The sequence below is a fragment of the Flavobacterium labens genome (genome assembly GCF_048286755.1).
Lineage (GTDB): Bacteria > Bacteroidota > Bacteroidia > Flavobacteriales > Flavobacteriaceae > Flavobacterium.
In genome coordinates, this window is sequence record NZ_JBLVPL010000004.1 from 1 (window position 1) to 115343 (window position 115343).

A 115343-nucleotide genomic window follows, 5' to 3' on the forward strand; every position below is an offset into this window, starting at 1 on the left:
AAGGGTGGCTTTATCCCCAGAAAACTGTGAATCATATTACCTATAGACAACCTGATCACACCTTTCTTTACCTATACAACCTTATTGCACTTTACCTTTATTCCCTTTTTTACAGCCACTTTGTCCATCTTACTCCTGAAAAAAGCTCCCGCTCTCTGCCTACTAACCAGAAAATCGGCTGAATCAGTGAAATGACGTTATACGATAACAACTTCCCTTTTTTTAATCTCTCCTATATATATGGTAATAAAAATTTATCCTGTTGATCTTAATATGAATTTATCATACAGTCATCAATGCGATAAAGTACACAGGGCCGCGTTAGGGATAGCAGTGGAAAGCCCACAGTCTGGTTGAGTCTCAAACTCAACCAGACGAGGACTTGTAGAGGATAGCCCGACTCCTTATATATAGAAAGGAACGCACAAATGAATTTTATTATCCGTTCTTCTTTTCCATACTTTCTAATGTAATATTAGAAAGTATGGATTTGTCTTGGTTCAAAATATCTTCATCATTTGCATATTGATCTTTTGACTTTATTAAAAGCCATGTGTTCTCCTGTTTTGTTTTTAATTTCACTAATGCAAATTCACCTTTCAGTTTTTTCCCATTAAGAATAAAACTAAGACGCCCTTTTTGCAAATCGGAATGTAATTTATCTTCAACTTTATTCAATCCATCTTCGTGAGCTAAATTATAGGTTCCATTATCCCAAACAATAACATTCCCCGCACCATAATTACCCTCAGGAATAGTACCTTCGAAATCCTTATAACTATAAGGATGATCTTCTACCATGATAGCCAATCTTTTATCAGCTGGATTCATAGAAGGTCCTTTGGGTATTGCCCAACTTTTTAACACTCCATTCATTTCCAATCGAAAATCATAATGCAAATGAGAAGCCGCATGCTTTTGTACTACAAAAATCAATTCGGTCGATGATTCCTTTATTTTCCCTTTAGGCTCTAAAGTAGAATTAAAATTACGTTTTTGGCTGTATTCACTTAAAGACATGATTAATCAGATTAGTAATTAAAACTTACAATAAACCCACTAACTAATTTTTATCTCCAGCATTCTCATCTAAATTACTATGATTATCACCACCTATACTATAATGGTTGTTTTCTTCATCTTCATTTCCCGAGTTTTCCTGTTGATCATCTAATTCTGAGCCAGGAATATCTAAATCTCCTCCAGAAACATCCTCTTCAAAATTTTTCTCATTCAATTCCCTGATATTATTTATTTCAACCGGAGACTTTTTTTTAGAAAGATCTTCAGGATCTATTTCCATTTCTTTATGGAATTGGTTATAAATATCCTCGCTTGGCGGATATAAAAGAGAATCAGGGATTTCATTTTTATCTTTCTTACCCGGTTTTCTTTTGTCAAAATTCAATTTATTGCTTCTATTATTCATATCACACTCATTTAATTGATTTTCAATATACTAAGTTAAACATTTTATAATAAAACCAACCCAAATTGTTTACATTATTCAAGACAAATCACTAACTTTAAACTACTTAACTCACAATTACAACAATCTACTATCCAATTACTAATCTTAAAAAATAAAAACATGAGTATACTAACTGATAATGTAATCCCAGGTAATCATGGTAAAATTTTTGGAACAAATGCTATTGAAGACATTGATTTAATAGAAATAAAATCCAGCCTACTAGAACTAGACGGAATAAAAGAGGTTTTATTGAATACTGAAATTTTCCCAAGAGAATTTACCGTTCACACTTCAAAAATGACACCTATAAGTAATATTGAAAATCGAGTAAAACTAGTCGGATTTCATGCTATACCAAAAGAAGTATTCGAGCTTTGATATTTTGGAATAAATTTTCCCAAGTCTTTAGCTTTCACAATTACCTCTAAAATAAAAACAACCAGATTCAATTACTTTCTAATTTATTAAAAAAAGATGAAAAATGGAAACTAAAAAAACAATTTATGAATTACACGAAGAACATAAAACGTGGCTAAACAAGTTTTTATTCTATAAAGATGAGCTTAAAATTATGACTGATCGAATTACGGAGGTCGCTGAAAAGAATACCTCTAACGAGTTACGTGCCTTAGCAGATCATTTTACTAATCAACTGATCATTCAAAAAGAACAGATTAATATCTTAAATCATGATATTAAAAGTCACGAATCTTACCTTGAGGCTGCTGTTCAAAAAAATCCCAATGCTGTAGATCATGAAAAATTTTCAGACCATAAAAAGCACCGAGAAAACATCGCCGTATTTGAAAAATTATTTAAAGAATTAAGAGAAGAGTTGATTGATCTTCTCTCAAAATGGATGTAAATTTCTAAACTTTCAACAAAAGAAAACTTTTAAAACAGTTTGAATCTTTATTCATTACATGATTTATATCATAGAATATAAGCCTGAAATAAATGAACTTTGGATAGTAATTATTTAGTTCTAAAGGTCATTAAACACTGCAAAGTATTTATAATTTTTTAATAATCAGATCGATCGATATATAGACTTATAATATTGCCAGTCCAATAATGGATAAACAACAATCAAACAAAAGTAAAATGGTTCAGACTAAAACAATGAAGGCTCTAGTTTATGACGGTCCTGGAAAAATACAATTAAAAGACGTCCCGCTACCTAAAATCGAAAAACCGACCGATGTATTGGTAAAAATATTGAAAACCACGATCTGCGGAACTGATTTGGGAATTTTACACGGAAAAACGCCATCGGTAAAACCAGGAACAACTTTAGGACATGAAGGAGTTGGTGTCGTTGAAGAAATTGGAACCTCCGTTAGGAATTTCAAAAAAGGAGATCATGTAATTATTTCCTGCATCACTTCAGATGGTTCTTGCGAATATTGCAAAAAACAAATGTACGCTCATTGTGAGGATGGCGGCTGGATATTAGGACATCTTATTAATGGTACTCAGGCAGAATATGTACGTATTCCGCATGCAGATAACAGTCTTTACCTTATTCCTGACGGCGCGGATGAAGAAGCTTTAGTAATGTTAAGCGATATTTTGCCAACGGGGCATGAAATTGGCGTGATTAACGGTGGTGTAAAACCGGGAGATACGATTGCGATTGTTGGAGCCGGACCTATTGGGATGTCGGCTTTACTTACTGCCCAGTTCTATTCTCCTTCTAAAATTTACATGATTGATATGGACGAAAATCGTTTGAAAATGGCTAAAAAATTTGGCGCCACAGATACGATTAACTCAGCCAAAGAAGATGCGCAGAAAAGAATATTAGCAGAAACGAAAGACGGAGTTGACGTGGCTATTGAAGCAGTTGGAGTTCCGGCTACTTTTGATATCTGTCAAAAAATTGTTCGTCCCGGCGGTAATATTGCAAATATTGGTGTGCATGGAAAACCAGTAGAACTGCAAATTCAAGATTTGTGGATTCAAAATATTACAATAACAATGGGATTAGTAAATACAAATACTACTCCAATGTTATTGAAAACTGTTTCTTCCGGAAAATTGGAACCTTCTAAGCTAATTACGCATCATTTTAAATTAAGTGAAATACTAAAAGCCTATGAAGTTTTTGGAAACGCAGCAAAAGAAAAAGCGATGAAGGTAATTATTGAAGCTTAAAATCTGATTATGCCTTAAGCAATCTGAATAATTATTTGAAAAATATTTAAATAAAAAGCAATACAATCGCAGTAGAACCCTGTTAACTCCTACTATACTGTATTGCTTTTTAATTATAAATTAATATAAAATGTTTTGTTGTTACTTTCTATCATCGTAATATTGCAATATAAAGATATAAAACGATGGGAATTACTAAATCGGAACATTTCACAGACGAGCAAAACGAATTGGCAATATTGGCGAAAGCCATAGGTCATCCAGCTCGAATTGCCATTATTCAGCATCTCATCAAAGTAAACAGTTGCGTGTGCGGCGATATTGTAAACGAACTACCTCTCGCCCAACCTACTGTTTCGCAACATTTGAAAGAACTAAAAAATGCTGGACTTATAAAAGGCAATTTTGAAGGAAATGCAATTTGCTATTGCCTCAACGAAGAAGGTTTTAATAAAATAAAAGGCTTTTTCCAGCACATCAATGCATATTTAGAAAACAAGAAAAATCAATGTTGTTAATTTTTAAATTACACAAATCATGAAATTATCAGAAATTAAAAAAGAGTTAAGCACGTTGGACAACGTTGCTTTTGTATTGCCAAATGGAACCTATGTACCAGAACATTTTCACGTAACCGAAGTAGGTTTAATAACCCGCAACTTCATTGATTGCGGCGGAAAAGTTCGAAAAGAAACTGTGGTAAACTTTCAATTATGGGATGCCAATGATTTTGAACACCGTCTAAAACCTAAAAAATTATTGGATATAATTGAATTATCCGAAAAAGTTTTAGGCATTGAAGATTATGAGGTAGAAGTAGAATTTCAAGCGGAAACTATTGGTAAATACGATATTGAGTTCAACGGAACAGCATTTACGTTATTAAACAAACAAACAGCTTGTTTGGCAGAAGATCAATGTGGAATTCCAGCAGAAAAACAAAAAGTGAAGTTATCCGAAATCCCAAGCCAAACCAATAATACCTGCACTCCAGGCGGAGGTTGTTGTTAATTAAAAATCATAAAATGGAACTAACCAAAATCATCCTATTTCCAGAAATTGCAAAAACAATTTCTTTTTTTAATTTCGAAAGCATTTCTGCTGAACGGAAAATCGTTTTGCAACCGCTTATTGATTTCATTCAAGCAAAAGCATCGGATCAACAAGAAGTCAGGCTGAACTTGATTTGTACTCACAATTCCAGAAGAAGTCATTTATCCCAAGTTTGGGCACAAACTGCAGCGGTACATTTCGGTGTGAAAAATGTATTTTGTTATTCTGGGGGCACCGAAGCAACGGCTTTGTTTCCTATGGCAGCTAAAACATTAAAACAATCAGGATTTAAAATCAAAACCATCGCGGCAGGAACTAATCCTATTTACGCCATAAAATATGCAGAAAATGAGCATCCAATCATTGGTTTTTCCAAAACGTATGATGATGATTTTAATCCGCAAAGTGAGTTTGCAGCGATATTGACTTGTTCACAAGCAGATGGTGGTTGCCCATTTATTGCTGGTGCTGAAATGCGTATTCCCATTACTTTTGAAGATCCAAAAGCTTTTGATAATACTCCTCAACAAGCAGAAAAATATCAGGAACGCAGTTTGCAAATTGCAACCGAAATGTTTTATGTATTCTCTCAAATAAAATTACAATAATGGCCGCTAAAAAAAGATTAAATTTTCTCGACAGTTATCTTACACTTTGGATATTTTTGGCAATGGCAATTGGTGTTTCCATTGGGTATTTCATCCCCTCAAGCAGCAGTTTTATCAATTCCTTTTCCAGTGGAACGACCAATGTTCCTCTAGCAATTGGATTAATATTAATGATGTATCCGCCATTGACTAAAATTGATTTTTCAAAAATTCCCTTAATGTTTGAAAAGCCAAAATTACTGACTGCATCTTTCTTAATCACTTGGATTGTTGGTCCATTTCTAATGTTTTCATTGGCAACATTCTTTTTGAAAGATTATCCGGAATACATGACGGGTCTAATCATTATTGGAATTGCGCCTTGCATTGCGATGGTAATTGTTTGGAATGAATTGGCCGAGGGAAACAGGGAATTAACAGCAGGTTTAATCGGGATTAATAGCTTACTTCAAGTGTTCTTCTTTAGTTTATATGCATATTTCTATTTGGAAATCATGCTGCCATTATTTGGAATAAAAGGCTTGGAATTAAATGTTACTATTGTCCAAATTGCTGCAACAGTTGGTATTTATTTAGGAATTCCATTTGCATTAGCAGTAATTAGCCGTTATGCCATCAAGAAATTCGTTGGAGACAAATGGTTCAATCAAAAGTTTATTCCGTTTGTTTCTCCCATTACTTTGATTGCGTTGCTTTTTACAATCGTAGTCATGTTCAGTTTAAAAGGTGAAATGATTGTTGATTTACCACTGGATGTGCTTAGAATTGCCATTCCACTTGTCATTTTCTTCACCATTATGTTTTTCCTGATGTTCTTTGTTTCCAAAAAAATTGGTGCTAATTATAGAGATGCTGTTGCGCTTTCATTCACTGCGTCCGGTAATAATTTTGAGTTAGCAATTGCTGTTTCCATTGGGGTATTCGGTATCAATTCCGGACAAGCATTTGCAGGAGTTATTGGACCATTAGTGGAAGTTCCGGCATTGATAATCTTGGTAAACGTCGCTTTTTGGTTGAAGAAAAAATATTATTCAAAATCTGGATTAAGAACAGAAACTAAACCTCTAGATTGAAACCCATAAATTTGGCATATAGACTTAAAGTCTAAAGGACCAACAAAATCACCATTGATTAACAGATTTTTATAATTTGAGTCAGTGGTGATTTATTTTAATAAGACTAAACACTACTGCCTTTTATAAATTTCAACAACATCCGTTTTGAATTTGTTTTTGAGCCATGCAATCAATTTTTGTTTTTCGGCAGTATTTATATCTTTTTTACTTTCATAAAGCACTACTGTAATCACTTTTTTAGTGGTCTTATTTTCATTAAACACATGATTCGCAATAGCAATATTTTCAATCTCAGGAAACAGTATTCGTGTTTCATTCAGGATAGCGTTATTATCGAATTTCAAAGAAGTAATTTGACTTTGCAGCTTGGCAATAATCAAATCTTTTTCGCTCATGGTTTTATTGTTAAAGGTAATTTCATTCAAAATATCCTGCTTTAAATCAGTTGTATCTTGAATAATATTTAAAACCGTATTGTTCAATTCATAAGTTTTCAATTTTCCGTTAAGTTCTTTTATTTCATCCTTATCCAATCTTTTTCTTAAAAAAGCAATATCTATTTTTTTGGGGTTTGAAGTAAACTGCGTTTTTTTATACAGAACAGTAAATCCCTTATCAATAAACTCTACTTTTAAAAATTGTTCTACTTTTTGCTTGTATTTTTTTTCTTGGAAAAGCTGATATGCAAAAAAGACACTAGGTACTATCAAAGCTAAAGTCAAAAAAGAAATCATATACTTTACTCTCTTTTCTGTCTTTAAATTGGTTTGTTTAACAATTGGATATTTTAAATATTTGACAATTATGAACGTTGCAATACAAATAAAAACACAATTGATAGTGTACAAATACATAGCCCCAAAAAAGAATTTAAAATTCCCCAAGGCTAATCCGTAACCCGCCGTACATAAAGGTGGCATTAAAGCCGTTGCGATGGCAACTCCGGGAATAGGATTTCCTTTCTCTACCCTTGTGATCGCAATTACTCCAACCAATCCTCCAAAAAAAGCAATGAAAATATCGTAAATATTAGGAGATGTTCTTGCTAAAAGTTCTGACTGCGTGTCTTTGAAAGGACTTAAAAAAAAGTAAATCGTAGAAACTACCAAACTCACTACAGTGGCGATAACTAAATTTTTAAGTGATCTTTTAAGCAGATTAAAATCATAAATTCCCAAACCAAAACCAGCGCCAACAATTGGTCCCATCAAAGGGGAAATAAGCATGGCTCCAATAATAACTGCGGTTGAATTTACATTCAAACCTACCGAAGCCACTACAATTGCACAGGCTAAAATCCATAAGTTAGAACCTCGGAAAGAGATGTTTGACGTTACATTATCTAAGACTTTCTTTTTGTTTTCTTCTCCGCTATGTAAGTCAATAAAATTTACTACTTTATTCATTTCTTCTCGTTTATCTCTTATTTAAATAGTACCTAATAACAACTGATTTTAATTATTGCTGTTGCTGGTCTAGATAGCAAGATAGCCAATTCTAGTCTATTTTAGAAATTATTGGGTAATACAATTCAAATCTTTAATATAAATCCTAGACTTCCACTAACCAATATTGTAATATAAATAAGCCCACACAAAGTGCTTTTTTTTAACTATTACTAATGGGCTTCGAAATGAATTCATAAATTTGGCAGACTACACAAGACTTTAACCCAGTGAAAGATTAAATTTACAAAACCGATATTTTTACGAATCCCATTTTTTTCTATTTAAAATTTTAAATTATTAATAAAAAACCCTTTAATAAGAGATTTTTAACACAAAATCTCGGTTAATTAACATTTTATTTAGATATTTGGGCTAACTAATCTTAAATAATCCAAAAATGAAAATTAATTTGAAGCATTTTTTGAGTTTACTCATTGTACTGACTGTGCAATTGACATTTGCTCAAGAAAGTACATTGTCAGGTAAAGTTACTGACATGGGTGGACTACCCGTTCCCGGTGCAAATATTACTGTAAAAGGAACCAACATTAGTACCCAAACTGGATTTGATGGTGATTTTACCATTAATGCAAAAAAAGGTCAACTATTGATTGTTAGTTTTGTAGGAATGAAAACCATCGAAATTCCTGCATCTTCTTCAATGTTGATTAAATTGAGTGATGTATCTAATCAATTAGAAACAGTTGTTGTAGTAGGTTACGGTACTCAAAGCAAAAAGAAATTAACCGATAACATTGCTCGTGTTACAGCAAAAGATATCCAACAAATACCGGTATCCAATGTTCAAAATGCCTTAGTTGGTAAATTAGCCGGAGTACAAATCACACAGACAAATGGTAAAGTTGATGGAGGAATAAATATTCGTGTTCGTGGTGCTGCAAGTATCAGTGCAGGAACACAACCTTTATATGTATTAGATGGAATTCCTTTAGTTACATCAAACGAATCAAGTAATGGAGCGCCAACTAACCCATTATTGACTTTAAGCACTAACGAAATTGAATCAATTGATGTCCTTAAAGATGCCTCTTCTGCAGCAATTTATGGTGCCAGAGGAGCAAATGGAGTTGTTTTGATTACTACCAAAAGAGGAAAAGAAGGAAAAGGGATTTTTTCTATCAACCTATCTCAAGGAGTTAGTCAAGCTACTAACAAAAGAAAATGGTTGAATGCAGACCAATATATAGAGTTATTCACCGAAGCATCTATTAATGGACTTGGTGACGCAGCTGAAGCTGAAGACGCATTCGATTCCTTTGCAATAGGTACTGATTGGAGAAACAGAGAAGTAGATACAGACTGGCAAGAAACTGCTTTCCAAGACGGATTCAATACTGATGCTGATTTTTCAGTATCTGGTGGCGATGCCAATACAAAATATTTCTTTTCTGGTGCTTATAACAATACAACAGGTATCATAAACAGTAATGCATTAGAAAGAGTTACTGCAAGAACAAATGTATCCCACAAAGTATCGGATCGTTTTACAGCTGGTATGAATTTAAGTTTCTCCAGATCAGAAATTGATCGTGTGCAGGATGACAACTCCTTTACTACTCCTTTACAGGCTGTTGCACAATCTCCATTATCCCCAGCTCGTTTAGATGACGGAACAGCAAATCCAAATACATTGTATGCTAACTTTTTATTGGCTATAGACAATTCATTCTGGAAGACTATCATGAGAAGAGTTACCGGTAAAGTATACGGAGAATTTAAAATTCTTCCTTCTTTAAAAGTAAATTCTGATTTCTCATATGACTTGTTATCACAAACTGAGGATGCTTGGTATGGTAAAAACTCCCCTTTTATGGCTACTGATGGCGAAGCGTACGCCACTTCTGTAAACAATGAGACTTACATCTACAGTAATTACCTGACTTTTGACAAAACCTTTGGTGAAAAACATGATGTAAATGCTGTTGCCGGTATGGAGTTTAATAAATTCAATCGTAGGTTTCAAAGTGTAACTAGTATCTATTTTCCAAATGATTCTTTCCAAACGGTTGATGGAGGTGCTGAAGTATCCGGTGGTTCAGGAAATGAAACTGATTATACATTTGTATCACAATTTGGTAGAGTTACCTATTCATATGATGACAAATACATCTTCAAAGCGAGTATCCGTCGAGATGGTTCTTCCCGTTTTGGTAGAAACAATAGATTTGGTACTTTTCCAGCATTTTCTGCAGGATGGATTATGTCTGAAGAAAGCTTCTTAAAAGACAATGCCACTCTTACTTTCTTAAAATTAAAAGGAAGCTGGGGTAAATTAGGTAATGCCGAATTGGGTAATTTTGCTTCCCGCCAATTGTACGGTTCCAATCCTTACAACTTAAAATCAGGACTTTCTTTCTCTCAAGCCGGAAATGATGATCTTACTTGGGAAAAATCTACTCAAGTCGATTTTGGAGTTGAATTTGGTTTACTAAACAGTATCAGTGTTGAAGCCGATTATTACAAAAAAAATACTGATGGATTACTTTTTAGTGTCCCATTATCAATAAGTTCTGGAGCAACTACAATCAACCAAAATATTGGTGAAGTACAAAGTAGTGGTGTTGAATTTACATTGAACACAAAAAATATTGATTCAGATAATTTCAAATGGAATACTAGTTTTAATATAACTACAAACCAATCTGAAGTATTGTCAATGCCAAATAACAATAAAGACATCGTGAGCTCATTTACCATTAACAGAGTGGGAGAAAATATCTCTTCTTTTTACTTGGTTGAATATGCTGGAGTAGATCCTGCAAATGGAGATGCGCTTTTTGTAAAAAATACTGTTAATGCTGATGGATCATTGGATAAATCAACAACAAACGATTACTCTGAAGCAAAAAGAGTCATTTCAGGAAATCCTTTCCCTACATTGATGGCTGGTTTAACTAACACGATTAATTATAAAGGACTTGATTTTTCTTTTACATTCCAAGGAGAATGGGGAGCTAGTATTTACAACTCTGCTGGTAAATACCAATCGGTTGCAGCTGACTATTTTGACAATCAAACCATAGACCAATTAAACCGTTGGCAAAACCCGGGTGATATTACTAATGTTCCTCAAGCCAGATTATATGGTAGTAACGGAACAGGAGAATCAACTCGATTTTTAGACAAATCTGATTTTGTTCGTTTAAGAAACTTAACAATAGGATATTCTTTACCAAGTAACACTGTAAAAGATTTAGGAATGAGCAGTGTACGCTTTTATGCTACAGGAGTTAACTTACTTACTTTTACAAATTACTCTGGTTATGACCCAGAAGCAAGAAGAGATGATACAGGTATTGGGGAAGAATTTTACTCAGCTCCACCATCCAGAACTATTGCTTTAGGAGTAAATATTAATTTTTAAAAATTAAAAAAATGAAATCAAATAAATTAATCCTATTTATTCTCTTCGCTACTTTTTTTGCAAGTTGTGACAATGAATTAGAAATAGATCCCAAACAAAATGAAGATGCAACAGTAACATTAAATACTGAAACCGGCATCATTAACATATTAACAGGTGCCTATGCAACAGCAGCAGACGGCGATGTGTATGGCGGTAGAATATTGACCTCTGCCGATTTATTGGCACAAACTGGTATAACAGCAACTACTGATTTTAGATGGAGAGGTACTTTTGGTGAATGCCGACAAATGTATTCTAAAACTATCTTAGTCAACAATACTTTTGTTCAGCAAATTTATACTCGAAATTATCAAATAATTAATGCTGCCAATACTGTTATTGAAAACATAGACAAAGTTCAAGATCCAGAAAAACAAACTACAATGATTGCCGAAGCTACTTTTTTAAAGTCAATGGCATACTTTGATTTGGTTCGATTTTTTGCAAAACCGTATGAAGCAGGTCAGGCAAATACACAATTAGGTGTAGTTATCAGACCAAATGCTATTTATGATTTCACTATTGATTTAGCAAAAGAAAGAAGCTCAGTAGATGAAGTCTATGCGCTAATAATTTCAGGTTTAAACTTAGCCTACAATGATCTTCCGGAAGACAATAGTTTTTATGCTGATAAATATGCTGCCAAAGCTTTATTGGCGAGAGTATATCTACAACAAGGAAATTATCCTGCTGCAAGAGATGCTGCCCATGATGTAATTGAAAATAGCGGACGTACGTTATCCACTAAATATGCAAATGCTTTCAACCATGATGTCAATCAAAGTGAGGATATTTTTGCTATCCAAATCACAAAACAAACAGGAGAAAATGAAGTGACTAATTTATATGCTTCTGAAAACAATGGTGGACGTGGTGGCGATATCGAAATCAGATCCACTTATTTAGCTAAATTTACTGACCCAGCTGACGAAAGACGTAATTTTAATTACATCAATCCTGACAATGGAAGAAGATTGACTTCTAAATATACTAATCAATTTGGAGATGTTCCTTTAATTCGTTTGGCTGAAATGTATCTTATTAGAGCTGAAGCAAATTTCAGAGCTGGAACTTTTGTTGGTAACACTCCGGTGGCTGACATCAATTTACTTAGAACACGTGCAAATGCGACAAATTTCATAACCGTAACCTTAGCTACTATTTTACGAGAGCGTGAATTGGAATTAGCAATGGAAGGCTTTGCAATTCATGATTTAAAAAGAACAAAAAGATCAATTGATGTTTTTGCTAATGGTTCAGAATTGATTTCATATAATGATAATAGGTTAGTATTTCCTATCCCATTAAGAGAAACGGATACGAATAATAAAATCACACAAAATCCTGGATACGGAAGTTAATCCTATGAAATACTCTTTTAAAAAACCATCCGCTTGTGCGCGATGGTTTTTTTTATGACCAAATTTTCAGCAGAAACTATTAAATAAAAAAGCCCGAAATATAAAATTTGATTTCGGGCTTTTCTAGACATTCTAAAAATAAACTATTCAATAGGAAGAATAAGTGTTGTCGTTATAGCTTCTAAAACTTCAAAAGCAGTTTCTGCCATTTTATTTCCTTTAGTATCTAATAATGGATTTACCTCTACAAATTCAATGCAAACAACTTTTTTAGTTTGGATAATTTGATTAATGACTGCTATGATTTCATACTGATCAAAACCTTTGGGAACCGGTGTTCCCGTTCCATACGAAATCATATCGCAATCCATGGAATCCACATCAAAAGAAATATACAAAACTTCACAATGCGTTAATTTTGACAAAGCTTCACTAACACACGTTTCCAATCCTCTGTAGCGTACTTCGTCAACTTTATAATTTTTGATGTTTAACTTTTCAATTTGCTTATCCTCTTCTTCTTCGGTATCACGAACACCAAAATAAATCAGGTTTTCAGCCAGAACTTTTGGTCCTTTATAGCCTATATTTTTCATGTCTTCCCAATGCTGTTGGGTTTCCGAAGGGACTTCGTTATTCTGACAACTCAAATTATCATCGCCAAGTGCAGCAGATAAAGGCATTCCGTGAATATTTCCCGATGGCGAAGTGTAAGGTGAATGCAAGTCAGCATGGGCATCAATCCAAAACACTCCAATATTTTGCTCTGGATACGCTGCTTTGACTCCACTTAACGTCCCTAATGCCGAAGAATGATCCCCTGATAAAACTATTGGAAAATAATTTCCCTCTAAATTTTTCTTTACTGCATTACAAACTCTGGTGCATTGCTCTACAACATGCTCAATCCTTTTTGCGGAAGAACTTCGGTTTTTATCATATATGGATTCGTTATGCGTTTTGACATCTTCAAACTCAAATTGATTAAAATAATCACTGTTTTGATTTATTGCCGCAATTTCGATAGCATCAATTCCTAAATCAGAGCCACGTGTACCCGCTCCAATATCGGATCGGTTTTTTATTAATTTTATTGTTTTTCCCATTATCTAAAATCGTTTAATGCTCTTTCGATAATAGCCAAACATTCATGTATTTGAGCTTCCGTAATTACTAATGGCGGTGCAAATCGAATTTTGTTTCCGTGAGTTGGTTTTGCCAATAATCCATAATCTCTAAATTTCATACAAATATCCCAAGCCAAATCAGATTCTTCATCACTATTAACAACTATCGCGTTCAATAATCCTTTTCCTCTAACCAATGTGATTAATGGATTTCTTGAAGCAATCTCATTAAGTCCGGTTCTTAAAACTTCGCCTAAGTAAGCTGCATTTTGTGCCAAATTTTCCTCTTTTACTACTTCAAGCGCAGCAATAGCAACAGCAGCAGCAATTGGATTTCCTCCAAAAGTAGAACCGTGTTGTCCTGGTTTAATCACATTCATAATGTGATCATTCGCTAAAACTGCCGAAACAGGATACACACCTCCAGAAATAGCTTTTCCTAGAATTAGGATATCGGGTTTCACTTCAGGATTGTTTTCACATCCTTTTTTACAATCACAATTTCCGCAAGTTGCCAATAATCTTCCAGTACGGGCAATTCCTGTTTGCACTTCATCAGCAATAAATAAAACATTATGCGCCTCACAAAGTGCTTTAGCTCTTGCTAAATATCCTTCTGCAGGAACATAAACTCCAGCTTCTCCTTGAATAGGTTCCACTAAAAATCCTGCTATATTTGATGTTGATTTTAATACGTTTTCCAATGCTTCTGCATCATCGTATGGAATTTTAATAAATCCAGCCGTGAATGGTCCAAAGCTTTTGCGAGCAGTTTCATCATTCGAAAAGGAGATAATTGTTGTTGTTCTTCCGTGGAAATTATTTTCACAAACGATAATTTGTGCTTGGTTTTCAGGAATTCCTTTTACCTCATACGCCCACTTTCTACATAATTTCAAAGCAGTCTCAACAGCTTCTGCACCAGTATTCATAGGCAACACTTTATCAAAACCAAAATACTTAGTTACATATTCTTCAAAAGGTCCTAATTGATCATTATGAAAAGCACGTGAAGTCAAAGTAAGCGTTTGCGCTTGTTTTACCATAGCACCAACAATTTTTGGATGACAATGTCCTTGATTTACGGCAGAATATGCCGATAAAAAATCATAATATTTTTTTCCGTCCACATCCCAGACATGAACCCCTTCGCCTCTTTCTAAAACTACAGGTAAAGGATGGTAATTGTGAGCTCCGTATTGATTCTCTTTTGCTATCAACGCTTCAGATTTTGAAGAAAGTTTTTGTTCTGTATGTGTCATGATGTTTCGATTTTAATACTTTAAAGTACAAAATTACTATTTTTTTTTAATTTACCAATAAAAATAAATATTTTGACTTTTAAAAAGGTGATATTTAGAAATATTTATTTAATTTAGATTAAAATTAAGTCATTTTTTAAATTTACAATTCGATTTACAGATGCATTTCGAAATAAATAAAAATAAGTACTTTTATACAAACACAAAAGCATCATTTATAATTAAACCAACATGGATATATTAGACGAATTCGATATCAATATTATCAAAGAATTAGAGAAAGACGGAAGAATGGCCTATTCAGCCATTGCAGCCAATCTAAAAATATCTAACACAATGGTACATCAACGTATCAATAGATTAACGGAACAAGGAATACTCACAGGAATAAAACCCTTGATTAATGAAAAAAAAGTGGGGTATGATTGGGGATCATTTACCGGAATTACCTTAAATAAAGATCAAGATTCTGATAGGATTATTGAAGAATTGAAAAATATTCCGGAAATAACAGAATGCTATTACATCACCGGATCTTTTACCCTTTACATAAAAATTATTGCCAAAGATCATGAGCACATGCGTAAAGTTCTTTATGAGAAAATAGATAACATTCCCGGAATTGCTAAAACGGATTCTATAATAGAACTGGGGTGCGCTTTCAAAAGAAATGTTTCTCTTTAAAATATTTCCAATTTATTTTAGATACAGACTTTAAAATTCTAAAAATAGCCAATGAAAAAATCGATTCATTCCCTACTCTATTTCAAAGTTCTTATTGGCGTGCTTACTTTATTATTTTGTGGCATCCTACAAGCTCAAAAAAACAAAGGAAAACTTTTCATCATTGGAGGCGGACACCGATCTGATGCACTTATGACACAATTAGTGAACCTATCTGATTTGAAGAAAAAAGATTATATTGTTGTGTTACCAATGTCAAGCGAAGAACCTGACAGTGCTTATATATATTTCAAGAAGCAATTCGAAAAATTGACGCCAAATCCAATTGTCATGCTGAATTTTGACAATACAACCGCTTTTAATAAAGTGCTGAACGATTCCTTGCAAAACGCCAAACTAATTTTCATAAGTGGAGGCGATCAATCCCGATTTATGAATGTCGTTAAAAACACTCCTACATTTACAGCAATTCACCACGCTTACAAAAACGGAAGCACAATTGCCGGAACCAGCGCCGGAGCTGCGGTAATGTGTGAGCACATGATCACGGGCAATCAGAAATTAGAAACCAAGTATACAGAAACTTTTAACAACATTAGATACGATAATCTGGAAACTACAGTGGGCTTGGGTCTTGTAAAAAACGTGATTATCGACCAGCATTTTCTAAAAAGAAGCCGCTATAACCGTTTACTGTCAGCTTTGGTTGAATTTCCAACTCACATAGGAATTGGTATAGATGAAAGTACAGCTCTGATTGTTCGCGATAAGGAAATCGAAATTGTTGGCGAAAGCGAAGTTATTGTGGTTAAAAAACCAAAAGGAATTACTAAATCCAAAAAAGAAAATTTAGTGAGCATCAAAAGCTTAGAAATGGCTATTTATAACGAAGGTCAAAAATTTAAAATTTAATAAAATGAAATATTTCAAGAATCATTTAGCAGCTGCAGTATTCATTTTTTGTTTTAGTTTTCCAATGTTGTCGCAGCATACAACAACTGCCGAAATAGAACGATTAAAAAAACTATCCCAACAAGTGACCATCATCAGAGATAATTGGGGAATTGCACATGTATATGGCAAAACTGATGCTGATGCCGTTTTTGGAATGTTGTACGCGCAATGTGAAGACGATTTCAAACGGGTAGAAATGAATTATATTGAAAAACTGGGACGCCTTTCAGAAATTAAGGGTCAATCGGTTTTATACAATGATTTAGAAATCAAACTTTTGATAGATACCGAAGAAGCCAAAGCCGATTATAAAAAAGCAGCGCCTTGGTTGAAAAAATTATTAAACAGTTATGCGGACGGAATCAACTTTTACCTCTACAATCACCCCGAAGTAAAACCCGCTTTATTAACACATTTTGAACCATGGTTTCCGTTACTTTGGACGGATGGAAGTATTGGAGCCATAAGCACTGCTGATCTTTCTACTGGAGAATTGAAAGCATTTTATTCCGGAAACACTAATAAAGTAGCGTATATAGAACGGGAAAAAGACGTGCAAACTGGCTCAAACGGATTTGCAATTGCTCCTTCAAAAACAGCATCAGGGAATTCCATTTTATACATTAATCCACATACTACTTTTTATTTCAGGCCAGAAATACAAATGAGCAGCGAGGAAGGATTGAACGCTTACGGAGCAGTAACTTGGGGGCAATTTTTTATTTACCAAGGCTTTAACGAAAATTGTGGCTGGATGCATACCTCTTCAAACGTGGATGTGGCAGATATGTATGCCGAGAAAATCGTGACTAAAAACAATAAACTATTTTACGAATACAACAACAAATTAGTTCCGGTTATCGAGAAAAAAATAACCATAAAATATCTGAAAAACGGAAAATTGATTCCTAAAACATTCAACACCTATTATACCAATCACGGTCCAATCATGGCCAAAAGAGACGGGAAATGGATTAGTTTAAAATCCAATAATCGTTCGATGAAAAGTCTGGAACAAAGTTGGGTGAGAACAAAATCGAAAAGTTTTGAAGAGTATAAAAAGGCAATGGATTTGAAAGCCAATACATCTAACAATACTGTTTATGCCGATAAAGAAGGAAATATTGCCTACTGGCATGGGAATTTTGTTCCTATTCGGGACAAAAAACTAAATTGGTCAAAAGTGATGGACGGCACAACACCGACAACAGAATGGAAAGGATTACACGACGTTTCAGAAACGGTACATTCTTATAATCCCATAAACGGTTGGCTTCAAAACTGTAACTCTACACCGTATACCGTAGCCGGCGAAAATAGTCCGAAAGAAGAAAATTACTTGCCTTACATGGCACCCGATGGAGAAAGTTTCAGAGGATTAAATGCCGTACGATTGTTGAATAAAGGCGATAAATATACGCTCGACAAGGTAATTGCTGACGGTTACGACACGAAACTAACGGCTTTCGAGTTTTTAATTCCATCTTTAATTAACAGTTTCGAAAAAAACATCAGTGCCAATAATCCGCTTTACACAGAACTTTTAGAACCGATAACGCTATTAAAAAATTGGGATTATTACGCCAAAGAAAATTCGGTAGCTACAACTCTGGCTGTGGAATGGGCTTATAAATTAGATCCTATTATTCAAAAAGTATACACTAATGAAGGAGAACTGGACCAAGTGGAAAACACCATAAAATTTACAAAAAATGCTTTTCCAGACCAATTGCTTCCTCAACTACAAATGGTTATAAATGAATTGAAAATCAAATTTGGAACTTGGCAAATTCCTTGGGGAGAAATCAATCGTTTCCAGAGAACATCCGGCGATATTACTATGACTTACAATGATGCCATGGAAAGTTTGCCTATAGGCTATGGACCGGCACTTTGGGGAAGTTTACCAGCTTTTAAAAGCAATTATCAAAAAGACACTAAAAAACGCTATGGAACTAACGGAAATAGTTTTGTGTGTGCGGTAGAATTTGGAACAAAGATAAAAGCTAAATCTTTATTGGCAGGAGGAAACAGTGGCGATCCAAAATCAAAACATTTTTACGACCAAGCTGAAATGTACCGAAAAGGAGAATTTAAAGACGTCTTGTTTTATAAAGATGATGTTCAAAAAAATGCACAAAAAACCTATCACCCCGGCGAGTAATAACTCCTTGGTTCACCATAAGAATTAAAGATACAGTTATAAATTAAAAAAATCAAAGTCCTAATTTTATGACTAATTAATCGAGACATTTGTAAAAATAAAAACACTAAATATGAAAAATATTTTCTTTGCCTTTTTAGGATTTGTATTGTTTTCCAACGGAGCATTCGCACAATTAAAAGCAGTAAAATACACGGATGGAAATCAAAAATTAAATGGATTGTCAATTGCTCCTAAGAAAGGAAGCAAAACTAAACCAGGAATCTTAATCCTTCCCGCTTGGAAAGGAATCGACACGCATTCAAAACAATCTGCAGAAAAACTGTCAGCCATGGGGTATTATGCATTTGTAGCTGATATTTATGGTGAAGGAAACTACCCAACAAACACGCAAGAAGCTGGAAAACAAGCTGGTTTTTACAAAAATAATGTAACTGATTATCAAAGACGCATTCAACTTGCTTTAGATCAATTAGTGAAAGCAGGCGCAAATCCAGATAATATTGTTGTGATAGGCTACTGTTTTGGAGGAACTGGCGTACTTGAAGCAGCAAGAGCAGGAATGAAAATTCAAGGAGCAGTTTCTTTTCACGGAGGTTTAGGACGTGATGCTGCAAGAGTAAATAATCCAATTGCTGCAAAAATTTTGGTGCTACATGGCGCTGATGACCCTTATGTTCCAGTTGCAGAAGTAGCCGCTTTTCAACAAGAAATGAGAGATACCAAAGCAGATTGGGAAATGATTTATTACGCTGATGCAGTACATGCTTTTACAGAGCCTGAAGCTGGAAATGATAATTCTAAAGGAGCCGCTTACAACGAAAAAGCAGCAAAACGTTCTTGGGAACGAATGAATTCTTTCCTGAAAGAAGTTTTGAAATAATTTTTTAAATATATTTTTTAAAAACAGTATAAGTTCGGTTTTTTTGTTAGTTTTATAGATTAAAATTCAACAAAAAGTCTAGAATTTATACTGTTTTTTTTATGTCAAAAAGTAAAATCCGAAACGACAAAACCTGCCTTAATTGCAGATACGTGGTCGAAAATAGATTCTGTCCTAATTGTGGACAAGAAAATACTGATACCCGAAAAACGTTTCACCACCTTTTTATCCATTTTTTTGAGGATTTAACACATTATGAAAACGCTTTTTGGCGAACTATAAAAAATCTTTTATTCAAACCTGCTGCGCTAACTAAAGAATACCTTTCAGGAAAAAGATTGTCTTATTTGGCTCCAGTTCGACTTTATATTTTTATTAGTTTTATCACTTTTCTATTGATTGCCATTTTCCCTGCTGAAATCAATTCTTCTGAAAAAACTATCGAAAAGAAATCCACCATCACCACCAAAAACAAATCGTTTCAGAATACCATAACCAAAAATGATTCGGTTAAAAAGAACCAAACTGATTCAAAAGAAGAAAAAGATTCCATTAAAAACAATATTGCGGTTGTTGACGAGGAATATTTTAGCTATAAATCAGTTCGGGAATTAGATTCGATACAAAAACACGCACCTGAGTCGGAAAAATTATCCGATTTTAGTTATTGGGCCAACAGGAAAGTCCAAGTTGTATTAGACAACAACCCAAAAGGAGACCTATTAAAAAAATTCACAGAATCATTCATCCATAATTTTTCAAAAGTCCTTTTTGTATTCATGCCTATTTTTGCTTTTTCCCTCTGGCTATTCCACAATAAGAAACGCTGGTATTACTTTGATCATGGTATTTTCACCTTACATTACTTTTCCTTTTTGTTATTACTCTTTTTGTTGCTGTTCATGATTAACAAAGGATTGACGCCATTTTCAGAATCGAGTCTCGTTTCTTTCATACAGATACTAATTAATTTTATTGGTATTGGATGGATGTTTTATTATTTCTATCCAGCGCACCGTCGTTTTTATGGGGAAACTCGCTTTATCTCCTTTATAAAATGCAGCCTGCTATTTTTTATCAATTTTATACTAGTCTCTATTATATTATCCCTTTTTGCTCTTTATACATTTATCAATTTACATTAAAAACATGAAAAAAATCCCTTTATTAGGTTTACTGGTAGTTTTAAACATAAGCTGTACTACTCAAAAAGTTAGTATCGCTAACACCGACCCTACAAAATACATGAATACAATTACCGCAGACGAATTAAAAACACACCTTTATATTGTTGCTTCAGACGAAATGGAAGGCCGTGAAACTGGCTCTGCAGGTCAGAAAAAAGCAGGTGTTTACCTCATCGATCAATACAAGAAAAATGCTATTCCTTTTCCTACTGTCGCTTCTGACTATTATCAAAAAATTCCGGCAGCTTTCCTAAATGCAAAACGTAACGAAAACTTACCGGATTCCGAAAACATTTGGGCCTATATTGAAGGTTCTGAAAAACCAAATGAAATTCTGGTAATTTCTGCCCATTACGATCACGTAGGAGCAAAAAACGGAGAGATTTATAACGGTGCCGATGATGATGGCTCCGGAACAGTTGCTTTACTTGAAATTGCACAAGCATTCCAAATTGCTAAAAAAGAAGGACACGGCCCAAAACGCTCTATTCTTTTTCTTCACGTTACCGGTGAGGAACATGGCTTACACGGTTCACGATATTATTCAGAAAATCCTTTATTCCCGTTAGCAAATACCATTACTGATATCAATATTGACATGATAGGCCGTCGTGATGAAGCTCATGCTGGCAGCAATAATTACGTATACGTTATTGGCGCTAACCGCTTATCGACTGATTTAGATAACATTTGTACCCTTGCAAACGCTAAATACACCAATTTGGAATTAGATTATAAATACAACGATCCTAAGGATCCAAACCATTTCTATGAGCGTTCTGACCATTATAATTTTGCTAAAAATGGTGTTCCTTCTGTATTCCTTTTCAATGGAGTGCATGCTGATTACCACAAACCAACGGACAGTCCAGACAAAATTGAATACGATGCCTTAACAAAAAGAGCGCAATTTGCATTTGTAACTGCTTGGGAACTGGCAAACCGAACCGAAAGACCTATTGTAGATAAAAAATAGATTGAAAATTTGGGCACATCCTCGCTTACACTAGCGTTACAGCGTGGTCGGGCTATACGTTACAATCTTTTCTATCCTGTCAGTGTTAAACCCTGACAGGATAGAAAAGGATTTCCACTGCTATCCCTTGTGCAAACCCCATAAAAAAAGAGCTTTGAATCACTTCAAAGCTCTTTTTTTTTATCAATTATTTCTTAAACTCTTTCGTCAAATTCAATTTTATCAGCGCAATCAATTTTATTTAAAGGTTCCTCAAGAGGTAACGTAAAATAAAAAGAAGAGCCTATTCCTTCAATACTTTCAACCCATATTTCACCACCGTTTTTTTCTAAAAACCCTTTCACTAATAATAATCCAATCCCGGCACCTTTGTTCTCTATCCTCGCTTTTGAAAGTATATTCACTTGTGGTGTAAACAGTTTATCTTGGATTTCCTTAGACATACCTACACCGGAATCCTTTATTTGAACTATTATTTTATCATCTTTAATTTTTGCAGAAACGGTAACTTCTCCTCCTGGTAGTGAATGCTTAATAGCATTAGAAACTATATTTTGGATAACAGAGAGTAACATTTTTCCATCTGCAAAAACGCTGGTATTCTCTTTAATATCATGATGCAGATTTATTGTATTTAAAGAAGCAGTATCATTTAGAGTAACAAAAACTTTTTGTACATACTCAACTAGCTCAATTTTCCTTGGTGAAAACACTTCTGCCGCGTATTTTATTCTAGCCCACTCGACTAAGTAGTCTAACATATTTAACTCATCTATTGATGCTTTATAAAGAAGCTCGAGCATTTCTTTAATTGTATCCGGCTTCATCCTTTCGAAATTTGATTTCAAATATCCTGTAGTAGCAATAATACTAGATAATGGACTTCTCAAATCATGCGAAAGTATAGCTAGAACACTTTCTTTATGTGTATTTAGATCTTCAAGATCTTTTACATATTTTTTTATGGCATCTTCAGATTTCTTTCTTTCGGTTAAGTCGCGAAGGATTTTAACATATCCTAATAACTCTCCGTCTATTCCAGTAAGTGGAAAAACCAAACCATAAGCATAAAACTCACTCTTGTCTTTACAGATATGCCATCTGTTATCAGTTGCTCTTCCTTCTTTTAATGCCGTTTCAATTTCATTTTTTGGAATACCATTTCGTATATCTTCTTCAGTAAAAATCAAATCAAAATGCTCTCCTATAATTTCGTCTGGCTCATATCCAAAGATTTTTGATGCTCCGGAACTCCAGCTATTAATTACAAATTCATTATCAAGAGTAAAAATCGAATAATCTTGCAAGCTATCAATTATTTGGCTATAAAACTCAGCTGTTGGAATGTAATTATTTTTAAGAATTTTAGAATTAATTTTCTCGTTTTCCATTAAATGATGTAAATAATATTTAAAATTTTGAAAGCTTATTTTGGGTTGATTTAACTACACAATGCATTCAAAGATACACAAAAGAAAATACGATTTATGTAAAACACAGAATATAACCTTTAACGGGAAAATGTATGGCCTAAAAGCTATTATCTTAATTTATTTGATAATGAAATCCTACATGACTTCTATGATTGCACTGTGATACTATATCCTTTTACAATATTCAAGCCAATAAAATATCACCTACAATCTCACGAAACTTTATCCCACAAAAAAAGCCTCGAATTTCTTCGAAGCTTTTGCTTTCTGGGTGGGAGACGGGGCTCGAACCCGCGACCCTCGGTACCACAAACCGATGCTCTAACCAACTGAGCTACAACCACCATTTGCTTAGCGGTGGCAAAGATACAACTAAACTTTACTTCTGCAAATATTTTTTTTAAAAAATTACACGAAATTTATATCAAATCTCCTAAGCTATTGACTGCCAAATATCTTTCTACAGTAAAACCTTCCGCATGATCCACTCCTGTTAGCCTTCCTAAATCTCTGGAACGGTAATTTAGGCTTTCCAAGAAGTTTTTACTGGTTATTGGCGACTCAGGTTCGTTTGAATTGGCATCATAAAATTGAGAACCGTAAGCTAAAATAGATTCAATTTTTTTATCGGTGAAACCTGTAATATCTACCACAAAATCTGGTTCTATATTTTTCCACTGTATGTAATGGTAGACTAATTTTGGTCGCCAAGCAGTTTGTTTCTCTCCTTCTAGGGTAGTTTCAATCTTAATCAGCCCAGATAAAAAACAAGCATCTGAAACTAATTTGCTTCCCTTTGCATGATCAATATGTCGGTCATCAATCGCATTGCACAAAACAATCTCTGGTTGGTACTTGCGAATCATTTTAATGATTTCTAATTGGTGTTTTTCGTCATTGACAAAAAAACCATCTCGCATTTCTAAATTCTCACGTGCTGAAACACCTAGAATTTTTGCAGCAGCATTCGCTTCCTGATCTCTGATTACCGCTGAACCGCGAGTCCCTAATTCACCACGGGTCAAATCAATAATCCCCACAGTTTTCCCTAAAGAGATTTCTTTTAAAATGGTTCCTGCACAACCCAATTCCACATCATCAGGATGGGCACCAAAAGCTAGTATATCTAATTTCATCTAAAATTCGTTTAATATTTTTTTAATGTTTAAAGTTTCCAATGCTACTGCAAATTCAATATTTTCTTCATTGTCACAGATTTATTGAAACTTTCTTTCCACTCTTTTTCAGGAATACTATCCTTTGTAATGCCACAACCCACATATAAATGCGCTTGATTGTCTTTAATTTGCATACATCGCAAATTAACATACAAATCGGATTTTATTTCTCCTTTATTAAATCCTTCCTTATTTAATTCGCCTAAAAAACCAGTATAATATTCTCTTTCATAACCTTCATTTTGAATAATAAAATCTTTAGCTGTTTCTTTTGGCAATCCACATACTGCGGGAGTTGGATGCAATACAGAAATTACTTGTTTCAAACTTGAACTCTCATTTATAACCCCTTCAATATCTGTTTTAATGTGCGCTAAAGTCCCTGCTTGTATCGTATAAGGACTGGAAACTGACACTTCCGAGGCCAAGTCCTTCAGATTATTCAAAATAAAATCGGTAACAAACTGTTGCTCTTCGATTTCCTTTTTCTCCCAGACTATTTCTTTTGTACCTTGAAGTTTTTGCGTTCCAGCTAATGACATTGTATAAAAAGTATTCGTAGTAGCTTTCAGTAATCGTTCCGGTGTAGCCCCCATCCATAAGCCTATCTTTGGATGAAACCAGCAATAGCAAAAGGCAGTGGGATAATTTTGAATTAATTTTTCGAAAATTGAAACTAAATCAAAATTTGATAAATCAACTATTTCTTTCCGGGACAAAACCACTTTTTTCAAAGTCCCCATTTCAATAGCATCAATTCCTTTTTGAACAAGCATTTCAAAATGTTCTTTAGCTTGCCTATCTTCTGAATCCATGAAATCAGAATCATCATTTTCTTTAAAAGAAGTAATTAGGGCTTCCCATTTTACAGACTGATTTTTAGGAATAAGTATCATTTGACTGCCTTCAAAAGGAGCAAAAACAAAACCTGTTTCTTCAAAATTTTCAGCAAAATATAAATGGTCATTATTCTGAAAAAAACCCACTAATTTGATATCATTTGGTTTTCTGAACAATACAAACGGCAAATTTTGAGCTTTTTGTTGTTTTACTTTTATAAAAAAATCAATCATATATAACTTATTAAAATATAAATTCCATTAACACTCCAAGAATTATTATTTGCTTGATTTTATCAAAACTATTTTGTCAATTTCCCTTTAAAACTGTTATGGCTTTAGCTACAATTGCTTCAATTATTAATCTCCGCTTTTTCTTTTTGGCAAAACCATATTTGTCAGCTTGCAAAGTGAAATTAAATTATTGTTTTCATCTGTAATTCGTATTTCCCAAAGATGAATGCTTCGTCCTTTGTGCAAAATCTTGGCAGTTGCCGTTACAATTCCGTCCCGTTTTGCTTTCAAATGATTGGCTGAGATTTCAATTCCGCGCACTTCGCTTAGTTCAGAATTTATGTAAATCATAGAGGCAGCGCTGCCCACACTTTCTGCTAAAGCCACTGAAGCACCACCATGCAACAATCCCATAGGTTGGTGTACGGAAGGATTCACAGGCATAGTAGCAACAAGAAAATCTTCTCCTGCGTCAGTATATTTAATATTCAACGTTTGCATTAAAGTATTTTTAGATACGTGATTGCAATAATGAAGTATTTTTTCTTTGTCAAATGTCATGTTATTGTCTTTAAAAATGTAAAAATAATTAAAAGATAACTCACATAACAGCAAATACAATTGTTATTCTGATTTCGAAAATAGATTTTTCCTATTTTTACAAAAAATATATCCAGATGCGTCCCAAAATAGTATTGCTTTTTATTGGAATTATAATCACTATCTGTTCCTGCCGTTCTGATTTTGAGACTGTAGCCAGCACAGGAGATTTAGAATTTTCCAAGGATACAATTTACCTAGACACCGTTTTCTCTAACATAGGTTCTAGCACGTACCGACTCAAAGTGTACAACAAAAGTAAAAAAGACATTACGATTCCAAGTATTAAATTAGCAAAAGGACTGAACTCAAAATACCGAATGAGCGTTGATGGAATGCAGGGTACAGACGGTAAAGTTTTTAATAATGTAGATCTTTTAGCCAAAGATAGTTTGTATATTTTCATAGAAACCACCGCCAATATTACTGATGCCAACCCAACCGATTTTTTATACACCGATCAAATTCAGTTTGACAGTGGCGAAAACCTACAAAATGTAGAACTTGTAACACTGATTCAAGACGCTGTTTTTCTTTATCCAAAACGGTTTGCTGACGGAACCACTGAAACACTTCCTATTGGAAACGAAAAAATTAATGGATTTTATCTGGATGAAAATGACTCTGCAAATGGAAATGAATTACAGTTTACCAATGATAAACCGTATGTAATTTATGGCTATGCAGCTGTCCCTTCGGACAAAACAGCCACTTTTGAAGCAGGAACTAGAGTTCATTTCCATACTAATTCAGGGCTTATAGTAGCTAATAATGCCTCCATCAATATTAATGGAACACGCTCAACAACAGATAAACTAGAAAATGAAGTCATTTTCGAAGGGGATCGTTTAGAACCAGATTTTTCTGATGTGCCGGGACAATGGGGAACGATTTGGCTTACTGATGGCAGTACAAATAACACCTTGAATCACCTCACAATTAAAAATGCTACCATTGGATTGTTGATTCAAAATAATGATGGCTCTACAGTTTCTATCAAGAATACCCAAATTTACAACAGCAGTAACTACGGAATTTTGGCGCAGACCGCAAAAATAAACGGAGAAAATGTAGTCATCAACAATGCCGGACAAGCGAGTTTAGCGTGTACCTATGGTGGGAATTATAAGTTCACTCATTGTACTTTCAATAATAACTGGAACAGCTCACAACAAGTTGCGGTATTAGTGAATAATTATATTTTGGGTGCAATTCCGGAAGTGAAAGATTTAACTGCTGCCACTTTTAACAATTGCATCATTTATGGCTCCTATTCAAACGAAATGAGTTTAAGCAAGAAAACAGGAACTACTTTTGAATACCAATTCAATAATTGCCTGATTAAATTTGATAACGTATCCAATCAATTTTCAACAAATCCTGATTATCAATTCAATACTGATACTGCACATTACAACGCTATACTTTTGAACAAGGACCCAAAATTCTTCAACACCTCACAGAACAAATTCAATATTGACGAAACTTCTGCCGCTTTCGCAAAAGGGAATTCAGCCTATCTGATTCCGTTGGATATTATAGGAAACACGAGAACTTTACCACCAGATTTAGGTGCGTATCAAAACAAAGTTTTTCCAAAATAAACTACTCTGAATTAAGCCATATTATGCACTTAAAAGGTTAATTCCAATAATAAAATTGGCTTATAACATCCTATATTCTAACTCGTTGGGTGTACTTCAATTTGTTTAATTTTTTAACCACAGAGAAATAATGATTTAAAATTTTGGAAGGCGTTTCACTTTTTTAGATAAAGCCATAGCTATGTGAACCCAAGACCCGAGCGATAGCGAACAGGCGAAGCAATTGGGCTATCCGGCTCTTTTTTCTATGTTTCTATGTGGTTCATTTTTTTATGAGATTAATTGAAATTATTATTAATTACACCCAATGGGCTATGTTAATGATTATGTTAAGAAAATCTTAATTAACTTCATAATTCCTTAACATAAACCATCAGAAAAGTTATAAATTTGCGGGTCTTCGGTATTTTAAGATTTGAAAATCAAGTTTTTGAAAACTGAAACTAACCCCAAAAACCAAAATAACTTTACATTATGAAAAAAATCTACTCTGCCTTATTATTATTGTTTGTCACAGCAGCAATAGCCCAAATACCAAGCGGCTATTACACCACCGCCTCGGGAACTGGTTACACATTGAAAACACAATTATACAACATCATCAAAGGACATACAGATAACGGATATGCAGGTTTATATACCATATATCAAACATCGGACAGGGATTATTACTTTGAAAATGACGCCACAATTTTAGACATGTATTCTGAAAATCCTGCGGCAACAGATCCTTACAATTACTCCGCGGGAACAACTCAAAGATGTGGAACCTATAGCGTAGAAGGCGATTGCTACAACAGAGAACACATTATTCCACAATCAACTTTCAATTCTGCCGCACCAATGGTCTCTGATGCGCATTTCATCACGCCAACTGACGGTAAAGTAAACGGACAGCGTTCTAATTATCCCCATGGACCAGTGACTTCAGCAACTTGGACTTCTTTAAACGGAAGTAAACTTGGCGCAAGCACAACTTCTGGTTATTCAGGACCTATTTTCGAACCTATTAACGAATTCAAAGGTGACATTGCACGTATGTATTTTTATTTTGCAACACGTTACGAAAATACTGTTGCCGGATATTCCTATGCAATGTTTAATGGTACCAGCAATCAAGTTTATACAACTGCGTTTCTAAACATATTGCTTGCTTGGCACAATCAAGACCCTGTTAGCCCAAGAGAGATTGCTCGTAACAATGCTATTTATACGTCTCAAAATAATAGAAATCCATATATAGATCATCCAGAATATGTACAGTCAATTTGGAACCCAACTACTGATGCACAAGCCCCTACTAATCCAACGAATTTAGTAGCTAGCGGAACAACATCAAATTCCGTTTCATTAAGCTGGACGGCTTCGACTGATAATATTGGTGTGACTGGTTACAATGTATACATGAACAGCGCTTTAAATACTACAGTAACCGGATCAACAACGACTATTACTGGACTAACTGCTTCAACAGCCTATTCATTTTATGTTGTTGCCAAAGATGCTGCTGGAAATTCTTCAGCTTCAAGTAATGTAGTAAATGCTACTACAGCTGCTGGCACATCAATTACGTATTGTGCTTCCCAAGGGAACAGCACAGCAGATGAAAAAATAGGAAAAGTCGTTTTTGGTGCTATAAATAACACCAGTACAGGAACGGCAGGTTATGAAAATTTTACTGCATTAACTACAAATGTAACTTCCGGAACTGCAAATACCATTACGATAACACCATCATGGACAACTACAGCTTTCAGCGAAGGATACGCCGTTTGGATTGATTATAACAAGAACGGATTATTTACAGATGCTGGGGAATTGGCTTGGTCAAAAGCTACTTCAACAACAACTCCGGCAACAGGAACAATCACGATACTAGCTTCGGCAACATTAGGTACTACCAGAATGAGAGTTTCAATGAAATACAATGCCATTCCAACTTCTTGTGAAGCGATTCCGTATGGTCAAGTTGAAGATTATACTGTAAATATAGTTGCCGGAACTGCGGACACAACTGCTCCATCTGCACCTACAGCTTTGACAGCATCGGGAACAACTCAAACTACAACCACTTTATCTTGGAATGCTGCAACCGATAATGTTGGAGTAACCGGATACGACGTATATAGAGGAACTACATTATTAGGTACCGTTTCAACGAGGACGTATAATGTTACAGGATTAACTGCTGCAACAGCTTATACTTTTTCTGTAAAAGCAAAAGATGCAGCAGGAAATATTTCTGCATCAAGCAATGTTGTCAATGTTACAACAACTACCAGTGGTTCCACTGCAACCGATTTATTATTTTCAGAATATATTGAAGGTTCTTCGAATAATAAAGCGTTGGAAATTTCAAATGCAACTGGCGCAGCAATCAACTTGTCGATTTATAGCATCAAAAAACAAACCAACGGCGCTGGTGCTTGGAGCACAGGACTATCTTTAACAGGAACGTTGAATAACGGAAGTAAATTCACTATTGTAAATAGTGCCATGGCATCCAGTTGTTATCCAATAAGCTCTGCAAATCTTTCTACAGCGGCTACTGAAATGGCTTTTAACGGAAACGATGCTATAGGTTTATTCAAAAATGGCGTTTTAATTGACATCATTGGAACTTTTAACGGCGGAACAGCAAATTTTGCCGCTGATGAAACAATCCGAAGAAAAGCTACTGTTACTTCTCCAACAACTACTTTCAATAAAACAACCCAATGGGATTCTTACACTTCAGATACGTGTAACAATTTAGGAAGTCGTATGATTGAAAAAACACCTAAAACAAGTGTTGCTCTTGATATAAATGATATTGCTATTTATCCAAATCCATCTAATGGAACTTTCTCTGTCAATAATTCGAATAAAATGTATTCTATCGAAATTTACTCCATCATTGGTCAGAAAATTTACAGCGAAGAAAATAGCATCAAATCAGAAATTACGCTGCCAAATAGTGTAAAAGGTACGTTTTTAATTCGAGTGACTACCGACTCAAATTCGGTCATCAAGAAATTAATAATCAACTAATTAAAAAAGCGGCAAATTGCCGCTTTTTTTTTACCCAAAATTTAATCTTAATTGACTAAATTTGCACCGCAATACAACAAACTAAAAAACAATGATCCATTTCTTTGAAAACCAAAGCAAAACTGTTTTTGCCGTACACACGCAAAACGAAATTTCGGCTCAAGACATTTCAAAACTTAACTGGCTTTTTGCCGATTCAAATAAAATAGAAAAATCCGTACTGACGGATTTTTTTGTTGGTCCTCGTGCCACAATGATAACGCCTTGGAGCACTAATGCAGTGGAAATCACCCAAAACATGGGAATATCCGGCATCATTAGAATCGAAGAATTTCATAAAGCAACAGCTGATTTTTCTGATTTTGACCCAATGCTTTCGCAAAAATACGCCGAGTTAAATCAAGATATTTTTACTATCAATGTACTTCCTGAAGCAATTTTGGACATCGATGATATTGCTGCTTACAACAAACAAGAAGGATTGTCTTTGAGTCCCGAAGAAGTGGAATATTTAGATAATCTAGCGATTAAATTAGGACGAAAACTAACGGATTCTGAAATTTTTGGTTTCTCACAAGCCAATTCAGAACACTGTCGTCACAAGATTTTCAACGGAAAATTCATCATTGACGGGGAAGATAAAGAATCTTCTTTGTTCAAATTAATCAAGAAAACGTCACAAGAAAACCCTAACGATATTGTTTCGGCTTATAAAGATAACGTTGCTTTTGTAAAAGGGCCACGTGTACAACAATTTGCTCCTAAAAGTGCTCATAAACCTGATTTTTATGAAGTAAAAGAATTTGATTCGGTTATCTCCTTAAAAGCAGAAACACACAATTTCCCAACAACAGTAGAGCCTTTCAATGGGGCTGCTACTGGTTCTGGTGGAGAAATACGTGACCGTTTAGCAGGTGGACAAGGTTCTTTGCCAATGGCAGGAACAGCAGTTTACATGACTTCATACTCTCGTTTAGCCGAAAACAGACCATGGGAAAACGGTATGACCGAAAGAAAATGGCTGTATCAAACCCCAATGGATATTTTGATCAAAGCGTCAAACGGAGCTTCTGATTTTGGAAATAAATTTGGACAACCGTTAATTACAGGTTCTATCCTGACTTTCGAACACGAAGAAGATGCTCGCAAACTAGGTTTCGACAAAGTGATTATGCAAGCGGGTGGAATTGGATACGGAAAATTAGACCAAGCGATTAAGAAAAAACCACAAACAGGTGATAAAATTGTCATCCTTGGTGGTGAAAATTATAGAATTGGAATGGGTGGAGCTGCAGTTTCTTCAGCAGATACCGGAGCTTTTAGTTCAGGAATTGAATTGAATGCAATCCAACGTTCTAACCCAGAAATGCAAAAACGTGCTGCCAATGCCATTCGTGGTTTGGTAGAAAGTGATATCAATCCAATTGTTTCGATTCACGATCACGGAGCTGGTGGACATTTAAACTGTCTTTCGGAATTAGTGGAAGATACCGGTGGATTAATTGATTTAGACAAATTGCCTGTGGGAGATCCTACCCTTTCGGCAAAAGAAATAATTGGTAACGAATCTCAAGAAAGAATGGGATTGGTTATCGCAAAAGAAAACATCGATTTATTACAAAAAATAGCTGACCGTGAGCGTTCACCAATGTACCAAGTGGGTGACGTAACAGGAGATCACCGTTTTACTTTTCAATCAAAATCAACTGGTGCTAAACCAATGGATTTTGCTTTGGAAGACTTTTTTGGAAGTTCTCCAAAAGTGGTCATGACGGACAAAACAATCGAAAGAAACTATACTGATTTAGTATACGACAAGAAAAACATTTCAACCTATTTAGAGCAAGTGCTTCAACTGGAAGCGGTTGCTTGTAAAGACTGGTTAACTAACAAAGTAGACCGTTGTGTGGGTGGTAAAGTTGCCAAACAACAATGTGCCGGTCCGTTGCAATTACCATTGAATAATTGTGGTGCAATGGCCTTGGATTACCAAGGAATAGAGGGAATTGCCACTTCAATTGGTCACTCTCCAGTTGCAGCGTTAATTGATCCTGTTGCGGGAAGTAGAACGGCTATTGCAGAGGCATTGTCTAACATTGTTTGGGCGCCAATAAAAGATGGTTTAGCTGGACTTTCATTGTCAGCAAACTGGATGTGGGCTTGTAAAAACGAAGGGGAAGACGCTCGTTTATACGCAGCTGTACAAGGTTGTTCGGATTTTGCAATCGAATTAGGAATCAATATTCCAACCGGAAAAGACTCCCTTTCCATGAAACAAAAATATCCAAATGAAGAAGTAATCGCACCGGGAACGGTAATTATTTCGGCAGGTGGAAATTGTACCGATATTAGAAAAGTAGTAGAGCCTGTTTTACAAAGAGACGGCGGTTCTATTTATTACATCAATTTGTCACAAGATGATTTCAAATTAGGAGGTTCTTCGTTTGCACAAACGTTGAATACTATTGGAAAAGAAGTACCAACGATTAAAGATGCTGCATTTTTCAAAAGAGCCTTTAATACCATTCAGGAATTAATTTTAGAAAACAATATCCTTGCAGGACACGATATAGGAAGTGGTGGTTTGATTACTACTTTATTGGAAATGTGTTTTGCTGATGTGAATTTAGGAGCTAAAATAGATTTCTCGGGATTCGAAGAAAAAGACATTATCAAATACCTTTTTGCAGAAAATATTGGTATTGTTTTCCAAGCAAAATCGGATGCTGAAGTGGAATCTAAATTAAACGCCAATAACGTTTCTTTCTATAAATTAGGAACTGCAACGAGTGAAGCGACTTTAGACCTTGGTCATTTGACTTTTGACATAACTACTTACAGAGACATTTGGTTCAAAACTTCTTTCTTATTAGACCAAAAACAATCGAAAAACGGAACAGCTCAAGCACGTTTTGACAATTATAAAAATCAAGCGTTACAGTATACATTCCCTGCACATTTTACAGGAAAATTACCTGTCATCTCGAGCGCAGTCGAGAGACCTAAAGCCGCTATTATCCGTGAAAAAGGAAGTAACTCGGAGCGTGAAATGGCAAATGCGATGTACTTAGCCGGTTTTGATGTAAAAGATGTTCACATGACCGATTTGATTTCAGGTCGTGAAACTTTGGAAGACATTCAGTTCATTGGAGCTGTTGGTGGTTTCTCTAATTCAGATGTATTGGGTTCTGCCAAAGGTTGGGCCGGAGCATTTTTATACAATGAAAAAGCAAAAACAGCTTTAGACAATTTCTTCAAAAGAGAAGATACGTTGTCTGTTGGAATTTGTAATGGTTGTCAATTGTTTATGGAATTAGAAGTAATTAATCCAGAGCATGAAGTACACGGAAAAATGCTGCACAACGAAAGTCATAAACACGAAAGTATTTTTACATCAGTAACGGTACAGGAAAACAATTCAGTGATGCTTTCTTCGTTAGCAGGAAGTACGCTTGGAGTTTGGGTTTCACACGGAGAAGGAAAATTTAACTTACCGATGGGTGAAGAAAATTATAACATTGTTGGAAAATATGGCTACGAAAGCTATCCTGCTAATCCTAATGGTTCAGATTATAATACAGCGATGTTGTGTGATAAAACGGGTCGCCACTTGGTGATGATGCCACACATTGAGCGTTCTACGTTTCAATGGAACTGGGCACATTATCCAAAAGATAGAAATGATGAAGTTTCGCCTTGGCATGAAGCTTTTGTCAATGCCAGAAAATGGATGGATAAAAAATAATTTTTTGATTTACTATAAAAAAGCGTTCCTGAAAAGGAGCGCTTTTTTTTATGGAGTTAATTTAAAAGTTATTTTCATGATTTGTAAGATAATATTTAAATTGTATCTTTGAAAGTAATACGCTACGGAGTAGCACCTATCCACCCAAAATGAGAGGTATAAGCGCTACTTTGTAGCGCATATATACTAGTTATAGGCAACCCGAAAACAACCGCATAGAATTCAAGAACCTAACGCAACATCGATACAAATTAAAAAAATGAGAATTAGAAAAATACAATTAAAAAATGGTTACAAAAGATTCCATGATTTGACAATAGACTTAGGAGATGACCCTAAAAGAATAATTGCGCTTGTGGGACCTAATGGTTGTGGAAAAAGTAGTGTTTTAGACGGTTTACTCTACTTGAACAATGTTCATGGATTATTAGGAAATAAAGACTCTAAAGACCATAATTATCATTCAATGACCCAAACGCCAAATTATGACTGGCAAAATATTATAGTTGACTTCACAACAAATAACTATCAAACTATTAGGCGAGAAAGGCAACAATTGGGAAAAGAAAATACTATTTTCTCTTTTAGAAGCCCATACCGTTATAACAACGCTTTAAAAGTAACTCAATCACAAGCAACATCAGAAATTAGACTTAATAATTACGGAGCTTCAACTTCTTCTGATTTAGATGATAAAATGGTTGAAAATTACAGAAGACTTTACATAAAATTTAATAAATATTTAAATCAAACTGACTGTAAGCCAAGTGAGGCTAAAACTAAAATAATTGGAGATTTAAACAATTCACTTAAAAATTGTCTTGACCTAGAAATAATTAGTATTGGTGATATTGAAGCAAGTCAAGGAACTTTATATTTTAAAAAAGAAGACCATCCAAAAGAATTTGAGTTTAATGTTCTATCGTCTGGCGAAAAGGAAGTTGTCGATATTTTATTAGATCTATATTTAAGACAAGATGAATACAACGATACAGTTTTTTTAATTGACGAACCCGAACTGCATATTAATACATCTATTCAGAAAAAATTGTTGCTTGAAATAAATAAATTAGTTGGTGAGAACTGTCAAATATGGATTACAACACATAGTATTGGTTTTTTAAGAGCATTGCAAGAAGATTTAAAAGAAGATTGTCAGATAATCCAATTTAGAAAAGGGATTAATTGGGCATCTACTCCGCAGATACTTTTACCAATTAAAAAGTCTTTAGCAAAATGGAAAGAAATATTTGAAACTGCATTAGACGATTTAACAGGATTGGTTAGTCCAAGACGTATCGTTTACTGCGAGGGTAAAGACCGACCTGGTGCGAATGGCCAAGAGAAAGGATTTGATGCTAAAGTTTTCAATAATATTTTTGGAGAAAAATATCACGATACATTATTTATTTCAAGTGGTGGCAATACAGAACTAGACCAAAGAAGCGAAGTTGCGCTGGCAATTTTGACAAAAGTTTTTTCCGATATAGAAATTTTTGTTTTTAAAGACAGAGATGTTTCATCTGGCAGAAAAAATGACGAAAACGATAGACAAGTATACTTAAAAACTAATCCCAATTATTTCAGAATTATGAAAAGATGGGAAATTGAAAATTATCTTTTTGACAAAGAAGTCTTAATTGATTTTTGCAATGCAAATAATTTAACATTTAACGAAACTGAGTATGATAAGTTTGTAACAAACATAATTGACGATAACATAAAAGATGAAACAAATAGAATAAGAAATTTTTGTGGCATCACTGCAAGCGTAAGTGCAGAAAGCTTTAAACTAACTTTATCAGAATATGTTACTCAAGATATGGAAGTTTATAAAGAACTTGAACGTTGTATATTCAATAGAGAATAAACGGGCAGCCTATAACAGCCGTTTGGCAAGATTGCGAATTTTGTGGTAAATTCACGTTTGCGTTCCGCAAGAAATTTTATATTTAGTGGAAAATAAACGGTTACGAAGTTCGCAACCTCGCCAAGCGGCGGAACGTTGGTGGCAAGTGTTACGCAGAATGAACCTATAAAGTTGATGAAATATACAATTAAAATCCCTAAACCTTGTAATGAAAATTGGAGTAAAATGACTCCAACAGAAAGAGGTATGTTTTGTTCAAATTGTAGAAAAGAAGTAATTAATTACCAATATTATTCCGATAATCAACTTTTGAAAAGTTTAAATGAAAGTAAAAAAATTTGTGGAAGGTTTTCACCAAATCAAATTGATAAAGAGATAAACCTATTAGAAACAAATCGTTTTCATCGAATTGGATTACTACTTGGTTTTTCATCTTTGTTTTTATCAACAGCTGTTTATTCCCAAAATGAAAAATCAAAAACAGAAATTATTGAAAATAAATCAAAGGATGAACTGAAACAAAAAAGCTCAGATGAGTTTACTACGTTTTACGGCAAAATAATGGAGAAGCCTAGAAATAATAATGAGAACACCTACCCTATTCCAGGAGTCAATATTATTCAAAAAGGAACAAAAAATATTGTACAATCAAATTTTGCTGGAGACTTTAAAATTAAAATTCCAATTGAAGATTTTGAAGATAAAGTTGTTCTTGTCTTTAATTATATAGGAATGGATTCAAAAGAAGTAGAAGTTTTTAAAACAAAAAACAACCTAAAAATAGAAATGATTTTAAGTGATGTATTAATGGGGGAAGTTATAATTGTCAAAACTAAGAAAAAAAATATTTTTACAAGAATTGGAAATCTATTCAAATAGAGAATACCAGCCACTAACAGCTACTCCTATGTAAAGCATCGTAAAGTTATTCACAACTTTTGAGAGGGTTATATGTTGGTTATTTTAAGAAAAAAAACTCGTAAATTTATAACTTTAACAAAAGAATCGTTTATGATGAAATTTTGGATTATTGCAATATTAATTTTTGCTGCTTCAACTTACATTCTTTCGAAATTTACTTTGAAAGAAAACAGAAAAGAAACTGGCGAAAAAGTTTGGAAATATGGGTATGGAAGATCTACGTATTGGCGAATTCTTTGTTTATGTAGTTTCGGAATAACAGTTGCAATAATGCTTGTTATGCATTGGATAGGAATTCCTATACTACCGCGCTGATCTGCCACAATCGTTAGCACAGTTTTACAAATTCTACTCAGAAAGTCAATATTAGGATTTCTGACTGAAACAATTACTATCGCTTTATGTTTTAGGATTGTTTACGAAATACATTTTCATCATCCCTCGATTTTTTACTTCAATTTCACCTCTATAATCACAATCAAAAATATCCTTAATCAGTTTATACGTGTTTTCGGATATATTAATTTTCCCGGGTTCTGAATTAGATTCCATGCGAGAAGCAATGTTTACTGTATCTCCCCAAATGTCGTACGCAAATTTCTTGGTTCCAACTACTCCTGCTACCACCGGACCGGAATTGATCCCGATGCGAATTTCAAAACGGGTTTCATTTAGTGGATTATTATTTTTTGAATCCTTAACAAAAGAGGCAATTTCAAAAGCCGCTTTTACCATTTTATAAGCATGATCTTCTGTTGAAAATGGCAAACCTCCTGCGCACATATAACAATCACCTACTGTTTTGATTTTTTCTAAATCATACTTTTCCATGATTGCATCAAATTTCGAGAAATAATAGTCCACACTTTCTACCAATTTTTCTGGCGGTAGTTTTTCTGCATATTGGGTAAATGCCTCAAAATCGGTAAATAATACAGTAACCGATTCAAACCTTTTAGCGAGTACTTTACCATTTTGCTTTAGCTCTTGAGCGGTTTCCTCAGGAAGAATATTTAGCAATAAGCTGTTTGACCGATTCTTTTCTTCTTCAATAATGACATTGGTTTTCTTTATGAATTTATACCGTCTAAACATCCCGAAAGCGAGTAAAAAAACCAATCCAGAGGAAATGGTAGAGGAAATGACAATAATTTGTCGGTTTTTTTTTCCTTGATTGAGTAAATCAACTTCAATTTGTTTCTGGGAAACCTCAAAATTCGTTCGCAAATCAGCCATTTGCTGAACCGATTTAAGATTAGTGACACTATCCCGATAAATAATATGATTCTTGTAATGCTTAAAGGATTCGACGGGATTTCCGGATATTTGATACAGTTCTGAAAGTTTGAGATTTGAATTACTTATTTGGTCTTTTAAACCATATTTTTGAGCTAGCTCCAGACTTCTCTGCGCATAATTGAGCGCAACAGCCTGGTTATTTTGTTTTAAATAAATAGCTGACATGTAGGTCAGGTAATCTGAAATTGCATAATAATCCTTTAGTTCTTCCAGAATTTTTATGGCTTTACTTATATATTTCATAGCCAAAACATCCTTTCCCTGCTCAGCATATACCATTCCTATATTTCCTAAATTATAGGCAGTACCAATTAAGTAATCAGCTTTCTTGAAGATTTCACCGGACTCTTTAAAATTCCTTAATGCTAAATCATATTTCTTGTTTTTAAAATATTCATCTCCTGCATTTAATAAAGCTGACGCCAGACCTATAAAATTATCCGTATTTCTCAATAATTCAATGGCTTTGTTGTAATATAAATAAGCATTTTTAGAATTCCCCATAACCGAATATACATCGGCAATAGAGGAATAAGCCATTCCTTGACCCGCACTATATTTTGCTTTGCTGGCTGCTGCTTCACTTTTAAAAAAAGCGTCTAAAGATTTATTTAAGTCTCCTATAAGTCTGAGCTTATTTCCTTTTTGAAAATATCCTCTGTGCAGGTATAAATAGTTATTTTCTAACTTTGACAGCGCAATAAGTTCCTCAGCATATTTTAAGGACAACCTGAGATTATTCACTTCATTAAAAGATAAATTCCTAAGTAATTCTAATTTTTCAGCATTTTCAATATTCCCTCTTTGATAAATTTTCACAAGGCTGTCCGCAACTTTTTGCTCCTGGGCTAAAATACTTAAGTGCACAAAAAAAACAAAAAGAGAGACTTTAAAAGAATATTTAAAACTCAATTGCATTAGGGATTTATGGCTAATTTGGGATCAATACTAAATGTTTTAAACAAATTACCGGAATCATAAACACTAAAATTGATGTTATAAATATCCAACTGATTGATTAAATTAGGGTCGTTTTTGACATTGGCAGATGCGTTTCCAGACCTTCCTCCCGATCCATAAATAGTAGCATTATCAAAAAAATTAACGTCATTGGATTTGGACTCATAATCAATACTATCGATTGCCACAGAATATCCAGAATCTCTTGAAACACCAACCCACTTTACATTATTATTGATAAACACATAGGATTTAAAATCTTCTAAAGTTCCATTTTGAGACCTTCCGGAATTATCATCGGATAATCTGCAACAGCTATCAATTTGAGGTTGTGATGGATCATTCATTCCATAAAGAGTTGCTGCTTGAACAGTCAACGTGATTACAACAGGCTTTGCCATGATTACTATATTTAAAGGTTAATAAATTCTGATTCAGAAAACTATTAATTTAAAAATGGCTGGGGAAACCAAGAAATCAAGATTTGGAGGTAACAATCTAATTATAAGGTAAATATAATATATATTTTTAAAATAAAGTAGTATATTTAAAGGATTTTAATCCAAATTCATTCTTATGAATATTGAACACCAACCAATTGACTGGAAAGAAATATTTCATCCAAAAAATATTATTCTAAATTTAGTGGGTGTAGTATTCATTACATTGGCATTAAAAGGATTTATGATACCCAATAAATTTTTGGATGGCGGTATTATAGGCATCTCGATACTCACTCATGAAATCACTCATCTGCCATTTGGAATTCTTGTTTTAGGCTTAAACATACCGTTCTTGTTTTTAGGAAAAAAGCTATTGGGAAAAACATTTGCCATACAAAGTTTGATAACTTTTTTATTGCTCGCCGCAAGTATGACTTTTATTGATATTGATGCTGTTACCACAGATCGTCTTTTGATTGCGTTGTTTGGCGGTTGCCTAATAGGTATCGGGATGGGATTGTGTATTCGGAGCGGCTCCACTGCTGATGGTGTAGAAATTTTAGCTTTATTGACTACCCGAAAAATTGGACTCAACGTATCCGAAGTTATCTTTGGGATGAATACCTTATTATTTTTGGCTGCAGCCTGGTCTTTTGGCATTGGGACAGCATTGTATTCTATTGTCACTTATTTTTCAGCTATAAAATCACTCGATTATATCACGCATGGCTTGGAACAATATACTTCCTTGCATATCATTTCATCCAAAAGTGAAATTATTAAATCTTTGATTGTGAAAAAATTTGGGAAAGGAATCACAATAATTAAAGGGGAACGGGGTTACTTACCTGATACTTTCGATTTAAGAACTGACTGTGACATTATCATCACAGTCGTAACACGACTTGAATTGCTTAGAATCAAAGATGAGATAAAAAAAATAGACCCCAATGCTTTTATGTTTATCCAATATATCAAAGAAGCCAGCGGCGGAATTCTAAGAAACAAACAAAAACACTAATATCTGAAATCCATGAAATGGGCTTCTCACAAAGATACCTTCATGGTGTGCACCTTATTTTAAAATTTAATTGTAGCTGTAAATATGAAAAACTGGAATCTTTTGTATACCAATGTCATGGATTGTTTAAAAACACAATTGTCTCCTTTTCTCATTTATCACCATTGGAAACACACGCAACATGTGCTGGAAGCATCGGAATATATCGCACAACAAGAAAATATAACTGAGGAAAATATTCTGCTTATTAAAACTGCCGCCTTGTTTCATGATGCCGGATTTATCAACGGAGTTAATGAAGGGCATGAAGAAGAAAGCATTCGGTTTGCTGAAAAAAAGTTACCGGAATTTGGATACACCAAAAAAGAAATTGAAATCATAGCCGGTATGATAAGAGCAACTGCATTACCTCAAAAACCAAAAACCAAATTAGAATGCATCCTTGCAGATGCCGATGTCGAAAACTTAGGGACAGATAATTTTGAGCGCATAAGAAATAAACTCTATCTGGAATTGAAACATTATAATCCAAATCTCACCTTGGAAGATTGGAACGAGATGCAAATTAATTTTCTTCAATCGCACTTTTATCATACCGATTATTGCATTCATAATAGAACTGCAGTAAAAGAGAAGAATCTTAAACAACTAATTAAACAAAGAAAATTAGAAAAGGGATAAAATAGACTTAGTTGTAGTTCATAAATAATGGCAGTAATTTTATTTTACATGCATGTCTAAAAATAATTATGAGAGAATAATATCATTCGCTGATGAAGTTTTTCCTGTCAAAAATGATTTAAAATAGGAACAACTCCGTTGTCTACATTTTTAATAGGTTATTATTTGCGCAAAAAAATACGAATAACTAGATTTACATATTATCTGTACATTTAACCCTAATTTATGAAATCTCCTAATTTACTATTTTTCATCTTTTTTCTATCTGTAACGCATTCTTATACCCAGAACGTTGAAAAAATCGCCGCCAAAGACGGAATCCATTACATTACCACAAACATTGATTATCCTATAACGGGAACCTATCTTTTTGAAGGTCTTACAGAACCTATCGTACAATTAGATCCAGATGGAACCGGCATTTTTCAGATATTGGATTTATCAAAAACTACAATCATTTGGGGAATGGAATGTTTTGAAAACGGTACTCCAAAATACGAAAAAGGCTTTAACTATGCGGTATACACACTTTGGTATAAAAACAAAGAGACAAACTCAGAAATAGAAACAACAGAAGACTGGACAAATGCTCATTTTTCCATCCATTTTCAAAAAAAGAAAATGTTTATTTTAGGAGACAGAAGCAAAGATTATGTAGAGTAAACTATATATTAGTAAATTCATCCGAAAGTAAAATTTTGGCTTAAAATCAGCCTCTTAAACTTCATTTCAAGAAAACGATTTCGTAAAATGGAAAAATTCTGGTTTAATTTTCCATTTAATTTTTGAAAATTAATAATTATTATTAATTTTTATTTAATTTGCGAGTCAATTCAACATTCGAATAATGACTTCTATAACCAGACTTTTTGATTTTCCCTATTATCAACAAGATAAATATACTTCAATTCCAGATGCTTTAACAACAAAGCACAATGGGGTTTGGATAAAAACTTCTACTCAAGAATATATTGCTAAAGCCAATGCAGTTTCGAGGGCGCTCTTGAAAATGAACGTTCAAAAAGACGATAAAATTGCCATTATTTCTACTAATAATAGAACCGAATGGAATATTATGGATATTGGTGTGTTGCAAACTGGTGCGCAAACCGTTCCCATTTACCCAACAATTTCCGAAGATGATTATGAATATATCCTGAATCATTCCGGTGCCGTATATTGTTTTGTATCGGATGCCGAAGTACTGCGCAAAGTAAATTTGATTAGAAATAAAATTCCTAATGTCAAAGAAGTCTATTCGTTCAACGAAATTGAAGGTTGTAAAAACTGGAACGAATTACTAATTCAAGGTGTTGATACTGGAAATCAAAGCGAAGTTGAAATTCGTAAAGACAATGTAAAAACAGAAGATTTAGCAACTATAATTTATACTTCGGGAACTACCGGAAGACCAAAAGGTGTTATGCTTTCGCATAAAAACATTGTCTCAAATGTATTGGACAGTGCTTCCAGAATTCCTTTTGAAGCAGGAAAAAGCCGTGCGTTAAGTTTCCTTCCTATTTGTCATATTTTCGAAAGAATGATTTTGTATTTATACCAATATTATGGAGTTTCGGTATATTTTGGTGAATCAATTGATAAAATTAGTGATAATCTAAAAGAGGTAAGACCAACGGTAATTACTGCCGTTCCAAGACTTTTAGAAAAAGTATACGATAAAATTTACGCCAAAGGTACAGAGTTGACAGGTATCAAAAAGAGTTTATTCTTTTGGGCGATAGATTTAGGATTGCGTTATGAACCTTATGGTAAAAATGGTTTTTGGTATGAGTTCCAACTCAAAATTGCTCGCAAACTTATTTTTAGCAAATGGAAAGAAGGTTTGGGTGGCAATCTTGATTTAATGGTATCAGGTAGTGCCGCTTTACAACCACGATTGGCTCGAATATTTGCTGCAGCAGAAATTCCAGTAATGGAAGGATATGGTTTAACCGAGACTTCTCCGGTAATATCCGTTAACGATATTAGAAATCATGGTTTCAAAGTGGGGACTGTGGGTAAAGTAATTGATAATGTCGAAGTGCTAATTGCAGAAGACGGTGAAATCCTTTGCAAAGGACCAAACGTAATGATGGGCTATTACAAAGATGAAAAGCTAACTAATGAAGTAATTACTGACGGCTATTTCCACACTGGTGATATCGGAATTTTTGACCAAGAAGGATTCTTGAAAATTACAGATCGTAAAAAAGAAATGTTCAAAACCTCCGGAGGAAAATATATTGCTCCACAGTTAATTGAAAATACGATGAAACAATCCCGTTTCATTGAACAAATAATGGTGATTGGTGACGGACAAAAAATGCCGGCAGCTTTCATTCAACCAAGTTTTGATTTTATTAAAGAATGGGGCGTTATCCATGGAATTGATGTTGGAAAAAGCAATGAAGAAATTGTTTCAAACGAAAAAGTTATTGCCAGAATTCAAGAAGAAATAGATAGCCTAAATGAAAAATTTGGAAATTGGGAGAAGATAAAACGTTTTGAACTTACACCTGACGTGTGGTCTATTGAAGGCGGACAGCTTACTCCTACTCTAAAACTGAAACGAAAAATAGTGATGGAGAAATATATTGATTTGTTCCATAAAATCTACAATTAGCCTTTAAAAAAACTGTTCCGTTATGAAACTAAAAGTCTTGATTTGCTCCGTTATAAGCGTGTTCTTTTTTTCTAATTGTGAAGAAAAACCAAAGGAAGATTCCATAAAGGCAAATTATTTAGACTTTTCCAAACGGGATGACCAGCTGACTGGCGGTATCAAAATGATTCCAATTAAAACGCCTAAAGGCACTTTCAACGTTTGGACAAAACGAGTGGGCAACAATCCAAAAATAAAGGTGTTGCTCTTACACGGTGGACCGGGATTGACGCACGAACTCTATGAATCTTTTGATGGGTATTTCCCCAACGAAAGCATTGAATACATCTATTACGACCAGTTGGGTTCGTATTACAGCGACCAACCTAATGACAACAGTTTATGGACCAATGAACGTTTTGTAGAAGAAGTTGAGCAAGTACGCATCGCATTAGGCTTAGACAGTTCTAATTTTTACCTGATGGGACAATCTTGGGGCGGAATCCTCGCAATGGAATACGCTTTGAAATACCAAAAGAACCTAAAAGGCTTGATTATCTCTAATATGATGGCGAGTGCAGCGGAATATAATGCTTACGCAAAAGACGTTCTGGCACCGCAAATGGATCCAAAAATCCTTAAACAATTGCAGGATATCGAGAATAATAATGATTTTGATAATCCAAAATACAGCGAATTACTGTTCAAATATTACTACACCGAACATGTTTTGAGAATGCCTCTGGAGAAATGGCCAGAATCTATCAACAGATGTTTCAAGCACATTAATCCTAATGTATATGTGTATATGCAAGGGCACAGTGAATTTGGCATTACTGGAAACGCGACTCTTAAAAATTGGGATGTCAAAGCCAGACTAAAAACCCTGACGGTTCCTACATTGAGTATTGGCTCTAAATACGACACCATGGATCCAGAACACATGAAATGGATTGCTAACGAAGTTCAAAACGGACGTTTCTTGTTTTGTCCTAACGGAAGTCACCTTTCACAGTATGATGACCCCAAAACCTATTTTCCGGGCGTGATCAAGTTCTTGAAAGATGTGGATAGTGGGGAGTTCAGAAAAGAGTAAATTCCTTTAATCAAAAATAATATTTAGAAACTATTTCTATGTACAAGTATTAATTTGGTCTTCCCAATAAAACACCTCTCTACTATTTAAAACCTTACATTTTAAGGATAATCCATTTTCTATACAATCCATTTTTTTGCATAGTTGTCAATAAGACGTCGCTTAAAAATTTATAACCGTAATCAAAGAAAAATAGTAAAAGAGTCTACATATTTAGAACTTATTAAACAATAAAAATTTAATGGGTTCTGTTTTTTAAATAAATTAATAAGTTTAAGTTTACGCTTTTTTTAGGTTATCAAAAAAATTATTTTTTTTTTAATGTAAAACAAAAAATTTAGTGGATTTGAAAAATTCCTGAATCAATTTTAAAGTACATGACTTAAAAAATGAGAAACATTATTTTACTGATTTTATTGCAGTTTTCTTCCCTTCTTTTTGCCCAGCCTGGAAGTTTAGACAATACTTTTGATAATGGTCCAAGTGCAATAACTTATGGAATTATTTATTCTACAATTATACAACCGGATGGAAAAATTATTGTAGGTGGTTCATTTTATTCTACAAGCAGTAAATGGGTCCTAAATTTAACTCGCTTGAATCCTGACGGAAGTTTAGATATGAGTTTTAACACTGGTACTGGAGCAAATGACACTGTAAAAGCCATAGTATTACAGCCGGATGGAAAAATTATCATTGGAGGCGAATTCTATAATTATAACGGCACACAAATAAACAGAATAGCCCGTTTGAATTCAGATGGAAGTATTGATACAAGCTTTAACCCTGGCCAAGGTCCAAATGATGATATACTAAATATTTCTCTTCAAAGTGATGGAAAAATTATTATTGGTGGTTATCTATATACCTACAACGGATCAGTTATCAACAGAATGGCTCGCTTGAATACTGACGGAAGTTTAGATACTACATTTAACCTTGGTATAATCCCTACAAATTGGATTGAGCGCACACTTATTCAACCGGATGGTAAAATTTTAATTGCTGGAAGTTTTAATTATACTAATGGTAGGATTGCACGTTTAAATGCCGATGGGAGCTTGGATTCTAGTTTCAATATTGGTAGTACAAATGATCAGGTGGAAAGTATGTTGCTTCAACCCGATGGGAAAATTATTTTAGGAGGTCAATTCTTGAATTTTAATGGTTCCGGGAAAAATAATATTATACGTTTCAATACAGATGGTAGTATCGATACTAGTTTTAATCTAGGTTTGAATCTGACACATGATAACGGTGGAGTTAAATTGATTGGTAGTATTTCAACAATGACTCATCAACCCGATGGTAAAATTATAATCGGTGGATGGTTTGATAATTTTAACGGTACAGTAAGAAATAATATAGCCCGTTTGAATGTAGATGGAAGTTTAGACCTAACATTTCCTCCAATTACAACAACGTCTACTTTAGATAGCGGTGCGGGTTTTAACGTTACTTCTTCTGCAATACAGTCTGATGGAAAAGTTATTATTGGAGGTCAGTTTACTACTTATGATGGTATCCCTACTAATATTATAATCCGTTTAAACAACAATTTATTACCTCCGATAGCTTCGGCACAGTCAGTTTGCTATAACGCAACTATTTCAAATTTAACTGCATTAGGTGCTAATTTGAAGTGGTATTCAACCTCCTCAAGTACCACACCTCTAGCTACAACTAGTATTTTAGAAGCAACAACTTACTATGTTTCCCAAACCGTGGGAGGAATTGAAAGTGAAAGAACGATGGTCCCTGTTACAATTAATACCCCAATAATACCAACTTTTACACCGCAAAATGATATTTGTCCAGGAACAATACTTCAACCACTACCAACTATTTCAAACAATGGTATTTCAGGAAGTTGGTCACCTGCAATAAATAATACCAATACAACACTTTACACTTTTACACCTACAATTGGTTTGTGCGCCACCACTGCCACCATGACCATTACCGTAAATTCAAATATAATCCCAATATTTACTCCGGTAATGCCAGTTTGTTCAGGAGAAATAATACCTGCATTACCTACTACTTCAAACAATAACATTACAGGAACCTGGTCACCTTCTTTAAATAACTCGATTACAACCACCTATACTTTTACACCAAACAGTGGATTGTGTACCACTACTGCAACAATGACTATTATAGTAATGGCCTTGCCAGATATTGAACCAAATCATGATGAAATAATTTGTTCTGAAAATAATGACCCTATACAACTCAATGCTGGTTTGCTGTCAGGTTCTCCATCACAATTCAGCTATGAATGGTTTCGTAACAATCAATTGATACCGTCTGAGCAGGAATATTACCTAAACATAAATGAGGAGGGCATTTACACCTGCAACGTAAAAAACAAAACAACAGGATGTGAGAATACTAGAACCAATACAGTTGTATATTCTAAAAAAATCACAATAGAGAAAGTGATAATATCTGATCTAACTGAAAACAATACTGTAACCGTTTTGGCATCAGGGATGGAAAATTCTGAATATAGTCTTGATAATCCAACAGGCAACTTTCAAGATTCTAATGTTTTTGAAAATGTGGAACCGGGTATTCACACGGTCTATGTAAACGATAAAAATGGCTGTGGTGTTGTTTCAAAAACTGTTGCTTTAATCGGTGCCCCCCTTTACTTTTCTCCTAACGGAGATGGATACAATGATAAGTGGACAATAAAAGGAATAAATGAACTTTTCTTCAAAAATTCAAAAGTAAAAATTTTTGACCGATACGGTAAATTAATAAAAGAGCTCTCAGATGCTTCAAGCGAAGGCTGGGATGGTACTTATAACGGTTATCCTTTACCTGCTACTGATTATTGGTTTGTTGCTAACATTGATGATGGTAGGGTCCTAAAAGGTCATTTTGCATTAAAGCGATAATAAACATTATAACCTATAATTACTTTTTCGCAAAAAAATTCCAATTCGGAATCCATAACCTTAATAAATTTTAATTTATTCCTTTCAACAATTATAAACTAAAAAACCCAAATCATTCTTCAATGCACGATTCGCGTGAGGGATTGAAGTGGCATCCTTTTATGTAGCCAGCGGAATAAAAGATACAACGGACAGCCCGACCCACAGTCTCGTCTTTATGGTCGAGACTGTGGGACACGCCCAAAATAAATAGCATCTAACGCTTTTAGATTGATAACTATTTCATAGTTGACTGTTTTTTAATACCTTATCTATTATTTTATTATTTTTTAATACCTTTATTATGTTAACCAATAAAACCAAACATTATGAATGTAAAATTTTTTTTAGTTTCAGGTATTGCGGGTGGTATCGTCCAATTTCTTTTAGGATGGTTGTTTTACGGAATCCTATTTAAAAACTCATTCCCTACTGATGGAAATGAGAACATACTATTCATATTTTTAGGATGCATGACTTTTGGATTTTTCGTATCGTATATTTTTACGAAATGGGCCGGAATTTCGAATGTAGCTTCCGGTTTTAAAGCCGGTGCGGTTATTGGATTATTCATATCACTGTACACTAATTTCTTTATGAATTCTATGACATCTGCAATCAATTATCAAACTATAGGGTTAGATGTTGCAATTACAGTTGTAATGGCCGCTTTAGTAGGTGCAGTAATTGCTCTAGTGAATGGAAAACTAAAATAAAATATAAAAGCATACCAGTAAACTCCTCATTTTATGGGGAGTTTTTTAGTTTAAACAAAAAATTTCAAAAAAATATTTCAATATATTATGCATGCATAGTATTTTTTTTATTATATTTGAAATCGATATAGTTACATATGAAAGATAAAACAATAGATTATATTTTACGTGCCACCTGGCAAGCAGTAGCCAGAATGTATAATGAAGAAGCTTCAAAATATGATGCGAGCATGGCCACAGGTTTTGCTTTGTTGAGTATTGATAAAGAAGGTGGAACTCCTTCAACTTCTTTGGGGCCAAAAATGGGAATGGAAGCCACCAGCTTAACCAGAACCTTAAAATCTATGGAGGAAAAAGGATTAATCATCCGAAAGAAAAATCCTGAAGATGGTCGTGGCGTATTGATTTACTTAACTGATTTTGGTAAAGAAAAAAGAGAATTGTCTAAGAACACCGTATTAAAGTTCAATGACACGGTAAAACAACATATCTCTGAGGAAAAGCTACAACATTTTATTGAAGTAGCTGAAACCATCAACGAATTAATTCTAGACAAAAATATATTTAATCACACGAACGCCAGCGAACTGGCGGAGCAAACTGAAAAAACAAATACAAACGAAGTATGAAGCGCACAATTAAAAAAGTTGCAGTAATAGGATCCGGAATTATGGGTTCAGGTATTGCCTGCCATTTTGCCAACATTGGAGTTGAAGTGTTACTGTTGGACATTGTTCCAAGAGAACTTACCGAAGCGGAAGCTAAAAAAGGACTAACTTTAGAAAGCAAAATCGTAAGAAACCGATTGGTGAACGAGCATTTGGCTAATTCCCTGAAATCGAAACCGTCCCCTATTTACAGTCAGAAATTTGCCAGCAGAATCACTACTGGAAATACTACCGATGACATGGCAAAAATTGCTGCTGTGGATTGGATTATTGAGGTTGTAGTAGAACGTTTGGACATCAAAAAAATGGTTTTTGAACAAATTGAAAAATTCAGAAAACCGGGAACCTTGGTGACTTCAAACACATCTGGTATTCCAATTCACTTTATGAGTGAAGGAAGAAGCGAGGATTTCCAAAAGCATTTCTGCGGGACACACTTTTTTAACCCTGCGCGTTATTTAAAATTATTCGAAATCATTCCTGGTCCGCAAACTTCAACAGAAGTTTTGGATTTCCTTACTGATTATGGTTCAAAATTCTTGGGTAAAACTTCGGTCGTGGCCAAAGATACTCCGGCGTTTATTGGGAACCGAATCGGGATTTACGGGATTCAGAGTTTGTTTCATTTGGTAAAAGAAATGGGATTGACGATTGAAGAAGTGGATAAATTGACTGGTCCAGTTATTGGAAGACCAAAATCGGCTACTTTCAGAACCGTTGACGTAGTTGGATTGGATACTTTGGTACATGTTGCCAATGGAATCTATGAAAACTGCCCGAATGACGAACAACACGAGTTATTTAAACTTCCAGAATTTGTCAATAAAATGATGGAGAACAAATGGTTAGGAAGCAAAACAGGTCAAGGTTTTTATAAAAAAGTAGACAAGGACATTTTGTCTTTGGACTTAGATACTTTAGAATACCGTGCTGCTAAAAAAGCTTCTTTCGCCACTTTGGAACTGACAAAAACGATTGATAAACCAATTGACCGTTTTAAAGTTTTGGTAAAAGGAAAAGACAAAGCGGGAGAATTTTACAGAAAAAGTTTTTCTGGCATGTTTGCTTATGTTTCGAACAGAATTCCTGAAATATCAGATGAATTATATAAAATTGACGATGCTATGAAAGCCGGTTTTGGATGGGAAAATGGTCCTTTCGAAATTTGGGATGCAATTGGTGTTGCCAAAGGAATCGAAATCATGAAAGCCGAAGGTCTTGAACCAGCTGCTTGGGTAAATGATATGTTAGCTTCTGGAAGTTCTAGTTTTTACTCTATTAAAGAAGGAGCAACTTTTTTCTACAATATCCCTACAAAATCACAAACTAAAGTTCCTGGACAGGATTCATTTATCATCCTGAACAACATTCGCGAAAGCAAAAAAGTGTGGAGCAATAGCGGAGCGATTATACAAGATTTAGGAGACGGAATTTTGAATTTAGAATTCCAATCTAAAATGAATACGATTGGTGGCGATGTTTTGGCCGCTATCAATAAAGCGATTGACTTATCTGAAAAAGAATACCAAGGTTTAGTTATTGGGAATCAAGCAGCGAATTTCTCTGTTGGTGCCAATATCGGAATGATATTCATGATGGCAGTCGAGCAAGAATACGATGAGCTGAATATGGCCATCAAAATGTTCCAAGACACGATGATGCGTGTGCGATATTCTGGAATCCCTGTTGTAGTTGCTCCTCACGGAATGACTTTTGGCGGTGGTTGCGAAATGAGTTTGCATGCTGATAAAGTGGTTGCTGCTGCAGAAACCTACATGGGATTGGTTGAATTTGGTGTTGGGGTTATTCCTGGCGGTGGTGGTTCGAAAGAATTGGCTTTGAGAGCTTCTGATTTATTCCGTAAAAACGATGTGGAATTGAATGTTTTACAAGAATATTTCATGACTATCGCTATGGCAAAAGTATCCACTTCGGCTTATGAAGCTTTTGATACTGGACTTTTACAACACGGTAAAGATATTGTGGTTGTAAACAAAGATCGTCAGATTGCAGAAGCGAAGAAACATGCCTTATTAATGGCAGAAGCTGGTTATACACAACCAATCCGTAGAACTGATGTAAAAGTTTTAGGAAAACAAGCTTTGGGAATGTTCTTAGTAGGAACAAATCAAATGGTTGCTGGAAAATACATTTCAGAACACGATCTTAAAATTGCAAATAAACTAGCTTATGTTATGGCTGGTGGTGATTTGTCTGAAGCGACATTAGTATCTGAACAATATTTATTAGATATAGAACGTGAAGCTTTCTTGTCACTTTGCACAGAAAGAAAAACATTAGAAAGAATACAGTTTATGTTAACGAAAGGGAAACCGCTTCGCAATTAATTTTAAATTATAAATTATGAATTATAAATTACGAATGAACTTCATTTAAAATTTAGACTTCAAAATTCAAAATAATAGTTATGAAAACAGCCTATATAGTTAAAGCATACAGAACAGCCGTGGGGAAAGCTCCAAAAGGAGTGTTTAGATTTAAACGTCCTGATGAATTAGCAGCAGAAACGATTCAGTTTATGATGAATGAGTTGCCTGATTTCGACAAAAAACGTATTGACGACGTGATGGTAGGAAATGCGATGCCGGAAGCAGAACAAGGACTAAACGTGGGACGATTGATCTCTTTGATGGGATTGAAAATCGAAGATGTTCCTGGTGTAACCGTAAATCGTTATTGCGCGTCAGGATTAGAAACAATTGGTATGGCTACTGCCAAAATCCAGTCTGGAATGGCGGATTGTATCATTGCCGGTGGTGCTGAAAGCATGAGTTTTATTCCAATGGGAGGTTACAAGCCTACTCCGGATTATGCTGTTGCAAAAGCGGGTAACGAAGATTACTATTGGGGAATGGGATTAACTGCGGAAGCTGTTGCCCAACAATTCAATGTTTCTCGTGCAGACCAAGATGAGTTTGCTTATAACTCACACATGAAAGCCCTAAAAGCTCAAGCCGAAGGTAAATTTGACAAGCAAATTGTTCCTATTACGGTAGAACAAACGTTTATCAATGAAAATGGTAAAAAAGAAACTAAATCGTATATCGTAAATAAAGATGAAGGTCCTAGAGCAGGAACTTCTGTAGAAGCTTTGGCTGGTTTAAGACCGGTTTTTGAAGCGAACGGAAGTGTAACTGCAGGAAACTCTTCTCAAATGAGTGATGGAGCAGCATTTGTTCTAATCATGAGCGAAGAAATGGTCAAAGAATTGAACCTTACTCCTATTGCCCGTTTGGTAAACTTTGCATCAGCTGGAGTGGAACCAAGAATCATGGGTATTGGACCGGTAAAAGCAATTCCAAAAGCATTGAAACAAGCAGGATTAACATTAAATGATATTGATTTAATTGAATTAAACGAAGCTTTTGCATCACAAGCATTAGCAGTAACGAGAGAATTAAATCTAAACCCTGATATTATCAATGTCAATGGTGGAGCGATTGCATTAGGTCACCCACTAGGTTGTACCGGAGCAAAATTGTCTGTTCAATTATTCGACGAGATGCAACGCAGAGGAAGCAAATACGGAATTGTGAGTATGTGTGTAGGAACTGGGCAAGGAAGTGCTGGGATTTACGAACTTTTGTAAGCTTATAATTTAATAAAAAACATATAAAAAAATAAAAAAATGGCAGATACAATCGAAAAAAACGTAACCCGTGGCGGTCAGTTTTTGGTAAAAGAAACAAAATGCGAAGATATCTTCACTCCAGAAGATTTTTCAGAAGAGCAATTAATGATGCGTGACTCTGTAAAAGAGTTTGTAGACAAAGAATTATGGGCACATAAAGATCGTTTTGAGAAAAAAGATTACGCCTATACAGAAGAAACCATGAGAAAAGCCGGAGACTTAGGACTTTTAGGAGTTGCAGTACCTGAGGCTTATGGTGGATTAGGAATGGGATTTGTATCAACAATGTTGGTTTGTGATTATATTTCGGGAGCAACGGGATCTTTCTCGACTGCTTTTGGAGCGCATACCGGAATTGGAACAATGCCAATCACTTTATACGGAACTGAAGAACAAAAACAAAAATACGTTCCTAAATTAGCTTCTGGCGAATGGTTTGGTGCGTATTGTTTAACAGAACCGGGCGCAGGATCAGATGCTAATTCTGGAAAAACTAAAGCCGTTTTATCAGAAGATGGAACACATTACAAAATCACAGGACAAAAAATGTGGATTTCGAATGCAGGATTTTGTTCTTTGTTTATCGTTTTTGCCCGTATTGGCGATGACAAAAACATCACCGGTTTTATCCTTGAAAACACTCCAGACAATGGAATTTCTATGGGTGAAGAAGAACATAAATTAGGAATTCGTGCTTCTTCTACACGTCAGGTTTTCTTCAACGAAACGAAAGTTCCTGTTGAAAACATGCTGTCAGAAAGAGGAAACGGTTTCAAAATTGCTATGAATGCTTTGAACGTAGGTCGTATCAAATTGGCGGCTGCTTGTTTGGACGCACAACGAAGAGTTATTTCAGGTTCAGTGAAATATGCAAATGAAAGAATCCAGTTCAATACTGCAATTTCTCAGTTTGGTGCTATTCGTGCAAAACTAGCGGAAATGGCAACAAGCTGTTATGCTGGTGAAAGTGCTTCTTATAGAGCAGCAAAAAATATTGAAGACAGAATTACAGCTCGTGAAGCTGAAGGTACTTCACATCAAGAAGCAGAATTGAAAGGTGTTGAGGAATTTGCTATCGAATGTTCTATCTTAAAAGTAGCGGTTTCTGAAGATGTACAAAACTGTGCTGATGAAGGAATTCAAATCTTTGGTGGAATGGGATTCTCTGAAGATACGCCTATGGAAAGTGCTTGGAGAGATGCTCGTATTGCTCGAATCTACGAAGGTACAAACGAAATCAACAGAATGCTTTCAGTAGGAATGTTGATCAAAAAAGCAATGAAAGGTCACGTTGATTTACTTGGACCTGCATCAAAAGTGCAAGAAGAATTAATGGGAATTCCATCTTTTGAAACTCCTGATTATTCTGAATTATTTGCAGAAGAAAAAGAAATGATTGGCAAATTGAAAAAAGCATTCTTAATGGTTGCCGGTGGAGCTGTTCAAAAATACGGCCCAGATTTAGATTCACACCAACAATTATTGATGGCAGCTTCGGATATTTTAATCGAAATCTATATGGCTGAAAGTACTATTCTTAGAACTGAAAAATTAGCCAAAAAAGAGGGAGAAGCTAAAATACAAGAGCAAATTGCTATGGCAAAATTATACTTATATAAAGCGGTAGATATCGTTACTCAAAAAGGAAAAGAAAGTGTGATCTCTTTTGCTGAAGGTGATGAACAACGTATGATGTTAATGGGATTACGTCGTTTTACTAAATACACCAACATGCCAAATATTGTAGGATTGAGAGAAATAATCACTTCTAAATTAGTGGCTGAAAATGAATATTGTTTTTAATTAGAAGATAGTTTTTAGTAATTTTATTTGTAAAAGACCGCCTTGTTCCTGAAAACAAGACGGTTTTTTTATTTATATAAAATTCTAAAATTTATTTTTTCTCAAAACGCATCATAGCGATATCGCCCATGATAAAATTTAAAGTTTTTCCATCTTCTGAAATGGAGTAAGAATCAATTTTTTCTAGTGCTGACATGTAAACATCCTCACCTTGAATATCCATACACATCATTTTAGTCATTGCAATTGGATCTTTGAAACTGATTTTATTTCCATCCACATTTAATTTTCCGCTATAACTGTTACAACTAGCATTACCCGAAACTCTGTTTTCTTTCAAATCAAAAACTATAGTCGGCTTTTTGTTTGGATATAATCCTCCAAAAGCAATCCTGGGCCCTGTAATGTAATTCAATTCCCAAGTTCCTTCAAGTGAAGCTGTTTTACCCGTGATTGTTTTACCTGCATTGCAAGAAATAAATGCTAAACATATAATCGTAAGCGACAGAATTATTTTTCTCATGTGATCCATTTTTAATTTTTATATTTTTAAAAAACAATGCAAAAACATTGCCAATATGCGGTTTTCAAAAAAAACACAAAAAAGAGTCCTACAAAAAAAATATATTAAAAATATCAAACCTTTAAAATCAGGTATGAATTTATTTTTTTTTCACCTCTACTACTTCCACCTTAATTGCTACAGAATACCCATTTGGGATAATTTTATTACCATGTGCATTAGCATATACTTTAGTGAATTCAGCTCCAAAATATAAGATTATAGCTGAATAATACACCCAAATTAAAATAATTATGATTGATCCCGCAGCACCGTACACAGTCGCTACAGTTGAACTTCCTAAATAAAACCCAATAGCAAACTTACCAAACATAAAGAAAAAAGAAGTAAAACTGGATCCTATTAAGGCATCTTTCCAATCAATATTTCCGTCTGGCAGGGTTTTGAAAATAATAGCAAACAACATGGTCGTTGTTGCAAACAAGATTAATATATTGAAAATATAAAATATATAAACCGTAGTATCAGGAAAATAAACCAGTAATCGCGTGTTGATAACATCCATCACTGTATTGACCATTAAACTCACCATCAGTAAAAAACCAACCGAAGCAATCATGGAAAATGACATCAGTCTATTTTTAATAAATTTCATAATCCCTTTATTGGGTTTTGCTTTTAAGCCCCAAATAAAATTAATGGAACTTTGGATTTCAGCAAACACACCCGAAGCTCCAATCAGCAACATAATCCCTCCAAAAATAGCCGCAAATGTATTACTGTCAGAAAGTTCTATATTCTTAATTGTCTCTTGAATTTGAATTGCTGCTTCATTCCCAACCATACCATTAATTTGTCCAAAGAATCTTCCCGTAACTGCCTCTCTTCCAAAGAAAAAGCTAAAAATGGACAAAATAATAATTAACAATGGTGGTAATGAAAATATAGTATAATAAGATAATGAGGCACTTAATTTTATAGCATTGTCATCATCAAATTCCTGATAGGTACGCTTGAGTAAACTCCAGCTCGTCAGAGCAATTTCTCTATGTTTCATTTTGATACTTTTATGTTCTTTATAACGAAAAGATTCAGATATTCTGATTTTCATTTATTTACAAAAACAGAATCCCTTTTTAAGGCTATTCTATTTGCGGATGTTTTCAAAATTACAAAGATATTTTATACAAATTTGAAATGAATTTTACATAATTCCTATACGCATTAAGATGTTTTAAATATATTGGAAACAAAAAGCGAAGCAAATTTTAAGTCTTTATTAACCCATCCCTATCTTTAAATGTTTAAATTTAGGTCCTACTTTAATCACCTTTTTAGGATAAATTTTCAACCTATGGAAAATAATAATACACGAAGAAATTTTTTAAAACAAACAGCAATACTTTCAACAGGTACAATTATTGGCTCTAGCTTATTTAATTCAGCATTTGCCTCTGAAAACCCTTTAAAATTAGAAAATCAAATCTTGGAATTAGACACTATGGATTTTCAAGGAAACTATAGTCTTCCTAAATTACCATATGCTTATGATGCTTTAGAGCCACATATTGATAAAACAACAATGGAAATTCACTATAGCAAACACCATCAAGCTTATGTGACAAATTTGAACAAAGCGATAGAAACTTTGGATAAAAATTTAGTAGAACATTCTAAATCATTAGAAAGTATCTTCGGAAAAATGTCGAAATTTCCAGAAGCTATTCGTAATAATGGTGGCGGACATTACAATCACAGCTTATTTTGGAGTTTAATGAAACCAAATGGCGGCGGTACTCCAAAAGGTAAATTAGGAGAAGCAATAACTGCTACTTTTGGTACTTTTGATGAATTCAAAAAACAATTCAGTGATGCTTCCATGAAACGATTTGGTTCCGGTTGGGCTTGGTTAGTAGTTCAGGATGGAAAATTAGTTATTGGTTCAACGGCAAATCAAGACAATCCATTGATGAGTTTGCGTGGTAAAGGATTAAAAGGAAAACCTGTCCTAGCTTTAGACGTTTGGGAACACGCTTATTATCTAAAAAATCAAAACCGCAGAGCCGATTATATTGCTTCCTTTTGGAATGTAGTAAATTGGGATGCAGCTGAAGTTTTATTCAATTCTTAAATACCTATAAAAGCCCTGTTTTCAATGTAATTCAGGGCTTTAAATTATACAAATACATTTTCTAGGCATCAAAATTATAACAATTAAATTTATCTTGTTTAAAACTAAAAAAACAACACTAATTAATTGTAGAATCTGTGTTAAACTAAAAAACACAAGGTTAAACTACCGCAAAAAAGTATAGCTTTGTACCTTCAAATTAAAGCAATGATTAACCCTTCGGCATCAGGTTGGATAGATAAATTTTTTATTGAACAAAAAATTTCAGAGAAAACGGTTTCTAAAACTACTGATACATTTTATCAAAAAGTTAGAGAAACTGGATTTATTTATGGGCACATAATCACATTTGACACCGTAAACACAATTGAAACCAAAGGTTGGTTCAAAGAAGAAATTTCTAAAGTTGCATTATTAAATACTTTATACGGTATTTTTTGTTTGACCAATGACGAAATCAGTTCTGAAAATTTCATTAAACAAACGGTTGCTTTTTACAACCAAATGAATCCTCAAGGTTTTAGTTTGTTAAAAAAAATACTGCCTAAAAATTCTCTTTCCTTAACACTCGAAAAAATAATTGATCAACGTGTTCAAACGAACGATAGTATTATCAGTAAAAATTTCTCCCATCTGGTAACTAATGCGTTACTTTTTATAGATGTCTTGGCTTTTCGCCAATACTTAATACATGGTGAAATTCCAGAAAAATACCTGAAGAAAATTGAAGAAACAATTGTAAATATTGTGACGCTGGCTTTAAAAATTAAATCTAAAAAATCGCAATATGATGATTTATTAATAAAACTTTTTGAAGCCTCCATACGTTACAGCAAATTTTCCCGAATCTCTGTACAAAGTCTGGAAACACTTCAATTGGATTATTTCACGAATGAATTAGAACAATATTATTTGATAGATATTGCCGGAATGGCTTTATGGAGCGATGGCAAAATTGAAAACAATGAGGCCTATTTTTTACATTCACTGGCTGAAACAGTATCGGTTTCAGATGATTTTGTAAAACAAAGTATAGAAAGTACCGATGCTTTTATAACGAAACATAAAAAAGAAATACCGTATTTCAACTATTCAAATCCTGTCAAGCATTTTTACGATCAAACGACTCAAAGTGTTGTTACGCTTATAAGCCGTAATAAAAATAGATTGATAAAGGAAATTGTGCAAAGCAAAGAATTAATGGTTTTATTGGCCTACTCTACTCGAAGAGATTTGGACGAAAAAGAAAAGAAAAAAGTCAAAAAACAACTGTTGGAAATTTGTAAAACCATTCCTTCGTTGACTATATTTTTACTTCCTGGCGGCAGTTTATTGTTGCCTATTTTAATCAAATTCATACCTACGTTATTACCTTCTGCTTTTAATGAAAATCTGGATACCGAATAAAAAAAAATCCGCTTAAAAACGGATTTTATAATATAATTCTTTAATTAAAATTTTAACTGGTAAACCGCATCCAAATCTTTTTCGGAACTGATGTTAACCTCTAAATCTGTTACAAAACCGGAATTAAGTCCGTAAGCCCATCCGTGTAAAGTTAAATCTTGGCCGTTTCTCCAAGCTGCCTGAACGATTGATGTTTTAGCTAAATCAAAAACCTGTTCTTTTACGTTCAATTCTACAAAAGTATTAAAACGATCTGTTTCATCCTCAATTGAATCTAAATAAGCACTATGCAAACGATATACATCCTTGATGTGACGAATCCAGTTATCAATAATACCAATAGAATCATTGCCCATTGCCGCTTTAACACCACCACAACCATAATGTCCGCAAACTAAAACGTGTTTTACTTTCAATACATTCACGGCATAATCCAATACGCTCAACATATTCATATCACTATGCACAACCATATTGGCAATGTTTCTGTGTACAAAAACTTCTCCGGGTTTAGCCCCTACGATTTCATTGGCAGGAACCCTACTATCTGAACAACCAATCCATAATAATGGCGGTGTTTGGCCTTTGGCTAGATCTTGGAAATAATTTGGGTCACTCGCTAAAGAAGTTTCAACCCATTTTTTATTATTCTCTAATATTTTTTTATAAAAATCGCTCATAATCTTTGTGTAATTATTTTATTAATACAAACGTTTAGTAACTATTCGATACAATGTAAAGAAACTCTTTTTTTTTTAAATTTAATACCTAATTAATTTTAGTTTTATTCTTTGATGAATTCTTCATCAGTTGCAACCTTTTTAACCATAACTCTTTTGGCAGCATCATAGTAATGCTCAATAGAAACATGATTTTGTGAGCCTTCAGTGTTTTCTAACTGATACGCTTTTTTAAATCCTTTCAGCTTCACTTTTATATTATTATCTACTGCTCTGGTCGTTTTAAATTCATGGATTAAATCCAAAATATCATGCGCAATATAAACGGTATCTTTTGCATCAATTATGACCTTAGAATTTTCCGGAATATGATTTAATGTTTGTTTGATTGCTGCTTTATTCAAGAAAGAAACTTCTTGAGCCAAATCAATATGAATCACATCGCCATCTGCATATTCTTCTTTTCTAAAGTAATAAGCTCTTTTAAGATTCCCTTTTAAAACAAAAATAATACTAATCATAATTCCAAGAGCAACACCTTTCAATAAATCCAAAAATACTACCGCCAATAATGTGGCTATAAAAGGAACAAATTGATATTTTCCTTTCTCCCAAAAATGTTTGAATGTAGCTGGTTTAGCCAATTTATATCCAACTAAAATTAAGATAGCTGCTAAAGTAGCCAACGGTATTTTATTCAGAATTACTGGAATGGCAAGTACACTAATCAGTAATAAAAATCCGTGGATAATGGTCGACATTTTAGATTTGGCTCCTGAATTACTATTTGCAGAAGAACGCACAATTACAGATGTTAATGGTAAACCTCCTAAAAGAGAACTCACCATATTACCAATTCCTTGTGCTTTTAATTCCTTATTAGTGTCTGTATATCGTTTTTGGACATCCATTCTATCAGACGCTTCAATGCTTAAAAGCGTCTCGATAGAAGCAACAATTGCAATTGTAAATGCTACTACCCAAACTTTAGGATTCGTAACTCCTGAAAGATTAGGTGTTACAATAATTGATTTAAATTCTTCGAAAGATGATGGAACCGGCAAAGAAACTAAATGTTCTTTTCCAATAGCCAAAGCACTTCCAGTACCAATGAAAATCTCATTCAAAATAACACCTAGAGCAACAGCAATTAAAGCTCCAGGAACTAATTTTAATTTTTTCAAAAAAGGAACTTTATCCCAAGAGATCAAAATCGCCATAGAAACCAATGTAATAACAATGGAGCCTATTTGGATATAATCAAAAATATTAAACAGCGCAGAAAAGGTGTTACTGCCATCGGTTTGTGAAAACGCTTGGTCGCCTTCAAAATCATTGTCGTAACCAAAAGCGTGCGGTAATTGTTTCAGAATAATAATAATTCCAATCCCTGCTAACATTCCTTCAATAACATTCGTTGGAAAATAATTAGAGATACTTCCTGCTTTGACAAATCCTAATATCAATTGTAAAAGACCTGCTATGAAAACTGCAGTTAAAAAAATATCAAAAGCCCCTAAATCTGTTACTGCAGTAAGAACAATTGCAGTAAGACCTGCGGCAGGTCCAGACACACTTATGTTAGAGGTACTTAAATAACCTACAACTATTCCTCCTATAATCCCTGAAATAATTCCTGAAAATAAAGGAGCACCTGAAGCCATTGCAATACCTAAACACAATGGTAGCGCCACCAAGAAAACCACTAAACCAGACGCAAAATCAGATTTAAGGTTAGCAAAAAGATTGATTTTTTTTGTCATAATACCGAACTAAAAATTGAATACAAAAATTTGTCCACATGCCATATGTGAAAATTGATTTTAAAAAATTAAAATCGAAAATTGTATTAAACTTCGTTGGGCGGAGGAATAAATATCGAGGAGGTGATATTGTCGTGTTTTGATAAATTCTCAGATAGAATAGCACTAGAGGATAATCTCGATGAAGTAATAACTTCCGTAGGAGATTCTAAATAAAAAAAGGTCTTAATTTCTTTATGCGCATGTTCTTCTTCGGAAACACTGTAGAAAATAGAAATATCTGCACTTTTCTCAATCACAGTAACTATAGTTGGAGTGATGAGAAAAGCGATAAATAGAATTAAAAATATTTTAGATATCATTTTCATTTGCGCAAAAATAGAATTAAGTTTATTAAATAAGCAATCGTTTTTCTAAATTTAAAAAAAAATTAACATTAAATAAAAGTAGAAAAAAGTTAATTCATTTCATCACACTTTTTTTTAAATTTGTATAACACTACAAACTTTCTTCTAACCAAGCTTGCATCATCCAAATCGTCTTTTCTTGTTCTGATATAAAATCACTCATCATTGAATTTGTTCCTTCGTCATTAATTCCCCCAGCTTTCTTAAGAATTTCCCTTTCTATCTTTAACAAATGAGACAATGACGTAACAATTAAATTTACTGCTTTTTCATCGTTTGAAATATTTTTACCTACAACTAACTGATTATTATTTATGTAATCTTCAAAAGTATGCAGTGGTGTTCCGCCAACAGTAAGAACTCTTTCGGCAATTAAATCAATTTTTATTTGGGCATCAGTATATAATTCTTCAAATTTCACATGCAAATCAAAAAAACGTTTGCCCCTAATATTCCAATGAATTCCTCTTAAATTTTGATAATAAACTTGAAAATTAGATAACAAAATATTCAATTCACTAACAATCAATTCTGATTCTTTTACCGGTAATCCTAAAATATTTGTTTTCATAATTTTTATTTTAAGCAAATCTAGATAAGAAAACTGTTGTTTACACTATAAGTTAAATTGATTGTTTTTATATTTGCATCAGATATTACTATAAAAGATGACAATTACTCAATTAAAATATGTTCTGGCTGTAGCCGAACACAAAAATTTTACTCTAGCTGCCGAAAAGTGTTTTGTAACTCAACCTACATTGAGCATGCAAATTCAAAAAATAGAAGAAGAATTAAGTATTCAGATATTCGACAGAACCAAAAAACCCATTCAACTTACTGACATAGGTCAAAAAATTGTAAATCAAGCAAAAAATATAGTCAACGAGGCTGATAGGATTCAGGATATTGTAGAACAACAAAAAGGATTTATTGGTGGCGAATTCAGATTGGGAATTATACCAACCATTATGCCTACGCTCTTGCCAATGTTCCTGAATAATTTTATAAAAAAATATCCTAAAGTAAAACTCATAATCGAAGAGTTAAATACAGAAGAAATTATAATAAAACTAAACAATGGTCACCTCGATGCTGCCATTGCCGCAACTCCTTTGATGGAGGAAAGAATAAAAGAAATTGTATTGTATTACGAGCCTTTTGTAGCGTACATCCCGGAAAGTCACCATCATTTTCAGAAGGATGAAATAGAAGTTTCAGACTTAAACTTAGATGAAATATTGCTATTGCAAGACGGACACTGTTTTCGAGACGGGATTTTAAATTTATGCAAAAATGTAAGTAAAAATGAAACGAGTCGTTTCCAAATTGAAAGCGGAAGTTTTGAAACTCTTATAAAATTAGCCGACGAAGGATTAGGAACAACATTGCTCCCTTATTTACATACCCTAGATTTAAAAGAAACGGACAAATTAAAACTACGCCATTTTAAGGAACCTAAACCTGCCAGAGAGGTCAGCCTCATCTTCCCTAAGAGCGAATTAAAAATACAGATAATTGATGCGCTTCGAAATACAATTGCAGGAGTTGTAAAAGGTGCTATCGTATTTCAAAATGTTCAAATTATAAGTTCACTTCCTAAAAAATAAAAAAAGGAACCGTTTTGCGGTTCCTTTTTTTTTATGAATTTACGATTAGTAAACATTGTTTTAATTCTGGTTTTCCAATTGTAAAATTTAATAACCATTCTCGCAATTGCTCCATTTCGTATGGTAATAATGTTTTGATGGCTTTTTCTAATTCCTTGCAAAAAAGCAATGGATCAAAACTCACTCGTTCTAAAATTGATTTTGTATAATCATACATGATTTTTGACATAGTAAACGTTGATTTTAGTTAGATTTGGATTCTAAAGTGTTGTAAAAATACATTTTTTTTTATTACAACATAACTATTTAACTTAGTTTTAATTTTTTTATTTTTAATTACTAGATTTTGGTCCAAAAAAATTAAAACTCTGAAAACAAACAACTTAAATAGCAAATATTAACTTTTTCTAGCACGAAACATTTCCCTTTTTCCAGGTGGTCCGGCAAGTTTTTCAACAGTAAAGCCCACTTCAATCATACTTCTTTTTACAACTCCTCGAGCGGCATAAGTAACCAGCACACCATTCGCCTTAAGCGCCTTATACATCTTCTCAAAAATAGCAGTACTCCACAATTCAGGTTGTACTCTATACCCAAAAGCATCAAAATAAATCAAATCAAATTTATCAACATCGTCAATTTCTTCAAAAAACTGTTTCCTTTTCGTAAGTGAAAAATCATCTCTTAAATCAATTTTTTCTCCCCAATTACTTTCATGCATTTTATCGAAAATTGCACTTTCTTGACTTGCATTTAATTCTGTGACATAATTCATCAGTAAAACTTCATCTACCGAAATTGGGTAGGCTTCTACTCCAACGTAATCAATTGATTGCTGCATTTTTTTTGACTCCAGCAAAGTAATAAAGGCATTTAAGCCTGTGCCAAATCCTATTTCCAAAATAGAAACATTTCTATTTTTAAATAATGAAAGACCATTTTTAATAAATACATGCTGTGCTTCCTGTATGGCACCATGTTTAGAATGATAACATTCGTCCCATTCTGCTATGTGAATGGTAGTTGAACCATCAAGTGTTTGGATTATTTCTCTTTTCAAAATCGGCTTTTGAGGTTATATTGGATTAAAAGCTACAATGTTTGTCCAAAATTAATCAAAATCTAATACGTTTGCCTCTGAAAAATCTATATTTATTGTATAATCAATAGAAATGGGCATGATTTTTTTGTTTTTTTTAAAATGTAAACAAATCTTAGTTAAATGCTATAATTAATAGTTTTTTGACAAGTCTTTTGTTGATTTTTATTTAATTTTGCAAAGATTAAACTTCAACTTATAAACATCAAGTTTTTTTAAGCTACAGTTTGTCATTTAAAAAAAAAATCAAAAAAACAATATATTACTATGAGTACTACTCAAACTAACAAAATTGAAACAATAAAAGCTTCCTCTACAAAAATAAACGAGGTTGATTTTTCAAACTTAAGCTTTGGTTCTGTTTTTACAGATCATCTATTTGAATGTGATTATAAAAATGGGGAATGGCAAAAACCTGTCATTAAACCTTATGCACCATTTTTGTTAGACCCATCTACAAGAGTTTTTCATTATGGTCAAGCAATTTTTGAAGGTATGAAAGCCTACAAAGACGAGAATGATGACGTTTGGCTTTTTAGACCTGATGAAAACTACAAGCGTTTTAACACCTCTGCAGTAAGAATGGCTATGCCGGAAGTTCCTGAAGAGATATTTATGAGCGGTTTGAATCAATTGTTGCAATTAGATGAAGCTTGGATTAAAAAAGGAAAAGGAAATGCCATGTACATCAGACCATTTATGATTGCAACTGGTACTGGAGTAATTGCTAATCCTTCTAATGACTATAAATTCATGATTATTTTATCGCCTGTGAGTTCTTATTATTCTGGTGATGTAAAAGTACTTATTGCTGAACATTTCAGTAGAGCTGCAAATGGAGGAATAGGAGCTGCAAAAGCTGCCGGAAATTATGCTGCTCAATTTTACCCAACTAATTTAGCAAATAAAGAAGGTTTTCAACAGGTAATTTGGACTGATGATGCTACGCATACCAAACTGGAAGAAGCGGGAACTATGAATGTATTTTTTAGAATAAATGATACATTGCTAACTGCTCCTGTAAGTGAAAGAATTCTTGATGGTGTGACTAGAAAAACACTTATTGATTTAGCAAAAAGTATAGGTATAAATGTAGAAATTCGTTCCGTTTTAGTCTCTGAGCTTGTTGAGGCTGCTAAAAATGGAACTTTGAAAGAAATTTTTGGTGCTGGAACTGCTGCTGTAGTAAGTCCAATTTCTGGATTTTCTTATCAGGATGTTTATTATGAATTGCCAAAAATTGAATTCACAATGGCTTTACAACTAAAAACTAAATTGGAAAACATCCAAAATAAATTAGAAGAAGATACTTTTGAATGGACTGTTAAAGTATAATTCTAAGATTTCATAATTTTAAAAAAGCGATTTTCACTGTGAAAATCGCTTTTTTTATATCATCATCTATGCATCAATAAAACTTTAAACACTTTGCGCTATTCTTCTATTATTTTAGAAAAATCAGGTTTGAAATAATTAGGTCCTTTCATGACTTTTCCATCTTCGCGATAAATAGGTTTACCGTCTTCACCTAACTTACTCATATTACTACGTTGGATTTCGTCAAAAACTGCTTCTATTTTATGTTGCAAACCATGTTCGATAATGGTTCCGCATAGAATATACATCATATCACCCAATGCATCTGCAATTTCTACCAAATCATTATTCTGAACTGCTTCAAGATATTCTTCGTTTTCCTCTTTCATTAAATTGTAACGAAGCGTGTGTTTACTTTCCCCTAAATTAGCTGTAGGAATTTCACTGTGACCTATTTTAAAAGCCGTATGAAATTCTTTAACTGAGTTTATCTGTTTTTGCATCTTTTTATTTTGTTAAATGAAAAGGCAAATTAGCAACTATTTCTAAACTATTAACTAAATTTGCCGGAAATAATTTAAACTATGTTTAGTCAAGGTCAATTAGTGTTTGCAGGCTTGTTTTTAGTTGCATTTATTATCGCAGCAATTTATGCCTATCGAAAAGATATAAAAATACATAAAGAGTTTTATAAAGGAAATTACAAGATTCTAATAGGATTTGGGCTTTTTATTGGGATTTTATTTTTAATAAAAGTATTTTTCAAACGTTAGTATTTTAAACCAAACAAATAATGTCCGCTAAATAGTGGACATTTTAATTTAAAACATTCAACAATAAAGACTTACTAAACTAAATAGCTATACGAATTTAGTTTTTTCTTCAAAAACGGATCAGTTGAACACAATCGAATATCGTAAAGTCTTCTTTAAATTAAAACCAAAAATAAAGTGACAAACATTCTTTATATAGAAAATTATCTATATTTATTTAACACTTTCAGTGACTTGTAAATAAAATCTTTAACTTTACAAAAATTAACAAACCTGTATATTATGAGGATTTTAAAATACTTATTTCTTTTATTATTGCTAAGTTTTGTGGCGCTTTCCATTTTTGTGGCAACTCAAAAAGGAGATTTTACCGTAGAAAGAAGTCAAATCATAAATTCTCCAAAATCTACCGTATTTAATTTTGTTAATGATTATAGAAACTGGGAAGATTTTAGTTCATGGATTGTTGAAGATCCTGAAATGCAAATTACATACCCTAAAAAAACAATTGGCCCTGGAGCTTCCATTTCATGGGAAGGAAAAGAGGGAACTGGAGATATGTTGACCGTTTTTGTAAAAGAAAATGATAGTATTTCTCAAAAAATGAATTATGATGGAACTTCCTCATCTGTTTTTTGGAGATTTAAGGATACTATAGGCGGAACAAAAGTGACATGGAAAACAACCGGAAAAATGAGTTTCACCATGAAAGTTTATACTGCTTTTAATGGGGGAATAAATAAAATTATAGGAGAAACATATGAAAAGAGTTTAGCTAACTTAGACAAAACTCTTGATTTTGAAATAAATACTTATGCGGTAAAAGTAAATGGATTAGTAAAAAAACTTGGAACCTTCTATTTGAGACAAACCTTTACCAGTGAAATTTCAAAAGTCATTAAAAATGGTCAAATCGTATTCCCAAAAATGATTACTTTTTGTGAACAAAATAATATCGAATTAAACGGAAAACCATTTATAATTTATCACACCTATGACACTGTAAGTGGTTTGACCAAATTATCTTTTTGTGTACCAATAAAAAATCAAATCTTAACGAGTTCAGGAAGTGATATTTTAACCGGAAAACTAGAACCATTCGATGCTATTAAAACTACTTTAACCGGGGATTATTCGCATACAAAAAAAGCTTTGGATAAAGCAAAAACATACATTACTACCAATCGAATTGCTGTTGACCCAACATTTTCTCATGTAGAGAATTTCACCATTAGCAAAACAGAAATCAAAAACCCTTCAAAATGGGTTACGGAAATTTATTATCCAATAAAACCTAAAGCAATTCCAGTAATTCCTTCAAAGGCTTTCACTCCAGCTGTTACAAAGACAGCTGAAGCCATAAAAACGCCTGCACCAGTAATAAATAAGGAAGAAGAACAATCTGAATTTTAATATTTTTTGTAGCTGATTAAACCTTTTTAATAAATTCTATTCTAACTCTTAAATAATCGCTTTGCAAGAAGAAAAGGAATTTATAAATCACTTGTTAGACCCTAAAACGCAAAATCAAGCGTTTCAGCAGTTATTGCAGGATTATCAAAGACCGTTATACAATCATATCCGTAACATTGTTTTGAATCACGATGATGCTGATGATGTCTTGCAGAATACTTTTATAAAAATATTTCAAAATGTAAAAAATTTCAAAGGAGAAAGTAAACTTTTTTCATGGATGTATCGCATTGCTACGAATGAAGCCTTGACGTTTTTGAAACAAAAATCAAAAACAAGTGGTATTTCATCCGAAACTTTACAAAACAAAACTATTGATAATCTGGAAGCCGACGTTTTTTTTGACGGAAATGAAATTCAAATAAAATTACAGAAAGCGATTGCATTATTGCCCGAAAAGCAACAATTGGTTTTTAAAATGAAATATTTTCAAGAACTGAAATACGAGGAAATATCGGAAATTCTGGGAACCAGCGTTGGTGGATTAAAAGCATCCTATCATCTTGCCGTTAAAAAAATTGAAGCTTTTGTTTCGACAAATTAAACCTTTTAGCTGTAACACTGTCTAAAGCACATTATGAAAACATTTAAATTAGAGAACGAACCTAAAATTGAAACTGGATTTAAAACTCCAGACCATTATTTTGAAAATTTTTCAATCAAAATGATGGAGCAATTGCCTAAAAACGAGCCAAAAGTAGTTTCTATTTTTCAAAAAAGAAAAACTTTAATTATAATGGCAGCTGCAGTTTTAATACTTGCTCTGATGATTCCAATTTTAAGTCCTTCATCGACAAACACACAAGAATTAGATGCTGCGGCTTTAGAAAATTACATTACGTATCAATCTAATGTAAATCAATATGATTTGATAAGTGTATTAGAGACCGAAGATATTAATAACATAAAAACAGGTATTGTTTTAGGAGATGATGCGATAGAAGATCATTTATCAACAAATTCAAACTTAGAAAATCTTATTTTAGAATAAACCAGACTGTAAAGCTTTCCTTTAAAGCTATAATTAAATAAATAAAAAATGAATCTAAAAAAATTATTACCAATACTATTGCTATTCGTTTCTTTTAACTTTTACGCTCAAGGCGAAAGTATGAAAGAGAAAAAAGAGCAAATAAAAGCTCTAAAAGTAGCTTTTTTCACCACTGAATTAGACTTCACAACTAATGAAGCCGAAAGATTCTGGCCCATCTACAATACCTTTGATGATAAACAGTTTGAACTGAGACATCAAAAAATGAAAACCTACATGAGAAGAATGAATGATGGCTCGCTGGATAAAATAACTGAAAAAGAAGCAAATGCCTTTTTGGCCCAAATAGAAGATACTGAAGAAGAGTTATTTTTATTGCGAAAAAAATTCATGCAAAATGTGAGAACAATTTTACCAGCCGTGAAAATAGTTAAACTTAAAAAAGCAGAAGAAGATTTCAATAGAAAATTGCTGCAACAATATCGTAACAAAGGTCAAAAAAAATAATATTTTTTATTTTTATTAGTTCAAAAAAAATACCCTAAAATCTCATTATAAAGGACTTAGGGTATTTTTAATTATTTAAAACTGATGCGAATCATTTTATTTTGCCCCGCAGCAATTGCCGTATGCTTATCTATAAACCTGATGGTATTAAGAGTGGAGTCAGTAGATAATTGCTTCCATGAATTACCACCATCCGAGGAATAGTATATTCCTGAAAAACCAACCGTTACCAGCCCTTTACCGTTACTTCCAGGAACATATTGTACACAAGAAGCATACCCAAAACCTTGATTTTCTGCTATTAACTTCCATGTTTTTCCACCATCAGTTGTGATTGCTTTATTAGAAAAATTTTGATTTCGCACTTCATAATCTCCTCCGGCTATAAATCCATTTTCAGCATCATAAAAATCTGCCGTGAAAATTCCAGTCATTGATTTCCCCTGCACTATTGGAGTATCATATACTTTCCATGAATTTCCCTTGTCAGGAGAATAAAAAACTCTCGATTTTTTGCCGCCGGAAACAATCCACGTATTATTCCCTTTGATGATAATATTAGTATTGCTTGCCGCAAAAGCTGCTTCTCCATCCATCACTTTTGGTAATTTATTAGACGGGACTTTATTCCATGAATTTCCGCCATCACAAGTGATTATTATATTTAAGCAATCAGCAATTGGGTCTCCCATCGCTATTCCTTCCTTGTCATTCCAAAATTGCATACTATCATAAAACACTTTTTCATGATTTTCCTGATACACTAATTTTGTTTTTTTTCCGTCTTTTGAAATTTGATATAACAAAGCTGGATTTCCAACATTTAGAATAAAAATATGCTTTTTGGTTTTGGCATTACTTCTAAACTCAAGCTTTAAAGAATTTTTGATAATTTTGCTTTCAAATTTTTGATTATTATCCAAATTAAAAAAACCAAATCTTCCTTTATCAGCAGCAAACCAAATTTTATTTGCATCAAATAAAATGGCTCTGATACTTATTTTATCCTGAAATAATGTGTCGACTACAACGGACTTAAATTCAACATAAGCATCGTTTTTTACAGTAAAATCGGCTGTTTTACAGGATATCAAAATATTTGAAATCAATAGAATCAAAAAAAAAGTTCTCATTTTTTACATATTTTATGGCTAATTTACAATTAATAATAACAATAGTAAATAAGCATTAAATTAATTGGCACAGTAATTGGATAATCAAAAAATAAGGATAAACTTAATTCAATTAATTATGAAAACGAAACTACTACTATTGAGTCTATTGACTACTGTTTTCGCAACACAAATACAGGCGCAAGATAGAACATCAGTAAATGCAATGAATAATGAAATCAGTGACAATCTTGATTTAAGAGCTGTTGCTTCTATTTTTGGTGACTCCAGAAATCTACAAGATTTTGAACGTCGCCTGAATGACCCCGAACTACAAATATCAAATTTAGATTTGAATAATGATAATGAGGTAGATTATTTAAGAGTTATTGAAACTGTTGAAAATCGGACTCACGTAATTATAATTCAGTCAGTTATAGATAGAGACGTGTATCAAGATGTCGCTACAATTGACGTTGAAAAAGACAGAAACAATCAAATTCACGTTCAAGTAGTAGGAGATGTATACATGTATGGCCAAAATTATATTTATGAGCCTGTATATTATAACACTCCACTAATTTACGCTTCATTCTGGTCTGCTAATTATCGTCCTTATTATTCTACTTGGAATTGGGGTTATTATCCTTCTTATTATTATGCATGGAATCCGTTCCCAATATTCAGATATAGAAATAATATCAACATTAGTTTGAACATTAACAATAATTACAATTATGTTAATTACAGACGAAGTGAACGTGCAATCGTTCTTTACAGTTCTAGACGTTCAAATGGATATGAAAGACAACACCCAAATTATTCCTTTTCCAGAAGAAATTCTAATGTAACAAACCGTTATGAATTAGACCAAAGAAGAGGTTCAAGAAACGAAGTGGCTAACTCAAACAGAAGAACCGGATCTCAAAGAGATTACTCTCAAAATAGGACTAGTTCATCGAGAGAAGTAACACCACAAAGAGGAAATTCTAGCAGAGATTATTCTCAAAACAGAACTAATCCTTCTAGTCAGGCAACGCCACAAAGAGGAAATTCTCAAAGAGATTACTCTCAAAACAGAACTAATCCTTCTAGTCAGGCAACACCACAAAGAGGGAATTCTCAAAGAGATTACTCTCAAAACAGAAATAATTCTTCTAGTGAGTCAACGCCACAAAGAGGAAATTCTCAAAGAGATTACTCTCAAAACAGAACTAATTCTTCTAGTGAGTCAACGCCACAAAGAGGAAATTCTCAAAGAGATTATTCTCAAAACAGAACTAGTCCTTCTACTCAAGCAGCTCCACAGAGAGGAAATTCTCAAAGAGATTATTCTCAAAACAGAACTAACCCTTCTACTCAAGCAGCTCCACAGAGAGGAAATTCTCAAAGAGATTATTCTCAAAACAGAACCACTCCTTCTACTCAAGCAGCTCCACAAAGAGTAGAATCTCAAAGTAGAGGTAATTCTTCAAGAGAATCAGCTCCACAAAGAAATGAATCTCAAAGAGGTAATTCCTCCAGAAATGACAATAGAAGGTCTTAAAAGATTTCAATAAAAAACATAAAAAAACACGGCTCATACAGCCGTGTTTTTTTTATTGTATAAAAAGCGTTAATTTATTTTAAAAGTGTAAATTTGACCAGTTTTTTAAAATTTTTTTATGAGCACTTCACACAAAGACCTCCATAGTAAATGGACATTAGGTGGATTATTAATTTCATTAGGAATAATTTACGGTGATATTGGAACTTCACCATTATACGTAATGAAAGCCATACTTGGGGATCATATCATTAATGCTGATATTGTTTTAGGCGGAATCTCATGTGTTTTTTGGACACTTACTTTACAAACAACTATAAAGTACGTCATCATTACTCTAAGTGCTGACAATCATGGAGAAGGCGGTATTTTTGCATTATATGCTTTAGTCAAAAAAACAAAAATCCAATGGCTAATAGTTCCCGCAATAATTGGAGGAAGTGCATTACTCGCTGATGGAATTATTACCCCTCCTATCTCAGTTTCTTCTGCAGTTGAGGGAATCAGAACGTATTATCCTGAAATAAATACAATCCCAATAGTTATAGGCATTCTATTTATACTTTTTACCATTCAACAATTTGGAACTAAATTAGTTGGTAAATTTTTTGCGCCAATGATGCTGATTTGGTTTGGAATGCTTGCTGTTTTGGGTATCACACAGATTTCTCAAAATACTGAGGTGTTAAAAGCTATTAATCCGTATTATGCTTATCATTTATTAACTATACATCCGGAAGGTTTTTTTGTTTTAGGTTTCGTATTCCTTTGTACAACTGGTGCTGAAGCATTGTATTCGGACATGGGACATTGTGGACGAAAAAATATTAGAATCAGTTGGATTTTTGTAAAAACAGCTTTAGTACTTAATTATTTTGGGCAAGCCGCTTATTTAATTCATCACGAAGGAGAAACATTACAAAGTTTGGGCGGAAAAAATGGAAATCCGTTTTATCTTATAATGCCAGACTGGTTTCAACCTATAGGAATTATTATAGCTACACTCGCAGCTGTAATAGCATCGCAAGCATTAATTAGTGGTTCATTCACATTGATAAATGAAGCAATGCGATTGAATTTTTGGCCAAAAGTAAAAATTAAATATCCTACTGAATTGAAAGGTCAGTTGTATATTCCATCAATAAACTGGTTATTGTTTTTTGGTTGTGTCGGAATCGTATTGCACTTTGAAGAATCGAGTAATATGGAACATGCTTACGGTCTCGCTATCATATTGTGCATGATTATGACAACTATTTTACTTAATTTTTATTTGATAATGAAAAGAGTGAAATTGTATTTTATAGTACCACTGATTACGATATATTTAGTAATTGAATTTAGTTTCTTGGCAGCAAATATCACTAAGTTTGCTGATGGTGGTTATGTTACTCTTTTCATAGCAATAACTTTAATAAGTATAATGACCATTTGGTATTTAGCCAAAAAAATCAACAAAAGCTACACCAAAATTGTCAAAATTGAAGATTATAAAAAAGTACTCGTTGAGCTAAGTGCTGATTTATCAATACCTAAATATGCGACGCATTTAGTTTATATGACCAATGCCGGAAGAATAGATGAAATAGAAGAAAAAGTAATGTATTCTATTTTACAAAAAAGACCTAAAAGAGCTGATATCTATTGGTTTGTCCATGTGAATATATTGACAGAACCTTATAAAACCGAGTATAAAGTAACCGAAATTGTAAAAGATGATTTGTATAGAGTTGACTTTAATTTAGGTTTTAGAGAACCTACAAAAATAAACTTGATGTTTAAAGAAGTAATTAAAGATATGGTACAAAAAGGAGAAGTAGATATTACCAGCAGATACGAATCTCTAAACAAAAACAATATCATAGGAGACTTCAAATTTGTATTATCTGAAAAATTCCTTTCTAACGACAGTGATTTACGTTGGCATGAGAAAATAATTATGAACTCTTATTTCTTTATCAAAAAACTAAGTTTATCCGAAGAAAGAGCATTTGGACTAGACAGCAGCTCTGTAAAAGTGGAGAAATTTCCAATGGTACTTCATGCCCCTGAGAACATAGGCTTGACAAGAGTAAAATAAGCTTCTTTAGTTTAAAATTATAAAAAAACACTGTTTTAAAAACAGTGTTTTTTTATGCTGAAAAATTAAAAAACAACATTCATTATTAAAAATATAACATTCAATCAATTAATAGTACCTTTGCACCTCAATTATTTAAAATGAGATTACACAGAAATTTAGTTTACACAACAATAGATGCATTAAACGCCATTTTTAACGAAGGCGAATATGCTGATAAAGTGGTAGCAAGATCCTTAAAAAAAGACAAACGTTGGGGAAGCTCAGACAGAAAGTTTGTTGCCGAAACCATCTACGAAATTGTACGTTGGAAAAGATTATACGCAGAAATAGCCGAAGTAAAAGAACCATTTGACAGAGACAATCTTTGGAGAATGTTTTCTGTTTGGGCAATATTAAGAGGATATCCTATTCCGGATTGGCGTCAACTGGAAGGAACTCCAGAACGAAAAATAAAAGGACGTTTTGACGAACTTTCAAAAGTGAGAGCTTTAAAAGAATCTATTCCAGACTGGATGGATGAATTAGGCGTGAAAGAATTAGGAGAAAAAGTTTGGGCAACTGAAATAGCAGCTCAAAACCAACCTGCGAAAGTAATTCTAAGAGTAAATACACTTAAGACAACTAGAGAAGCGCTACGTGCTATTTTGATGGATTTAAACATTGAAACGGAAACGCTGAAAAATCAACCGGATGCTTTGGTACTGAAAGAAAGAGCTAATGTTTTCTTAACTGATGCTTTCAAACAAGGTTTCTTCGAAGTCCAAGATGCTAATTCACAATTAGTGGCTGCTTTCCTTGATGTAAAACCAGGAATGCGTGTTGTGGATACATGTGCTGGTGCAGGTGGAAAAACGTTGCACATTGCTTCATTGATGCAAAATAAAGGACAATTAATTGCAATGGATTTGTATGAAAGCAAATTGAAGCAATTAAAAATCAGAGCTAAAAGAGACGGTGCTTTCAATATTGAATATCGCATTATTGACTCGACAAAAATCATCAAAAAACTACACGAAAAAGCAGACCGTGTTTTAATTGATGCACCATGTAGTGGTTTGGGAGTTTTGAAAAGAAACCCAGATGCTAAATGGAAATTGAAACCGCAATTTATTGATAACATTCGTAAAGTACAATCGGAAGTTTTAGAAAGTTATTCTAAAATTGTAAAACCGGGAGGAAAATTAGTGTACGCTACTTGTTCTATATTACCATCTGAAAATCAAGAACAGGTGAAACGCTTTTTGACAACTGACATTGGTAAACAATTCAATTTTATAAAAGACCAAAAAATATTGGCCTCAGAGTCAGGTTTTGACGGATTTTACATGGCTTTGTTAGAACGTAAAGAAAACTCAGAACAGAAAGAAAAAAGAATACAAAAAGAAATAGAATAGGTTTTAGAGTCTAAAATTTACAAAAAAAGTCCTCGAAATTCGAGGACTTTTTTTTATATCATTATTTTTTCAGCTTAATCTTTTTACAACTTTAAAACATAAACTAAAAAACTTCAAATTTTATATTAATCATTCATTGAGATTAAAAACTCCTCATTATTCTTCGTTTTTTTGAAACGGTCATTAATAAAATCCATCGCTTCCACTGGGTTCATATCCGAAAGGTATTTTCGCATAATCCACATTCTTTGCAATGTTTTTTGATCTAAAAGCATATCGTCACGTCTTGTACTTGAAGATGTCAAATCGATAGCCGGGAAAATACGTTTGTTTGCAATTTTTCTATCTAATTGCAATTCCATATTACCGGTACCTTTAAATTCTTCAAAGATAACTTCGTCCATTTTCGATCCGGTTTCAGTCAATGCAGTAGCGATAATACTCAGTGAACCTCCGTTTTCTACGTTACGGGCAGCTCCGAAGAAACGTTTTGGTTTTTGCAAAGCATTCGCATCCACACCTCCACTTAATACTTTACCTGACGCCGGTTGTACTGTATTATACGCTCTTGCTAAACGCGTAATGGAATCCAATAGAATCACTACATCGTGACCACATTCAACCAATCGTTTTGCTTTTTCAAGAACGATATTCGCAATTTTCACATGCTCTTGTGGTTCTCTGTCAAATGTAGAAGCAATTACTTCACCACGCACACTACGCTGCATATCCGTAACCTCTTCCGGACGCTCATCAATCAATAAAACAATCAAATACACTTCAGGATGATTTGCCGCTATTGCATTGGCAATTTCCTTGAGCAACATCGTTTTACCGGTTTTAGGCTGTGCCACAATCATTCCACGCTGTCCTTTTCCTATTGGCGAAAACAAATCGATAATTCTGGTTGAAATAGTGCTTTGCTTTTCTGCCAATTTAAATTTTTCTGATGGGAAAACTGGAGTTAAATGTTCGAAAGAAACTCTGTCACGAACCACTTGAGGATCGTGTCCGTTTATTTTTAAAACTCTAACTAATGGGAAAAATTTCTCTCCTTCTTTTGGTGGACGAACCACTCCTTTTACGGTATCTCCGGTTTTAAGACCGAACAATCTGATTTGTGAAGTCGATAAATAAATATCATCTGGCGAAGCCAAATAGTTGTAATCTGAAGAACGCAAGAAACCATATCCATCAGGCATCATTTCAAGAACGCCTTCACTTTCTATAATTCCGTCAAATTCAAAATCAGAAGCAGCGAAATTACTTTTCTTATTTTTAAAATTTGGATTTTGATTCCCGTTACCATTCCCATTCCCATTTTGATTTGGGTTTTGGTTAGGATTCTGATTTGGATTTTGCTTATGTAATTGATTTGGATTTATCTTTTTTACTGGAGCAACAGGAGCTTGTGTTTTTTCTTCAGTTGCAGTGTCAGCAACAATCACATTATCTGTATTTGCTTCTTTTACCTCTTCTTTATCCTTTTTTAAAGCAATTTTCTTTTCGTAAGCTGATTTATTAAATTTAATAATTTTGCCTACTTTTTTCTCATTCCCTTCAGCTTCTGGCTTTGTAGCCGATTCTTCTTCTTTTGAAACAGCTTCAATAAGAAGTTCATTTTCAACTGGAGCACTTTTTTCAGCAACAACTTCTTCTTTTTCAAAAAGAGAATTTGGTACCGCTTTTTGAATTGCTGCTTTTTTTACAGGAACTATTCTAACTCTTTTAGGTTTATCATCATCAAGGTTATTTTCTTTTTTTGTCTCTGATGCAGAATCAACACTTGCCACTTGATGCTCTAAAATTTGACTGATTAATGTCTCTTTCTTTACACCGTTAACTTTTATGGTTTTAGCTGATTTAGCTATTTCTTGAAGCTCAGAAAGCTTCATTTCTTTTAATGCAGAAATATCAAACATGAATGTTCTATGAGTTTAATTAATTTTTGGAAAATAATGTAAAAGATAGGTAGTGAACTTTATTTTGAATCAACCGCAGTATGAAGTGCTTACGGTATTATGATGCAATAATACGAATAAAATTTAATCAGACAATAGTATTTATTAAAAAGAAAATATATTTTTGTAAAAGATATTTAACAAATGATACAAAGAATTCAAACCATATATTTACTACTTGCTTTTGTAGTTACAGGCATCTTACTATTTTTTATTCCGTTATGGACAATGAAAGATGGAAAAGACTTTTATTTCATGCAAAGCCAAGTGTATACCATAATACTGGGATTGAGTACTACACTGACTTTGTTAAGTATTGTTTCCTATAAAAAAAGACAAAATCAATTTGTTATTGGCAGATTGAATATCATATTAAATTTGATTTTATTAGGATTGTTTGTATATCGTTCACTAAATCTATCTGGAGAAACACCTGCTGTTTCAGAGAAAGGTATTGGGATGTTTCTACCTGTAGTTGCTATCGTGTTATTAGTCTTGGCTAATAAAGCTATCAAAAAGGATGAAGATCTTGTAAAATCTGTGGACAGATTGAGGTAAACCTATAAACTTTAGTTTATTAGTGCGAAGGAAACCCGAATGTAACAATTCGGGTTTTTTTGTGTCTAATCTTTTTATTTTAGTTAAAAAAACGAATAAAAATCTTATAAAATGATATTCTCCTATTTTTTTTATAAATTTGAAAATAGTAAATCCAATATGCTACAAAAAATTAGAATCCACCTTGCTGATGACCATCAAATACTTATTGATGGTATTCGCACCTTGCTCCATACCCTTCCTGATGTTGAAGTAGTTGGATTCTCTCTCAACGGAGACACAATTTTCTATGAAGTCTCCGAAAATAAAGCCGACATTCTTATTTTAGATATTAACATGCCTAAAAAAGATGGAATCGAAGTCATTAAGGAATTTGCCGAGAAAGGATTTCCTTGTAAAATTATTGTTTTATCCAGTTACGATGATTTAAGAATAATAAAGGAAGTAATGAAATTAGGCAGTAGTGGTTATTTGACAAAAAAATGTGCCGGTGAAAATATCGTTGAAGCGATTCAGGCAGTATCCAGAGGTGAAGAATATTTTTGCAAATCAGTGCGAGAAAAAATATTTAATACTGTCACAAAAGACAATGTGAAATTAATCAAAAATGAGTCTACCTTAAATTCTATTTTAACTGATCGTGAATTAGAAATCATAACATTAATATCACTTGAATACAGTGGTAAAGAAATTAGTGATCAACTGTTTATCAGTATGAATACCGTTGAAACCCATCGAAAAAACATAATGAAAAAGCTAGGCGCCAAAAACTCAATAAGTCTGGTTAAATATGCTATAAAAAACAAATTAATCAAATCTTGAGTTGTCAATCTTTAATACAATTTACTTTTAACAAAAAACAGAATAATTAAAGTATCTATGCCGTACAAACAAATTGCTATAGTATTGATTTTACTATTTAATTTCTCTGGAATTACTGTTTTTGCATATAAAAAATCACCCAATAAGAAAGAAGTTACACAACTTGCAAAAGAAGCTAGTGAGCTTATGAGAGCAGGTAATTTTGAAAAGTCATTAATAAAATCAAGACTTGCATTAGCAGACGCTATTGCCTTGAAAGATGACAATCTAATTGCCACAACTTACAACACAATTGCTGCAAATTTTGATCAATTATCTGAATACGACAAGGCCTTTTTTTATTACAATAAAGGATTAACCTATGCCAATAAAACTAATAATGATGTTTTAAAAAATTGGATTAATAATAATTTGGGAAACATTTATTGCTTTGACAAAAAACAATATGAAAAAGGAATTTACTACTACAAAAAATCACTGCAATACAGCACAAAAATTCATGATTCAGCTCAAATAGTTTTCACTAAACTCAATATTACTTGGGCCTATTTTGACATTGGCCGTTATGAAGAGGGTTTTCCCCATTTAAAATACATCAACAAACACCATAAAAAACATGGTGATGAATCGACCATTGTTGCCCTGAATATGCTAAATGGGATGTATCATAGCTATAAAAATGACCCCAAAAAGGCATCGTTTTTTTTTCAAAATGCCATTAAATTAGGAACTGAAGGAAATGAAAAATCAGATTTATCGTATTCGCATCATGAGTTTTCTAAATTTTTATTAAAAAATGGAGATTATGAAAATGCGTATAAAAATCTGGCAATTTACAATGACCTAACGATTCAATTAAACAATGAAGAAAAGCTTAACAAAGCAAATGTTGCCGGAATAAATCTTGAAATTGACGAGTATAAAAGAGAAATCGATAAAATAGGAAACGAGTACAAAACCAAAGAATATTTACTAATACAAGAGCAATCCAGAAACAAAAAAATTGTGATTGTAATAATTATTATTTTATTATTTTTCTTTTTCCTTTTTTACATTTTCTCAGAAAACTCTAAGCTTAAACAAAAAAATAAAATCAAAGACATACAAAGTCAACTACAGCAAAACACAATCAACGCCTCCATCAACGGGCAAGAATTAGAACGAAAAAAAATCGCTTCATTTTTACATGATAACATCAGTGCTTTACTATCCTCAGCAGGTTTACACCTGAATGCGTTTACCTCTCAGAACCCCATTATTACAGAAGAAATTATAAAAACTAAAGCCATATTAGAGGAAGCGCATGATCAAATAAGAGATTTATCCCATGAATTGATGCCAACTCTTTTAGCTCGTTTTGGTTTATTTTACGCATTAGAAGATTTATGCGAAAAAAATTCAAACTCAGTAATTCATTTTAACTACTCCATTGTTGTACCTACAAAAACACGTTACAATGAAGATTTTGAAATGAAAATGTATTTTATCACAATGGAATTACTAAACAATATTATAAAACACAGTCGCGCCACTCAGGCTAATCTAACTATTCAAGAAAACAATAAATCACTCCAAATCAAAATCGAGGATAACGGTAAAGGATTTGACACCAATAAATTTTACATACTGGAAGGTTTTGGAATCAACCAAATCAAAGCCCGAATAAATAACCTAAAAGGAACTATCTCAATAAATTCAAAGCTTAATTCAGGAACAACTGTGGCTATTGAAGTTCCTATTACCTATCAGAAAAAAACAACTACATCCGTTTTTCCATCTCAATAATTTCCATATCCTTAATTTTATCTCCTTCAATCACAAATCTCAACATGGTGCGTACTTGATGAAAACCACTTTTTCCAGCAGCTCCAGGATTCATGTGCAATAAATTATGTTTTTTATCAAAAATGACTTTCAGGATGTGAGAATGTCCGCAAATAAATAATTTTGGAGGATTTGATTCCATTTCCGCTTTAATATTCGGATTGTATTTTCCTGGATAACCGCCAATATGCGTAATCCAAACATCCACTCCTTCACACATAAAACGGTTGTGCAACGGAAATTCTAGTCTGGCTGTAGCATCGTCAATATTTCCATACACGCAACGCAACGGTTTTAGCTTTTTTATCGCATCCGTAACAGCCAAATCACCTATATCGCCCGCATGCCAAACCTCGTCAGCCTGATCCACGTATTTCAAAATCGTGTCATCAATATGACTGTGTGTATCAGAAAGCAAGAGTATTTTTTTCAAAGTATTTTTTTTAGGAGCAATTTGCTTCGCCAGTTCGCTTCGCTCGTGTCCTGCTATCCGTTACAATCTTTATTATTTTAAAGAAAAACAATAAAGGATTTTCACTTTTATCAGGGCTAGGATTTTGCGGTAAAAATAAACATTCGAATTCCAAATAAAAAATGAAATCGAAACTTAACAAAGTTTGCACCAATGCGACTTCGTGGCAAAAAAATTAATAAGTATCTTTGTGGCTTCAAAAAAATTCACTTGAGATATTTCATCAAATTAGCATACAACGGAACCCATTATCACGGCTGGCAATACCAACCCAATGCTGCTTCTGTCCAGGAAACAATGAACAAAGCGTTTTCGGTGCTATTGAATACAACCATCAATCTTATGGGAGCCGGAAGAACAGACACTGGAGTTCATGCCAAAGAGATGTATGCTCATTTTGATTTTGAAAACTCGTTTGACATACCAAGTTTAGTACACAAACTCAACTCTTACTTGCCCAAAGACATTGTTGTTTATGACATTATACCGGTTCACGATGAAGCACATACTCGTTTTGATGCTACAAAAAGAACCTACGAATACCACATCAATACGTTCAAAGATGTTTTTTTGCAAGAGCAAAGTTGGTATTTTCATCAAAAATTAGATATTGATATGATGAATGAAGCAGCTCGAATACTATTCAATCACACTGATTTTCAGTGTTTTTCAAAAGTTAACACTGATGTAAATACTTTTGACTGTACCATTTTTGAAGCCTATTGGAAGCAAGAAAACGGCAATCTAATTTTTACCATTTCGGCCAATCGTTTTTTACGAAATATGGTGCGTGCCATTGTGGGAACATTAGTAAACATAGGATTACACAAAATTACACTGGCAGATTTTACCGCCATCATAGAAAGTAAAAACCGAGATAAAGCTGGTTTTTCGGTTCCGGCGCATGGTTTGTATTTAACCAAAATAGAATACGATTATTTATAGCTTCAGGCTGTAAGCTTTACGCATTATGCCTAAAGCCTAAAGCATAAGGCTTAAAGAAAAATTATGAAAGCAAAAGCATTTGATACCCGATTATTCAAACGAATATTAAAATTCACCAAACCCTATCAATGGCGGTTTAATGGTGTAATTATTTTCGCCATTTCACTATCGATTTTTGCGGCATTGCGTCCGTATTTATTGAAACAAACTGTTGATGGTTACATTGCAACCCAGGATCAACAAGGATTATTGATGTATGTAATCTTGATGGGAATCGTACTTTTACTGGAGGTATTCTCTCAGTTTTACTTTGTCTATTGGGCAAACTGGCTCGGTCAAGACATTGTAAAAGACATTCGGACAAAACTGTTTCAACATATTCTAAGTTTCCGAATGAAATATTTTGATCACGTTCCTGTGGGCCAACTCGTGACACGTTCGGTTTCGGATATTGAATCCATTGCCCGAATTTTCAGTCAGGGATTATTCATGATTATTAGTGACTTAATGAAAATGGTTGTCGTATTGGCTTTTATGTTTTACATGAACTGGACCTTGACTTGGATTGTGATTGTGGCGATGCCAATTCTGGTTTTCTTCACCCGAATTTTCCAAAAGAAAATGCAAGTCGCTTTCGAAGAAGTACGTACACAAATTGCAAATATGAACTCCTTTGTGCAGGAACGCGTAACAGGAATGAAGATTGTCCAACTTTTTAATCGTGAAAAAATTGAGTACGAAAAATTCAAAAGTATCAACGACAAGCACAAAAAAGCGTGGATAAAAACCATTCTTTACAACTCCATCTTCTTCCCTATTGCGGATATAATTTCGTCTTTAACGCTTGGTTTTATTGTGTTATATGGAGGAATCAAGATATTAAACGGCGATAATTTTACCACTTTTGGAGATTTATTTTCATACACCATGTTCATTGGAATGTTATTCAATCCGCTGCGTCAAATTGCGGATAAATTCAACGAGATGCAACTGGGAATGATTGCGGCGAACCGTGTTTTTGACATTTTGGATACCGAAGATCAAATTCAGGATACCGGAACTATCGAAGCTCCGATTTTTAAAGGAGATATCAAGTTCAAAAAAGTTCGTTTTGGATATATTCCGGATGAAGAAGTGATAAAAGGAATCGATTTAGAGGTGAGTGCGGGTCAAACCATTGCTATTGTAGGCTCTACAGGTGCCGGAAAATCTACGATTATCAATTTGCTGAATCGTTTTTACGAAATCAACAGCGGTTCTATTTATATTGACAATCACAATATTGAGAACTATACTTTGGATTCTTTACGCAAACAAATTGCGGTTGTTTTACAGGATGTTTTCCTTTTTGCAGATACTATTTTCAACAACATCACCTTGAATAATTCTGAGATTAGTCGTGAACAGGTTTTGGCTGCAGCCAAAAAAATTGGCGTACACGAATTCATCATGAGTTTACCTGATAATTATGATTTTGATGTGAAGGAACGCGGCGTTATGCTTTCTTCCGGTCAGCGCCAGTTGATTGCTTTCTTGAGAGCGTATGTGAGCAATCCAAGTATTTTGATTCTGGACGAAGCCACTTCATCGATTGATACATATTCTGAAGAATTGATCCAGCGCGCTACGGAAACAATTACCAAAGGTAGAACATCAATTGTTATTGCGCACCGCTTAGCAACGATTGTCAATGCTGATAAAATTGTAGTAATGGACAAAGGACTGATTGTAGAACAAGGAACACACCAAGAATTAATCAACCGCGAAAGTGGGTATTACAAGAATTTGTATGATTCCCAGTTTTCGGTAGCAAATTAATTTTTTAAACCGCAAAGAGCGCTAAGTTTTCGCAAAGGACGCAAATATTTAATTAAAGAGTTTGAGGAGCGGGAATTTCTGAAAAATGGTTAGTTTGCCACTTTATTACTTTGAAACTTTCTCAAAACAGAATAAATCCTTAAATTCGCCCAAATAATTAAACAAGAGAAACACACAAAATAAAATGAATTTTTACGAATTCATTTTACCAATAAAAAACAAATAAAAAACTTTGAAATGACACGAGGCCTTGCCGACTGCATTTTGTACAAATAACAAATAAACAAGCACAAAATGAAATACGATATTATAGTTTTAGGAAGTGGTCCAGGTGGTTATGTTACAGCTATTAGAGCATCACAATTAGGCTTTAAAGTAGCCGTAATAGAAAAAGAAAACTTAGGCGGTGTATGCTTGAACTGGGGTTGTATCCCAACAAAAGCGTTACTAAAATCAGCTCAGGTTTTTGATTATCTAAAACACGCTTCTGATTATGGATTGACTGTTTCATCATTCGATAAAGACTTCCCTGCTGTTGTACAACGCAGCCGTTCAGTAGCTGACGGAATGAGCAAAGGTGTTCAATTCTTAATGAAAAAAAATAAAATTGATGTAATTGATGGTTTTGGAAAATTAAAACCAGGAAAGAAAATTGATGTTACGGACAAAGACAATAAAGTTACGGAATACAGTGCGGATCATATTATTATCGCTACTGGAGCACGTTCTCGTGAGTTGCCAAACTTGCCTCAAGATGGTGTAAAAGTTATTGGCTACAGACAAGCAATGACATTACCAACACAACCAAAATCAATGATTATCGTGGGTTCTGGAGCGATTGGAGTTGAATTTGCACATTTCTACAACTCAATGGGAACTGATGTTACCATTGTAGAATTTATGCCAAATGTAGTTCCTGTTGAAGACGAAGACATTTCGAAACAAATGGAGCGTTCTTTGAAAAAAGCTGGTATCAAAATCATGACAAATTCTTCAGTAGAAAGAATTGATACTACTGGAGCAGGTGTTAAAGCATTTGTAAAAACGGCAAAAGGAGAAGAAGTGTTAGAAGCGGAAATTTTACTTTCGGCTGTTGGAATCAAAACCAACATTGAAAACATCGGATTAGAAGAAGTAGGAATTGCTACTGACAAAGATAAAATTTTAGTAAACGCTTACAACCAAACGAACATTCCAGGTTATTACGCTATTGGTGATATAACGCCAGGACAAGCATTAGCGCACGTAGCTTCTGCGGAAGGAATTAACTGTGTGGAGAAAATTGCAGGATTGCATGTAGAACCTATCGATTACGGAAACGTTCCGGGTTGTACGTATGCAACTCCAGAAATTGCTTCGGTAGGTTTGACTGAAAAACAAGCTAAAGAAAAAGGATACGAATTGAAAATTGGAAAATTCCCGTTCTCAGCGTCAGGAAAAGCGAAAGCTGCCGGAACTCCGGATGGTTTTGTAAAAGTAATTTTTGATGCTAAATACGGAGAATGGTTAGGATGTCATATGATTGGTGCCGGAGTTACAGATATGATTGCTGAGGCAGTTGTAGCGCGTAAACTGGAAACTACAGGACATGAAATCCTAAAATCAATTCACCCGCACCCAACCATGAGTGAAGCCGTTATGGAAGCCGTGGCGGATGCGTATGGTGAGGTGATCCATTTGTAGATCTCAGAATTTAGAATAAAGATTTCTGATTAAATATTAATCCGATTTGTGAAAGCAAATCGGATTTTTTTATGGAAACATTTCCAACACAAAGCATCCATTTTGTGGGAATTTAACATATTAACATTTATTTACAAAGCAGGGTTATGAACCTATTCAATTCTGCTTTATATTTGTATTTCGAGCCATTTTTCTCGTTTAATTCTGATTTTATTCCATTATAAATGAATACTGAAACCAACCGTTTTTCGAATACACTACACGAAAACCAAAATAAAAATTGGGTAAGAGCCATCGATTCTTCTAAAATTATCAATTGGATTGATGATTTATTCAAAATATTATTTCCCGAAAAAGCTTTGGAAACCATTCAAATCGAATTGCTTTTGGACCAAAATAAAGCCAACTTTATTGCCATTCTTTCGGAGATTGTAAAAGACAAATCAGCCAATGAAATCTTAGATGATGCTGAATCATTTTACACCGCGCTTCCGGAATTGTATAATTCGATGCAAAAAGATGCTCAGGCTATTCTGGATACAGATCCTGCCGCTGATTGCATTCAGGAAATTATCAATTCCTATCCCGGTTTTTTTGCCATAGAAGTCTATCGCATTGCTAATGCTATTGCCTCCCGAACAACGTGTTTGTTGCCGCGAATTCTTACCGAATATGCCCACAGCAAAACCGGAATCGACATTCACCCCAGTGCCTCCATTGACGTTCCTTTTATGATTGATCATGGAACCGGAATAGTCATTGGCGAGACCACAACCATAGGAAAACATGTGAGTATATATCAAGGAGTCACTTTGGGAGCCTTGCAAGTTGAGAAAAGCATGCAGGAAAAAAAACGCCACCCTACCGTAGAAGATCACGTGATTATTTATGCTAATGCCACTATTTTGGGCGGAAGTACCATTATAGGAAATCACAGTATTGTAGGCGGAAACACGTTTATCACTAAGAGTGTGAATCCATACTCATTTGTGATGCAATCCAATAAAAATACGGTTTTAAACCAGCAGGAAACAAAAGATATTAATTTTTTCTCCATATAAATAATGACAAAATACAACAATATACTCGAAACAATAGGCAACACGCCACACGTAAAAATTAATCGGTTATTTGGTGCCAACCACAATGTTTGGATCAAACTGGAACGTGCGAATCCCGGAGCCAGTATCAAGGACAGAATCGCTCTTGCCATGATTGAAGACGCCGAAGCAAAAGGATTATTGAAAGCTGGAGGCACTATTATTGAAGCCACTTCCGGGAATACAGGAATTGGACTTGCAATGGTTGCAGCCGTAAAAGGCTATAAATTAATACTGGTAATGCCAGAATCGATGTCGATAGAAAGACGCCGACTCATGAGCCTTTATGGTGCTGAATTTGTCTTGACGCCTCGCGAAAAAGGAATGAAAGGCGCGCTAGAAAAAGCACAGAAATTAGTTACCGAAATGCCAAATGCCTGGTCACCGCTTCAGTTTGAAAATCCTGCCAATATCGAAATTCATAAAACAACCACCGCAAAGGAAATCATAAATGCATTCCCTGATGGGCTGGACTATTTAATTACCGGCGTAGGAACCGGTGGTCACATCACCGGTTGTGCCGAGATATTGAAACAACATTTCCCTAACCTAAAAGTGTATGCTGTAGAACCCGAAGCTTCACCTGTTATCAGTGGTGGTACACCGGCTCCCCACCCTATTCAAGGAATTGGAGCTGGATTCATCCCTACTAATTTGCACACGGATCTACTGGACGGAACCATCCAAGTAAGCAAAGACGAAGCATTTGCATACGCCCAAAGAGCCGCCAAAGAAGAAGGTATGTTCATAGGAATATCCTCCGGTGCATCACTCGCTGCAGTAGCCAAAAAACTTTCCGAAATCCCTGAAAATGCTAAAGTCCTGACTTTTTGTTACGACACGGGTGAACATTATTTAAGCATCGAAGGCTTATTTGTTTAAACAGAAATCCTTTTAAATACAAACCGATTTGTGAAAACAAGTCGGTTTTTTTATGGCGTTTATTTTTTTGGCGTGTCCTTGTTGCAGTGCTATTGTATAAATTACTTTGTTTAGTCCTGCAACAAGGTCAGGCTGTGCGCTACAAACGAAGTTCACTGAACTCCGCTAAAAATTAAAAAAATTGTGAAGTAATCTTTTATTGCGCTACACTTCATAAAAGGATTTTCACTACCTTCCTTCACGCAAAACGTGCAAGCTAAAACCTTTAGCATTTATACGAACCATCTCACAATTAAAATTAATAAGAAACATTTGCAACTATTGAAGATGATGCGCTTGAAGAATGTGAGACTTCAAGATAGAAAAAATCACAGGAGAATGGAAATTAGTGGGGCAATTGATACATGTTTACAGATTAGAATAGTGTATGATTGACCTAATGCACTAATTGATAATTTCGAAAAAAACTCTTTAGAATTTCATTCAGCGTAAGCTTTAAACGTGTTATAATTTTAAAAATAGCCCGACTCGTGTGTGCAGAAAACATTGATTTACTTGTAAAAAAGTAAAGTTTTTTAACGATAAATATATAAAACTATAATTCATCTTTTAACAAATAAAGCTTTTTAAAGTACTACTTTTTAATTAAAAGGCGTTTCACTCTAACGGACAATTCATTTGGAGTGAAAGGTTTTGTCATGAAATCATCTGCGCCAAGTTCAAAAGCTTCCAATACTGTTTTCTCTAATCCAACAGCCGAAAGTATAATAATTGGTATATTTAGTTGCAGTTCGATTTTCACTTTTCTTACGATATCCAATCCCGATATAAAGGGCATCATTATATCAGAAATTATTAAATCTGGATTTTCTGAAACTATTTTGTCTAAAGCAACTTGACCGTTTATACATAGAATCACGTGATATCCTTCTTTAACCAATCTGAATTCCATGGTTTTCAGCATCATCTCGTCATCCTCAGCAATTAATATCTTCTTCATAAAAGTGGTTTCATACGTTTAAAATTTAAAAAAAATTGGATTAGCAATTTCTGATCGCAAAAAAATAAGAATCAAGATATAATTTAATATTCTTCCACAAACTCAAGCTCGGTGATAGCTAACTGGCAAACTTTATTTAAATAAACAACTTCGTCTCTTCTTTTCTGGCTCAAGGGATTTGTCTCAATTTCATTTTCAATAATTTTTATACTTTCTGAAGCCTTGCTAATACCCAATAAACTTATGGACGATTTTAGCTTATGAATTTCTTCTCTCAACGTTTTTATATCATCATCTTTATTTGATTTCAAAATAATTTCTATAGATTCCGGTGTGTTTTCTAAAAAAATAGCAACCATATTTTTAATAAAACTCTGATCTCCTTCCGCAAAATCTTTTAAATATTTAAAATTAAATAGTGTCTCTCCTGTCGCCACTTCATTTGGTGTTTTAGAAGATGCTGTATAAAATCCTTTATTTAAATTTAAATTATTATATAATTTCTCCAATAACACGTTGAAATCATAGGGCTTAGACAAATAGTCGTTCATTCCATTTTGCAAACATCTTTTCTCTTCTCCCAATGTAGCATGCGCCGTCAAAGCGATAATAGGAACATTAGATTTATACCCCATTTGAGTCCGAATATAATGTGTGAGCTCTATCCCATCCATTTCCGGCATTTGAATGTCCATCAAAATAATATCATAATCGGTATTCGTGATCTTTTCAATCGCTATTTTTCCGTTATTGGCAATATCAATTTGTTTGTCCCATTTTCCAAAAACTTTCATCGCAAGAAGCTGATTCAATTCATTATCTTCCACTAAAAGTATTTTTAACGCCTTCAAGAAATCAGGATTGATTACCGTATTTTTTAATTTAGTGAGATTGCTTGTTGCTGTTTGTGCCTTTTTATACTGCAATGAAAAAGAAAACTCACTTCCTTCTGCAACAACACTTTCTGCATTAATTTTTCCACCTTGCAACTCAACCAGTTTTCTCGTTATGGTTAGACCAAGTCCAGTTCCACCATATTTTCGGGTAGTTTCGTTTGAGGCCTGATTGAAACTTTCAAATATCGAATCTATTTTATCTTTTGCAATACCGATTCCGGTATCGATTACTGAAAATTTAATAAAAGAATCGGTTTCGGTTTCGCGCATTTCAGTAACGACTACTTCCACATATCCTTTTTCGGTGAATTTTAAAGCATTCCCAACCAAATTCACTAAAATTTGAGATAGCTTTGTAGGATCTCCAATTAAATTATCATTTATATCCGGATCAATATCGTATAATAATTTTATTTTTTTCTCTTTTGCATTAGGAGACAGCAATTCAATCACATAATTCACTGTTTTTGACAAAGAAAAATTTACAGCTTCAAAAGTCATTTTATTTGCTTCAATTTTCGAGAAGTCAAGAATATCATTAATAATATACATCAAATTATGGCTAGCTTTTTTTATTGCTTCCACGCTTTGTTTTTGGTCATTATCTAGATTTGTACTTTCAAGAATTTTTGCAAATCCAATGATTCCATTCATAGGAGTCCGAATTTCATGGCTCATATTAGTAAGAAACTGCTCTTTTACAACAACTGCTTTTTCTGCTAATTCTTTTGCTTTTATTAATTCTGCTTCTGTACGTTTTTGTTCACTGATATCTTGAATGGTTCCCAAAATTTTATACGGTGTATCATTTTCGTCATTCACACACTTGATGAATTCATTGATATATTTTACCGTTCCTTTTTTACTTGTGATGCTATGATGAAACTGTACTTCTGCATTTGTGTTAATAACATGGTTCAGATTGTTTTCAAAAAGAGCTAAATCTTCAGCATCAGTAAAACAAGATTTAAAAAAATTAACTGAAGCAATTTCTTCGTTTTCCATTTCGAAAATAGTAAAGAATTCATCAGAAAAATAGGCCTCATTAGTGCTTAAATTAATTTCCCAGCTTCCTATTTTGGCTAATTTTTGCGCTTCCAGAAGTCGGTTAGCATTTACCTTCAACGCTAATTCAGTATCTTTTCGGAGTTTTATACTTTCATGTAATTTGATTGCATTTCTAATACTTTGGGAAACACCATCAGGAGTCAATAGGGTTTTTGGGATATAATCCGAAGCACCGCTTAGTATGGCCTGACTGGCAATTTTTTCGTCACCTTGTGAGGTTACAAAAATTATAGGTGTTTCAATTCCTGCAGTTCTTACTTTTTTCAAAAAAGAAATTCCATCCGTATCCGGCATCAAATAATCTAAAAAGATTAAGTCATAATACATTGATTCAATCTTTTCCATGCCTTCTTTTGCAGAAAACACACTGTCTACCTCAGCAATCATTCCAGATTGAGATATCGAACGGCTGATTGTAATAGAGTCGATTTTATCATCATCGATTATTAAAATTTTTAAAATAAGGGCCATAATGTGCTGTTATTTTTGACTTGAAAATTCGATGATATTCCAATAATCATTCAATACCGAAAGAGAATAATTCAATTTATCGCTTTCAAATGACAATGGAATGTAACCGGCAATATTCAGGTTCAAAGCTGCTGCTTTATTAATATCTTCATCCGAGTCTGTAATTACAAAGATTAAAATCGATTTCAGATCCGGATGATTTCGTATTGCATTCAATAAATTTATTCCTTTTTTCTTTGTTCTGTTCACATCAATAAGTACGATTTTAGGAACAGGATTTATTTTATGAGATCCATCTAACATTAACCATGCCTCATTTTCGTTTTCTGCTGAAAATAAAGTATGCTTACAATCAATTTCTAAAAAAGACTTTTTGATATTTTCAATTGTGGTCTTTCTATTATCTACCAGCAAGATGTTTGCGTTTCCCATAACCTAAATAATTTAAATAAATTACATTTCACATAATTGCCAGAAATTTTTGAGCGTTGCGACTGAAGTCAAGAATTTTTCGAAAGAAAGCGGTTTAAGAATATATCCGGCGACATTCAAATTATAAGCATTAATCTTGTCACTGTCCTCGTTTGAAGTGGTCATTACAAAAACCGATATATTTTTAAGTTTCTCGTTTTGCCTCATAATTTTCAGAAACTCGATTCCATTCATTTTTGGCATATTAATATCCAAAATAATGATTTTAGGCAAAGGAATTATCTTATCGTCGAGCATTTCAAGGGCTTCCACTCCATTTCCTGCAACAAAAAGCGGATTCATAATATTGTTTTTAGAGAATGCTCTTTTTACATTCATCACGTCTACTTCATCGTCTTCGACTAATAAAATATTTACCAATTTTTGGTTCATAATATTAATTTTTTAATTTTATTGTTTTGGGCCAATTTATTGTAAAAACTGAACCGCTGCTTAATCCCGGTGCATATTCTAATTTCCCCGCCACTAATTTCATGATTTTACAACTGATGGCTAATCCGGCTCCAGTTGTATCCACTTTATCTTTAGAATTAACGGTATAAAAAATAGAGAAAATTTTATGAATTGCCTCTTCCGGTATTCCCGGTCCGTTATCGCAGATTTTTATTTCATAATCATTCTCATTTTCGCTTACGTCAACAAATACTTTCCTGTTCTCTTCATGATTAAACCGTACGGCATTATCAAGCACACTCATTATTACTTTTTGCATTTTCAATCCTAAAGTAATACAATTCTCCTTACGCAAATCAGCCTTAAAATGAAAATCTACATTTGCTGTATTGTCAAATAAAGCAATACAACTGGAAATCATTTTAGGAATATTCACTTCATAAAATTCTAATTCTGTTCGTTCAACCCGCGAAAGTTCAAGTAAGGCATTCATCATGTTCTCAAGACGGTTTACCCTATTTTTCAACAGTCCTAAGTTAGTTAAAACATCTTGATTTACATCACTTCCCAAATCTTCTTCAATCCAGGTAGTTATATTTGATATCGCTCTCATTGGCGACTTTATATCGTGTGAAACAATATAAATAAACTCTTCAAATTCTTTTTTAAGTGTTACCAATTCTTCTTGGCACTTTTTTTCAGATTCCTCCATTTTAATCTATTTAGGCACGGTGAAAATGAAACTACACCCTTTATTTTGTTCAGATTCAATATGAATAGTTCCTCCTATTTCTTCAATAATTTTTTTGACAATAGATAATCCAATTCCGGTACTCTCTTTTACATCGCGCGCTTCAATGGTTTGAAAAACTTTAAATACTTTTTCATGGTACTCTTCCTCAATCCCTGGACCGTTGTCTTTTATACTAAATTGGTGAAAACCGGGTACCGATTTATAACGACATCCTATCTTCCCCAAAGGTTTATCATTGTATTTTACTGCATTACTAATCAAATTACTAAAAACCTGTTGCAATAGTATTCCTTGAGATACAATAACCGGAAGGTTTTCGTCAATAGTAACTTCAAACCCTTCCACTGGAACAATCGAATCTACGATTTGACTTAGCATTAGTTTCAAATCAATAGTTTCTTTCTCAATTTCAACCCGTCCAATACGCGAATAATCTAAAACTCCATTGATTAAATTTTCCATTCGCATCACACGACCGCGCAATAAATCAAAGTTAGCGCTTACATCTTCTGGCATATCTGGCATATCTTCAACAATCCATTCCGAAAGATTATTGATTGCCCTGAGCGGAGCCTTCAAATCATGTGACACTACGTATGCAAACTGATCGAGTTCTTTATTTGTTTTCCCAAGATTTAATAATGCTACTTTTAAGTTTTCTTCGGCACTTTTCTGATCGGTAATGTCCGCACTTATAGCAATATATTGATACGGCTTTCCTTTTTCATCTAAGAATGGCACAATGGTTGTTTTTTCCCAATAATATGTTCCGTCCTTAGCTAAATTTCTAATTTCTCCTTTCCATATATTTCCGTTGATAATTGTTTCATATATCGTACTGGTAAAATCCGGTGAAAGGTTACCTGAAATTATTCTTTGGTCTTTTCCTACCAATTCCTCTTTTGTATACTTAGAAATAGTACAAAAATTATCATTTACAAATGAAAATACCCCGTTTTTATTTGTAATAGACACAATTGAAGATTCATCTAATGCGGATCTGATGTCATTGATTTCTTTTGCTTTTTCAGCAATTTTTTGCTCTGCAAGTGTTTTTTCAGTAACATCCATTATAGAACCCTGCAAACCAATCATCTTCCCTTTTTCATTTTTAATGGGCTTCCCAATTTCTAAAATATACTTTAATCTATTACCTGGTAAAACTATTCGATAACTAATTTTAAAATCTTCATCGATATCTAATTTATCAAGGTTTAAATTATCTAATATCTTTAAATCATCGGGAAATATCCTTTCTCTATAGGCAGCAAATAACTTATCTGAACTTAACTCTTCCAGTTCAAAAATATTATAATGTGCTTTTGACCATACCAAATCATTTGTAGCTAAATCAAATTTCCAACTACCAATTTTTGCGATACTTTGAGATTCATCTAATAATTTATTGCTATTTATCAAACTTTGTTCCACCAATGTTTTTTCAGTAATATCCTGAATACTCCCTTGAGCACCAATCACTTCTCCCGCTTCATTTTTGATAACCTCACCTAAAGTCAAAATATATTTTACTCGTTTATCAGGAAATTCAATACGGTTCAAAAACTCAAAATCCTGACCTGTAGCAACGCTTTTTTCAATTTCTTTATCTAATAGTACCAAGTCTTGTGGTGAAAGCATATTTCTGTACACTTCGTATAGGACATTTGGAGGTAATTCATCAATCTCAAAAATTTTATAATGTCCTTTTGACCAAACTAAATCTTTTGTAATTAAATCAAATTTCCAACTTCCTGTTTTAGCAATACTTTGCGATTCGTCTAATAATTTATTACTGTTTATTAAATTTAACTCTGCTTCTTTTTCGTTTGTTATGTCTTTTGCTATTCCAAGATAACCTGTAATTTCATCTAAGCTATTTTTTATAGCAGTTACTGATAATTGTATGGGTAATGTGCTGCCGTCTTTTCGTACATAGGTCCACTCATGAGAATCAGCTATTCCTAATTTTCGTGCCTTAACAACAAAAACATCAAATCCAGGCACTACTATTTCCCCAAGTTCAACTGTGAGATCTTCTGATCTTTTAATTACTTCATCTAAAACATGCAAAATAGCTGGAGAAGTTTTCTCAACTACTTCGGAGGCAGTATAACCCAGCATAATTTCAGCTCCTCTATTGAATTCTTTAATTGTTCCAACAAGATCCGTCGCAATTACTGAAAACTCTGTAGAATTTAGAATTGCCGATAATTCACTGGTTGTTTTTACCAGCGCTTCTTTCTGATCATTTTCTAAAGTCATGTCTCTGGCTATACAATACAGATTACCAGTAATAGGATCTGGAGAGGTATTCCAGCTTAATAAAACATATTTCCCATTTTTACAGAGATATCTGTTTTCAAAACTGATTGTAAGCTCACCGTTAGAAAGTTTTTCTACTTCACGGTAGGTTGATGCCAAATCATCGGGATGAACAAAATTCACAAACGGAGTTCCTTCCAGTTCTTCCTTAGAATAACCTAAAACGGACGTAAATGCGGGATTCACTTTATAAAACATCCCGTTCACATTTGCAATGCAAACCAAATCCTTTGAAAGGTCAATAAAATTCTGAAATTCTTTTTGGGTAGTATTTAAATCTGAATTCTTTTTTCGCAATTGCAATAATAAAACGGCTTGGTTTGCCAATAGTTTTAAAGCATTTTTTTGTTCTGTACTCAAGGTCCTAGGCACCGTATCAATAACGCAAAGCGATCCTAAATTAAAACCATCTGAATCTTTTAGAGGTGCTCCCGCATAGAATCTAATATCAGGATTGCCAGTTACCAGAGGATTATCAGCAAATAATTTATTCTCTAAAGCATTTGAAACTTCGTAGACTTCCTCTCCCATAATTGCATATTGGCAAAACGAAATCTCTCTAGGAGTTTCGGACGCTCCTAATCCAACACTTGATTTAAACCATTGTCTTTCTTTATCCAACAAACTGACTAAAGCTATTGGAGTTCCGCAAATATAGGAAGCCAATTGTGTTATTGCGTCATACTCTTTTTCCGGTAAAGTATCCATAATTGAATAACTTTCAAGAGCTGTTAATCGTTCCGATTCATTTGTAGGTAAAGGGATTTTTTTCATTAATTTGGGTGGGTATTTTTTTAAATTTCATTAAACAAGAATCTAAATCCGTTTAAATACCTTTTGATTAATAGCTAACAACTTTATAGCACTTCCCGCTTTAAGAAGGTGTACATACAAAAATAATTTTTTTTTTGAATAATTGGAGTCTTACTTCCATTTTAAATGACAAAAACTAAAATCAAATTTAAATTTGCGGGTTCTTGACTCTAAAATGAACATTAGATAAAAGAATAAACTTTCACGCATAAATGTCATTCTTTTTTTTTCTTCAATGTAATAACTCTTTAAAGCGAAGCCCTTAAAAAAAGCATCTTTCATTTGTACGACAATTCTATCTTTTTTTGTGCTTTTCAAAAGTTAAAAAAAATTGTTGGTTAGAAAAATTAATCTATTTTTGATTCAATATCAATTTGTTCAAAACGGATGAGCTACCTCAAAAAAGAATTATACGAACTTCTCAAAATAGACAATTCTATTTTTGATTTCATTCAGGAATCCGCATTAGATGGACTATGGTATTGGGATTTAGAAAAACCTGAAGAGGAATGGATGAATCCGAAATTTTGGACAACACTGGGCTATGATCCTCTAGAAATGCCTCATAAATCAGCATCTTGGAAGGACATTATTCATGCGGAAGATTTAAAAAAAGCAACCGAAAATTTCATCAAACATTGCGAAAATCCTAATCATTTATACGAGCAAATAGTCCGTTATAAACATAAAAAAGGCACTACGGTTTGGATAAAATGTAGTGGCAAAGCAATTCGCGATCAAGACGGGAAAGCAGTTAGAATGCTGGGTGCCCATACCGATATAACATATCTAAAAAAGCAAGAAGAATTATTATTAAATTGTAATTCAGCCGCACGTATTGGATATTGGGAGGTTGACTTGGTCGCACATACCTTACATTGGAGTCCCGTAACCAAAGAAATTCACGAAGTTAGCGCCGATTACGAACCCGATTTAGATACTGCAATAAATTTTTACAAATAAGGTGAAAGCAGAGATCAGATAATCGCCTCGGTTGGAGAAGCCATTAGTAACGGCAAACACTTTGATTATAGGTTACAAATAGTGACTGCAGAGAATAATAACCGATGGGTAAGATCAATTGGTCAAGCAGAATTTTCTGAAGGCAAATGCATCAGAGTATATGGTACAGTTCAAGACATTACTGCTGAAAAAAAAATAAAATTAGCCCTTATTCAAGAAAAAGAGAAGTTGCAAAGTGTGCTTGAAGGTACGAATGTTGGCACTTGGGATTGGAATGTACAAACAGGAGAAGCTCATTTTAATAGACGTTGGGCAGAAATCATAGGATATACACTCGAAGAACTGGAACCCATAAGCATTCAAACCTGGATAGATCTGGCTCATCCTGATGATTTGATTACTTCTGGTGAAAAGTTAAATAACTGTTTTGAAAAAAAATCAGAATTCTACAATTGTGAATGTAGAATGAAACATAAAAATGGCGAGTGGATATGGGTTTTAGACCGTGGAAAAGTTATTAGTTGGACTGAAGAAGGTTTACCATTAATGATGTACGGCACTCATTCAGACATCACTGAATACAAGAAAACCTTTGAACGAAACAAGCTTTTTATCGAACAAACCCCTACGGCAATAGCTATGTTTGATGTGGACTTATGCTACTTAGCTTCTTCGGAAAAATGGAGAGATGATTACGGACTACATGACAAAACCATAATAGGCAAATCACATTATGAAATATTCCCGGAAATTGGAGAAGAATGGAAGCAAATTCATCGTGAATGCCTAAGCGGAATAACGAAAAAAAGAGACGAAGATAAGTTTGTTCGAAGCGATGGAACAATCCAATGGTTAAAATGGGAGGTTAAACCCTGGTATACGGATAGTGGAATAGTAGGAGGATTAATAATGTACACCGATGATATTACTGCCAGAAAAAAAACCGAAGAACAACTCCGTATCAGCGAAGAAGCTTTTAGAGGAAACTTTGAAAGTGCCGCTATAGGAATGGCTTTACTCAATGAGTCTGGACAATGGCTCAAAGTAAATAAAAGTCTATGTGAGATAGTGGGATATAATGAAGAGGAATTGATGCTCCTTACTTTTCAGGATATTACCCATCCGGACGACTTAGATACGGACCTCACCTTGCTCCAGGAACTTATTGATGGAAAAAGAAGTTTCTACCATATGGAAAAAAGATACATCTGTAAAAATCGCAGTACTGTTTCTATCATTTTGGCCGCTTCACTTGTAAGAGATGAAGACAACAAACCTCTATATTTTATTTCACAGATAATAGATATAACCGCCCAAAAAAGAGCAGAAAAAGAGCTGGAACAAGCATTAGCTAAGATTCAGAGTATTTTTGATGCCAGCACTCAGGTTTCAATTATTGAGACTGATGTCAATGGAATCATTACCACTTTCAATGTTGGCGCAGAAAATCTATTGGGATACAAAAAAGAGGAAATTATTTTTTTAAAAACACCGGAAACCATTCATCTGAAAGAAGAAATTATAGCCAGAGGAATAGAGCTAAGTTCTGAAAATAAATGCAAAATAGAAGGTTTTAATGTTTTTACCCATGCAGCAGATAAAGGTGAATTTGAAACGCGCGAATGGACCTATGTAAAAAAAGATGGAAGTCAATTCCCGGTGCAACTAACCGTAACTGTTGTAAAAAACAAAGACATTATAGTAGGGTACTTAGGAATTGCGGTAGATATCAGCGTTATTAAAAAAGCTGAAAATGAGATACAATCTCTGCTCCATGTAACCAAAGACCAAAATGAGCGGTTAAAAAATTTCGCACACATTGTTTCACATAATCTTAGATCGCATTCCGGAAATATAGCCATGATGCTCGATTTGTTGTTATATGAAAACCCAACATTCTTAGAAAACGAATTTATCCAATTATTAGATACTGCTTCAAAAAATTTAAAAGAAACTATTGGACATCTCAATGAAGTAGTGTTAATGAACACTACAATAAGTGAAAACCTAATAACTATCAATCTACATAAAGCTTTAAATACGTCAATTAATAGTATTAGTGCTCTTGCGAAAATTTCAAACGTAACCATTTACAACGAAGCAGATCCAAATCTGGAAATAGTAGGTATTTCAGCTTATGTTCATAGTATTTTACTCAATTTCCTTTCGAATGCTGTGAAATATAAATCCGATAAACGGTCTGCGTTTATAAAATTATATACCGAAATAGAAAATGATTTTGTAGTTTTGAATATCGAGGATAATGGGATTGGAATCGACCTAAAAAAGAATAGTGGCAAACTCTTTGGAATGTATAAGACTTTTCATGGCAATTCAGATGCCCGTGGTATAGGACTATTTATTACTAAAAACCAAATTGAAGCCATTAGTGGAAAAATAAAAGTCACGAGTGACTTAGATAAAGGAACAACTTTTAAATTATATTTTAAACATGCCTAAAATTGACATTGCCTGTATTATTGATGACGACCCTATTTTTGTTTTTGGAACAAAAAGAATAATGGAAATTGCGAATTTTTGCGAAAGCTTCATGATTTTTCGGAATGCTAAAGAAGCTTTTGACAAACTGAAAGCAATTATTATTGCTGATGAGAAGCTTCCTGATTTAATTCTTTTGGATTTGAATATGCCAATTTGGGATGGATGGCAATTTCTAGATGAGTTTATAAAAATTCCAAATGTAAATCCAATCACGATTTATATAATGACCAGTTCTGTTGATCCAGAGGACATCGAAAAAGCCAAAACTTACGATGCCGTTAGCAATTATCTAATAAAACCTATCACCATGGCTGAGTTAAAAAAGCTTATGGAATAAGGTGTAAATTATTTCTATTCAACAAGAGCTAAAATATATAAAACTTTGATTTTAGTTCTTGTTACATTTAAAATTCCATCTTTTCGTTTACAATAACTTTATAAATATGTTTTTTTTAGCGCTAAAAATAGATTTTTAGTCACATAAAATTCTCTCTAGCACAACAAAAAAACACTTCCAAAAAACTAAAAATCAAATGCATATTTAAAAAAACAATCATTTTTCTATTCTTTTTAAGTAGATTTATGTAGTGGTTTTTGTACCAATAAATATTTGACCAAACAAAAATTTAAATACCATAAAAACGGTTAATAATAAAATTTAAACCAATACTTATGGAGGCTTATATTGTGAAAATGATAAAAGCGGTTTATATCACTCACTATGTAAAATGCTTTACAGTTTAAAAACCCGACCGCGCTGATATAACAGAATCGTAAGTGAAATTATGCATCCGCTGCCGATAACATTGAGCATATAAATAAGAAACATTTTATACATGAAAAGAATTACTGTCTTCTGTGGATCCAGCTTTGGAAACGAAAAAAATTATGAAATTCAAGCTTTCAAACTTGGACAACTAATGGCCGAAAATAATTATGAACTCGTTTATGGTGGTGCAAAAGTAGGTCTTATGGGTAGTGTTGCAGATGGTGTTTTAAATCATAACGGTAAAGTATTTGGTGTCTTACCAAGTTTTCTGATGAAGAAGGAAATCGCACACGATAGATTGACCGAATTATTCATTGTAGAAAGTATGCATGAGAGAAAAACCAAAATGAATGAACTTAGCGATGGAATAATTGCTTTGCCCGGCGGTTTTGGAACTCTGGAAGAATTATTCGAAATGCTAACTTGGGCGCAACTTGGACTTCATAAAAAACCTATTGGAATTTTGAATATCGATGGTTTTTATGATTTGTTACTAGAATTTGTTGCAAACATGGTCGATAAAGGTTTTCTAAAACAAATCAATCAGCAAATGATTCTAGTGAGTGATAATGCTACCGATTTGCTTGAAAAAATGGAAAATTATGTAGCACCAGAAGTCGGAAAATGGATAAAAAAAGGGAACGAATAATAGAGAGACAAACAAGTTCAATTGTTTCGCTTTTATAAAAAAGCTGTTGGTTGCTATTTTAGGTCTCTATTTAATATTTCTGATATAATGCGCCGAATTCAAACTAAGTCTAAAAATGAACGATAAAAACAGTCAAAACGCGGTTAGCGCATTATTAGCAGAATATGAAAAAGCAATCATAGAATTGCAGCATGTAATTCAAGATGTTTCACAGGAGTACTTAACATTTACAGTTGATCAAGAGACCAAAAATCCTGATTGCAAATCCATTCAAACGATACTTTCACATGTGGTAAGTTCAGGATATTCCTATTGTATTTACATTCAGAATTTTAAAGATATAAATAGCATCCGTCCCGAAAAATTAAATCGGAGTTCTATTGTTGACTATATAAATGATTTAAATAACGTTCTCAAATTCACACAGGAAACATTTGCAACAATTGAGGATGATGCGCTTGAAGAATGTGATTCTTCAAAGAAAATTAGGACTTCATGGGGACAACTTTATGACATAGAACAATTGATGGAACATGCCATAGTTCATATTCTACGTCACAGAAGACAAATTGAAAAGTTTAAAACCACAATTAAACAACTGCACTAAACTGCAAATAACTGAGCACTAGTTTGTTTTTATGTTATAAAATAATACATTTACTCTAATTAGCATTAAAACGAGCAAGACGATTATTCCAAACTAAAAAATACAAACAACATGAAGTGGACAGCATCTTTTTTTCTTATCCTAATAATCAACATGGTAAGTTACAGCCAGAATAGTGATGAAGCTGTAGTTATAAAAAAATTACTGGAAAAAGAGTCCGCAACATGGAGAGCTGCTGATAGTAAAGGACATTCAGAATGCTGGCACATTCAACCGTATAGCCGAATATTAATTTCCACTCCTGAGGGAGTTACACTGGATATTCCTCCAACTGCTATGATTAACACAAATCCTAGTGCCATGGGAAATGGCGGTTTTTCTGTAAATACAAACTATAAAATGAGTATTAATGGGAATAGTGCGTGGGTGAGCCATGACGAAGAATCAACTGCTAAGGATGGTAAAAAAACTTTCTCCTATGAAATTCGATTATTAGAAAAAATTGAAGGACAATGGAAATTAGTGGGGCAATCCATACACATTTATAATCCAAAATAATTTTTGAATCTTCAACTTTATTATTTCTATTAATTTACGTACAACACTAAAATCTCTATTTTGCTCGATTTTAAAATCATTTGATTTTTACCTAAAAAAAGAAGCATTATTTATAGATTATCTTCTTTAATATTACAACCTAATAAATAAGAGTTAATACTTTGAATCAACAAATTACTAATTATTAATCAATTCTATTAAATAAACGTTTACAAATCATCATTAAATGTTAATAATTTTAACAATTTGTTAATAGTATTCAGTAAATAAGAAAAGTAATATTTATAGTTTTACGGTCCAACAAATTACTAAAACTATTATGAAGCAATTTTACTTAAAGACACAGTTCTTTCTTGTAGCTGTATTTATTTTTTTAAGTTTTATTTCCAATGCTCAAGTTCCTACTTATTATAACGGAACTAATATTAGCCAAACAGGAAATGCCTTAAAAACAAGCCTGTCAAATTTAATTATTTCAACCCATTCTACTTATTTGACTTACACTCCTGGAGTTTGGGATGCTCTAAAACAAACTGACTTAGACCCTAACGATCCCTCGAAAGTTTTACTGATTTATGGTTATAATGACAGTGATGCTGATTTAACAAATGATCGAACCCGATCCAAAGATAAAAATGGTGGAAACCAAGGGGACTGGAATAGAGAACATGTATTTCCTAGATCATTAGGAAATCCTAATTTAGGAAGTGAAGGCCCTGGAAGTGATGCACATCATTTAAGAGCCTCAGATGTAAATTTTAATGCAACTAGAAACAATTATCCTTTTGGTGCCGGATCTGGAAATGCTAAATTAGTCAACAATATCTTCTATCCTGGCGATGAATGGAAAGGTGATGTTGCCCGTATGATTATGTACATGTATTTGCATTATGGGACACAATGTCTTCCTAGTGTAGTAACTGTAAGTTCGCAGAACTACAGTACTGACATGACCGATATTCTACTTCAATGGAGTGCAGAAGATCCAGTTTCCCAAGTAGAAATTAATAGAAATACAATATTAGAAGGTGTTCAAGGAAACAGAAACCCTTTCATTGATAACCCTGCTTTTGCGACAGCAATTTGGGGTGGGCCACAAGCTCAAAATAGATTTGACGGTAGTGTTCAATTGGATACAGAAATTCCGTCTGTACCTACTAACTTGGTTGCCACAAATACAACGGCATCAGAAACTACATTAACATGGGTTCAGTCTACAGATAATGTGGGCGTTTTAGGGTACCGAATTTATAACGGAACAGTTCAAATTGCTTCTTCTTCAACTCCTAGTTATATTTTATCTGGATTAACAGCTAATACAAATTATACTTTAACCATAAAAGCATTTGATGCGGCTGGAAACATTTCAAACGCTAGTAATAACGTAGCTGTAAAAACTCTAGTTGGTACACCACCACCAACTCCAACTACTTCTGTTGTTTTCATGAACGAAATTCATTATGATAATGCAAGTACTGATGTAGGTGAAGGTGTTGAAATTGCTGGAACAGCTGGAACCGATTTAACGGGGTGGAGCATTATTCCTTATAATGGAAGTGGCGGTGTATCGTATACTCCTGCAGGGAGTTTATCAGGTATAATTCCGAATCAGTCTAATGGATTTGGAACTGTTTTCGTATCTATAAATGGATTACAAAATGGAGTACCTGATGGCCTTGCATTAGTAAACAACTTAGGAAATGTTATTCAATTTTTAAGCTATGAAGGAACTTTTGCTGCTACTAATGGACCAGCAAACGGAGTAATAAGTACGAATATTGGCGTTTCTGAATTTGGAACCGAAGCAGTAGGCTTATCATTACAGTTGAAAGGAACTGGAAATCAATATAGTGATTTTACATGGCAAACATCAGTTGCAAGCACATATGGAAATATCAATATAGGTCAATCTTTCGCAATGGTTGCCGAGCCTCTTACTCCACCAACAAATTTAGTTGCAACTAATATTACTGCTACTACTGCAACATTATCTTGGACAGCAGGAACATCAAATGCTTCTTTTGAAATTTATAACGGAGGTACATTATTAGCAGCTACAACAGCTGCTAGTTTTACCCTTAATGGTTTAACACCAAATACTACTTACGCCCTAACAGTGAATGCATTAGATGCTAATGACAACGTTTCAATAGCTAGTAATGTGGTTAGCATAACTACTTTAAATACTACTACACCTACTCCAGCTGGAGCTGTTTTTATCAATGAAATTCACTATGATAATGCAGGGACAGATATTGAAGAGGGAGTTGAAGTTGCTGGGCTTGCTGGAACGGACTTAACAGGATGGAAAATCATTCCTTACAATGGATCAGGAGGAGTGAGCTATACTCCAATAGGAAATTTGTCTGGTACAATTCCAAATCAATTAAACGGATATGGTACTGTATCAGTAAGCATTGCAGGATTACAAAATGGTGCTACTGACGGAATTGCATTAGTAGATGCTACTGGAAAGGTTATTCAATTTCTAAGCTACGAAGGTGCTTTTAAAGCGACCAATGGCCCTGCGATAGGAATGACAAGCACTGATATTGGTATAGCTGAAGCTAGTACTGCAACTTTAGGGAATTCACTTCAACTTATTGGTAAAGGAACTAAATATTCTGATTTTACATGGGTAGCAGCACCAAGTACTTTTGGAAAACCTAACAAGGGAGAAAAATTTGGTGAATTAGTTTTTATCAATGAAATCCATTATGACAATTCGGGAACTGATATTGGTGAAGCAGTAGAAATTGCTGGTTACTCAGGAACTGATCTAACAGGATGGAGTATCATTCCTTACAATGGAACAGGAGGAGCTAGCTATACTCCAACAGGAAATTTATCCGGAATTATTCCAGATCAATTAAATGGTTATGGTACTGTATCAGTAAACATTGCTGGATTACAAAATGGTTCTCCTGACGGAATTGCATTAGTAGATGCTTCTGGAAAAGTTATTCAATTTTTAAGCTACGAAGGTACTTTTACTGCTACTAATGGTCCTGCTGCAGGAATAAAAAGTACGGATATAGGTATTGCTGAAGCAGGTACTGCGACAATAGGAACTTCATTACAATTAACTGGAGTAGGATTTACTTATGCTGATTTCACTTGGCAAGCAGTCAATAATACTTTTGGAGCTATAAATAAAGGACAGTTTTTTGGTAATGCTTCTGATATTATTGTGGTTATTCCAATTGCGGAAGCTAGGGCAAAAACAGATGGAGAAATTGTAACTGTAACTGGAGTTTTAACCGTTTCTGACCAATTTTCAGGATCAGCTTACCTTCAAGATGCTACAGGAGCGATAGCTGTTTTTGACAAATTGGTTCATGGAACTGGACTTTTTAAAATAGGAGATTCTATCACAATTACAGGAACTAGAAGCTCTTTCAGCGAACAAGTACAAATAAGCCCTGTAAGTGCGGTTACCAATAATGGATTACCTAATCAACCTATTGCGCCCCTTACTATCACTTTGAGTGAAATGGGAAACCACCCAGCTGAATTAGTTCGCATTCAAAACACAACTTTTCCTAAACCTGGTGCCATGATGTTTGGTAATTCAAACACTAATATTACGGATGCTAGCGGAACAGCTCAATTGAGAATCGATGCAGATGTAAGTGATCTTACTGGTTTTGCACAACCAGAGAATTGTTCAGAAATAATAGGTGTTGTGGGGAATTATTTTGCAACTCAACAACTATTACCTAGAATGAGAACAGACTTACCATGTGCAAATAAATATGAACAAACTGGTAATGATTTAGCAATTTCAAAAGAAAAAACTTTGGATATCGCTACTTGGAACATAGCTTGGTTTGGTGATGAAACCAATTCGCCTGCAGCAGGAAACACCAACTCTGATGCCATACAAAAAGCGGCTGTCAAAAATGTTTTACAGCAATTAGATGCTGATATTTATGCTGTAGAAGAAATCTCTGATGATGCTTTGCTTGCTCAGATGGTTAGTGAAATGAATGATTACAGCTATGTTTTATCGGAAGCTACGTCATATCCTAATGATTTTAGTAGTCCAAAACAAAAAGTTGGATTTATTTATAAAAATAAAACAGTAACTCCGTTGAATACCAAGGTGCTTTTGAAAACCATTCATCCTTTTTATAATGGTGGCGATGTTTCAGCACTAGCAAATTATCCTGATGCTGATAAATCTAGATTCTTTGCAAGTGGTAGATTGCCTTTTATGATGACTGCAAATGTTACTATTGATGGTAATCAAAAACAAATCAATATTATTAATCTTCATGCTAGAGCAAATACCAGTGGTGATGCACAAAGCAAATATGATATGCGTAAGTTTGATGTAGAAGTTCTAAAAGACACATTGAGTGCACAATACCCAGATGCAAACTTAGTATTACTAGGAGATTATAACGATGATGTTGACTATACAGTATCTGATGTAACAACTACAGTTTCTACTTATGAAAGGTATGTAAATGACAGTTCCAATTTTAATGTACTTACTAAAACATTAAGTGACGCTGGCTTTAGATCTTATGTTACTTATGAAAACATGATTGATCATATAACAGTTTCTAACGAACTTGCTAATTTATACATCAATGAATCCGCTAGAGTACATTATGAATTTTACGCTAGTGATTATACTAAAACAGCTTCGGACCACTTTCCAGTTTCTGTAAGATTGCAATTAAAAGAATTTACTCTTGACGCTAGCAGTGCAACAAATATTACTTGCAACGGCGAAGCTAATGGTACTGCTACTGTTTCTGTTTCAGGCGGAATTACACCATACACCTATACTTGGAGTACTGATGAAATCACAAATACAAACTCCATATCTAATCTTAATCCAGGAACTTATACTGTAATTGTAAAAGATGCTTTAAACAATAAATTGACTGCTAATTTCACTATAACTGAGCCTTTAATGATTACTATTCCATCAACAAATGAGGTAAATGTTTATTATGGCTACACTAATGATTCCTGCACAACACTTTCTGCCGGTACAGTAACAGGAGGAGTACTACCTTATACATACCAATGGAGCACTGGAGCAACGACAAGTAGTATTGCGGTTTGTCCTACGGCAACTACCACATATACACTAATTGTGAAAGACGCTAACGGTTGTATATCTGCCACAGAAAAAATTGTAAATGTAATTGATGTGCGTTGCGGAAGTAATTCAAAAAATCCAAAAGTGGAAATATGTCACAACGGAAAAACAATTTGTATTGACGAAAATGCTGTTGCAAGCCATTTAGCTCATGGAGATAGTTTAGGTGCTTGTGCATCAATAAATAAGGATTCTGTATCAATAACTGATGTAAATGTTTTTCCAAATCCATTCGTAGATAATGTAGATGTAAGCATTAACATTTCTGAAAATGCAAAGGTTGACTTTTTACTTTATAACTTCAACGGACAGATCAAAAAACAAAGCAGTCAAGAAGTTAAAGCTGGAAAATCAACAACAAAATTAGAATTATCTGAATTGAGTAAAGGATACTATTTCTTGAAAATCGCTATAAATGGTAAAATTAAAGATATCAAATACTTGATTAAACAATAATTTTTTATTTAGAGATTAAAAAATTCTCTTTATCAATAAATCAACTAAAACCATCAAAAGTAATTTTGATGGTTTTTTTTTGATCGGCTACAGCTATCATTTCCATTTTAATTTTACTTCTACTTTTAAGAAAACAAAAAAGAATTGTTTACATACTATAAAACCGTATTTGCAATCGAAAAACACTAAGTATTCTGCATTACTTTATAAAATAACTTTCAATATCCTAAAACAGTACTTTAGTTAGTTAAATTTTTTTCCTTAGCAACTTTTCAAGGCCTTAAACAGTATATCATTGTCCTCTTTTGTATTGAAATGACTAGATAAAATGCACTAACGTGTTGTTTTATTAATCTTAATCAGAAAACATTTCGCCTTAAACATATCAAGGTTTTATTTCCAGACTCGTAGGTATTTCTACGAGAAACGGTAATTATTTTCATATCCAAATGAAACAATATCATTGACTTTTTTGCTTAATAAAAACGCAATAAAAAAATACAAATATCTGTATACTAAATACTTAAAATAAAAAATATTTAAAAAAAGTATTTTTTTTGTACCAATAAAATAATTATTTGTTTAAATTTACAGTATTGGTTTAAACTGGCAGGAACACCTACTACCTCTACTTTTAAACTTGATATGTAAATTTCAAACCTACTTCAGAATTACAAAATTTACTATCCTATTAATTAAAAAATCTGCCCCAGTAATTTTCTTTTGTTTCTAATCTAGCATACCAATAATGGTCTGTTTATACTTAAAAAAACATACGAAATGGGGAAGTACAAATACATAATGTTTTTTGACCAAATTGGTATTGATGCCATTGGTAAAGTTGGAGGCAAAGATGCCTCTTTGGGTGAAATGTACAATCAGCTTAATCCAATAGGGATTAGTATTCCTAATGGATTTGCAGTTACAGCTGAAGGATACCGTCATTTCAGGAAAATGAATAATCTGGAGAAACCATTGACAGATTTATTGTTTTCATTAGATACAGAACACTATTCCAATCTTTCTTCTATAGGAGAAAAAGCCAGAAACCTTATTTTATCAGCTGCTATTCCGGACGAAATTCGGGATGAAATTAACACTGCCTACAAATCGCTTAGTGAACAATGCAACCTCAATACTTTAGATGTAGCCGTGCGAAGCAGCGCTACCTCTGAAGATTTACCAACTGCGAGTTTTGCCGGTCAAATGCAATCATTTTTGAATATCAACGGCGCAACACAATTATTGGATGCAGTTCACCGCTGTTTTGTTTCCTTATTTACAGATAGAGCCATCAAATACCGCCATGACATGGGTTTTGCTGCATTAGACATTGCAATATCTGTTGGCGTACAGCAAATGGTACGAAGCGATAAAGCTTCCTCAGGAGTTGGTTTTACCATTGATCCTGACAGCGGTTTCGAGAACACCATTATCATCAACGGGTGTTGGGGTTTAGGGGAAAACATTGTTCAGGGAACGGTAACACCTGATGAGTGGATGATTTTTAAACCTACTTTAGAAAATCCAGATTTGAATCCAATTCTGAAAAGACAGTGCGGAAGAAAAGAATTTACGATGATTTATGCTGAAAAATCAGAAACCTCATCGGCAGAAAATACCATTATCAACACCGATACTTCTTTCGAAAAACAAAACCAGTTTTCGCTAACTAATAAAGAAGTCGTGCAACTCTCCCAATGGTGTTCTAAAATTGAAAAACATTATAAAAAACCAATGGATATTGAATGGGCAAAAGACGGTTTAAACAACCAACTCTACATTGTTCAGGCTCGTCCAGAAACCGTTCATGGGAAAGCAAATAAACAAGTTCGGGAAATTTACAAACTCAAAGAAAAAAGCACACTTTTGACACAAGGAATTGCGCTGGGCGATAAAATTGCTTCCGGGAAAGCACGAATTTTAAACAGTCCGCAAGAAGGGGAATTATTGCAAAATGGAGAAATCATAGTAACGGATTTGACTAATCCAGATTGGGATCCTATTATGAAAAGAGCATCAGCAATTATTACCAACAAAGGCGGACGCACCAGCCATGCAGCGATTGTTACCAGAGAACTTGGAACAGTTGCCGTAGTGGGTTGCGGAAACGCCACTTCCGTGGTAAAAAATGGTCAGGAAATCACCGTTTCCTGTGCCGAAGGCAAAGAAGGAAATATTTACGATGGAAAACTGAAATGGGAAGTATCAGAACAGGATTTCAGCAAACTTGAAATGCCAAAAACGGCTCCCATGCTTATTCTTGCCGACCCGGAAAGAGCTTTTGAATTAAGCCATTATCCCAATCAGGGCGTGGGTTTGATGCGAATGGAATTTGCCATTTCTAATACCATCAAAATTCATCCGCTGGCGTTGTGCGAACCTGAAAAAATAACAGATGAGAAGATTATCGCAGAAATAGCGGCATTAACGAAAGGCTATGAAGACCCCAAAAATTATTTCGTTGATAAACTGGCAGAAGCTGTAGCAATTGTTGCCGCCGCTTTTTATCCAAAAGAAGTTATTGTTCGAATGAGTGATTTTAAAAGCAACGAATATGCTAACCTCATCGGAGGGAAATATTACGAGCCCGATGAAGAAAACCCAATGATTGGTTTCCGTGGTGCATCACGTTATTACAGTGATTTTTATCGAAAAGGATTTGCTTTAGAATGTGAAGCCATGAAAAAAGTACGAAACGAAATGGGACTGCAGAATGTAAAACTGATGATTCCTTTTTGCAGAACCGTTGAAGAAGGTGAAAATGTGCTTACCGAAATGTCTAAAAATGGGTTAGTTCAAGGCATCAACGGATTACAAGTATATGTCATGATTGAGATTCCAAGCAATGTATTAACGGCCGATGAATTTGCAAAACTCTTTGACGGTTTTTCTATTGGTTCCAATGATTTAACGCAACTCACATTAGGTTTAGACCGCGATTCTGCACTGGTAAGTTATTTGTTCAGCGAAGAAAATCCTGCTGTCAAATCTTTAATTGAAGAAACGATTCGGGTTGCCAAACGTTTTGAAATAAAAGTGGGATTGTGCGGACAGGCACCAAGCGATCTTCCAGAATTTGCTAAATTTTTAGTAAACGAAGGCATTGACAGTATTTCGTTTAATCCGGACGCCTTGATAAAAGGCATTGAAAATATTTTGGAAGCAGAAAAGAAAACAAAAAGAGAAATTCTAATGTAAAGCGATTTGATTATGGAAGCAACATTCAAAAATAAAGTAGCCATCGTGACGGGTGGTTCATCCGGAATTGGCAAATCAACCGCCTTGGCTTTCGCCCAAAAAGGAGCTAAAGTAGTCGTCGTGGATTGGATAGAAAGTAGCGAAACAATGAATCTCATCAAGGATTTAGGTGGGGAAGCTATTTTTATCAAATGCGATGTTTCAAAAACCGAAGACGTGAAAGCAATGGTTGAAAAAACTATTGAAACTTATGGACGTTTGGATTATGCTTATAACAACGCTGGTGTGGAGGGAAAATCTGCTATTACACAAGATTGTACAGAAGAAAACTGGGATAAAATCATTGGTATAAATCTAAAAGGAATTTGGCTTTGCATGAAATATGAAATCCCCGAAATACTAGAACAAGGCAAAGGCGCTATAGTGAACTGTGCTTCTGTGGCGGGTTTGGTTGGATTCGCTGGTTTACCTGCTTATGTAGCTTCTAAACATGGTGTTATTGGATTATCTAAAACCGCTGCATTAGAATGTTCTAAACTAGGAATCAGGGTAAATGTGGTTTGCCCTGGAGTGATACAAACACCTATGATTGATCGACTTACCGGAAAAACGAAAGAAGCGATAGAACAATTTACAGGTTTAGAGCCAATGGGACGTTTTGGCAAACCCGAAGAAATAGCAAAAGCTGTGGTCTGGATGTGCTCAGACGAAGCCTCTTTTGTAACTGGACATGCAATGGCAGTGGATGGCGGATTTGTCGCACAATAATTTTTGAGTTTAAATGTCACTTAAAAACACATATGATGTATACTTACGAAGTAAATCTAAAATGGTCAGACAAAAGAAAAGGAATGTTAAGTTCCCCTGCTCTGCCTCAAAATATTGAAGTCGCAACACCTCCAGAATTTCCGAAAGGAATGGAGAAAATTTGGTCTCCAGAGCACCTATTTGTTGCAGCGATAAACAGTTGTCTATTAACTACTTTTCTATCGATTGCTGAAAATTCAAGACTACAGTTTATCAGTTTTGAGAGTAAATCAACTTGTAATGTTGATAAAATCAATGGAAAACATACTATAACCGAAATCATTCTTCAACCAAAACTAGTCATCCATTATTCCCAAAAAGCAGAGCGTGCAAAACATATTTTGGAAATGAGTGAAAAGGCCTGCCTGATTTCGAATGCCATAAAAATAACCATTCGTTTAGAGCCAGAAATAATTATTGAGTACAATCTTGTTCCGCTAGGCAATTCTTTCTAGAGCAGTATTTAGAAACCATTTTCGAAAAAATATAAAGCTATACGAACCAGCATTCTATAGGTTTTGCAACAGCAATGGATTACAGAAAATGAGATTACTGGTTTTGAAAACAAAATAAAAATAAAAATTCAGAAAGTATTGGATTTTGCAGAACAAGAAACTCGGGAACCATAAGATAAATGGACAAAATTTATTTACACCGAAATTTAATTATTAATATTAAAATCAAAAAACATCATGAAAAACTTTACACTAAACTCTTTAAAAGCAAACAGTATGGAAGACATACTGTTTTGTCAAAGTTGCGGTATGCCACTTCATACAGACAAACTAAAAGGAACCGAAAATAACGGTATTAAAAGTAATGACTATTGCAAGTATTGTTATGTGAACAGTGATTTAAAAAATCCGGAAATGAACCTCGATGACATGAAAAATATTGTACAAACCTATATGGAAAAAAGAAACCTTCCTAGTTATATGATTCAAAAAGCCGTACATATTTTGCCTGCCTTAAAACGTTGGAAAAGCAAACAACAACAATAATTGATTCATCCCATGAAAAACAGCAGGGCGACATTGTCCATCACTTATCGAGAAGCATTAAATCAAAGTCTTCGCGAAGCATTTCAAAATGATGAAGGCGTCTTTTTGATAGTAGAAAATGACTAACGTTACGTGAGTATTTCCTCGGAAATGAATGCCCAGATTATGGAAAACAGATTTTATGATTTGGATGCTCCAGTGCAACGATTGTGCGCCATTGAAGGCCCTATTCCCTACCCTGCATATTTAGAAAAAGCTGCCATTCCTCAAAAAAATGATAGTACCAATGCTGTAAAAAAGATGATTTATCGAAATTAATTTTTTGAAAAAATTTACCGGTTCAAAAAATAACAAAAACATTCATTTACTCCTTAATCGTACTGACTAAAAAGAGTTTAAGTTCTTTAAATTTAAAAATAAGAATTGAAATTTCTGAAACAGGTTTGTAGAAAATTCACTACCTTAACAAGTATTATTTTAGAAATGAAAAACAGCAAAAATGAAAGTATTAGTCTATAGCATATTGGGTTTTGATAAAGCTTTCCTTGAAAAAGCGGCTCATGGTAATCACGAATTAGTTTTTACGGAGCAGCCATTGAATGAAAGTACCGCGTCCCTAGCCAAAGGATTTGATGCTGTTTCACTTTTTACTTCTGATGATGCTTCAGAAAAAGTTTTACAAAAACTATATACTTGTGGTGTAAAATATATTGCCCTGCGTTCCGTAGGTTACGATCATGTTGATTTGGTTCGAGCAAAGTCATTAGGGATGAAAGTGGCAAATGTTCCTGAATATTCGCCATACGCCATTGCTGAACTAGCCTTAGCTTTGTTAATGGCACTAAACAGAAAACTGGTTTTAGGTCAGACGTTGATGCAAATTGGCGATTATCGTTTGGATCATTTAGTTGGTTTTGATTTGCATGGAAAAACAATCGGGATAGTAGGGACTGGAAAAATTGGCGTTGCTTTTGCAAAAATCATGCATGGTTTTGGTTGTAAAATAATCGCTTTTGATATTAAGGAAAACAAGGAACTCATGGATGAAATTCCAATTACTTATGTCTCACTCGAAGATTTATGCGCCACTGCTGATGTTATATCTGTGCATTATCTGCTCAATGGAACAACTAACCATCTGTTTAATAAAAGCACTTTTACATTAATGAAAAAAGGAGTGATTTTTATTAATACTGCTCGTGGAGGAATCGTAAATACCAAAGATTTATTAGAAGCTATCGAAAATAAAACCATTGGTGCAGCAGGCTTAGATGTTTACGAAAAAGAGAAACCTATATTTTTTCAAGATCATACTGATTCTCCAATAGATGACAACTTATTTTTAAAACTTCGTTCCCATGCTAATGTAATGATTACCGGCCATCAAGGTTTTTTGACAAACGAAGCATTAGAGGGAATTGCACACGCAACAATTGCGAATTTAAATGCTTGGACCTATAATGGTATTTCGGAAAATGAGGTGAACTAATACCGGTTTTGAATTCATTTATAAACGAATAGCCTTTAGATTGTTTGTCTGTTTTGTAATCATACTGTGGTTGGTAACATTAAAAACTCAAAAGATGAAAGGATCTTTTAAACTCGGAAAAGTATCAGGTATTGGAATATTCATACACTGGACATTCAGTTTACTTATTCTGTTTATCATTTTCATGAACTACAAATCAGGACAAAATGCCACTCAAATTATATGGTCAGTGGTGTTTATCTTATGCATATTCATTACTGTTTTATTACACGAACTCGGCCATGCTTTAGCGGCAAAAAATTACAACATAAAAACCAAAGACATCACCCTTTTACCCATTGGCGGATTAGCCCGGCTGGAACGATTACCAGAAAAACCATCCGAAGAATTAATAGTGGCTTTTGCCGGACCTTTGGTAAATATTACGTTAGCCTTTATCACTGGAATCTTTATTACCATTCCCGATACTTCAGAGGAATTAATGGCGGAGTTGTCTAATGGAGTAAACGCCAATAATTTCTTCCTCAATTTCTTTTTAGTCAATTTCTGGTTGGCACTTTTTAATTTAATTCCTGCTTTTCCTATGGATGGCGGCCGGATTTTACGTGCGCTGTTATCGTTCAAGTTACAAAGACATGTTGCAACAAGAATTTCGGCACGGATAGGGCAACTATTGGCAGTGGGATTCATCATTTTTGGATTTTTCACTTCTCCAATTTTAGTTTTTATAGGTATTTTTGTAATTATTGGAGCTCAGGTTGAAGCTGATTATACGGAATCTAAATTCATCTTGAAAGGTTTTAAAGTCCACGATGTAGTAATGAAGCAATATCCTACGATTGATGCAAATGATACTGTAAAAACAGCCGTTAAATTAGTATTAGACAGTCAAAACAAGAATTTTTTGATTATTGAAGAAGGTATTCCTGTTGGAACGCTGAATCGGGATCA

At 33.9% G+C, this 115343-nt stretch carries 95 protein-coding genes and 1 tRNA gene (1 of these 96 running past the window's edge); 66 read left to right on the forward strand and 30 right to left on the reverse strand.

The features are described 5' to 3' along the window. Positions 1 to 438: 438 nt before the first annotated feature. Complete coding sequence (locus ACNQF8_RS10320; RefSeq protein ID WP_417953585.1) at positions 439 to 1020, reverse strand: DNA polymerase ligase N-terminal domain-containing protein; 582 nt, start codon at positions 1018 to 1020, stop codon at positions 439 to 441. A 43-nt stretch (positions 1021 to 1063) separates the two neighbouring features. Then, on the reverse strand, positions 1064 to 1429 hold the full coding sequence (locus ACNQF8_RS10325; protein WP_417949890.1) for a hypothetical protein: 366 nt from the start codon (positions 1427 to 1429) through the stop codon (positions 1064 to 1066). 162 nt (positions 1430 to 1591) lie between these two features. Here ACNQF8_RS10325 and ACNQF8_RS10330 point away from each other — a divergent pair, with 162 nt between their 5' ends. The 7 genes from ACNQF8_RS10330 (at position 1592) to arsB (ending at position 6365) form a co-directional block, all read left to right on the forward strand. Next, the gene (locus ACNQF8_RS10330) at positions 1592 to 1852 is read left to right on the forward strand and encodes a heavy-metal-associated domain-containing protein (RefSeq protein WP_417949891.1); all 261 of its coding nucleotides are present in this window, start codon (positions 1592 to 1594) and stop codon (positions 1850 to 1852) included. 103 nt (positions 1853 to 1955) lie between these two features. Next, on the forward strand, positions 1956 to 2339 hold the full coding sequence (locus ACNQF8_RS10335) for a hypothetical protein (RefSeq protein ID WP_417953584.1): 384 nt from the start codon (positions 1956 to 1958) through the stop codon (positions 2337 to 2339). A gap of 239 nt (positions 2340 to 2578) precedes the next feature. Further along, a complete protein-coding gene (locus ACNQF8_RS10340; protein ID WP_417983510.1) occupies positions 2579 to 3631 on the forward strand; it encodes a zinc-dependent alcohol dehydrogenase family protein in 1053 nt (350 codons plus the stop codon). Between the two features lie 185 nt (positions 3632 to 3816). Next, positions 3817 to 4149 (forward strand): ArsR/SmtB family transcription factor, encoded by a 333-nt coding sequence (locus ACNQF8_RS10345; protein ID WP_417949896.1) that lies wholly within the window; start codon positions 3817 to 3819, stop codon positions 4147 to 4149. A gap of 19 nt (positions 4150 to 4168) precedes the next feature. Beyond that, positions 4169 to 4642 (forward strand): DUF6428 family protein, encoded by a 474-nt coding sequence (locus ACNQF8_RS10350; protein ID WP_417949898.1) that lies wholly within the window; start codon positions 4169 to 4171, stop codon positions 4640 to 4642. Positions 4643 to 4656: 14 nt separating this feature from the next. After that, positions 4657 to 5292 (forward strand): arsenate-mycothiol transferase ArsC, encoded by a 636-nt coding sequence (locus ACNQF8_RS10355; RefSeq protein ID WP_417953583.1) that lies wholly within the window; start codon positions 4657 to 4659, stop codon positions 5290 to 5292. Next, positions 5292 to 6365, forward strand: coding sequence for an ACR3 family arsenite efflux transporter (gene arsB / locus ACNQF8_RS10360; RefSeq protein ID WP_417953582.1), 1074 nt, complete (start codon positions 5292 to 5294; stop codon positions 6363 to 6365). Before ACNQF8_RS10355 ends, arsB begins: the two co-directional genes overlap by 1 nt. Before the next feature lie 113 nt (positions 6366 to 6478). Here the strand turns inward: arsB and ACNQF8_RS10365 are convergent, their stop codons facing one another. Next, on the reverse strand, positions 6479 to 7774 hold the full coding sequence (locus ACNQF8_RS10365; RefSeq protein WP_282727034.1) for a TIGR00341 family protein: 1296 nt from the start codon (positions 7772 to 7774) through the stop codon (positions 6479 to 6481). Between the two features lie 439 nt (positions 7775 to 8213). On the opposite strand from ACNQF8_RS10365, the gene ACNQF8_RS10370 reads away from it, so the two are divergent. Together ACNQF8_RS10370 and ACNQF8_RS10375 are read left to right on the forward strand one after the other, a co-directional pair. Then, positions 8214 to 11201 (forward strand): SusC/RagA family TonB-linked outer membrane protein, encoded by a 2988-nt coding sequence (locus tag ACNQF8_RS10370; RefSeq protein ID WP_417953581.1) that lies wholly within the window; start codon positions 8214 to 8216, stop codon positions 11199 to 11201. An 11-nt stretch (positions 11202 to 11212) separates the two neighbouring features. Further along, positions 11213 to 12604: a RagB/SusD family nutrient uptake outer membrane protein gene (locus ACNQF8_RS10375; RefSeq protein WP_417953580.1), complete on the forward strand. Its 1392-nt coding sequence runs from the start codon at positions 11213 to 11215 to the stop codon at positions 12602 to 12604. 143 nt (positions 12605 to 12747) lie between these two features. Here the strand turns inward: ACNQF8_RS10375 and ACNQF8_RS10380 are convergent, their stop codons facing one another. Together ACNQF8_RS10380 and rocD are read right to left on the reverse strand one after the other, a co-directional pair. After that, positions 12748 to 13710 carry an arginase gene (locus ACNQF8_RS10380; RefSeq protein ID WP_417953579.1) on the reverse strand — a complete coding sequence of 321 codons (963 nt, stop codon included), beginning with the start codon at positions 13708 to 13710 and terminating at the stop codon, positions 12748 to 12750. Then, the gene (gene rocD / locus ACNQF8_RS10385) at positions 13710 to 14993 is read right to left on the reverse strand and encodes an ornithine--oxo-acid transaminase (protein ID WP_417953578.1); all 1284 of its coding nucleotides are present in this window, start codon (positions 14991 to 14993) and stop codon (positions 13710 to 13712) included. The genes ACNQF8_RS10380 and rocD overlap by 1 nt, the downstream gene beginning before the upstream one ends. A gap of 231 nt (positions 14994 to 15224) precedes the next feature. Here rocD and ACNQF8_RS10390 point away from each other — a divergent pair, with 231 nt between their 5' ends. The 6 genes from ACNQF8_RS10390 (at position 15225) to ACNQF8_RS10415 (ending at position 21841) form a co-directional block, all read left to right on the forward strand. Then, positions 15225 to 15677 (forward strand): Lrp/AsnC family transcriptional regulator, encoded by a 453-nt coding sequence (locus ACNQF8_RS10390; RefSeq protein WP_315208082.1) that lies wholly within the window; start codon positions 15225 to 15227, stop codon positions 15675 to 15677. 51 nt (positions 15678 to 15728) lie between these two features. Next, positions 15729 to 16589, forward strand: a complete 861-nt coding sequence (locus ACNQF8_RS10395) for a cyanophycinase (RefSeq protein WP_417949913.1) — start codon at positions 15729 to 15731, stop codon at positions 16587 to 16589. Positions 16590 to 16593: 4 nt separating this feature from the next. Then, complete coding sequence (locus ACNQF8_RS10400) at positions 16594 to 18795, forward strand: penicillin acylase family protein (protein ID WP_417953577.1); 2202 nt, start codon at positions 16594 to 16596, stop codon at positions 18793 to 18795. Positions 18796 to 18907: 112 nt separating this feature from the next. Beyond that, positions 18908 to 19678 carry a dienelactone hydrolase family protein gene (locus tag ACNQF8_RS10405; protein WP_417953576.1) on the forward strand — a complete coding sequence of 257 codons (771 nt, stop codon included), beginning with the start codon at positions 18908 to 18910 and terminating at the stop codon, positions 19676 to 19678. Positions 19679 to 19779: 101 nt separating this feature from the next. Further along, positions 19780 to 20823 (forward strand): DUF3667 domain-containing protein, encoded by a 1044-nt coding sequence (locus ACNQF8_RS10410; RefSeq protein WP_417953575.1) that lies wholly within the window; start codon positions 19780 to 19782, stop codon positions 20821 to 20823. A gap of 4 nt (positions 20824 to 20827) precedes the next feature. Beyond that, a complete protein-coding gene (locus ACNQF8_RS10415; protein WP_417953574.1) occupies positions 20828 to 21841 on the forward strand; it encodes a M28 family metallopeptidase in 1014 nt (337 codons plus the stop codon). Positions 21842 to 22035: 194 nt separating this feature from the next. On the opposite strand, the gene ACNQF8_RS10420 is transcribed toward ACNQF8_RS10415, so the two are convergent. From ACNQF8_RS10420 to ACNQF8_RS10440, 5 genes are all read right to left on the reverse strand, one after another. After that, positions 22036 to 23232, reverse strand: coding sequence for a PAS domain-containing sensor histidine kinase (locus ACNQF8_RS10420; protein WP_417953573.1), 1197 nt, complete (start codon positions 23230 to 23232; stop codon positions 22036 to 22038). Positions 23233 to 23543: 311 nt separating this feature from the next. Beyond that, positions 23544 to 23619, reverse strand: a tRNA-His gene (locus tag ACNQF8_RS10425). A gap of 74 nt (positions 23620 to 23693) precedes the next feature. After that, positions 23694 to 24410, reverse strand: a complete 717-nt coding sequence (gene bshB1, locus ACNQF8_RS10430) for a bacillithiol biosynthesis deacetylase BshB1 (RefSeq protein ID WP_417953572.1) — start codon at positions 24408 to 24410, stop codon at positions 23694 to 23696. Between the two features lie 44 nt (positions 24411 to 24454). Further along, positions 24455 to 25525 (reverse strand): isochorismate synthase, encoded by a 1071-nt coding sequence (locus ACNQF8_RS10435; protein WP_417953571.1) that lies wholly within the window; start codon positions 25523 to 25525, stop codon positions 24455 to 24457. A 126-nt stretch (positions 25526 to 25651) separates the two neighbouring features. Beyond that, positions 25652 to 26086 (reverse strand): PaaI family thioesterase, encoded by a 435-nt coding sequence (locus tag ACNQF8_RS10440; RefSeq protein ID WP_315208063.1) that lies wholly within the window; start codon positions 26084 to 26086, stop codon positions 25652 to 25654. 116 nt (positions 26087 to 26202) lie between these two features. On the opposite strand from ACNQF8_RS10440, the gene ACNQF8_RS10445 reads away from it, so the two are divergent. From ACNQF8_RS10445 to ACNQF8_RS10470, 6 genes are all read left to right on the forward strand, one after another. Beyond that, on the forward strand, positions 26203 to 27729 hold the full coding sequence (locus ACNQF8_RS10445) for a hypothetical protein (protein ID WP_417953570.1): 1527 nt from the start codon (positions 26203 to 26205) through the stop codon (positions 27727 to 27729). A 474-nt stretch (positions 27730 to 28203) separates the two neighbouring features. Further along, positions 28204 to 30759 carry an endonuclease gene (locus tag ACNQF8_RS10450; RefSeq protein ID WP_417953569.1) on the forward strand — a complete coding sequence of 852 codons (2556 nt, stop codon included), beginning with the start codon at positions 28204 to 28206 and terminating at the stop codon, positions 30757 to 30759. 91 nt (positions 30760 to 30850) lie between these two features. Beyond that, entirely contained in the window at positions 30851 to 34504 is a 3654-nt protein-coding gene (purL, locus tag ACNQF8_RS10455; protein ID WP_417953568.1) for a phosphoribosylformylglycinamidine synthase, read from the forward strand. Between the two features lie 259 nt (positions 34505 to 34763). Then, complete coding sequence (locus tag ACNQF8_RS10460; protein WP_315208057.1) at positions 34764 to 36374, forward strand: AAA family ATPase; 1611 nt, start codon at positions 34764 to 34766, stop codon at positions 36372 to 36374. A gap of 174 nt (positions 36375 to 36548) precedes the next feature. Further along, a complete protein-coding gene (locus ACNQF8_RS10465) occupies positions 36549 to 37253 on the forward strand; it encodes a carboxypeptidase-like regulatory domain-containing protein (RefSeq protein ID WP_417953567.1) in 705 nt (234 codons plus the stop codon). A 132-nt stretch (positions 37254 to 37385) separates the two neighbouring features. Next, positions 37386 to 37610, forward strand: a complete 225-nt coding sequence (locus tag ACNQF8_RS10470; protein ID WP_417953566.1) for a hypothetical protein — start codon at positions 37386 to 37388, stop codon at positions 37608 to 37610. Positions 37611 to 37694: 84 nt separating this feature from the next. Here the strand turns inward: ACNQF8_RS10470 and ACNQF8_RS10475 are convergent, their stop codons facing one another. Beyond that, on the reverse strand, positions 37695 to 39413 hold the full coding sequence (locus ACNQF8_RS10475) for an adenylate/guanylate cyclase domain-containing protein (RefSeq protein ID WP_417953565.1): 1719 nt from the start codon (positions 39411 to 39413) through the stop codon (positions 37695 to 37697). A gap of 98 nt (positions 39414 to 39511) precedes the next feature. Next, positions 39512 to 39955 carry a hypothetical protein gene (locus tag ACNQF8_RS10480; protein ID WP_417953564.1) on the reverse strand — a complete coding sequence of 148 codons (444 nt, stop codon included), beginning with the start codon at positions 39953 to 39955 and terminating at the stop codon, positions 39512 to 39514. A gap of 175 nt (positions 39956 to 40130) precedes the next feature. Here ACNQF8_RS10480 and ACNQF8_RS10485 point away from each other — a divergent pair, with 175 nt between their 5' ends. The 11 genes from ACNQF8_RS10485 (at position 40131) to ACNQF8_RS10535 (ending at position 55181) form a co-directional block, all read left to right on the forward strand. Continuing rightward, positions 40131 to 41018 (forward strand): YitT family protein, encoded by an 888-nt coding sequence (locus ACNQF8_RS10485; RefSeq protein ID WP_315208048.1) that lies wholly within the window; start codon positions 40131 to 40133, stop codon positions 41016 to 41018. An 84-nt stretch (positions 41019 to 41102) separates the two neighbouring features. Continuing rightward, a complete protein-coding gene (locus ACNQF8_RS10490; protein ID WP_417953563.1) occupies positions 41103 to 41699 on the forward strand; it encodes an HD domain-containing protein in 597 nt (198 codons plus the stop codon). Between the two features lie 225 nt (positions 41700 to 41924). Further along, positions 41925 to 42362 carry a hypothetical protein gene (locus tag ACNQF8_RS10495; RefSeq protein WP_417953562.1) on the forward strand — a complete coding sequence of 146 codons (438 nt, stop codon included), beginning with the start codon at positions 41925 to 41927 and terminating at the stop codon, positions 42360 to 42362. Between the two features lie 184 nt (positions 42363 to 42546). Continuing rightward, positions 42547 to 44322 carry an AMP-dependent synthetase/ligase gene (locus ACNQF8_RS10500; protein ID WP_417953561.1) on the forward strand — a complete coding sequence of 592 codons (1776 nt, stop codon included), beginning with the start codon at positions 42547 to 42549 and terminating at the stop codon, positions 44320 to 44322. A gap of 22 nt (positions 44323 to 44344) precedes the next feature. Next, a complete protein-coding gene (locus ACNQF8_RS10505) occupies positions 44345 to 45397 on the forward strand; it encodes a proline iminopeptidase-family hydrolase (protein WP_417953560.1) in 1053 nt (350 codons plus the stop codon). A gap of 389 nt (positions 45398 to 45786) precedes the next feature. Next, positions 45787 to 48303 (forward strand): T9SS type B sorting domain-containing protein, encoded by a 2517-nt coding sequence (locus tag ACNQF8_RS10510; RefSeq protein WP_417953559.1) that lies wholly within the window; start codon positions 45787 to 45789, stop codon positions 48301 to 48303. A gap of 368 nt (positions 48304 to 48671) precedes the next feature. Then, positions 48672 to 49058, forward strand: coding sequence for a hypothetical protein (locus ACNQF8_RS10515; protein ID WP_417953558.1), 387 nt, complete (start codon positions 48672 to 48674; stop codon positions 49056 to 49058). A 137-nt stretch (positions 49059 to 49195) separates the two neighbouring features. Beyond that, positions 49196 to 49687 (forward strand): MarR family winged helix-turn-helix transcriptional regulator, encoded by a 492-nt coding sequence (locus ACNQF8_RS10520; protein ID WP_417953557.1) that lies wholly within the window; start codon positions 49196 to 49198, stop codon positions 49685 to 49687. Next, complete coding sequence (locus ACNQF8_RS10525) at positions 49684 to 52074, forward strand: 3-hydroxyacyl-CoA dehydrogenase/enoyl-CoA hydratase family protein (protein ID WP_417953556.1); 2391 nt, start codon at positions 49684 to 49686, stop codon at positions 52072 to 52074. Before ACNQF8_RS10520 ends, ACNQF8_RS10525 begins: the two co-directional genes overlap by 4 nt. 80 nt (positions 52075 to 52154) lie before the next feature. Beyond that, positions 52155 to 53336: an acetyl-CoA C-acyltransferase gene (locus ACNQF8_RS10530; protein WP_315208032.1), complete on the forward strand. Its 1182-nt coding sequence runs from the start codon at positions 52155 to 52157 to the stop codon at positions 53334 to 53336. A gap of 39 nt (positions 53337 to 53375) precedes the next feature. Continuing rightward, complete coding sequence (locus ACNQF8_RS10535) at positions 53376 to 55181, forward strand: acyl-CoA dehydrogenase family protein (RefSeq protein ID WP_315208030.1); 1806 nt, start codon at positions 53376 to 53378, stop codon at positions 55179 to 55181. Positions 55182 to 55272: 91 nt separating this feature from the next. Here ACNQF8_RS10535 and ACNQF8_RS10540 read toward each other — a convergent pair whose 3' ends face one another. Continuing rightward, entirely contained in the window at positions 55273 to 55704 is a 432-nt protein-coding gene (locus tag ACNQF8_RS10540) for an META domain-containing protein (RefSeq protein WP_417949961.1), read from the reverse strand. 139 nt (positions 55705 to 55843) lie between these two features. After that, entirely contained in the window at positions 55844 to 56761 is a 918-nt protein-coding gene (locus tag ACNQF8_RS10545; protein ID WP_417949962.1) for a YihY/virulence factor BrkB family protein, read from the reverse strand. Between the two features lie 444 nt (positions 56762 to 57205). Here ACNQF8_RS10545 and ACNQF8_RS10550 point away from each other — a divergent pair, with 444 nt between their 5' ends. After that, positions 57206 to 57835, forward strand: coding sequence for a superoxide dismutase (locus ACNQF8_RS10550; protein WP_417951272.1), 630 nt, complete (start codon positions 57206 to 57208; stop codon positions 57833 to 57835). Positions 57836 to 58042: 207 nt separating this feature from the next. Then, a complete protein-coding gene (locus tag ACNQF8_RS10555; RefSeq protein ID WP_417949964.1) occupies positions 58043 to 59242 on the forward strand; it encodes an LETM1-related biofilm-associated protein in 1200 nt (399 codons plus the stop codon). A gap of 44 nt (positions 59243 to 59286) precedes the next feature. On the opposite strand, the gene can is transcribed toward ACNQF8_RS10555, so the two are convergent. From can to ACNQF8_RS10575, 4 genes are all read right to left on the reverse strand, one after another. Then, positions 59287 to 59922 (reverse strand): carbonate dehydratase, encoded by a 636-nt coding sequence (gene can, locus ACNQF8_RS10560; RefSeq protein ID WP_113667103.1) that lies wholly within the window; start codon positions 59920 to 59922, stop codon positions 59287 to 59289. 104 nt (positions 59923 to 60026) lie between these two features. Continuing rightward, entirely contained in the window at positions 60027 to 61685 is a 1659-nt protein-coding gene (locus ACNQF8_RS10565; RefSeq protein WP_417949966.1) for a SulP family inorganic anion transporter, read from the reverse strand. Between the two features lie 86 nt (positions 61686 to 61771). Continuing rightward, positions 61772 to 62053, reverse strand: a complete 282-nt coding sequence (locus ACNQF8_RS10570; protein WP_417953555.1) for a hypothetical protein — start codon at positions 62051 to 62053, stop codon at positions 61772 to 61774. Between the two features lie 130 nt (positions 62054 to 62183). After that, a complete protein-coding gene (locus tag ACNQF8_RS10575) occupies positions 62184 to 62663 on the reverse strand; it encodes a Dps family protein (protein ID WP_417949970.1) in 480 nt (159 codons plus the stop codon). A 97-nt stretch (positions 62664 to 62760) separates the two neighbouring features. Here ACNQF8_RS10575 and ACNQF8_RS10580 point away from each other — a divergent pair, with 97 nt between their 5' ends. After that, positions 62761 to 63702 (forward strand): LysR substrate-binding domain-containing protein, encoded by a 942-nt coding sequence (locus tag ACNQF8_RS10580; RefSeq protein WP_417949973.1) that lies wholly within the window; start codon positions 62761 to 62763, stop codon positions 63700 to 63702. A gap of 31 nt (positions 63703 to 63733) precedes the next feature. On the opposite strand, the gene ACNQF8_RS10585 is transcribed toward ACNQF8_RS10580, so the two are convergent. Further along, complete coding sequence (locus ACNQF8_RS10585) at positions 63734 to 63931, reverse strand: hypothetical protein (protein WP_099716298.1); 198 nt, start codon at positions 63929 to 63931, stop codon at positions 63734 to 63736. Between the two features lie 168 nt (positions 63932 to 64099). Beyond that, positions 64100 to 64762 carry a tRNA (5-methylaminomethyl-2-thiouridine)(34)-methyltransferase MnmC2 gene (mnmC2, locus tag ACNQF8_RS10590; RefSeq protein WP_417949975.1) on the reverse strand — a complete coding sequence of 221 codons (663 nt, stop codon included), beginning with the start codon at positions 64760 to 64762 and terminating at the stop codon, positions 64100 to 64102. Positions 64763 to 65068: 306 nt separating this feature from the next. Here mnmC2 and ACNQF8_RS10595 point away from each other — a divergent pair, with 306 nt between their 5' ends. Further along, positions 65069 to 66136, forward strand: a complete 1068-nt coding sequence (locus ACNQF8_RS10595; RefSeq protein WP_417953554.1) for a branched-chain amino acid aminotransferase — start codon at positions 65069 to 65071, stop codon at positions 66134 to 66136. Positions 66137 to 66234: 98 nt separating this feature from the next. On the opposite strand, the gene ACNQF8_RS10600 is transcribed toward ACNQF8_RS10595, so the two are convergent. Further along, the gene (locus tag ACNQF8_RS10600) at positions 66235 to 66621 is read right to left on the reverse strand and encodes a pyrophosphohydrolase domain-containing protein (RefSeq protein ID WP_282715395.1); all 387 of its coding nucleotides are present in this window, start codon (positions 66619 to 66621) and stop codon (positions 66235 to 66237) included. Positions 66622 to 66702: 81 nt separating this feature from the next. On the opposite strand from ACNQF8_RS10600, the gene ACNQF8_RS10605 reads away from it, so the two are divergent. The 5 genes from ACNQF8_RS10605 (at position 66703) to ACNQF8_RS10625 (ending at position 69862) form a co-directional block, all read left to right on the forward strand. Further along, positions 66703 to 66891 (forward strand): hypothetical protein, encoded by a 189-nt coding sequence (locus ACNQF8_RS10605; RefSeq protein WP_417949979.1) that lies wholly within the window; start codon positions 66703 to 66705, stop codon positions 66889 to 66891. Between the two features lie 282 nt (positions 66892 to 67173). Next, a complete protein-coding gene (locus ACNQF8_RS10610; RefSeq protein WP_417953553.1) occupies positions 67174 to 68304 on the forward strand; it encodes an SRPBCC family protein in 1131 nt (376 codons plus the stop codon). Positions 68305 to 68365: 61 nt separating this feature from the next. Beyond that, positions 68366 to 68908, forward strand: coding sequence for an RNA polymerase sigma factor (locus tag ACNQF8_RS10615; protein ID WP_315208008.1), 543 nt, complete (start codon positions 68366 to 68368; stop codon positions 68906 to 68908). A 33-nt stretch (positions 68909 to 68941) separates the two neighbouring features. Next, on the forward strand, positions 68942 to 69355 hold the full coding sequence (locus tag ACNQF8_RS10620) for a hypothetical protein (protein WP_315208006.1): 414 nt from the start codon (positions 68942 to 68944) through the stop codon (positions 69353 to 69355). A 48-nt stretch (positions 69356 to 69403) separates the two neighbouring features. Continuing rightward, the gene (locus ACNQF8_RS10625) at positions 69404 to 69862 is read left to right on the forward strand and encodes a sensor of ECF-type sigma factor (RefSeq protein ID WP_417953552.1); all 459 of its coding nucleotides are present in this window, start codon (positions 69404 to 69406) and stop codon (positions 69860 to 69862) included. A gap of 71 nt (positions 69863 to 69933) precedes the next feature. Here the strand turns inward: ACNQF8_RS10625 and ACNQF8_RS10630 are convergent, their stop codons facing one another. Beyond that, on the reverse strand, positions 69934 to 70995 hold the full coding sequence (locus ACNQF8_RS10630) for a sialidase family protein (RefSeq protein WP_417953551.1): 1062 nt from the start codon (positions 70993 to 70995) through the stop codon (positions 69934 to 69936). Positions 70996 to 71113: 118 nt separating this feature from the next. On the opposite strand from ACNQF8_RS10630, the gene ACNQF8_RS10635 reads away from it, so the two are divergent. From ACNQF8_RS10635 to ACNQF8_RS10645, 3 genes are all read left to right on the forward strand, one after another. Beyond that, positions 71114 to 72520 (forward strand): hypothetical protein, encoded by a 1407-nt coding sequence (locus tag ACNQF8_RS10635; protein WP_417949988.1) that lies wholly within the window; start codon positions 71114 to 71116, stop codon positions 72518 to 72520. A 118-nt stretch (positions 72521 to 72638) separates the two neighbouring features. Further along, positions 72639 to 74600: a KUP/HAK/KT family potassium transporter gene (locus tag ACNQF8_RS10640; RefSeq protein ID WP_315207998.1), complete on the forward strand. Its 1962-nt coding sequence runs from the start codon at positions 72639 to 72641 to the stop codon at positions 74598 to 74600. Positions 74601 to 74740: 140 nt separating this feature from the next. Beyond that, positions 74741 to 75997, forward strand: a complete 1257-nt coding sequence (locus tag ACNQF8_RS10645; protein ID WP_417953550.1) for an RsmB/NOP family class I SAM-dependent RNA methyltransferase — start codon at positions 74741 to 74743, stop codon at positions 75995 to 75997. Positions 75998 to 76122: 125 nt separating this feature from the next. Here the strand turns inward: ACNQF8_RS10645 and rho are convergent, their stop codons facing one another. Then, positions 76123 to 77919: a transcription termination factor Rho gene (gene rho, locus ACNQF8_RS10650; protein ID WP_417949992.1), complete on the reverse strand. Its 1797-nt coding sequence runs from the start codon at positions 77917 to 77919 to the stop codon at positions 76123 to 76125. A 183-nt stretch (positions 77920 to 78102) separates the two neighbouring features. Here rho and ACNQF8_RS10655 point away from each other — a divergent pair, with 183 nt between their 5' ends. The 3 genes from ACNQF8_RS10655 (at position 78103) to ACNQF8_RS10665 (ending at position 81123) form a co-directional block, all read left to right on the forward strand. Further along, entirely contained in the window at positions 78103 to 78516 is a 414-nt protein-coding gene (locus tag ACNQF8_RS10655; protein ID WP_099714847.1) for a DUF4293 domain-containing protein, read from the forward strand. Positions 78517 to 78675: 159 nt separating this feature from the next. Next, a complete protein-coding gene (locus tag ACNQF8_RS10660) occupies positions 78676 to 79338 on the forward strand; it encodes a response regulator (protein ID WP_417951273.1) in 663 nt (220 codons plus the stop codon). Between the two features lie 57 nt (positions 79339 to 79395). Beyond that, positions 79396 to 81123 (forward strand): tetratricopeptide repeat-containing sensor histidine kinase, encoded by a 1728-nt coding sequence (locus tag ACNQF8_RS10665; protein WP_417949995.1) that lies wholly within the window; start codon positions 79396 to 79398, stop codon positions 81121 to 81123. Here the strand turns inward: ACNQF8_RS10665 and ACNQF8_RS10670 are convergent. After that, entirely contained in the window at positions 81098 to 81595 is a 498-nt protein-coding gene (locus tag ACNQF8_RS10670) for a metallophosphoesterase family protein (RefSeq protein WP_417949997.1), read from the reverse strand. The two genes, ACNQF8_RS10665 and ACNQF8_RS10670, sit on opposite strands and share 26 nt — an antisense overlap. Before the next feature lie 249 nt (positions 81596 to 81844). Between ACNQF8_RS10670 and truA the strand changes: the two genes are divergently transcribed. The 5 genes from truA to cysK all read left to right on the forward strand — a co-directional run bounded on the left by truA (position 81845) and on the right by cysK (position 88062). Further along, a complete protein-coding gene (truA, locus tag ACNQF8_RS10675; protein WP_417949999.1) occupies positions 81845 to 82579 on the forward strand; it encodes a tRNA pseudouridine(38-40) synthase TruA in 735 nt (244 codons plus the stop codon). Between the two features lie 63 nt (positions 82580 to 82642). Beyond that, the gene (locus ACNQF8_RS10680) at positions 82643 to 84397 is read left to right on the forward strand and encodes an ABC transporter ATP-binding protein (RefSeq protein ID WP_113633287.1); all 1755 of its coding nucleotides are present in this window, start codon (positions 82643 to 82645) and stop codon (positions 84395 to 84397) included. Between the two features lie 294 nt (positions 84398 to 84691). After that, the gene (gene lpdA / locus ACNQF8_RS10685) at positions 84692 to 86080 is read left to right on the forward strand and encodes a dihydrolipoyl dehydrogenase (protein WP_417953549.1); all 1389 of its coding nucleotides are present in this window, start codon (positions 84692 to 84694) and stop codon (positions 86078 to 86080) included. Positions 86081 to 86304: 224 nt separating this feature from the next. Then, a complete protein-coding gene (locus ACNQF8_RS10690) occupies positions 86305 to 87141 on the forward strand; it encodes a serine O-acetyltransferase (RefSeq protein WP_417950003.1) in 837 nt (278 codons plus the stop codon). A 3-nt stretch (positions 87142 to 87144) separates the two neighbouring features. Continuing rightward, positions 87145 to 88062, forward strand: a complete 918-nt coding sequence (gene cysK / locus ACNQF8_RS10695) for a cysteine synthase A (RefSeq protein WP_417953548.1) — start codon at positions 87145 to 87147, stop codon at positions 88060 to 88062. 634 nt (positions 88063 to 88696) lie between these two features. Here the strand turns inward: cysK and ACNQF8_RS10700 are convergent. From ACNQF8_RS10700 to ACNQF8_RS10725, 6 genes are all read right to left on the reverse strand, one after another. Continuing rightward, positions 88697 to 89062 (reverse strand): response regulator transcription factor, encoded by a 366-nt coding sequence (locus ACNQF8_RS10700; RefSeq protein ID WP_417950008.1) that lies wholly within the window; start codon positions 89060 to 89062, stop codon positions 88697 to 88699. Positions 89063 to 89145: 83 nt separating this feature from the next. After that, positions 89146 to 91497, reverse strand: a complete 2352-nt coding sequence (locus ACNQF8_RS10705) for a response regulator (RefSeq protein WP_417950010.1) — start codon at positions 91495 to 91497, stop codon at positions 89146 to 89148. Between the two features lie 9 nt (positions 91498 to 91506). Beyond that, complete coding sequence (locus ACNQF8_RS10710; RefSeq protein ID WP_417950012.1) at positions 91507 to 91929, reverse strand: response regulator; 423 nt, start codon at positions 91927 to 91929, stop codon at positions 91507 to 91509. 21 nt (positions 91930 to 91950) lie between these two features. Next, positions 91951 to 92361: a response regulator gene (locus ACNQF8_RS10715; RefSeq protein ID WP_417950014.1), complete on the reverse strand. Its 411-nt coding sequence runs from the start codon at positions 92359 to 92361 to the stop codon at positions 91951 to 91953. A gap of 4 nt (positions 92362 to 92365) precedes the next feature. Beyond that, a complete protein-coding gene (locus ACNQF8_RS10720; RefSeq protein WP_417950016.1) occupies positions 92366 to 93094 on the reverse strand; it encodes a sensor histidine kinase in 729 nt (242 codons plus the stop codon). A gap of 6 nt (positions 93095 to 93100) precedes the next feature. Beyond that, positions 93101 to 96232, reverse strand: coding sequence for a PAS domain S-box protein (locus tag ACNQF8_RS10725; protein ID WP_417953547.1), 3132 nt, complete (start codon positions 96230 to 96232; stop codon positions 93101 to 93103). A 426-nt stretch (positions 96233 to 96658) separates the two neighbouring features. Between ACNQF8_RS10725 and ACNQF8_RS10730 the strand changes: the two genes are divergently transcribed. From ACNQF8_RS10730 to ACNQF8_RS10795, 14 genes are all read left to right on the forward strand, one after another. Next, positions 96659 to 97234 (forward strand): PAS domain-containing protein, encoded by a 576-nt coding sequence (locus ACNQF8_RS10730; RefSeq protein WP_417950020.1) that lies wholly within the window; start codon positions 96659 to 96661, stop codon positions 97232 to 97234. An 81-nt stretch (positions 97235 to 97315) separates the two neighbouring features. Continuing rightward, the gene (locus ACNQF8_RS10735) at positions 97316 to 99694 is read left to right on the forward strand and encodes a PAS domain S-box protein (protein ID WP_417953546.1); all 2379 of its coding nucleotides are present in this window, start codon (positions 97316 to 97318) and stop codon (positions 99692 to 99694) included. Continuing rightward, entirely contained in the window at positions 99687 to 100073 is a 387-nt protein-coding gene (locus ACNQF8_RS10740; RefSeq protein ID WP_417953545.1) for a response regulator, read from the forward strand. The genes ACNQF8_RS10735 and ACNQF8_RS10740 overlap by 8 nt, the downstream gene beginning before the upstream one ends. A 499-nt stretch (positions 100074 to 100572) precedes the next feature. Continuing rightward, a complete protein-coding gene (locus ACNQF8_RS10745) occupies positions 100573 to 101154 on the forward strand; it encodes an LOG family protein (protein ID WP_417950026.1) in 582 nt (193 codons plus the stop codon). A 115-nt stretch (positions 101155 to 101269) separates the two neighbouring features. Beyond that, on the forward strand, positions 101270 to 101761 hold the full coding sequence (locus ACNQF8_RS10750; RefSeq protein WP_417950028.1) for a DinB family protein: 492 nt from the start codon (positions 101270 to 101272) through the stop codon (positions 101759 to 101761). 111 nt (positions 101762 to 101872) lie between these two features. Then, positions 101873 to 102319 (forward strand): endo-arabinase, encoded by a 447-nt coding sequence (locus ACNQF8_RS10755; RefSeq protein ID WP_417950030.1) that lies wholly within the window; start codon positions 101873 to 101875, stop codon positions 102317 to 102319. Positions 102320 to 102638: 319 nt separating this feature from the next. Beyond that, a complete protein-coding gene (locus ACNQF8_RS10760; protein ID WP_417953544.1) occupies positions 102639 to 107894 on the forward strand; it encodes an endonuclease in 5256 nt (1751 codons plus the stop codon). A gap of 780 nt (positions 107895 to 108674) precedes the next feature. Then, positions 108675 to 111095 carry a phosphoenolpyruvate synthase gene (ppsA, locus tag ACNQF8_RS10765; protein ID WP_417953543.1) on the forward strand — a complete coding sequence of 807 codons (2421 nt, stop codon included), beginning with the start codon at positions 108675 to 108677 and terminating at the stop codon, positions 111093 to 111095. A 12-nt stretch (positions 111096 to 111107) separates the two neighbouring features. Next, complete coding sequence (locus ACNQF8_RS10770; RefSeq protein ID WP_417953542.1) at positions 111108 to 111863, forward strand: SDR family oxidoreductase; 756 nt, start codon at positions 111108 to 111110, stop codon at positions 111861 to 111863. A gap of 35 nt (positions 111864 to 111898) precedes the next feature. Then, complete coding sequence (locus ACNQF8_RS10775; protein ID WP_417983512.1) at positions 111899 to 112357, forward strand: OsmC family protein; 459 nt, start codon at positions 111899 to 111901, stop codon at positions 112355 to 112357. 276 nt (positions 112358 to 112633) lie between these two features. Further along, positions 112634 to 112903 carry a zinc ribbon domain-containing protein gene (locus ACNQF8_RS10780; protein WP_417983514.1) on the forward strand — a complete coding sequence of 90 codons (270 nt, stop codon included), beginning with the start codon at positions 112634 to 112636 and terminating at the stop codon, positions 112901 to 112903. A gap of 132 nt (positions 112904 to 113035) precedes the next feature. Continuing rightward, positions 113036 to 113221 carry a transketolase C-terminal domain-containing protein gene (locus tag ACNQF8_RS10785; protein ID WP_417950042.1) on the forward strand — a complete coding sequence of 62 codons (186 nt, stop codon included), beginning with the start codon at positions 113036 to 113038 and terminating at the stop codon, positions 113219 to 113221. Positions 113222 to 113402: 181 nt separating this feature from the next. Next, a complete protein-coding gene (locus tag ACNQF8_RS10790; RefSeq protein ID WP_417953540.1) occupies positions 113403 to 114392 on the forward strand; it encodes an NAD(P)-dependent oxidoreductase in 990 nt (329 codons plus the stop codon). A 94-nt stretch (positions 114393 to 114486) separates the two neighbouring features. Continuing rightward, a protein-coding gene (locus tag ACNQF8_RS10795; RefSeq protein WP_417953539.1) for a site-2 protease family protein crosses the window boundary here: on the forward strand, positions 114487 to 115343 show its 5' portion. Its footprint extends 247 nt past the window's final position; only the first 857 of its 1104 coding nucleotides appear in the window; the start codon lies at positions 114487 to 114489; its stop codon lies beyond the right edge, outside the window.

Coding starts and splice junctions, on each gene's coding strand:
- ACNQF8_RS10320 (WP_417953585.1), bottom strand. CDS start 1,020: ATGTCTTTAAGTGAATACAGCCAAAAACGTAATTTTAATTCTACTTTA.
- ACNQF8_RS10325 (WP_417949890.1), bottom strand. CDS start 1,429: ATGAATAATAGAAGCAATAAATTGAATTTTGACAAAAGAAAACCGGGT.
- ACNQF8_RS10330 (WP_417949891.1), top strand. CDS start 1,592: ATGAGTATACTAACTGATAATGTAATCCCAGGTAATCATGGTAAAATT.
- ACNQF8_RS10335 (WP_417953584.1), top strand. CDS start 1,956: ATGGAAACTAAAAAAACAATTTATGAATTACACGAAGAACATAAAACG.
- ACNQF8_RS10340 (WP_417983510.1), top strand. CDS start 2,579: ATGGTTCAGACTAAAACAATGAAGGCTCTAGTTTATGACGGTCCTGGA.
- ACNQF8_RS10345 (WP_417949896.1), top strand. CDS start 3,817: ATGGGAATTACTAAATCGGAACATTTCACAGACGAGCAAAACGAATTG.
- ACNQF8_RS10350 (WP_417949898.1), top strand. CDS start 4,169: ATGAAATTATCAGAAATTAAAAAAGAGTTAAGCACGTTGGACAACGTT.
- ACNQF8_RS10355 (WP_417953583.1), top strand. CDS start 4,657: ATGGAACTAACCAAAATCATCCTATTTCCAGAAATTGCAAAAACAATT.
- arsB (WP_417953582.1), top strand. CDS start 5,292: ATGGCCGCTAAAAAAAGATTAAATTTTCTCGACAGTTATCTTACACTT.
- ACNQF8_RS10365 (WP_282727034.1), bottom strand. CDS start 7,774: ATGAATAAAGTAGTAAATTTTATTGACTTACATAGCGGAGAAGAAAAC.
- ACNQF8_RS10370 (WP_417953581.1), top strand. CDS start 8,214: ATGAAAATTAATTTGAAGCATTTTTTGAGTTTACTCATTGTACTGACT.
- ACNQF8_RS10375 (WP_417953580.1), top strand. CDS start 11,213: ATGAAATCAAATAAATTAATCCTATTTATTCTCTTCGCTACTTTTTTT.
- ACNQF8_RS10380 (WP_417953579.1), bottom strand. CDS start 13,710: ATGGGAAAAACAATAAAATTAATAAAAAACCGATCCGATATTGGAGCG.
- rocD (WP_417953578.1), bottom strand. CDS start 14,993: ATGACACATACAGAACAAAAACTTTCTTCAAAATCTGAAGCGTTGATA.
- ACNQF8_RS10390 (WP_315208082.1), top strand. CDS start 15,225: ATGGATATATTAGACGAATTCGATATCAATATTATCAAAGAATTAGAG.
- ACNQF8_RS10395 (WP_417949913.1), top strand. CDS start 15,729: ATGAAAAAATCGATTCATTCCCTACTCTATTTCAAAGTTCTTATTGGC.
- ACNQF8_RS10400 (WP_417953577.1), top strand. CDS start 16,594: ATGAAATATTTCAAGAATCATTTAGCAGCTGCAGTATTCATTTTTTGT.
- ACNQF8_RS10405 (WP_417953576.1), top strand. CDS start 18,908: ATGAAAAATATTTTCTTTGCCTTTTTAGGATTTGTATTGTTTTCCAAC.
- ACNQF8_RS10410 (WP_417953575.1), top strand. CDS start 19,780: ATGTCAAAAAGTAAAATCCGAAACGACAAAACCTGCCTTAATTGCAGA.
- ACNQF8_RS10415 (WP_417953574.1), top strand. CDS start 20,828: ATGAAAAAAATCCCTTTATTAGGTTTACTGGTAGTTTTAAACATAAGC.
- ACNQF8_RS10420 (WP_417953573.1), bottom strand. CDS start 23,232: ATGGAAAACGAGAAAATTAATTCTAAAATTCTTAAAAATAATTACATT.
- bshB1 (WP_417953572.1), bottom strand. CDS start 24,410: ATGAAATTAGATATACTAGCTTTTGGTGCCCATCCTGATGATGTGGAA.
- ACNQF8_RS10435 (WP_417953571.1), bottom strand. CDS start 25,525: ATGATTGATTTTTTTATAAAAGTAAAACAACAAAAAGCTCAAAATTTG.
- ACNQF8_RS10440 (WP_315208063.1), bottom strand. CDS start 26,086: ATGACATTTGACAAAGAAAAAATACTTCATTATTGCAATCACGTATCT.
- ACNQF8_RS10445 (WP_417953570.1), top strand. CDS start 26,203: ATGCGTCCCAAAATAGTATTGCTTTTTATTGGAATTATAATCACTATC.
- ACNQF8_RS10450 (WP_417953569.1), top strand. CDS start 28,204: ATGAAAAAAATCTACTCTGCCTTATTATTATTGTTTGTCACAGCAGCA.
- purL (WP_417953568.1), top strand. CDS start 30,851: ATGATCCATTTCTTTGAAAACCAAAGCAAAACTGTTTTTGCCGTACAC.
- ACNQF8_RS10460 (WP_315208057.1), top strand. CDS start 34,764: ATGAGAATTAGAAAAATACAATTAAAAAATGGTTACAAAAGATTCCAT.
- ACNQF8_RS10465 (WP_417953567.1), top strand. CDS start 36,549: ATGAAATATACAATTAAAATCCCTAAACCTTGTAATGAAAATTGGAGT.
- ACNQF8_RS10470 (WP_417953566.1), top strand. CDS start 37,386: ATGATGAAATTTTGGATTATTGCAATATTAATTTTTGCTGCTTCAACT.
- ACNQF8_RS10480 (WP_417953564.1), bottom strand. CDS start 39,955: ATGGCAAAGCCTGTTGTAATCACGTTGACTGTTCAAGCAGCAACTCTT.
- ACNQF8_RS10485 (WP_315208048.1), top strand. CDS start 40,131: ATGAATATTGAACACCAACCAATTGACTGGAAAGAAATATTTCATCCA.
- ACNQF8_RS10490 (WP_417953563.1), top strand. CDS start 41,103: ATGAAAAACTGGAATCTTTTGTATACCAATGTCATGGATTGTTTAAAA.
- ACNQF8_RS10495 (WP_417953562.1), top strand. CDS start 41,925: ATGAAATCTCCTAATTTACTATTTTTCATCTTTTTTCTATCTGTAACG.
- ACNQF8_RS10500 (WP_417953561.1), top strand. CDS start 42,547: ATGACTTCTATAACCAGACTTTTTGATTTTCCCTATTATCAACAAGAT.
- ACNQF8_RS10505 (WP_417953560.1), top strand. CDS start 44,345: ATGAAACTAAAAGTCTTGATTTGCTCCGTTATAAGCGTGTTCTTTTTT.
- ACNQF8_RS10510 (WP_417953559.1), top strand. CDS start 45,787: ATGAGAAACATTATTTTACTGATTTTATTGCAGTTTTCTTCCCTTCTT.
- ACNQF8_RS10515 (WP_417953558.1), top strand. CDS start 48,672: ATGAATGTAAAATTTTTTTTAGTTTCAGGTATTGCGGGTGGTATCGTC.
- ACNQF8_RS10520 (WP_417953557.1), top strand. CDS start 49,196: ATGAAAGATAAAACAATAGATTATATTTTACGTGCCACCTGGCAAGCA.
- ACNQF8_RS10525 (WP_417953556.1), top strand. CDS start 49,684: ATGAAGCGCACAATTAAAAAAGTTGCAGTAATAGGATCCGGAATTATG.
- ACNQF8_RS10530 (WP_315208032.1), top strand. CDS start 52,155: ATGAAAACAGCCTATATAGTTAAAGCATACAGAACAGCCGTGGGGAAA.
- ACNQF8_RS10535 (WP_315208030.1), top strand. CDS start 53,376: ATGGCAGATACAATCGAAAAAAACGTAACCCGTGGCGGTCAGTTTTTG.
- ACNQF8_RS10540 (WP_417949961.1), bottom strand. CDS start 55,704: ATGAGAAAAATAATTCTGTCGCTTACGATTATATGTTTAGCATTTATT.
- ACNQF8_RS10545 (WP_417949962.1), bottom strand. CDS start 56,761: ATGAAACATAGAGAAATTGCTCTGACGAGCTGGAGTTTACTCAAGCGT.
- ACNQF8_RS10550 (WP_417951272.1), top strand. CDS start 57,206: ATGGATTTTCAAGGAAACTATAGTCTTCCTAAATTACCATATGCTTAT.
- ACNQF8_RS10555 (WP_417949964.1), top strand. CDS start 58,043: ATGATTAACCCTTCGGCATCAGGTTGGATAGATAAATTTTTTATTGAA.
- can (WP_113667103.1), bottom strand. CDS start 59,922: ATGAGCGATTTTTATAAAAAAATATTAGAGAATAATAAAAAATGGGTT.
- ACNQF8_RS10565 (WP_417949966.1), bottom strand. CDS start 61,685: ATGACAAAAAAAATCAATCTTTTTGCTAACCTTAAATCTGATTTTGCG.
- ACNQF8_RS10570 (WP_417953555.1), bottom strand. CDS start 62,053: ATGAAAATGATATCTAAAATATTTTTAATTCTATTTATCGCTTTTCTC.
- ACNQF8_RS10575 (WP_417949970.1), bottom strand. CDS start 62,663: ATGAAAACAAATATTTTAGGATTACCGGTAAAAGAATCAGAATTGATT.
- ACNQF8_RS10580 (WP_417949973.1), top strand. CDS start 62,761: ATGACAATTACTCAATTAAAATATGTTCTGGCTGTAGCCGAACACAAA.
- ACNQF8_RS10585 (WP_099716298.1), bottom strand. CDS start 63,931: ATGTCAAAAATCATGTATGATTATACAAAATCAATTTTAGAACGAGTG.
- ACNQF8_RS10595 (WP_417953554.1), top strand. CDS start 65,069: ATGAGTACTACTCAAACTAACAAAATTGAAACAATAAAAGCTTCCTCT.
- ACNQF8_RS10600 (WP_282715395.1), bottom strand. CDS start 66,621: ATGCAAAAACAGATAAACTCAGTTAAAGAATTTCATACGGCTTTTAAA.
- ACNQF8_RS10605 (WP_417949979.1), top strand. CDS start 66,703: ATGTTTAGTCAAGGTCAATTAGTGTTTGCAGGCTTGTTTTTAGTTGCA.
- ACNQF8_RS10610 (WP_417953553.1), top strand. CDS start 67,174: ATGAGGATTTTAAAATACTTATTTCTTTTATTATTGCTAAGTTTTGTG.
- ACNQF8_RS10620 (WP_315208006.1), top strand. CDS start 68,942: ATGAAAACATTTAAATTAGAGAACGAACCTAAAATTGAAACTGGATTT.
- ACNQF8_RS10625 (WP_417953552.1), top strand. CDS start 69,404: ATGAATCTAAAAAAATTATTACCAATACTATTGCTATTCGTTTCTTTT.
- ACNQF8_RS10630 (WP_417953551.1), bottom strand. CDS start 70,995: ATGAGAACTTTTTTTTTGATTCTATTGATTTCAAATATTTTGATATCC.
- ACNQF8_RS10635 (WP_417949988.1), top strand. CDS start 71,114: ATGAAAACGAAACTACTACTATTGAGTCTATTGACTACTGTTTTCGCA.
- ACNQF8_RS10640 (WP_315207998.1), top strand. CDS start 72,639: ATGAGCACTTCACACAAAGACCTCCATAGTAAATGGACATTAGGTGGA.
- ACNQF8_RS10645 (WP_417953550.1), top strand. CDS start 74,741: ATGAGATTACACAGAAATTTAGTTTACACAACAATAGATGCATTAAAC.
- rho (WP_417949992.1), bottom strand. CDS start 77,919: ATGTTTGATATTTCTGCATTAAAAGAAATGAAGCTTTCTGAGCTTCAA.
- ACNQF8_RS10655 (WP_099714847.1), top strand. CDS start 78,103: ATGATACAAAGAATTCAAACCATATATTTACTACTTGCTTTTGTAGTT.
- ACNQF8_RS10660 (WP_417951273.1), top strand. CDS start 78,676: ATGCTACAAAAAATTAGAATCCACCTTGCTGATGACCATCAAATACTT.
- ACNQF8_RS10665 (WP_417949995.1), top strand. CDS start 79,396: ATGCCGTACAAACAAATTGCTATAGTATTGATTTTACTATTTAATTTC.
- ACNQF8_RS10680 (WP_113633287.1), top strand. CDS start 82,643: ATGAAAGCAAAAGCATTTGATACCCGATTATTCAAACGAATATTAAAA.
- lpdA (WP_417953549.1), top strand. CDS start 84,692: ATGAAATACGATATTATAGTTTTAGGAAGTGGTCCAGGTGGTTATGTT.
- ACNQF8_RS10690 (WP_417950003.1), top strand. CDS start 86,305: ATGAATACTGAAACCAACCGTTTTTCGAATACACTACACGAAAACCAA.
- cysK (WP_417953548.1), top strand. CDS start 87,145: ATGACAAAATACAACAATATACTCGAAACAATAGGCAACACGCCACAC.
- ACNQF8_RS10700 (WP_417950008.1), bottom strand. CDS start 89,062: ATGAAGAAGATATTAATTGCTGAGGATGACGAGATGATGCTGAAAACC.
- ACNQF8_RS10705 (WP_417950010.1), bottom strand. CDS start 91,497: ATGGCCCTTATTTTAAAAATTTTAATAATCGATGATGATAAAATCGAC.
- ACNQF8_RS10710 (WP_417950012.1), bottom strand. CDS start 91,929: ATGGGAAACGCAAACATCTTGCTGGTAGATAATAGAAAGACCACAATT.
- ACNQF8_RS10715 (WP_417950014.1), bottom strand. CDS start 92,361: ATGAACCAAAAATTGGTAAATATTTTATTAGTCGAAGACGATGAAGTA.
- ACNQF8_RS10720 (WP_417950016.1), bottom strand. CDS start 93,094: ATGGAGGAATCTGAAAAAAAGTGCCAAGAAGAATTGGTAACACTTAAA.
- ACNQF8_RS10725 (WP_417953547.1), bottom strand. CDS start 96,232: ATGAAAAAAATCCCTTTACCTACAAATGAATCGGAACGATTAACAGCT.
- ACNQF8_RS10730 (WP_417950020.1), top strand. CDS start 96,659: ATGAGCTACCTCAAAAAAGAATTATACGAACTTCTCAAAATAGACAAT.
- ACNQF8_RS10740 (WP_417953545.1), top strand. CDS start 99,687: ATGCCTAAAATTGACATTGCCTGTATTATTGATGACGACCCTATTTTT.
- ACNQF8_RS10745 (WP_417950026.1), top strand. CDS start 100,573: ATGAAAAGAATTACTGTCTTCTGTGGATCCAGCTTTGGAAACGAAAAA.
- ACNQF8_RS10750 (WP_417950028.1), top strand. CDS start 101,270: ATGAACGATAAAAACAGTCAAAACGCGGTTAGCGCATTATTAGCAGAA.
- ACNQF8_RS10755 (WP_417950030.1), top strand. CDS start 101,873: ATGAAGTGGACAGCATCTTTTTTTCTTATCCTAATAATCAACATGGTA.
- ACNQF8_RS10760 (WP_417953544.1), top strand. CDS start 102,639: ATGAAGCAATTTTACTTAAAGACACAGTTCTTTCTTGTAGCTGTATTT.
- ppsA (WP_417953543.1), top strand. CDS start 108,675: ATGGGGAAGTACAAATACATAATGTTTTTTGACCAAATTGGTATTGAT.
- ACNQF8_RS10770 (WP_417953542.1), top strand. CDS start 111,108: ATGGAAGCAACATTCAAAAATAAAGTAGCCATCGTGACGGGTGGTTCA.
- ACNQF8_RS10775 (WP_417983512.1), top strand. CDS start 111,899: ATGTATACTTACGAAGTAAATCTAAAATGGTCAGACAAAAGAAAAGGA.
- ACNQF8_RS10780 (WP_417983514.1), top strand. CDS start 112,634: ATGGAAGACATACTGTTTTGTCAAAGTTGCGGTATGCCACTTCATACA.
- ACNQF8_RS10790 (WP_417953540.1), top strand. CDS start 113,403: ATGAAAGTATTAGTCTATAGCATATTGGGTTTTGATAAAGCTTTCCTT.